The 115,343-nt window shown below is 33.1% G+C and carries 90 protein-coding genes, 1 tRNA gene and 1 riboswitch; of the genes, 72 read left to right on the plus strand and 19 right to left on the minus strand.

The genetic code is table 11. The features are described 5' to 3' along the window. From NMK29_RS00005 to NMK29_RS00065, 13 genes are all read left to right on the plus strand, one after another. On the plus strand, positions 1-663 hold a 663-nt coding region (locus NMK29_RS00005), incomplete at its 5' end, for an efflux RND transporter permease subunit (RefSeq protein ID WP_254097123.1). Next, positions 635-2,005 (plus strand): TolC family protein, encoded by a 1,371-nt coding sequence (locus tag NMK29_RS00010; protein ID WP_234424325.1) that lies wholly within the window; start codon positions 635-637, stop codon positions 2,003-2,005. The genes NMK29_RS00005 and NMK29_RS00010, both read left to right, overlap by 29 nt. Before the next feature lie 71 nt (positions 2,006-2,076). Next, the gene (locus NMK29_RS00015; RefSeq protein WP_108805070.1) at positions 2,077-2,259 is read left to right on the plus strand and encodes a CPXCG motif-containing cysteine-rich protein; all 183 of its coding nucleotides are present in this window, start codon (positions 2,077-2,079) and stop codon (positions 2,257-2,259) included. Between the two features lie 145 nt (positions 2,260-2,404). Beyond that, positions 2,405-2,815, plus strand: a complete 411-nt coding sequence (locus NMK29_RS00020) for a response regulator (RefSeq protein ID WP_108805071.1) — start codon at positions 2,405-2,407, stop codon at positions 2,813-2,815. A gap of 46 nt (positions 2,816-2,861) precedes the next feature. After that, positions 2,862-3,407: a heme NO-binding domain-containing protein gene (locus NMK29_RS00025; protein WP_108805072.1), complete on the plus strand. Its 546-nt coding sequence runs from the start codon at positions 2,862-2,864 to the stop codon at positions 3,405-3,407. Next, positions 3,400-4,623 (plus strand): ATP-binding protein, encoded by a 1,224-nt coding sequence (locus tag NMK29_RS00030; RefSeq protein ID WP_108805073.1) that lies wholly within the window; start codon positions 3,400-3,402, stop codon positions 4,621-4,623. The genes NMK29_RS00025 and NMK29_RS00030 overlap by 8 nt, the downstream gene beginning before the upstream one ends. Next, positions 4,620-5,753, plus strand: coding sequence for an FIST signal transduction protein (locus NMK29_RS00035; protein ID WP_108805074.1), 1,134 nt, complete (start codon positions 4,620-4,622; stop codon positions 5,751-5,753). The genes NMK29_RS00030 and NMK29_RS00035 overlap by 4 nt, the downstream gene beginning before the upstream one ends. Before the next feature lie 3 nt (positions 5,754-5,756). Continuing rightward, the gene (locus NMK29_RS00040) at positions 5,757-6,809 is read left to right on the plus strand and encodes an ATP-binding protein (RefSeq protein ID WP_108805075.1); all 1,053 of its coding nucleotides are present in this window, start codon (positions 5,757-5,759) and stop codon (positions 6,807-6,809) included. 7 nt (positions 6,810-6,816) lie between these two features. Next, positions 6,817-7,917, plus strand: coding sequence for an FIST signal transduction protein (locus NMK29_RS00045; RefSeq protein WP_108805076.1), 1,101 nt, complete (start codon positions 6,817-6,819; stop codon positions 7,915-7,917). Further along, on the plus strand, positions 7,914-9,071 hold the full coding sequence (locus tag NMK29_RS00050; protein WP_108805077.1) for an ATP-binding protein: 1,158 nt from the start codon (positions 7,914-7,916) through the stop codon (positions 9,069-9,071). The genes NMK29_RS00045 and NMK29_RS00050 overlap by 4 nt, the downstream gene beginning before the upstream one ends. A gap of 3 nt (positions 9,072-9,074) precedes the next feature. After that, positions 9,075-9,395 (plus strand): Hpt domain-containing protein, encoded by a 321-nt coding sequence (locus tag NMK29_RS00055; RefSeq protein ID WP_108805078.1) that lies wholly within the window; start codon positions 9,075-9,077, stop codon positions 9,393-9,395. Between the two features lie 13 nt (positions 9,396-9,408). Then, a complete protein-coding gene (locus NMK29_RS00060) occupies positions 9,409-10,134 on the plus strand; it encodes a LytTR family DNA-binding domain-containing protein (RefSeq protein WP_108805079.1) in 726 nt (241 codons plus the stop codon). 123 nt (positions 10,135-10,257) lie between these two features. Continuing rightward, complete coding sequence (locus NMK29_RS00065; RefSeq protein ID WP_108805080.1) at positions 10,258-14,217, plus strand: DUF4114 domain-containing protein; 3,960 nt, start codon at positions 10,258-10,260, stop codon at positions 14,215-14,217. Between the two features lie 58 nt (positions 14,218-14,275). On the opposite strand, the gene NMK29_RS00070 is transcribed toward NMK29_RS00065, so the two are convergent. Then, the gene (locus NMK29_RS00070) at positions 14,276-16,369 is read right to left on the minus strand and encodes a lipopolysaccharide assembly protein LapB (RefSeq protein ID WP_234424326.1); all 2,094 of its coding nucleotides are present in this window, start codon (positions 16,367-16,369) and stop codon (positions 14,276-14,278) included. Positions 16,370-16,880: 511 nt separating this feature from the next. On the opposite strand from NMK29_RS00070, the gene NMK29_RS00075 reads away from it, so the two are divergent. The 4 genes from NMK29_RS00075 (at position 16,881) to NMK29_RS00090 (ending at position 20,078) form a co-directional block, all read left to right on the plus strand. Then, complete coding sequence (locus NMK29_RS00075) at positions 16,881-17,177, plus strand: STAS domain-containing protein (RefSeq protein WP_108805082.1); 297 nt, start codon at positions 16,881-16,883, stop codon at positions 17,175-17,177. Between the two features lie 24 nt (positions 17,178-17,201). Then, entirely contained in the window at positions 17,202-17,501 is a 300-nt protein-coding gene (locus tag NMK29_RS00080; protein ID WP_108805083.1) for an STAS domain-containing protein, read from the plus strand. Then, positions 17,491-18,735, plus strand: coding sequence for a sugar isomerase (locus tag NMK29_RS00085; RefSeq protein WP_234424327.1), 1,245 nt, complete (start codon positions 17,491-17,493; stop codon positions 18,733-18,735). The genes NMK29_RS00080 and NMK29_RS00085 overlap by 11 nt, the downstream gene beginning before the upstream one ends. 125 nt (positions 18,736-18,860) lie before the next feature. Beyond that, positions 18,861-20,078: a glycosyltransferase gene (locus tag NMK29_RS00090; protein WP_108805084.1), complete on the plus strand. Its 1,218-nt coding sequence runs from the start codon at positions 18,861-18,863 to the stop codon at positions 20,076-20,078. A gap of 68 nt (positions 20,079-20,146) precedes the next feature. Here NMK29_RS00090 and NMK29_RS00095 read toward each other — a convergent pair whose 3' ends face one another. The 3 genes from NMK29_RS00095 to NMK29_RS00105 are packed head-to-tail and all read right to left on the minus strand — an operon-like array spanning position 20,147 to position 26,009. Beyond that, positions 20,147-21,688, minus strand: a complete 1,542-nt coding sequence (locus tag NMK29_RS00095) for a glycoside hydrolase family 2 TIM barrel-domain containing protein (RefSeq protein WP_108805085.1) — start codon at positions 21,686-21,688, stop codon at positions 20,147-20,149. After that, positions 21,685-22,917, minus strand: coding sequence for a hypothetical protein (locus NMK29_RS00100; protein WP_108805086.1), 1,233 nt, complete (start codon positions 22,915-22,917; stop codon positions 21,685-21,687). Before NMK29_RS00100 ends, NMK29_RS00095 begins: the two co-directional genes overlap by 4 nt. Then, positions 22,917-26,009, minus strand: coding sequence for a hypothetical protein (locus NMK29_RS00105; protein WP_108805087.1), 3,093 nt, complete (start codon positions 26,007-26,009; stop codon positions 22,917-22,919). The genes NMK29_RS00100 and NMK29_RS00105 overlap by 1 nt, the downstream gene beginning before the upstream one ends. Positions 26,010-26,211: 202 nt before the next feature. Here NMK29_RS00105 and NMK29_RS00110 point away from each other — a divergent pair, with 202 nt between their 5' ends. Both NMK29_RS00110 and NMK29_RS00115 read left to right on the plus strand, forming a co-directional pair. After that, complete coding sequence (locus tag NMK29_RS00110) at positions 26,212-26,778, plus strand: glycosyltransferase (protein ID WP_234424328.1); 567 nt, start codon at positions 26,212-26,214, stop codon at positions 26,776-26,778. A 203-nt stretch (positions 26,779-26,981) separates the two neighbouring features. After that, positions 26,982-27,950 (plus strand): type I phosphomannose isomerase catalytic subunit, encoded by a 969-nt coding sequence (locus NMK29_RS00115; RefSeq protein WP_108805088.1) that lies wholly within the window; start codon positions 26,982-26,984, stop codon positions 27,948-27,950. Between the two features lie 114 nt (positions 27,951-28,064). On the opposite strand, the gene leuB is transcribed toward NMK29_RS00115, so the two are convergent. The 4 genes from leuB to leuC all read right to left on the minus strand — a co-directional run bounded on the left by leuB (position 28,065) and on the right by leuC (position 32,930). After that, entirely contained in the window at positions 28,065-29,123 is a 1,059-nt protein-coding gene (gene leuB / locus NMK29_RS00120; protein ID WP_108805089.1) for a 3-isopropylmalate dehydrogenase, read from the minus strand. Positions 29,124-29,219: 96 nt separating this feature from the next. Then, complete coding sequence (locus NMK29_RS00125; protein ID WP_108805090.1) at positions 29,220-30,743, minus strand: alpha-isopropylmalate synthase regulatory domain-containing protein; 1,524 nt, start codon at positions 30,741-30,743, stop codon at positions 29,220-29,222. Between the two features lie 174 nt (positions 30,744-30,917). Then, positions 30,918-31,514: a 3-isopropylmalate dehydratase small subunit gene (gene leuD / locus NMK29_RS00130; protein WP_108805091.1), complete on the minus strand. Its 597-nt coding sequence runs from the start codon at positions 31,512-31,514 to the stop codon at positions 30,918-30,920. Between the two features lie 18 nt (positions 31,515-31,532). Then, positions 31,533-32,930, minus strand: a complete 1,398-nt coding sequence (leuC, locus tag NMK29_RS00135; protein WP_108805092.1) for a 3-isopropylmalate dehydratase large subunit — start codon at positions 32,928-32,930, stop codon at positions 31,533-31,535. Between the two features lie 390 nt (positions 32,931-33,320). Here leuC and NMK29_RS00140 point away from each other — a divergent pair. Beyond that, a tRNA-Met gene (locus tag NMK29_RS00140) sits at positions 33,321-33,393 on the plus strand. 301 nt (positions 33,394-33,694) lie between these two features. Here the strand turns inward: NMK29_RS00140 and NMK29_RS00145 are convergent. The 4 genes from NMK29_RS00145 to NMK29_RS00160 are packed head-to-tail and all read right to left on the minus strand — an operon-like array spanning position 33,695 to position 35,736. Continuing rightward, positions 33,695-34,768, minus strand: a complete 1,074-nt coding sequence (locus NMK29_RS00145; protein ID WP_108805093.1) for a hypothetical protein — start codon at positions 34,766-34,768, stop codon at positions 33,695-33,697. Continuing rightward, complete coding sequence (locus NMK29_RS00150; protein ID WP_108805094.1) at positions 34,768-35,139, minus strand: hypothetical protein; 372 nt, start codon at positions 35,137-35,139, stop codon at positions 34,768-34,770. Before NMK29_RS00150 ends, NMK29_RS00145 begins: the two co-directional genes overlap by 1 nt. A gap of 5 nt (positions 35,140-35,144) precedes the next feature. Next, entirely contained in the window at positions 35,145-35,342 is a 198-nt protein-coding gene (locus tag NMK29_RS00155; protein ID WP_108805095.1) for a hypothetical protein, read from the minus strand. A gap of 10 nt (positions 35,343-35,352) precedes the next feature. Then, the gene (locus NMK29_RS00160; protein WP_108805096.1) at positions 35,353-35,736 is read right to left on the minus strand and encodes a hypothetical protein; all 384 of its coding nucleotides are present in this window, start codon (positions 35,734-35,736) and stop codon (positions 35,353-35,355) included. 578 nt (positions 35,737-36,314) lie between these two features. On the opposite strand from NMK29_RS00160, the gene NMK29_RS00165 reads away from it, so the two are divergent. The 43 genes from NMK29_RS00165 (at position 36,315) to NMK29_RS00375 (ending at position 90,401) form a co-directional block, all read left to right on the plus strand. Next, entirely contained in the window at positions 36,315-36,896 is a 582-nt protein-coding gene (locus NMK29_RS00165; RefSeq protein WP_108805097.1) for a DUF4255 domain-containing protein, read from the plus strand. A 61-nt stretch (positions 36,897-36,957) separates the two neighbouring features. Beyond that, the gene (locus NMK29_RS00170) at positions 36,958-37,731 is read left to right on the plus strand and encodes a hypothetical protein (RefSeq protein ID WP_108805098.1); all 774 of its coding nucleotides are present in this window, start codon (positions 36,958-36,960) and stop codon (positions 37,729-37,731) included. Between the two features lie 71 nt (positions 37,732-37,802). Continuing rightward, the gene (locus tag NMK29_RS00175; protein WP_108805099.1) at positions 37,803-39,434 is read left to right on the plus strand and encodes a phage tail sheath C-terminal domain-containing protein; all 1,632 of its coding nucleotides are present in this window, start codon (positions 37,803-37,805) and stop codon (positions 39,432-39,434) included. Between the two features lie 40 nt (positions 39,435-39,474). Then, a complete protein-coding gene (locus tag NMK29_RS00180; RefSeq protein ID WP_108805100.1) occupies positions 39,475-39,948 on the plus strand; it encodes a phage tail protein in 474 nt (157 codons plus the stop codon). Positions 39,949-40,030: 82 nt separating this feature from the next. Further along, positions 40,031-40,474: a phage tail protein gene (locus NMK29_RS00185; protein ID WP_027395214.1), complete on the plus strand. Its 444-nt coding sequence runs from the start codon at positions 40,031-40,033 to the stop codon at positions 40,472-40,474. An 11-nt stretch (positions 40,475-40,485) separates the two neighbouring features. After that, on the plus strand, positions 40,486-41,019 hold the full coding sequence (locus NMK29_RS00190) for a phage tail protein (protein ID WP_199915067.1): 534 nt from the start codon (positions 40,486-40,488) through the stop codon (positions 41,017-41,019). A 2-nt stretch (positions 41,020-41,021) separates the two neighbouring features. Next, on the plus strand, positions 41,022-41,186 hold the full coding sequence (locus NMK29_RS00195) for a DUF5908 family protein (protein WP_159092326.1): 165 nt from the start codon (positions 41,022-41,024) through the stop codon (positions 41,184-41,186). A 3-nt stretch (positions 41,187-41,189) separates the two neighbouring features. After that, a complete protein-coding gene (locus NMK29_RS00200) occupies positions 41,190-41,906 on the plus strand; it encodes a hypothetical protein (protein ID WP_108805102.1) in 717 nt (238 codons plus the stop codon). A gap of 3 nt (positions 41,907-41,909) precedes the next feature. After that, on the plus strand, positions 41,910-43,592 hold the full coding sequence (locus NMK29_RS00205; RefSeq protein ID WP_108805103.1) for a phage baseplate assembly protein V: 1,683 nt from the start codon (positions 41,910-41,912) through the stop codon (positions 43,590-43,592). 5 nt (positions 43,593-43,597) lie between these two features. After that, a complete protein-coding gene (locus NMK29_RS00210) occupies positions 43,598-44,014 on the plus strand; it encodes a GPW/gp25 family protein (protein ID WP_108805104.1) in 417 nt (138 codons plus the stop codon). A 32-nt stretch (positions 44,015-44,046) separates the two neighbouring features. Then, positions 44,047-44,469, plus strand: a complete 423-nt coding sequence (locus NMK29_RS00215) for a hypothetical protein (protein ID WP_108805105.1) — start codon at positions 44,047-44,049, stop codon at positions 44,467-44,469. A 30-nt stretch (positions 44,470-44,499) separates the two neighbouring features. Next, on the plus strand, positions 44,500-48,696 hold the full coding sequence (locus NMK29_RS00220) for a baseplate J/gp47 family protein (protein WP_108805106.1): 4,197 nt from the start codon (positions 44,500-44,502) through the stop codon (positions 48,694-48,696). A 32-nt stretch (positions 48,697-48,728) separates the two neighbouring features. Further along, positions 48,729-49,913: a hypothetical protein gene (locus NMK29_RS00225; protein ID WP_108805107.1), complete on the plus strand. Its 1,185-nt coding sequence runs from the start codon at positions 48,729-48,731 to the stop codon at positions 49,911-49,913. Between the two features lie 61 nt (positions 49,914-49,974). After that, positions 49,975-51,081: a hypothetical protein gene (locus NMK29_RS00230; protein WP_108805108.1), complete on the plus strand. Its 1,107-nt coding sequence runs from the start codon at positions 49,975-49,977 to the stop codon at positions 51,079-51,081. A gap of 69 nt (positions 51,082-51,150) precedes the next feature. Next, positions 51,151-53,592, plus strand: coding sequence for a hypothetical protein (locus NMK29_RS00235; RefSeq protein ID WP_108805109.1), 2,442 nt, complete (start codon positions 51,151-51,153; stop codon positions 53,590-53,592). Between the two features lie 11 nt (positions 53,593-53,603). Further along, positions 53,604-55,205, plus strand: coding sequence for a contractile injection system tape measure protein (locus NMK29_RS00240; RefSeq protein WP_159092327.1), 1,602 nt, complete (start codon positions 53,604-53,606; stop codon positions 55,203-55,205). A 134-nt stretch (positions 55,206-55,339) separates the two neighbouring features. After that, a complete protein-coding gene (locus tag NMK29_RS00245) occupies positions 55,340-56,737 on the plus strand; it encodes an ATP-binding protein (RefSeq protein WP_108805111.1) in 1,398 nt (465 codons plus the stop codon). 331 nt (positions 56,738-57,068) lie between these two features. Further along, complete coding sequence (locus NMK29_RS00250) at positions 57,069-58,904, plus strand: DUF4157 domain-containing protein (RefSeq protein ID WP_199915068.1); 1,836 nt, start codon at positions 57,069-57,071, stop codon at positions 58,902-58,904. A gap of 65 nt (positions 58,905-58,969) precedes the next feature. Further along, a complete protein-coding gene (locus NMK29_RS00255; RefSeq protein ID WP_108805112.1) occupies positions 58,970-61,135 on the plus strand; it encodes a hypothetical protein in 2,166 nt (721 codons plus the stop codon). Between the two features lie 275 nt (positions 61,136-61,410). Continuing rightward, positions 61,411-62,115: a hypothetical protein gene (locus tag NMK29_RS00260; RefSeq protein WP_108805113.1), complete on the plus strand. Its 705-nt coding sequence runs from the start codon at positions 61,411-61,413 to the stop codon at positions 62,113-62,115. A 171-nt stretch (positions 62,116-62,286) separates the two neighbouring features. After that, entirely contained in the window at positions 62,287-63,744 is a 1,458-nt protein-coding gene (locus tag NMK29_RS00265; RefSeq protein ID WP_108805114.1) for a cobyric acid synthase, read from the plus strand. Continuing rightward, the gene (locus NMK29_RS00270) at positions 63,744-64,751 is read left to right on the plus strand and encodes a histidinol-phosphate transaminase (RefSeq protein WP_108805115.1); all 1,008 of its coding nucleotides are present in this window, start codon (positions 63,744-63,746) and stop codon (positions 64,749-64,751) included. Before NMK29_RS00265 ends, NMK29_RS00270 begins: the two co-directional genes overlap by 1 nt. After that, positions 64,742-65,683: an adenosylcobinamide-phosphate synthase CbiB gene (gene cbiB, locus NMK29_RS00275; RefSeq protein WP_108805116.1), complete on the plus strand. Its 942-nt coding sequence runs from the start codon at positions 64,742-64,744 to the stop codon at positions 65,681-65,683. The genes NMK29_RS00270 and cbiB overlap by 10 nt, the downstream gene beginning before the upstream one ends. After that, positions 65,676-66,206, plus strand: a complete 531-nt coding sequence (locus NMK29_RS00280) for an AAA family ATPase (protein WP_108805117.1) — start codon at positions 65,676-65,678, stop codon at positions 66,204-66,206. The genes cbiB and NMK29_RS00280 overlap by 8 nt, the downstream gene beginning before the upstream one ends. A gap of 15 nt (positions 66,207-66,221) precedes the next feature. Then, positions 66,222-66,426, plus strand: a riboswitch (cobalamin riboswitch). Between the two features lie 82 nt (positions 66,427-66,508). Next, positions 66,509-67,309, plus strand: coding sequence for a ferredoxin (locus NMK29_RS00285; protein WP_108805118.1), 801 nt, complete (start codon positions 66,509-66,511; stop codon positions 67,307-67,309). A gap of 2 nt (positions 67,310-67,311) precedes the next feature. Then, positions 67,312-68,853 carry a uroporphyrinogen-III C-methyltransferase gene (gene cobA, locus NMK29_RS00290; protein WP_108805119.1) on the plus strand — a complete coding sequence of 514 codons (1,542 nt, stop codon included), beginning with the start codon at positions 67,312-67,314 and terminating at the stop codon, positions 68,851-68,853. A gap of 110 nt (positions 68,854-68,963) precedes the next feature. Further along, positions 68,964-69,902 (plus strand): sirohydrochlorin chelatase, encoded by a 939-nt coding sequence (locus NMK29_RS00295; protein ID WP_108805120.1) that lies wholly within the window; start codon positions 68,964-68,966, stop codon positions 69,900-69,902. Positions 69,903-69,904: 2 nt separating this feature from the next. After that, positions 69,905-70,609: a precorrin-2 C(20)-methyltransferase gene (cobI, locus tag NMK29_RS00300; RefSeq protein ID WP_234424330.1), complete on the plus strand. Its 705-nt coding sequence runs from the start codon at positions 69,905-69,907 to the stop codon at positions 70,607-70,609. After that, positions 70,606-71,982, plus strand: coding sequence for a precorrin-3B C(17)-methyltransferase (gene cobJ, locus NMK29_RS00305; RefSeq protein ID WP_108805122.1), 1,377 nt, complete (start codon positions 70,606-70,608; stop codon positions 71,980-71,982). The genes cobI and cobJ overlap by 4 nt, the downstream gene beginning before the upstream one ends. Before the next feature lies 1 nt (position 71,983). Next, the gene (bluB, locus tag NMK29_RS00310) at positions 71,984-72,622 is read left to right on the plus strand and encodes a 5,6-dimethylbenzimidazole synthase (RefSeq protein ID WP_108805123.1); all 639 of its coding nucleotides are present in this window, start codon (positions 71,984-71,986) and stop codon (positions 72,620-72,622) included. Between the two features lie 3 nt (positions 72,623-72,625). After that, positions 72,626-73,822 (plus strand): precorrin-6y C5,15-methyltransferase (decarboxylating) subunit CbiE, encoded by a 1,197-nt coding sequence (gene cbiE, locus NMK29_RS00315; protein ID WP_108805124.1) that lies wholly within the window; start codon positions 72,626-72,628, stop codon positions 73,820-73,822. A gap of 3 nt (positions 73,823-73,825) precedes the next feature. Continuing rightward, a complete protein-coding gene (gene cobM, locus NMK29_RS00320) occupies positions 73,826-75,667 on the plus strand; it encodes a precorrin-4 C(11)-methyltransferase (RefSeq protein ID WP_108805125.1) in 1,842 nt (613 codons plus the stop codon). A 15-nt stretch (positions 75,668-75,682) separates the two neighbouring features. Then, positions 75,683-76,438: a precorrin-6A/cobalt-precorrin-6A reductase gene (locus NMK29_RS00325; protein WP_108805126.1), complete on the plus strand. Its 756-nt coding sequence runs from the start codon at positions 75,683-75,685 to the stop codon at positions 76,436-76,438. Further along, positions 76,435-77,520, plus strand: coding sequence for a cobalt-precorrin-5B (C(1))-methyltransferase CbiD (cbiD, locus tag NMK29_RS00330; protein WP_108805127.1), 1,086 nt, complete (start codon positions 76,435-76,437; stop codon positions 77,518-77,520). Before NMK29_RS00325 ends, cbiD begins: the two co-directional genes overlap by 4 nt. After that, on the plus strand, positions 77,517-78,233 hold the full coding sequence (locus NMK29_RS00335; RefSeq protein WP_108805128.1) for a hypothetical protein: 717 nt from the start codon (positions 77,517-77,519) through the stop codon (positions 78,231-78,233). The genes cbiD and NMK29_RS00335 overlap by 4 nt, the downstream gene beginning before the upstream one ends. Then, on the plus strand, positions 78,230-79,900 hold the full coding sequence (locus NMK29_RS00340) for an AAA family ATPase (protein WP_108805129.1): 1,671 nt from the start codon (positions 78,230-78,232) through the stop codon (positions 79,898-79,900). Before NMK29_RS00335 ends, NMK29_RS00340 begins: the two co-directional genes overlap by 4 nt. After that, positions 79,897-81,207, plus strand: a complete 1,311-nt coding sequence (locus NMK29_RS00345) for a cobyrinate a,c-diamide synthase (RefSeq protein WP_108805130.1) — start codon at positions 79,897-79,899, stop codon at positions 81,205-81,207. The genes NMK29_RS00340 and NMK29_RS00345 overlap by 4 nt, the downstream gene beginning before the upstream one ends. A 141-nt stretch (positions 81,208-81,348) precedes the next feature. After that, positions 81,349-81,939: a cob(I)yrinic acid a,c-diamide adenosyltransferase gene (locus NMK29_RS00350; RefSeq protein WP_108805131.1), complete on the plus strand. Its 591-nt coding sequence runs from the start codon at positions 81,349-81,351 to the stop codon at positions 81,937-81,939. A gap of 66 nt (positions 81,940-82,005) precedes the next feature. Continuing rightward, positions 82,006-83,085 carry a cobalamin biosynthesis protein CobW gene (cobW, locus tag NMK29_RS00355; RefSeq protein WP_108805132.1) on the plus strand — a complete coding sequence of 360 codons (1,080 nt, stop codon included), beginning with the start codon at positions 82,006-82,008 and terminating at the stop codon, positions 83,083-83,085. A gap of 18 nt (positions 83,086-83,103) precedes the next feature. Further along, positions 83,104-86,850, plus strand: coding sequence for a cobaltochelatase subunit CobN (gene cobN, locus NMK29_RS00360; protein ID WP_108805133.1), 3,747 nt, complete (start codon positions 83,104-83,106; stop codon positions 86,848-86,850). 254 nt (positions 86,851-87,104) lie between these two features. Further along, positions 87,105-88,199 (plus strand): AraC family transcriptional regulator, encoded by a 1,095-nt coding sequence (locus tag NMK29_RS00365; protein WP_108805134.1) that lies wholly within the window; start codon positions 87,105-87,107, stop codon positions 88,197-88,199. A 101-nt stretch (positions 88,200-88,300) separates the two neighbouring features. After that, positions 88,301-88,876, plus strand: a complete 576-nt coding sequence (locus tag NMK29_RS00370; protein WP_108805135.1) for a hypothetical protein — start codon at positions 88,301-88,303, stop codon at positions 88,874-88,876. 112 nt (positions 88,877-88,988) lie between these two features. After that, positions 88,989-90,401 (plus strand): S41 family peptidase, encoded by a 1,413-nt coding sequence (locus NMK29_RS00375; protein WP_108805136.1) that lies wholly within the window; start codon positions 88,989-88,991, stop codon positions 90,399-90,401. A 179-nt stretch (positions 90,402-90,580) separates the two neighbouring features. Here the strand turns inward: NMK29_RS00375 and NMK29_RS00380 are convergent, their stop codons facing one another. The 5 genes from NMK29_RS00380 to NMK29_RS00400 all read right to left on the minus strand — a co-directional run bounded on the left by NMK29_RS00380 (position 90,581) and on the right by NMK29_RS00400 (position 96,753). Next, positions 90,581-91,447: a hypothetical protein gene (locus NMK29_RS00380; protein ID WP_159092328.1), complete on the minus strand. Its 867-nt coding sequence runs from the start codon at positions 91,445-91,447 to the stop codon at positions 90,581-90,583. Between the two features lie 157 nt (positions 91,448-91,604). Further along, on the minus strand, positions 91,605-92,408 hold the full coding sequence (locus NMK29_RS00385; protein WP_108805138.1) for a DUF4249 family protein: 804 nt from the start codon (positions 92,406-92,408) through the stop codon (positions 91,605-91,607). Positions 92,409-92,412: 4 nt separating this feature from the next. Further along, a complete protein-coding gene (locus NMK29_RS00390; RefSeq protein WP_108805139.1) occupies positions 92,413-95,118 on the minus strand; it encodes a TonB-dependent receptor in 2,706 nt (901 codons plus the stop codon). Between the two features lie 87 nt (positions 95,119-95,205). Next, positions 95,206-96,162 carry a FecR family protein gene (locus NMK29_RS00395; protein ID WP_108805140.1) on the minus strand — a complete coding sequence of 319 codons (957 nt, stop codon included), beginning with the start codon at positions 96,160-96,162 and terminating at the stop codon, positions 95,206-95,208. A gap of 72 nt (positions 96,163-96,234) precedes the next feature. Beyond that, entirely contained in the window at positions 96,235-96,753 is a 519-nt protein-coding gene (locus NMK29_RS00400; protein WP_159092329.1) for an RNA polymerase sigma factor, read from the minus strand. 364 nt (positions 96,754-97,117) lie between these two features. Between NMK29_RS00400 and NMK29_RS00405 the strand changes: the two genes are divergently transcribed. Genes NMK29_RS00405 through NMK29_RS00430 form a run of 6 tightly spaced genes read left to right on the plus strand, consistent with a single transcriptional unit; the run spans position 97,118 to position 107,207 of the window. Beyond that, positions 97,118-98,626: an aspartate aminotransferase family protein gene (locus NMK29_RS00405; protein ID WP_108805142.1), complete on the plus strand. Its 1,509-nt coding sequence runs from the start codon at positions 97,118-97,120 to the stop codon at positions 98,624-98,626. 14 nt (positions 98,627-98,640) lie between these two features. After that, complete coding sequence (locus NMK29_RS00410) at positions 98,641-99,972, plus strand: lysine N(6)-hydroxylase/L-ornithine N(5)-oxygenase family protein (protein WP_199915069.1); 1,332 nt, start codon at positions 98,641-98,643, stop codon at positions 99,970-99,972. 11 nt (positions 99,973-99,983) lie between these two features. Beyond that, entirely contained in the window at positions 99,984-101,165 is a 1,182-nt protein-coding gene (locus tag NMK29_RS00415; protein WP_234424331.1) for an MFS transporter, read from the plus strand. A gap of 10 nt (positions 101,166-101,175) precedes the next feature. Then, positions 101,176-103,623 carry a GNAT family N-acetyltransferase gene (locus tag NMK29_RS00420; RefSeq protein WP_234424332.1) on the plus strand — a complete coding sequence of 816 codons (2,448 nt, stop codon included), beginning with the start codon at positions 101,176-101,178 and terminating at the stop codon, positions 103,621-103,623. 13 nt (positions 103,624-103,636) lie between these two features. Continuing rightward, complete coding sequence (locus NMK29_RS00425) at positions 103,637-106,087, plus strand: GNAT family N-acetyltransferase (RefSeq protein WP_108805145.1); 2,451 nt, start codon at positions 103,637-103,639, stop codon at positions 106,085-106,087. A 19-nt stretch (positions 106,088-106,106) separates the two neighbouring features. Continuing rightward, a complete protein-coding gene (locus NMK29_RS00430) occupies positions 106,107-107,207 on the plus strand; it encodes a heparan-alpha-glucosaminide N-acetyltransferase domain-containing protein (protein WP_159092330.1) in 1,101 nt (366 codons plus the stop codon). Between the two features lie 30 nt (positions 107,208-107,237). Here the strand turns inward: NMK29_RS00430 and NMK29_RS00435 are convergent, their stop codons facing one another. Then, complete coding sequence (locus NMK29_RS00435) at positions 107,238-108,248, minus strand: helix-turn-helix transcriptional regulator (RefSeq protein WP_108805147.1); 1,011 nt, start codon at positions 108,246-108,248, stop codon at positions 107,238-107,240. Between the two features lie 103 nt (positions 108,249-108,351). Here NMK29_RS00435 and NMK29_RS00440 point away from each other — a divergent pair, with 103 nt between their 5' ends. From NMK29_RS00440 to NMK29_RS00450, 3 genes are all read left to right on the plus strand, one after another. Continuing rightward, the gene (locus tag NMK29_RS00440; RefSeq protein WP_254097125.1) at positions 108,352-110,736 is read left to right on the plus strand and encodes a TonB-dependent receptor; all 2,385 of its coding nucleotides are present in this window, start codon (positions 108,352-108,354) and stop codon (positions 110,734-110,736) included. Between the two features lie 26 nt (positions 110,737-110,762). After that, positions 110,763-112,046: a DUF4374 domain-containing protein gene (locus tag NMK29_RS00445; protein WP_108805149.1), complete on the plus strand. Its 1,284-nt coding sequence runs from the start codon at positions 110,763-110,765 to the stop codon at positions 112,044-112,046. A 193-nt stretch (positions 112,047-112,239) separates the two neighbouring features. Continuing rightward, positions 112,240-113,418, plus strand: coding sequence for a PepSY domain-containing protein (locus NMK29_RS00450; protein WP_108805150.1), 1,179 nt, complete (start codon positions 112,240-112,242; stop codon positions 113,416-113,418). A 107-nt stretch (positions 113,419-113,525) separates the two neighbouring features. On the opposite strand, the gene NMK29_RS00455 is transcribed toward NMK29_RS00450, so the two are convergent. Then, entirely contained in the window at positions 113,526-115,136 is a 1,611-nt protein-coding gene (locus NMK29_RS00455; RefSeq protein WP_108805151.1) for an isocitrate lyase, read from the minus strand. Positions 115,137-115,343 lie beyond the last annotated feature (207 nt).

The following is a 115,343-nucleotide window of genomic DNA, read 5'->3' on the forward strand; positions in this document are numbered from 1 at the left end:
ATAGCAAAATATCCTACGGTTACTCCTTCATACGAAGGGCAAAATAGAGAAGCAGGAAAATTTCTTGGTTCTTTAGGACCTGTTGGTCTTACTGCATTGGCATTAATATACATTACCATTGCGTTCACTTTTAGAAGTTATAGTCAGCCATTGTTACTACTGTTACTTATTCCATTGAGTCTTCCGGCTGTAGCTTTCGGTCATTGGATACATGGATTTCCTATAAATATATTATCCCTTTTAGGAATTATTGCCTTGATAGGTATTATGGTTAATGATGGATTAGTACTTATAGGGAAATTTAATAGCAATCTTAGAGCAGGAATGACTTTTGATAGTGCAATTTATGAAGCTGGAAAATCTCGTTTCCGAGCGATTTTCTTGACTTCTTTAACTACAATTGCAGGATTAGCACCATTAATTTTTGAAGAAAGTCGTCAGGCAAAATTCCTTATTCCTATGGCAATTTCGATAGCTTATGGAATCGGTTTTGCTACAGTACTTACATTATTAGTGTTACCATTGTTTCTATCATTTAGTAATACGTTGAAAGTAGGAACTAAGTGGTTAGTTACAGGAAATAAAATAACAAAAGAAGAAGTAGAACGTGCTATAAAAGAGCAAAAAGAGGAACATGAGGAGCAACATGAATTACAAGCATAAGTATATAGTAAAATTAATCTTGTTTTTGTTTTTGGTTAGTGGTAGTGTTTTTGCCCAAAAATTAACAAAACAAGAAGCTATTCGATTAACATTAGAGAATAATTATGGCATTCTGATAGCAACTAACAATATAGATGTAGCAAAAAATAATAAAGGGCTACTAAATTCTGGTTATTTACCGACGTTAGCAGCCAATGCAGGAGCAAATTACCAAGAAACAACTTCTAAAACATCATTTCCTGGAGCTATTAATCCAGATACAGGATTACCTAGAGAAGATATTGAAATTGATGGGGCCGAAACGCAACGATATAATGCTTCACTTAATTTTAATTATACATTGTTTGATGGTTTAGGCAGGTATTATAATTATAAAAGATTAAAAGAGCAGTATAATCTAACAGAATTACAGGCTAGAGAAACCATAGAGAATACTATGCTGCAATTGTTTTCTGTATATTATGAAATAGCAAGACTTACAGAAAATGAACAAGTTCTGGAAGAAACCCTTCGAATTTCTAAAGAACGAGTGACTAGGTCTACTTATCAGTTTGAGTATGGTCAAAATACTAAGCTAAATGTACTAAATGCAGAAGTTGATGTGGCAAATGATAGTATCAATTTATTGAATACAAGACAACAACTTGCTAATACCAAGCGAGACCTGAATGTGATTGTAGATAATGAATTAGAGAAACAATTTACGGTAGACACTATAGTAAAATTTATTTCAAGGTTAGAAATTGATAGTTATTTAGAAAAATCAGTTGATAATAATGTAACCTTGTTACAGAATGAAAGTAATATTAGAATTAGTGATTATGATATAAAGGTTAGTAAATCTGGATATTTACCAACGATTGGTCTTACTGGTTCTTATGGATGGAATGAAAATAGGAATCCTCCATCTGCTTTTTTTCCAGGTAATGTCGCCGATACGTATACTTTAGCAGGAGGACTTAGTTTAAGCTGGAATCTTTTTGACGGTGGTGGTACTATAACCAGAGTTAAAAATGCTAAAATTGCATTAGACTCACAGGAATTGGCAAAAATTCAAGTGGAGCAACAAGTCAAAAGAGATATTGCAAATGCCTTAGGAAATTATGATAATCGTCTTAAAGTATATGAAATACAACAGCAAAATGTAGCTACCAATGAAAACAATTTTGAGCGTTCTAAAGAAAGGTTCAATTTGGGACAGATTACTTCTATCGAATTTAGACAAGCTCAAATTAACCTAATACAAGCTCAAACTAATAAGACATTAGCTAAGTATGATGCTAAATTAGCAGAGTTGCAGTTATTACAACTTACAGGACAGTTATTAAATATTGATTTTTAGAATAACTTTAACCCAGTTTGTTTTTAAATGGACAAATACTATAAGGTCTCGAAACTGAAATAAATAATCATATGTTCGAACACTTTTTTCAATGCCCATATTGTTGGGAACAGGTATCTATGCTATTAGATCCCTCTGTTTCTTATCAGGTATATGTGGAAGATTGCGAGGTGTGCTGCAACCCAATAGAACTACACCCAAGATTTGAGGATCAAACTTTGATTTCCTTCGAAGCGGTTAATATAGAACAATAGTAGGTCTATTTTCCATTCGTCTACAGTAAACTACCACTCGTCGATAGTTTAAATGATTCCAACGATGACTACAAGATTACGTCCCTAAAATTATTGAATTTTACAGTATAAGAGCTATTCTGTAAGTGTAAAACCTATACCTAAAATGAAAAATTTAAAAATCCTATTAATCGAAGATGACGAGATAGAAAGAATGAAGTTTACAAGAGTTCTACAGAAGAACAATTATACGTGTAAACTACAAGAAGCTACAAACGGCGAAGAAGCCATAGAAATTCTTGAAGACGATACCAAAACTCCAGATATTATATTATTGGATCTAAATATGCCTAAAATGAATGGTATCGAGTTCCTAAAAAGTTTAAAAAGTAACGACAAGTTAAAATATGTTCCGGTCATAATTTTGAGTACTTCTAACAATCACCAAGATCTGAAAAGATGCTATGAAGAAGGGATTGCGGGGTATCTAGTAAAACCATTGAAGTATGAAGATTATGTGGAAAAAATAAAATATTTGATAGAATATTGGGGAAAAAATGAGTTAATTTCTGTCTGAACTACCAGAAAACTCGTAACTTAACATACCAATTTAATACTATATTATGAAAGGAATTGTTTTTACTGAGTTTTTACAACTTGTCGAGGATAAGTTTGGTCTAGAAATGGTGGATCGAATTATCGAGGAATCTAATTTACCATCTAATGGAATTTATACGGCAATAGGAACGTATGAATTTTCAGAAATGTTAAGTCTTATTACGAATCTAAGTAAAAATACAGACATTAAAACAGATGATTTACTACTCACCTATGCAGAACACTTTTTTAGTGTATTAGCTTCAAATTATCCACAATTGATAGAGCGCTATGAGAACCCGTTAGACATGTTAGAGTCTATAGAAAATCATATTCACGTAGAAGTAAGAAAAATTTATCCTAGCGCAGAGCTTCCTACCTTTCAAGTATTAGAAAGAACACCTGATACTTTATCCATGATCTATAAATCAAGTAGAGCTATGTATAGCTTTGGATTGGGTTTAATGAACAAAACGTTTGAGCATTTTAACAAAAGGGCTGTTATATCTTATGATAAATTAAAAGATGATGGAACTGAAGTTAAATTTATGATTCAAATGAAAAATGGGTGAAATTAATCCTGAGATACTACAAAGAGCACTTGCTAGGGAAAAAGCAGCTCGTAAACAAGCAGAGGGAATTCTAGAAGACAAATCAAGAGAATTATATGAGGTTGCTCAAGAATTAAAACAGGTAAATGAACAATTAAAAGGTGTTCTGGCTAAAAAAAATTCTGAGCTCAAAGGGATGTCCGATAATCTCGTAGACGCTTATGTTCTAATGAAAGTGAATGGTGATGTTATAGAGATGAATGATGCAGCAAAGGAGCTATTTGGTTATGATGTCAGTAAAGAAAATCTTAATGTAATGTCCCTTATTTATAAAGATGACTTTAACTATGCTATGGAATCCTTCCAAAAATTAGTCACAGAAGGATCTTTTACAGATTACGTTGCTAGAACAGTTACTAAGAGTAATGGTGTTAGAACAGTCCATATTAATGGAAGTGTTATTAAAGATAAAGATAATGTTGCAATTGCTGCGCAAGGCATTGTACGGGATATTACCGATCAGATAGAAGCCGAAAAATTAAAAGAAGAATTACTAAAGAATTTAGAGCAGAGTAATAAAGAATTAAATGATTTTGCTCACGTAGTATCACATGATCTAAAATCGCCTTTGCGAAGTATGAACGCCCTTATTAATTGGTTAAAAGAAGATTATGAGGATAAGTTAGATGAGAATGCTGTAACCTCTTTTAATTCTTTACTCAATAAAATAGAAAAGATGGATCATATGATCGACGGAATTCTAAGTTATTCGAGTATTGATAGAAATGAAAAAACGGGAAAAGAAGTCAGTTTGGATAAAGTAGTATCGGATATATTAGAAATGATTTACGTCCCAGAAACATTTAGTATTAATATTCATGATACGCTTCCGATGATGATAGGTGATCGATTTAGATTTCAACAATTATTTCAAAACATCATCAGTAATGCAATAAAATATAATGATAAAGAAAAAGGATTTTTGGACATTAAATGTAATGATATCGGTGATTTTTGGGAGATTACTCTCGCCGATAATGGTCCAGGAATTCCTGAAGCATACCACCGCAAAATCTTTGAGATTTTTCAGACGGCACAAGATAAATCTAAGTCTACCGGAATTGGACTATCTATTGTAAAAAAGATAGTTAATATGTATGGCGGAGAAGTCGATGTATCGTCAGAAGAAAACAAAGGCACCACTTTTTTATTCACTCTTAAAAAACCTTCTTTATGAAAATTCAACAGTACCAAAGAAATAAAAATGGTAATTGGATACCAACTAAAACATTTGATGAAAAGCTTAAAAATCCATTGGTATTAGTATTTGGAAATCGATTTATTATAGAAAGAGAGCCCATCTTAGATGAGATAAAAGCTTTGTTTAATGAAAGTGAAGTGATAATAGGTTCTTCTGCAGGAGAAATTCTGGGAGCAAATGTTACGGAAGATACGATTTCTTTAACAGCTATCGAGTTCGAAAATAGTACATTTAAATTAGGTCATCAAAACATTTTGGATACTCAGAAGGATGCTTTTGAAGCTGGAAAAAAATTGGCAGATCAATTATCTTCAGAGAATCTGAAACACATTTTTATTGTTAGTGAAGGAAGTTATGTTAACGGCTCTGCTTTAATAGATGGAATAGAAGCGATACACAAAGATATACCTTGTACGGGAGGATTATGTGGAGATGATGCTAGGTTCGAAAAAACATTAGTAGGATATAATGAAAACCCAAAAGAAGGAGAAATTGTAGCAGTAGGGTTTTATGGAGATAGTTTACAGATTACAAGTGCTCAATATGGAGGATGGACTCCTTTTGGACCAGAACGTGTAATCACAAAATCAGATAACAATGTGTTATTTGAACTAGATAATCAACCAGCGCTAGATTTGTATAAGAAATATTTAGGAGATAAAGCATCAGAATTACCGCAATCGGCACTTTTATATCCTTTAAGTGTAAAAACAGAAGGAAGAAAAGAAGCGATAGTAAGAACAATTCTTTCTATTGATGAAGAAAAGAATGCGATGATTCTAGCAGGGGATGTGCCAGAAGGCTCAGTTGTGCAATTAATGATGGCCAATATTGATAAGATTGCTGATGGAGCTTCTAAAGCTGCAGAAATAGCTATGGAATCCAGAGACAAGGATCCGCAATTAGCATTGTTAGTAAGCTGTATTGGAAGAAAATTAGTAATGGATCAAAGAGTAGAAGAAGAAATTGAAGAGGTAATAGAAGAAGTAGGAGAAGATGCTGTAATAACTGGTTTTTATTCTTATGGAGAGTTAGCACCATTTAGTAATAGTACTAGATGTGAGCTTCATAATCAAACGATGACTTTAACCTTATTGAGTGAATAGAGAATGAATTCATTATTGAAAAGGCAGATAAGAAAAAAATTATCTGATGATTTAAAAAATCATCCTGAAATCCAGGAGCTTTTGGCTGCAATCGATGGTTCGTATAACACCTATGAAGAGCAGTTTACGATGTTACAAAGAGCTATGTCAATAAGTTCGCAAGAATTATTTGATGCTAATAAGCAACTAACAGAAGAAGCGAAACAACAACGATTAGTTATAGAACGACTAAATGATGCTATAAAAACACTTCGATCGATCGATAATAAAAAAGACACAGAAGTAGCAACTAATATTGAAGACCTTACAGGTATTGAATTAGCTACGTTGATTGAAGAGCAGGCGGCTAAAATCTCTGATTTTGAAAAACAGAGAGCTAAAATATTGAAGGACTTAGAAAAGAGTAATGAAGAATTAACGAGTTACGCACAAGTCGTTTCTCATGATTTAAAATCTCCATTACGAAATGTAAGTGCATTAATAACTTGGATAAAGGAAGATGCGGATGAGTTGAGCGGAACTGTTTTAAGTCATTTTGGGCATATAGAACAAAATATTGAAAAAATGGATAGCATGATTGGAGGAATTTTGGAATATTCTTTGATCGATAAAAAAGATAAAATTGTAAATGAGGTAGATTTAAATGTATTGATATATCATACAATAGAATCATTACATGCGCCAGATTTTATAGAATTTAGTATAGATAATAAGCTTCCGACAATAAAGAAAGATCCGCATAGGATCAAACAATTGTTTCAAAATTTGATTAGTAATGCAGTCAAAGGAATGGATAAAGAAGAAGGATACATTTATATTGGATCAAAAGAAGAAGAAGAGTATTGGGAATTTTACATAAAAGATAACGGGAAAGGAATACCGGAGAAGTATCACGAAAAGATTTTCAAAATATTTCAAAGTATTGATTCTACAAAAGAGTCAACTGGTATTGGATTATCTATAGTAAAAAAAATCATAGACTACTATGAAGGAAAAATTTGGTTGGAATCTGTCGTCGGAAAAGGAACTACCTTTTTCTTTACGATAAAAAAATAAAAAAAATATGTTTATAAGTTCTACAGATCCCCATGATGTAGCAGCTTTAATAAGGGAAAAAGCAGCAGGAAGAAGAGTAATTTTAACGGTACCAGAAAAAGCAACACTGGATATACCTCAGTTAATTGATGAATTAAATAAATTGGAAGTTCAGTTTATAGGAGGAATATTTCCGAAAATTATTTATCAAAATGGGATCTATGATGAAGGTATCGTTGTCAATTTTGTTGACCGAGTAGTGACCCTTTTTGTTACTCAAAATTTAAAAGAAAAAGATTTTACAATTCCTTCTGTCCATTTAGACAAAGAAAAAGACTATTGTGCTCTTACTATGGTAGATGGATTAACAGGTAATATTTCTAATTACCTATCAGAATTATATAGGGTATTTGGGACTAATTGTTTGTATTTAGGAGGAGGTGCAGGAAGTCTTACACTAGAGCAAAAACCATGTGTGTTTAGTAATGAAGGCTTTTTTATGAATGCCGCTATTACGATTATTTACGAAACATCGGGAAGTATAGGTGTACAACACGGATGGAAAAAAATTGAAGGACCAATTATAGCCACTAAAACAGATGAAAATATTATTCAAGAACTTAACTGGAGAAATGCTTTTGAGGTTTACAAGGAAATCATAGAATCTGACTGCGGGAAAGAAATTAACGAGGATAATTTTTTTGATATCGCAAAATCATATCCATTTGGAATTGTAAAAGATAATTCGGAATGTGTGGTAAGAGATCCAATTGCTACTAATGATAAAGGCGAGTTAATATGTGTTGGTGAAGTATTTAACAATACAGTATTAGATGTGTTAAAAGGTAATGAAGAAAATTTAATCGAATCCGCAGATAGAGCAGCTCGATTGGCTATAGAAAATTCTGAAAACCCTACGTCAGGTGTCATAATTGATTGTATATCCAGAACATTATTTTTAGAAGATTCTTTTCAGAAAGAGTTAGATAAAGTAGTAAATCTATTGAAAAAGGAAAATGACCAAATGTTTATTGGAGGAGCTTTAACATTAGGAGAGATATCTTCTTTTAATGGGTATCTAGAGCTTTTTAATAAGACAATAGTGATCGGATTATTTAGTAGAAAATGAGTGTAAATATTAACAAACATATTGCAGATATTTTACAGCTTTATGAGTTTTCTATGTCCATAGGTAAGACCTTAGATTTTGATAAAAACTGTGACAATTTTTTAAAATTATTACTTGCTCGTAAAAACCTGAGCGGATGCTGTATAATTTCAAAAGAAGAAGATGAGTATATAAGATCTTATTCATATCCAGTTGGATTGGTTGATGACAGCATGATGGAACATAGTGAATTTTTAGATGATTGTTTTAAAGGTGAAACTATAAAGGCAGGTAAGTTTGTAGAGAATAAAATAGTTTCATCTATTACAACTGGAGGATCATGGCTGTTTTTTAACCTTAAGAATGATAAAGGTCTAATACTTATTAATCACAAAGGAACTCCGTTTAGTGAAGTAGAAATTAATCAGTTATCTCCTATAATAGATAAGTTTTCTATCTCTCTAAAAGCCTGTGAATCATTTGCTAAACAGGATAGTTTGTTGAGAATATTAACCGCACAAAACAAGGAGCTTAGAGAGTTTACACAGGCAATTTCACACGATTTAAAATCACCGTTAAGGAATATTGTAACTTTAATTGCATGGACAAAAGAACTTGGCGAGAGTTTACAAGATGATGTGGTGCAAAATTTAGAGAATATCGAGTATAACATAGAAAAAATGGATAACCTTATTAAAGGTTTACATACATACTCGACAATTGATAAGTTCGAAGAAAATGATAAAGAAATTAATGTAGAATCATTTTTACAAGAAGTGATAGAATCATTGGTGGTGCCCGATACGGTACAATTTCATATTGAGAGTAATGTGTCTCAATTATTTATGTATCCTACATTATTTCAAAACCTTTTTTATCATTTGATTGATAATGCTGTAAATAGTATAGATAAAGAAAAAGGAGAAGTTTATATTAAAATTAAGGAAGAAGAATCATATTTAAATTGTAGTATAAAGGATAATGGAAAGGGAATCCCTGAGAAATATCGTGAAAGAATTTTTCAACTATTTGAAAGTATAGATTCTAAAAAAGAATGTATTGGTATTGGATTACCGATTGTGAAGAAAATTGTAGATTACTATAAAGGTGATATGCAGTTAGAATCAGAGGTTGGTGTTGGTACTACATTTTTCATCACCTTACAAAAAGAGTAAAACATGGTAGAAACCCCAAACTTAAAATATATTAAAGACCTTGCCGCAGGTTCTGAAGAATTTGAACAAAAGGTAATTGGAATAATAAAAAAAGAATTTCCAGAAGAAAAAAAAGAATTTTTAAAAAATTATAATGCAAAAGCTTATATTGAAACTGCAAAAGATGTTCACAAGCTTAAGCACAAAATTGGCATGTTTGGATTCGAGGCAGAGTATAAAGTTACTGTTGACTTCGAAGAAGGTTTAAAAAAAGATGATATCTCATTATATCCAAAATTTATGCTAATTTTAGAGAGTATTGAAGATTTTTTGAAGATTATATAAAAACATTACGCTTATGAATTGTATTATTATTGATGATGAAGAAACTGCAAGATTAATTATTCAACAACTTTGTTCTCAGGTAGATCAATTAAATGTGATTGAAGAATTTCCAAATGCAATTCAGGCCATCAAGTTTTTAAATAGTAATTCGATTGATTTAATATTTTTAGATATCCATATGCCTGATTTCACAGGCTTTGATTTCATACAGACATTAAAGAATCCGCCAAAAATAGTGTTAACGACTTCGGACGAGAAATTTGCTTTAGAAGCATTTGAATATGAGTGTATTGTGGATTATCTGGTGAAGCCAATAACATTACCACGTTTTATTAAAGCTATTCAGAAAGTAGAAAGTGCTCCAGATGTAAAATCTGATTCTGTAGCTGCAAAAGATAATAAAGAACCGTCAGGAATATCTTCTGGAGAAAATGACCTCTATGTAAATATTGATAGAAGATTGATAAAGATTGATATCCCAACAATTTTAATAGTTGAAGCAAAAGGAGATTATATTCTGATCAAAACAGAAAAGCAGAATTACACGGTACACTCTACCTTAAAAAAGATCGAAGAAAAATTACCGGATGATCTTTTCTTAAAAGTTCATAGGTCCTATATAATTAATACAAAAAAAATCATTGATATAGAGGATAATAGTGTTTTAATAGCTAAAGATGTTATTCCCGTTAGTCGATCAAATCGTCCAGAATTAATGAGAAGACTAAACCTTTTGTAGATACTTACCACACGTTTAAAACCATTGATCTACAGTTACAGACCGTTAAACGAATAACAAAGGTCGCGATGGTGTATATAGATTAATTTTGGAGTAATCCAAGAACTGAAAATCTATATTATTATGAAACGAATTTTTACTTTTTTAACCGCAATAATAACTTTGTCAATTTCTGCTCAGCAGGAATTTGATTGTAATGATGGAACTTTTTACCAAGTAATTTCGGGATCAATGAAAGCATATGATCCAATTACTGGATCATATTCTGAAGCTTTACATTCTTACAGCTCATATAATGCTGGAGGATATAATGCCGTTGATAATTTCTTATACGCAATAAAAAGGGGTGATAATCACTTGTTACGTATTGCAAAAGACATGATTGTAGATTTAGGTGCGGTAGCACCAAACGGTACCACAGTATTTGGTGGAGGGTATGCAGCAGATGTAGATCCTGACGGGAATTTATGGGTGTTTCAAAATAATAATAAAAGAACTTTTCATAAGATAACCAATTTAAAAGATTATAACGGAAGCTCTTCTCCACAATTCGAAATTGTGGAAGCAGACGCAACGGCACCAAGTACTTGTGCTGATATTGTATATGTAAATGGTGCATTTTATGGAGGAAGTAGAGGGAAGTTGTTTAAATGGGACTTATCTTCTGGAACTCCAGTGTTTTCAAGTAAATCTGTAGCAAACCTTCCATCTAGTACATTTGGAGCGGCGTATGCAGATACAGATAATAGGTTATATGTTTCTGATAATAATGGAGGTTTATATTTAATTAATGATTATGAAGGAGCAAATCCTACAGCTACACTGTTAAACTTAACAGAAACTACCAATTCTAATGACGGATTTAAGTGTGCCAGTGGTATTTCTCCTTTAGATAAAGATGCTGATGGAATCCTAGACTCTATGGATGCGGATGTAGATGGAGATGGTTTGTCTAATATAATAGAGTGTAATGGTATGGATCCATATGGAGATATCGATGATGACGGGATGTTTAATTATTTAGATAACGATATAAGTGGTAACGGAGATAATGTAGTACAAGATGCTTTTGATAGAGATGGTGATGGAAATCCAGATTTCTTAGATATTGATTCTGATAATGATGGGATTTATGATATTGTAGAAGCTGGAGGCGGAAGTAACGATACTAACAATGACGGGGTTTGTAACAATCAAGATGTTGGATATCAAGATACAGATAATGATGGGATTGCTGACGCATTCGATACAGATCAGTTGGGTACAGATTTCATTCCATTAGATACGGATAATGATCAAGTGTTTGACTGTTATGATATTGATTCTGACAATGACGGGATTATTGATTTAATCGAAGGGCAAGATTCAACTACATTCTTAGGACTTTCTAATACAGATGAAGATAGAGATGGATTAGATGATAATTTTGATCCTGATTTTGGAGGATCGACGAATGGAGATGTTGATACAGATGGAGATAACGATTACAATCATTTAGATGTAGATTCTGATAATGATGGTATTTCTGATAATACAGAAGCATATGATAGTGATGGAGATGGAACTGTAGAGACGTACCCATCAGGAATTGATGCTGATAATGATGGTTTAGATGATCACTACGATCAAAGAAAAACTGGTTTTGATTCAGAAAATGGAGGTCAGACTCCTGCAAGTTTTCCAATACCGGCAATCTGTGATAGATATAATTATTTAGGAGATTTTGATTCGAACGGAAAGCCATTATATCTTGACGGTCAGGATGTAGTAAGTCAAGAAACCGTTGATATGATTAATAATGCATTGCCAGAAGGATATCCAGTGCCTGATTTTAATCCGCACTATATTTCATCTGGATACGATACAGATGTAGTTTTACAAGAAAATGCAGAAATTTGGATCACGTTTGTTGGAGAAGGTGCAGGTTATAAAAATACGTTAGGTTTTTACACATATGATGCAGACAATCCTTACGAAACAATTCCACAGCCAGAAGATATCACTATTATTTTTCCTAACGTTTCTGCAGTAGGAAGCGGTGGAGATTTAGAAGTAGGTGATAAAGTAAATATAGGTAGCTTTCCTCCTAATACAGGTATAGGATGGGTATTGTTAGCAGATGCATGGAAAGATGGATGTGTTGATACAGGTAACTGGCAATTATATTCTAATCCAGATTATAATCCAGAAAGTGATGAAACTTTAAGATACCATAATGTATTACTTAATGATCCAGATTCTGAAAGAATAATTTTAGGATTTGAAGATATCAGAAGAGATTACGCTTCTTGTGATCAGGATTTTAATGATGCGTTATTCTATATTACTGCAAGTCCAATAACAGCTATTAAAACAGATAATTATGCAGACATAAATAGTGCTACAGATGTAACTTCGGCTAATGACGGAGGACTAGAAAGTAATGGAGATCTAGCAAGTCTTATAGCGAAGCGTAATTTTAATAGAACTAAGTCAAATTTAATTTTTAATACTAAAAAATTACAGAAAAAATTTCAACCAGGTGTTATATCATATAAGTCAAGAAACAATGAAGATTTAAGTCTTTATTTCCCAACTACAGGCGTAGCAGGATCAGAATCTACTTATGTATCTAGTCCAGAAGATTTGCTTGGAATAACGAATGCCAATTCAGTATTCTCTGTAGACTATTATCAAAACGAAGAAAGAGTAGCTGCAGGATTAGCAACTACAACTACAGGAAATATTTATGACCATTCTAAGACTATATGTGATCGTCTTAACGGATCTAAACTGTTAGATTTAAGAACGGTAGAAATTAGAAATCATACGATTATTAGTACTCGTATAGAAAGAGCTACTGGTGAGATCGAATATGCATTAACGTTCTCCATTAAAGAAGGAGTATCAGAAAATGAAATCTATAGTCTATGGAATATTGATAGCTATCCAGAAGGCGATTATACAAACTTCCAAGTTTGGGGTGGTTCTGTATCACAAGTTGCAAATATTGCAAATCATATTTTAGACACTTTTATTGCAGATAAACCAATGAGGAGTCATGAAGTATCTAATAGAATACCAACCATTTTTGTAGAAAAAGGAAGATATGATAATGGAGAATTAGTATTAGATATTGTAAACAAATCTGGAGCATCTTCAATGAATTTTGATGGAAACATTAGACGAACTGAGTTGTCTTCTGAAGTAGCATTAAGACAAACAGTTTCTTTATCAGGAGCATATAGAGAGCAGATTAAAGTAGCTACTGGATTCTTATTCGATATTGGATTTTCTATCAATGGACAGGAGTCTACTCAAATAGATGCATTATACCTAGCAGATGGTCCTTGGGGAGTTGATTATAGTGAAGAAGCGGTAGTTCTAGAAAGTTTTGAAGTCTTAGAACAAACCGAAACGACTTCTGATGAGAGCTACACAATAGAAAGAGGTGTTGCCGTAAGAGGAGAGGTGAAAGAAACTATGAATATTTTCAGAAATGTTTTGGCAGGTGATCTTACACTAAATGTAGAAAACTATGACGCATTACAGTTCGAGATGAATACGACCAACAATATTGAAGTTATTTTGGTAACAAAAGACCTTACTGATTGGAATGATAGATTAAGATTTACAATAGAAGCTAATTTTGATAACACATTGTATAACATAGCTTTTACAGATTTTAAAAATGCAGCTGGGATATCAGTTGATGTAACAGATGTAAGAAGTGTTGTGTTCTCTATCCAAGGAGATTATCAAAATTTTTCATCCTTTGATATGGAGATTTCTGAATTAGTTTTCGCCAACAATACAGTATTGAGCACAGAAGAGTATGAGATTCAGGAAAAAGTGGAAAATGTAATGAATTATCCAAATCCATTTCAGGCAACCACTTTTATAAGAGTGCCTGAGACGTTACAAGGAACTATAACGATTACTGTTGTTGATATGTTAGGAAGAATTGTAAGAAATGAAGAATTACAAATGATATCGAACAATGAAGCTAAGTTTGATGCTCAAGATTTACATACTGGAATATATAAATATGTAGTTTCAGATGCTAACAAGAGAAAATATCAAGGTAGTTTTATGAAAGAATAACGATAGATTTAGGTTGAGTTTTGGGGTCTAATAGCGAGAATAAATTAATTTATTCTCGCTATTTTTCATTTGATGTATCCGTCTGTAGATTTAGTTTTTCGATCTTTTTATTAAAAAGAGGTTTCTCTAAGAAGTACCATTTTAGTTTAAAACCAATTTCTGTGAACTCGAAACCAGCTGCAGTAGCAGATGCTATATTACTGTACTTACCATAAATGTTAGCAATAAATCTCTTTGAAAAATTATGTCCAATTTTCCCTTCTGCTCTAAAAGTAGTAGACGCTGGATCATCTTCTACATATTGGCGACCTACTGCGCTGCTAAAACGATAAAACCAATCATTATTCTGATCGTTTTGTATTTCAGCAAAAAATTCTACTAAATTAAATGACGAAGGACTGAAATAAATAGTAGGAACCTGATCCTTAAAAGAAATATATTGATAGTTTAGACCAACTTTAAGCGTAGGTCGATTCAATACATTGTAATATAATGAAGTAAATAATAAGTTTCTACTATTGTCATCAGATTGCGAGGTATATATAGCTTGCGTATACCATCCTAAATTAATATTAGTTCCTAAGTTATAGTTAAGAGAATAATTATTCATAATTATTTCTCTATCGATAAGATCTGCGTTAAAATTTTGAAGTTCTCTTTTATAACCAATATCTAAACTCTGAAGTTTAAAGGGTTTTGTACTTAAAATAACTTCACCAATGATTCCGGTATAACTATTAGTTATAGCATTAGCACTATTAAATCCTAGATTAGTTTTAATACCAATCTTACCAGTAAATTCATAATCTAGCCCTATAGCAGCTTCGTGAGATTCAGCTTTTACATTTGTTTCTGTATTTTCGGTAGATCTAAATGAATAACTACTTTTTACTTTTAACTTAGTAGATAAAGGAATTTCGGCGTTAAAATTGGTGTTGATTGCCTCATTATTACCATTGTCAAAAGTGTATGCCGTTTTGTTTTCAATAAATGGAGTATGAGAAATTTTTAAGTCAGAAATTAATTTTTCAGCATCTGGTTGTTTTGGGTAAAAAGAAAGTGTTTTAAAAGCGAATTCATAAGCTTTCATATCTAATCCAGAAGCTCTGTATGCGTTAGCAATACCGAGATTACCATCAAACGAACTTTTGTCAGCATCTAAAATGGTATTATACTGATCGAGACTCATCTTAAAATCACTGGTATACATACCGTAAGTTGCTTGTAAACTTGACAATTTGGAGTTACTAGGATATTCATTTTTAAGTACATCTATAGAAGCTTTAGCATCTTTAAATTTTCTATTCCAAAAAAGAGCCTGTATATACCGTTCATAAGAGCTTAGTAGCAGTTCTTTATCTGAGGCTAGTTTTTTAGCTTTTGTTAAAGATTCTGTAGCTAAATCAAGCGCCTTTTTTTCTTTATGCATTTTATGCGCTACTAATGATAAACCTTGTAAAGAGATGATACTGTCTTTTGGGCTTTTTGCTGTTTTATAGTACATTTCTTCTGCATCAGTATATTGATTGATTACCAGGTATATGTTAGCTTTATTTAATAAAGTGTCTTTGTCATCAGGGAAATCTTGTAAGTTCTGATCTAAAAGAGTTAAAGCTTTTTCATATTGTTTGTCTTGGGATAAAGTAAAAGCATATCCCAAACGCACATATTTTCTAGAAATAAGGGCATTCCCATTACCAGGTTGTAGATCTAAAGCTTTATTTACTGTTTCTAAGGCAAGAGGATATTTTTTTAAATTAGAAAGTGTATTTGCATATCCAAGTACAGCAGCAAAACTATCTGGTTTTTCTTGTACAATCCCTTGATAATAAGTTTCAGCCTTTATAAAATCTTTATTCCATAACAGGGATTCGGCGTAATTCAGTTTTATTTCAAAATCATCAGGATATTTTGCTTTCAACTCCTTAAAAATAGCTACTGCTTTTTCGGATTCACCAAGAAGACCTATTGCTCTACCATAACATAATTTGGCTGTTCGGTTATCTGGATACTCTTGAAGAACATTTTTAAAAAAAACTTTAGCTTCTTTGTAGTTACCATTCTCGAGATGGTTAAATCCTTCTTTCATATCCTGTCCTATAGAGATATGGCTAATACAAAGAAAGAACATTAAAAATAATACTTTGTTCATAGACAAGTTTTCATTGTTAACAAGGTAAGAATATCTTTTCAGAATGCTTTTTTTATTGGTAAAATCTTTACATAAAGTTTTAGGTAGATAAGGTATGTCTTTGTCTTAATATTGAAAAACTTATGAGTACTTTTTTGAGGGAATTTTCTACTTTTATTGCGGAATTTTCCCTTTTTAGATTAAGATTAACCCTTTTTAAATGTTAAAAAAGTGAGGAAATTGAAGTTTTTTCTTGCTAAAAAAGTTAATTAAAAGTTAAAATAATCGACAAAATACAAGAAGATGCGTTGTAATACACGGATTTTAACATCAACCTTAATTAGAGTACGGTTTTACAGTAATGTTCAAATAGTTAATATGTCTAAATTTACATAAGCTTGATTAATAGTTGTTTATACTTGATCTCCGGTTTTTTTACCATTCATCTATAGGAACTCGCATTCCATCTAAAGTTCGAGTTTACAACTAATAAGTATGCCCATCTTTGTAGTATAACCCAAAATAAAATAATATGGCCCTTAAAATTACTAATAACTACGGAATTTTTGAATTAGAAGGAAATGTTGAAGGAACAAATGCAATGTCACTAAAACATCATTTTGAACAATTAATGATTTCTTCCGAAAAGATGATTTTATCTCTAGAAAAAGTTAAGAGAATTGATGCCCACGGAATTCAGGTATTGACTAACTTATATAGAAGAGCAATCAAGAAAAATAAGATTTTCTATATGATCGGATCCGAAAACCATATGATTACTAAAGCCTTTGGTAAAGTTAATTATATGATTAGAAAAGATTTTGTTTAAAAAATAACCCCAAAATTAAAGATCATGGAATTAGAAATAAATAATGTCAATGGAAGAATAGAGGTAGTAGGAGATTTTACATCTCAAAATGTACATAAAGTGAAAGAACATTTTAATTACTTATTAGATCATTATGAAGAGGTAGTAATGTGTCTTAATAAAGTAAAGAAGATCGATGAAAAAGCTTTACCTGTTTTGAAAAAAATATATACTAAAGCTCAAAGAAGAAGTAAAGTATTATTTATCCTAGGGATAAGTAACAAAAAAGTTTTTAAATTTTTAAAAAGAAATAAACTTACACATATATATAGAAATGATTACTAGCACATTCATTCCAAAACTCACATCGGAACAAAAATTTATGCTTAGCGTTATTGTAGTTAATGCAGGAAATTATCTGTATAACTTATTGTTAGGGAGGATTTTAGGTCCAGAAATGTTTGCAGATGCCGCATTATTGATAACATTTTTGTTGGTGTTGTCTTTCGTAGCAATGACATTTCAATTAGCCACAGCAAAGTTTTCTGTTTTATTTGAGAATACTACTTTTAAGAGTTTTATTTCTTTAGCATATAAATATGCAGGTATTACTGGTATCGTAATAGGTGCAGCGATGATTGTTTTTGCTAAACAGTTGCAAGAACTTTTTAATACCAATTCTTCATTAATGTTTACCCTTTTTGGATTAGGAGTACCGATCTATTTTATAATGAGCGTAAACAGAGGTTTTTTTCAAGGTACAAAAAGGTTCGAGAAATTAGCTTGGACATATCAAGGGGAGATGTTTAGTCGTTTGATTATTACATTGTTGTTGATTTTTACGATTTCTCAAGTAAGCTCTTCGATTTTAGTAGTAACAGGTATTGTGATTTCATTCTTTTTTGGTCTATTACCTTTTAAGAAAGAGAACTTTTCGCTGCGTGCGACAAATGTGTTAAGTAAAGAACAAACGAGTCAGATTAGTAAGTTTTTCGTACTTACAGCTTTTTATGAGTTAACCCAAATAATAATTAATAATAGTGACATCTTATTAGTTAAGCACTATTTTACAGAATATGATGCTGGATTATATGCTTCTCTTGCACTTATAGGAAGAGTGGTGTATTTTGTAACTTGGATGTTCGTAATGCTTCTATTACCAGCCGTAATAGAAAAGAAAAAATTAGGAGAAGCTACAGCTCCAATTCTAGTTAAATATGTAGGATATGTAGTAGGATTGGCTTCTGTTGTTGTTTTAGGTTGTTATCTTTTTCCAGAATTTGCAATTCACGTTTTATTTGGTGACGCTTATTTATCCATGGCTCCATTACTTTGGAAATATGCAATTGCCACAGCATTGTTCGCAGTGTCTAACATATTTGCATATTATTTCTTGTCACTAGATCAATATATACCAGTAGTAGTTTCTGGGTTATTAGGAATTTCACAAATTTTATTGATCATATTTTTTCATAGCTCTTTGTTAGAAGTAGTATTGGTACAAATAATTGCAATGGCTGTTTTATTAGTTATTCAGCTAGCGTATTTCTTTTATAAATATGGGGAAAATTCAAACTAAATTAGTATATTTTACATTCGTCGACACAAAATTGCATCCCAACGAAAACAAATGCAGTTCTAAAGAGATAAAATACATCTTTGTGGTATCAATTTAGAACCCAAGTTTAATATAAATCTACAATCATGAAATTAGCAATTGTAACTGCTTATCCACCGAGTAAAGTAACATTAAATGAATATGCTTTTCATTTGGTAAAACATTTTAGACAACAAGAAGAGATAACAGAATTAGTGTTGTTAACTGATATTACAGAATCAGAAGCTAACATAGAGTTCGAAGAAGCAGGTTGTAAAGTGATTGTAAAGTCTTGCTGGAAATTTAATAGTTATAAAAATATAATATCGGTTATGAAAGCCGTTAAGCAAACAAAACCAGATGCGATTCTTTTTAATCTTCAATTTATGAAGTTTGGAGATAAGAAAATTGCAGCTGCTTTGGGTTTATTGTTGCCATTTTTGTGCAAAATAAAAAAGATTCCAACCGTTGTTTTACTTCATAATATTATGGAACAAGTGGATTTAGGTAAAGCTGGTTTTACAAATAATATTGTATTAAAAACCGTATTTAATTGGATCGGGACGATACTAACAAGGTTTGTATTAGCTTCTGATCGAGTAGCGGTGACTATTAGCAAATACGTCGATATTCTTGAAAAGAAATACAATGCCAAAAATGTAGTGCTTATTCCTCACGGTACTTTTGAGATTCCGGAAGAACCTTCTTATGATTTACCAGAAGGCCCACTTAAGGTGATGACATTTGGAAAATTTGGAACTTATAAAAAAGTAGAAATATTAATTGATGCGGTAAAAAAAGTAAGAGCTACTACTGGTGCTGATCTCGAAGTTGTTATTGCTGGTACCGATAACCCAAATACTCCTGGATATTTAGAACAGGTAAAAAACCAATATGATGATGTGCCGCAAGTAACCTTTACTGGATATGTAGAAGAGGAAGATGTTCCAGTAATTTTTGGAGAGAGTGCAATGGTCGTATTTCCTTATACATCTACTACAGGAAGTTCTGGTGTATTACATCAAGCAGGAAGTTATGGAAAAGCTGTAGTAATGCCTGATTTAGGAGACCTTAGTATATTAGTAAAAGAAGAAGGGTATAGAGGAGAGTTTTTTGACCCTAAAAGTACCGATAGTCTAGCTACCGCAATAGAAAAAATAGTAGTGGATACAACGTATAGAAATCAATTAGCAAAAGCAAATTATAAAGCAGCAACAGCATTCCCTATGAGTAGGATAACTAAAATGTACATAGATACATTTAAGAATATAAAGAGCGGGAAAAGCAAAAAGAATGAAAAAGAGTTACAAGGAGTATCTGTTTAAAATAGTACAGATATTATAACCTTATATTTAGTAATTAAGTGTTTATATGTTTTAATTAAAGATGTTTTTCAATAACTTATAAATTGAAAAGCATCTTTTTTATTTCCTTCAGAATCAATAAACCCAAAATGTTTCTGAGCATTTTTACGCCAAGGTAATCTACCAACTACTTCGGTAGGAATGTTATCAAAATCATATAATGTCCAAGACATATAGTGGAGTTTATTCTTTTGTATGATTTTTTGAAACTTCTCGTGATAAGAAGCTTGATCTTTTTCAGAATTCCCAAACGGTGCCCATAACCCTTTATTAGAAGATAAGCCAAATTCTTGCAATACTAAAGGTTTATTAATGGAAGATATCGTATTAAAAGATTCAGAAAAATTTTCTAAATCTCTGTAATAATGAAAAGATATAATATCTAATTCATCACTTAGTAAATTGGCGGATTCTATGGATGACCAACCAACCGTTATTGGATGGACACTATCTAAAGATCGTACTTGATGAGTCATTTCTTTTAACCAAGCGAGTACTGTTTCTTTTCTTCGACTCTCAAAATCTAAATTAGGCTCATTTTTAATATCCCAAACTAACAGTGCATTGTGATCTTTTATTGCATTAACAATTTGTTCTGCATGTTTATGTGTAAAAGTCCAATCGTCAATAGCATAATTTCCATAAAAATCAAAAAGAGTAACGACTGCTTTTAGTTTAGCATCTTCCGCAAGATCTAATACTTGTTTTAGCTTTTTAAGTTTTTCAGCTTTTACGTACTCTTTACCAAACTCTTCATACGGCACAAAAATTCTAATAGTATTAAGCCCTGCATTTTTAATAATTTCTAGATCCTTTCTAATAGTAGCGATTTCAAAATCATCACCAAACATATTCCAAGGGTTTTTTTGAGGATAATAATTGATTCCTTTTATCTGATAGGTACTACTATCAACTATAATTTTTTTGCCTTTGATGTATGGAGATTTCTTTTGTAGTACAGTATCTGGTTTTGATAAAGGTTGTTTAACTATATGACGAACTCTCCAGAACCCATCTTCTAGCAACATGGCTATTTTGTAATCAGAAGTATCTTTGGTTGCAAACTGTAATTCGTTTTCCTTAAAAAATTGAGTGTACGATGTTACGTTTTGATCCTCGAAAACTACTAATTGTCCATCAGCACTATAAAAATCTAAAGCCAAGTTATGATTTAGGGTAGTACTAACTACTTTTACCTTATTTTCGATATTAAATTCAATACCTTTTATCAAATTTTCACGAGCACTTTCTGTATAAAAATCAAAAATACCCAAAGAGTCATACGTTGTATATCCGACATTTCTAACATACCAAGAATTAATATAATCTTTTTGGATATCTACCATGGTTTGTTTCTCAATTGGTCTTGCGGGATTTATAGTGTCTTTCCAATTGACTTTAGGTATATACGCTTGCTTATTTTTTACACCAATATGAAGCATCATAGAACGATCCGCACCAGTATTGAGAAAAGATAATGTTTGACTTATACCAAAAAGGATAAGTCCATTTATGAATATAAATGAAATAATAATGAAAGACCTGTATATCATTTTATTTTGTTTCTTCATTCTAATACTATGTGATCGTATTTTTTATGTATTCCCATACCTGTAATTTCTATAGTGTACTCTCCTTTTGGGAAGAAATCCTCCGATAAATGGAACTCCACGAATCCTTTAGAAGAAAACTTAGTAAATGTTTCTATCAATGTTTCATTCCTATATACATCTAAAGAAATCATGGCGCCATCCGGTATAATTTGATTCATAAAGCTTAAGATAGCTCCTACTTTAATATTTCTTTTGTCTTCGGTAAAAGTGATTGTATAGTCTTTTACTGCAGGTTTAAATTCTAAAGTAAGTTTGTCACTTTCTGCCATTTCAGGGATAAAAGCTTGCGCAGTCCATAATGATGCTTTTGCAGGATGTATCATATATCCTCTTGCAACACCTTTAATAGTAGTTCCAGAAACTCGTAATAACGTATTATGATTGGTTAGAATACTGAATTCTACAATACGTCCATCACTTATAGTATTTCCATATTCATCTTTGATCTCAGAAGTAAAAAATTCCACAATTTGATTTCCATCAGCGTACTCGTGTTTTTTTGAAAGTTTTAATTTAAAATCTTGAGCTTGAGAAGGAAAAACATCAAGTGTAAATTCTTTTGAAGCTAAATTACCGGTGTTTGCACTGACAAGAATTCTTCCTGACTTTTGATAAGAATATATGTTTTTCCATGCAATGAAATCATTTATAAATAACTCAGAATCTTTTTCTAGATCTAAAAATTGATGCTTTATTGAGACTAACGTACTATCCTGAATTGGATTGTCGTATTGATCAGAAGGTATTAAGGTAAACATACTATAATCTATTCCTCCTGCTGTAATACTTGTCGGTCCTAAATATGATTCTAATGGTTCTTTAATAACTTTAGATGCTTTGATCTGTAAATTACCAGAGTAAATTACTTGTTGATCGTGGATTATTTTGTAGTTGATTAGTCCTCGTTTTTTAGATAAAAGATGAGGGATTTTAAAAACTAATGTATTTTCTTTTTCTTTAGGAGTAAGAATGGATACTCCATAAGAGCTTTCTATAATAAGAGAATAACCAGTAGGTTCAGTTGCTTTAAATTTCAAAACAATTTCTTCTCCCGCGGTATATGTATTTGTGTTATTTAATGCTACAACTGTAACTTTTTCGATATTCTTAATAATTGGGTTGCTTGTGGTAAACCCAACAATGAGTATCACTAAAAATAATAAATATGTATACGTTCTTAATTTCATTAATTAGGAGCTCCAATATAATTGTTAACCTCTATTTTTATAAAATGATAACCAGCTCCGTCTACTGGTATAAAGGAATAATCCTTTTGATTTCTTTTTCTATTTGGAGTTACCTTATGACTAATATCTTTATTAGGCAATCCGTTAATGTAGATATTCTCCATATCCTGACTTATAGATTTTAAATTGCTGATTTCTTTTAATGTATAGGTAAAGGGTCTTTTACGTTGGGGCCTGATTCCTTCTCTAACATAAGAATGATCTACCCAAATCAGTTCTTTTTTTTCATTATAATACGATATGATCAACTGGGGTATAGTAATTTCTTGTAAACCAGAATTAAATAAAATACCATGTACTTTATTTTTATCAACCATAACTTCAGAAAGAGCAAGTCCTTTATATAAATCTGTGGTAGCAACATTACCTGCACATTGTAAATTAAAAGTTATTGGAGAATCTGTAAGGTTTATAGCTGTAAATTCATCTGGATTAAAGGTTTCAGGTTTTTGTTCACCTTTGTTCATCCAAGCAATCCCCTCAAAATTAATCCTAAAACTTGTAATTTCTTTGGGTACCAGTTTATGTTTCATCTGATCTTTTGCATTATATGTAGCTAATTCTTGATTTTTGGAATTATAAAGTGTTGCTTTTATAATAACATCAGCGGGCACGTTATCAATGTTTTGTATTTCTCCAACTACTGTATAAACAGTATCATTTTTGATAAGATTTGCATTCAAAACCTCTAAAACAGGTTGTTTTAAAACATCTTCATGAAAGGTTTGCTCCGAGGATATTCTTCTTCTTCCGTGATTATAAAACTGAGTTTTGTTTTGCGAGAATAATTGATCTGGAGGAATATCAAGGTCATAATTTGGTGGTTTTATGAACCATTCTCTTCTATGTTTTATTAGCTCTAAGTAAAATACTTTGTCTATTCTTTCTAATGGAGTAATCCAATAAGTAATTGCTTTTGCCTTTGCAGTACTATCAGTTTGATCCAGAATACTGACATTAATCTCGTCCATTTTGGCGTATGAACTTAATAAGCCATCGGTTACAGCGATTTCTAACATATATTGATCTTCTTCTTTATCACTTTCGGGATCGATATAACTATATGCTCTTTTAAATTCTTTGAAATCAAGCGCATCATAATAGGCTTTTACTACATTTTCTGGACTTATTTGTGTAGCATTTTTGATGTAAAAAATATAACCGCCATAACTTATTATACATAAAAGTAGTACAGTCCAGATATGTTCTAACCGAATCATATAATTTTTGAAGCCTTTGTATTTTATTCCGTAGTTAAAAAAATCAGGCTGGTTTTGATCTCGGGTTTTAAGAGCTTGGATCCAAATTGTCTGAATATTAATAATAAATGCTAGTAAAACAGTTATGATTGGGATCAGACCCCACATTAGTTTTAATGGCAAGGCAACATCATCTTTGGGAATAATATTAGGTATTGGGGGAACATTTAATTTTTCCCAGACCATAATACCATTTTCCAATTGTCTTAACCGCTGCCATCCACAGAAATATAGAATAGGATCGTAAAATTTATCATTAGAAAACACATATTTCAAATTGTATTTTTCTGGCACGGTAAGAAACTGTTGTAACGAACCAATTCCTTCTACACCTCTAAACTTTGAGTTTTCTAATCTTTCGACAGCTCTAGAGGTTAATTCTGGAAGCCTTCTTGCAGAATGATAATTACCATCTACTGTCATTGCATTAGTTTGAGCAGATAACCAAGCCATTTGATCTCCAAAACCAAGTGGTAGATAACGCCAGTGATCATGCTGATCTTGTTTAAGAAAATTTAAAATGGGAAGCATTTTTATTTTCTGAGGTTGAGAAGGTCTAAAATATCCTAAACTCATAGTAAATATGCACACAAAAATATAAGCTCCGGCTAGAGATCCTCCTAAGATTCTATGATAAACGCTACCAAATTTTTTCTGTAAGGTTTCTTTAATATCTCCTTCTATAAAACGATAACAAAACTCTCCAAACATGGGTAAAGACATAATGGAAGCCCACAGTGTAAATCTATCTAGCGTTAGAATATTAAAAGCATTATCTCCTAGCAATGCTTTAGGAACAGGAGTTGTTCCTCCTGTTCCCAATATACTTAGTAACGTAAAAGATAAACCAAAAAATAAATATCTCTTACTGTAATATCGATAAAACAGATAAGGAAAAATAAATAAAAGTATGCCCCACGGAATCAAGAAAAAAACAAGTCCAGAAGAAGTTATTTCTATAAAATTATCTCTAGAACCATGTGGAATAGGAACCTGAGTAATTGGATTATTTTTAGTGTTTATCCAATATGGTAAAATACAGGAAATGATCAGTACCAGAGATCCCATACCAAAACCTACAATTCTCCAAAAAAGTTTAAAAAATGTATTTAAAAAAATTTTAAATCGAATCGCTTTATAAGAACCCACTTGGTCCCTAGCACTATCCATGATTACCATTCCGATGAGTGGAAATATAAAAAATACCATTCCGAAAATAGGAGTAACATGATGAGAAGTTACCGTAACTGCTAATAAGCTAAAAGCTCTTAGGAGGTATTTATAGTTACCTGTTTTGATCCATAAATAAATTTCTGGCAATGAATGCATTAGAACCGAAATTCCAATAATACTAGGTAATTGACCAAATATATGTAGGGTTTCTACAAAAGAAGAAGAGAACACAGCAACCAATGCAGCATAACCGGCAATATTTCTCTTACCGGTCATAAGTAGTGAAAACCGATATACACCTGTTATAAATAGAATGATAGCAATAATACCAACTGTAAACAGTCCAAACTTAAGACCTCCGATGAGTGATAATAGACCAATACTTTGGTGAACTAATGGAGGATATCCCATAACAGTAAAACCGGTATACCAACTATAGTTCCAAGGTTCGAACCAGCTAGTTGCATAATGATCTGCAAAAAACAAATGAATTAAAGCATCATAAGTAGTCTCTAAGGTAAAGAAGATAGTAGAACCGTGGAATAGAACTGCAATTAGCAGTGCACTGATTAAATATTTGTTTGTAATTCTTTTCTCCATTCAATAACCGTATGCGGAAACTTCCCTTTAAATATACGAGAAACTTTCTCTGGATTAAATATACAATAAAGCTTTGGGTTTCGACGAGTGGTACACCTTTCGATCAATACCATTCATCGAAAGCTTTTTTATAATGATCGAATTACACTAATTTGAGATAGCTACCTATGCTACTTTTGGTTTATAACCCAAAATAATGTCTATGACGACTGGAATAATTATACCATGCTATAATGAAGAAAAAAGATTAAACGTAAAGGCTTTTAAAAATTTTGTTAGTAAAGAAAATGATTACCATCTATGTTTTGTAAATGATGGTAGTAAAGACAACACGCTAAAGGTAATACAAGAAATCCAAGAAATAAATCCTTCTAAAGTAAGCATTGTTGATATGAAAAAGAACGGAGGGAAAGCAGCTGCTGTGCGAGCAGGCTCCCGATATTTATACAGTTTTGTAGAAATTGATTACATAGGATTTATTGATGCAGATCTTTCTAAGGATTTTGAAGATTTTGGAGACTTACTAAAGACTTTAAAAACAAACAATGAATTGAATTTTGTTTTTGGTTCGAGAGCTAAAAATGCATCAGAAGCAATAGAGAAAGATAATATAAGATCCTTGTTGTCTAAAGTGGTTAGTATACTGATTATTTTGATACTAGGATTGTCAATACAGGACACGCGATTCGGAGATAAAGTTTATAAAGCTGATTTAGTGCCTATTGACTTTGTAGAAAGCTTTTTGGGGTATAGATGTTTACTAGAATGAAGAAATATTTTGATAAAGAAAAAACTATAAAAAATTGTGCGCAACCGCCAAAAAATGACTTGAATACAGTGTTTTGCTGATAATACCAATTACAGAGTATATTATTACACGTAGACCCTTAGTGGAGATATTTAACGATTCTTTAGTGGCTATGGTAGCATATTAATAATGAACTAAATCTTATAACCTAAACCCTAGAAACCATGATTAACTATCCTATAAAATTCGAACCTATATTAAAAGAAAAAATATGGGGAGGTAATAAATTAAAAAACGTTCTACGCAAAAAGACAACTAAAAATAATGTTGGGGAGAGCTGGGAAATTTCGGATGTAAATAAAGATGTTTCTATTGTTTCTAATGGTATTGCTAGAGGTTCTAATTTAAGAGAGTTGATTAACTATTATCAATGTTCCTTGTTAGGCAAAAAGAATTATAAAGCTTTTGGAAATAAATTTCCATTATTAATAAAGTTTATAGATGCAGATAAAGATCTTTCGATTCAGGTACATCCAGATGATGAAATGGCTAAAAGAAAACATAATTCATTTGGTAAAACAGAAATGTGGTATGTAATGCAAGCCGATAAGAGTGCAAATCTTATAGTAGGTTTTGAAGAAAAAATATCTAAAAAAGAATATGTAGAACATTTAAATAATAACAGTTTAGAAAGTATTTTACATTATGAAAAAGTAAAATCTGGTGATTCATTTTTTATAAATGCAGGAAAAGTTCATGCAATTGGAGCAGGAGTTATGCTTGCAGAAATACAGCAAACCTCTGATATAACATACAGATTATACGATTGGAATAGGAAGGATACAAACGGAAATACGAGAGAATTGCATACTGCAGATGCATTAGAGGCTATAGAATTTAATAACAATAGAGATTTTAAAAAAACGTATCAAAAACTAACGAATATGACATCTAATATTGCTGAGTGTCCATATTTTACAACCAATTTTACAGCTGTTTCTGGAGAGTTTAAGAAAAATTATACTGCATTAGATTCATTTGTTGTGTATATGTGTACTAAAGGAGAAGGAAGAGTAACCGTAAATGGTCATTCTGAAACTGTAAAACAAGGAGAAACAGTTTTACTGCCTGCAATGGTGGATCAAGTGAAGGTAACATCAGATTATTGTGAACTATTAGAAGTTTTTATTTAATATCAGATTTAGGTAAGGAAAAGATAATAAATAAGTTGTTTCACGATTAATCGTAAAGAAGGAAAATCAGACAGTTTGAGAAAACTGTTAAATTTTCCTTTCTTTATTTTAAATTTAAATGTTTTGAGTAAGCCAATCTCCAACTTCACTAGTTTTATAAGCTTTCTTATCTCCAGCTAAATCTTCGGTTACAACACCTTCGTTTAATGATTTATCAACGACATTACGAATTGCCTGAGCTTCTTCTTGAAGTCCAAAAGCAGTTTCGAACATCATTGCTGCAGATAATACAGTAGCTAACGGATTGGCTATATCTTTTCCCGCAGCTTGTGGGTATGATCCATGAATAGGCTCAAACAATGCAGTTTTTTCTCCAAGAGATGCAGAAGGCATTAATCCCATAGATCCAGATATAACAGAAGCTTCATCCGTAAGAATATCTCCGAATAAATTTTCGGTAATTAATACATCATAAGAATTTGGCCATTGTACTAATCGCATGGCAACAGCATCCACAAATTCATAACTAACCTCAACTTCTGGATATTCTTTTTCCATAGCTTGTACAGTTTCTCTCCATAATCGAGATGATTCTAATACATTCGCTTTATCCACGCAACATAATTTCTTTTCACGTGTCATAGCCATCTCAAACCCTTTTTTGGCTAAACGTTTAACTTCTTCTCTTGTGTATGTACAGGTGTCATAGGCAGTATCCCCATTATCTTCTCGTCCTCTTTTTCCGAAGTAAATACCACTTGTTAATTCACGAAGAAATACTAAATCCGTTCCTTCTATACGCTCTTGTTTTAAAGGAGATTTGTCAATCAGTGAAGGAAAGGTAAAAGTTGGTCTTACATTAGCAAATAAACCTAGTTTTTGACGCATTTTAAGTAATCCCTGCTCCGGACGAACTTTTGCGGAAGGATCATTGTCAAATCGGGGATGGCCAATAGCTCCAAATAGAACAGCATCTGCATTCACACAAATTTCATGAGTTTCATCTGGATACGGTTCTCCTACAGCATCAATAGCAGCAGCACCAGTTAATGCCGATGTCCAATTTATTTGATGATCATATTTAGTGGCGATAGCATCGCAAACTTTTACCGCTTGATCTATTACTTCTGGTCCGATACCGTCTCCGGCAAGTAGTGCTATGTTTAATTCCATTTTTAATATTCTAAATTCTAGTATTTATTTTTTTATTACACGGAGTCTGTCTCTGCGTTGTTTATGTTTTTATTTAGGAGCTTTAAAATTGTTTTCTTATAGTTCTATAATATTCAACATTTTCTCTGTGGCTTTAATGGCAGAAACTGTTTGATCAGAATCCAAACCTCTGGTTACAAATTCTTTTGAGTCGGTTTTCCACGTAATTACAGTTTCACAAAGTGCATCAGAGTTACTTCCTGGCGGAATTCTAACGGCGTAATCTACAAGTTTAGGGAGTAATTTATCTTTTTGTTGATATACTTTTACTAAAGCATTCATAAAAGCATCATATTGCCCATCACCTTGGGAATGTTGCTCAATTACCTCATCATCCATTTTGATAGCAAGTGTCGCAGAAGGTTTTAAACCTTTAGCATGATTTAAGACATAAGATTTGATCTTTACTTTGTCTTGATACAATTTACTATCTAATACATCCGAAATGATATATGGCAAATCTTCTTGAGTTACAACTTCTTTTTTATCACCTAGTTTAATAATTTTCTGTGTGACTTTTTTGATATCTTCTGGACTCAATTTTAACCCTAATTCTTGAAGGTTTTTTTCAATATTGGCCTTGCCAGAAGTTTTTCCTAATGCATATTTACGTTTTCGACCAAAACGCTCTGGCATCAGGTCATTAAAGTACAGATTGTGTTTATTATCTCCATCAGCATGGATTCCTGCTGTTTGTGTAAATACGTTATCTCCTACCACAGGCTTATTTGCAGGAATTTTAAATCCAGAGAAGGTTTCTACCAGCTTACTTACTTTGTATAGTGCAGATTCTTTTACATTAATATTAATTTCAGGGAGATAATCATTGATAACAGCTACTACGCTTGCTAACGGTGCATTCCCTGCTCGTTCTCCCATGCCATTCATAGTAAGGTGCAGACCATTGACTCCAGCTTTTACTCCTTCTATTGCATTGGCAACTCCTAGATCATAGTCATTATGCGCATGAAAGTCAAAATGAATGTTTGGATATCTATTTCTTAAAGATGATAAATATGTATAAGCTTCAGAAGGCACAAGAACTCCCAAGGTATCTGGTAATAGTATTCTTTTTATTGGTTGTGTCGCTAAAAAATCAAGAAATTGATACACGTAATCAGGAGAATTACGCATACCATTGCTCCAATCTTCTAAATATACATTGGTGATAATTTCTTCTTGGGTTGCTTGTTTACAAGTAGTAGCGATATCTTCAAAATGTTGTTCTGGAGTTTTTTTTAATTGATATGTTAGATGATTTAGAGATCCTTTGGTTAGAAGGTTTTGAACTTTAGCTCCTGTATCCTTCATCCATTGGATAGATTTACCACCATCTACAAAAGTTAATATTTCTACTTGATCAATATATCCATTTTCTTTAGCCCAGTTAATAATGTTATTAACTGCTTCGAACTCACCTTCGGATACTCTAGCAGATGCTACCTCTATGCGATCTACACCTAATTCTTCGATGAGCAGTTGTGCAATCGTTAGTTTTTCTGAGGCAGAAAATGATATCCCAGAGGTTTGTTCACCATCTCGGAGCGTAGTGTCCATGATTTCTATTGATCGTTTACTCATGAGATATGTTTTTGCCTTAATTCTTATTTTTCTATGGATAAACTTTAATGATTTGTTGTGTTAGAGATACCAATAAAAATCCCATAACCTAAGGTATGAGGCGCAAGAAATTATATTGAATAGCTAAGTCCGTATGTCCGCTTTAGCGGAAGCGGGAACACCTAAATTATGTAATTAAAAAGGTCGTGCTTTTGCAAATTCTTGAATTTCCGACTTCATTTTAGTTAGATAATCGATATCATCATATCCATTAAGCATATTTTCCTTCTTGTAACTATTAATATCGAATGACTCTGATGCACCAGAATCTTTGATCGTAATTGTTTGCTGAGGTAGATTTACTTCAATTTCTGTATTAGGATTTACATCAATTGCTTTAAATATTTTTTCTAAAAATTCTGGACTGACTTGAACAGGTAAAACCCCTATATTAAGACAGTTACCTCTAAAAATATCTGCAAAAAAACTAGATACGACACATCTAAATCCATAATCATATACTGCCCAAGCAGCATGTTCACGAGAAGATCCTGATCCAAAATTTTTGCCTCCTACTAAGATTTTACCACTATAAGTTGGGTTGTTTAATACAAAATCTTCTTTTGGGGTATTATCGTTGTTATATCTCCAATCTCTAAATAGGTTGTCTCCAAAACCTTTACGTTCTGTAGCTTTTAGAAAACGTGCCGGAATAATTTGATCCGTATCTACATTTTCTATTGGTAGTGGTACAGCGGTAGAGGTTACTACATTAAATTTATCGTAAGCCATTTCGTTTATTCTTTATAATTATGCTAAAAGTGTTCTTGGATCTGTTACTACTCCGGTAACAGCGGTTGCAGCTGCGACTAAAGGACTAGCTAGTAAAGTTCTTGATCCAGGTCCTTGTCTTCCTTCAAAATTCCTGTTAGAAGTACTAACTGCTAGTTTTCCTGCCGGAATTTTATCTGCATTCATTGCCAGACATGCAGAACATCCTGGTTCCCTAAGTGTAAATCCAGCCTCGGTAATAATGTCTAAGATTCCTTCTTCTTTAATCAACCCTTCTACTTCATGTGATCCCGGTACTAACCAAGCAGTAATATTTTCTGCTTTCTTTTTTCCTTTAATAATAGAGGCAAAAGCTCTAAAATCTTCAATTCTGCCGTTGGTACAACTTCCTAAGAATACATAATCTACGGGTTTACCAATCATAGAATCTCCTTCATTAAAATCCATATAGCCTAAAGATTTTTTATAGGTAGCGACACCTCCTTCTACGGTTGATGCATCAGGGATATGATTGGTGATACCAATTCCCATTCCCGGATTGGTACCATAGGTGATCATAGGCTCGATAGCTGCACCATCAAAAGTAAGTTCTTTATCAAAAACTGCATCTTCATCTGTTTTAAGAGTTTGCCAATATTCCATAGCCATATCCCAGGCATCTCCTTTCGGTGTTAATGGTCTTCCTTTAATGTAATCAAATGTTTTTTGATCTGGAGCAATCATTCCACCACGCGCACCCATTTCGATACTTAGATTACAAACAGTCATACGACCTTCCATTGTCATATTTCTAAAAACATCACCAGCATACTCTACAAAGTAACCGGTAGCACCAGAAGTTGTTAGTTTAGAGATGATATACAAAGCAACATCTTTTGGTGTAACCCCAAAACCAAGTTCACCATTTACATTGATTCGCATTTTTTTTGGCTTTGGTTGCATTATACATTGTGTGGATAACACCATTTCTACTTCTGACGTTCCTATACCAAAAGCAATAGCACCAAAAGCACCATGAGTAGAAGTGTGCGAATCACCACAAACAATAGTTGCTCCTGGTAATGTGATACCGTTTTCTGGTCCAACAACATGAACAATTCCATTTTTTTGATGCCCTAATCCCCAATGCGAAATCCCCCAGGCAGTAGCGTTTTCTTCTAGCGCTTTTAATTGATTGGCAGATAATGGATCTTCTACAGGTAAGTGTTGGTTTATAGTTGGTGTATTATGATCTGCAGTTGCAAAAGTACGTTCTGGATATAAAACAGTATTCCCTCTACTTTTTAAACCCAAAAAAGCCACAGGACTAGTTACTTCGTGAATGAAATGGCGATCAATAAAAAACACATCAGGTCCATTCTCAATGTTTCTTACTACGTGTGAATCCCACACTTTGTCAAATAACGTCTTACTCATTTTTATGATCTTTACTACTATATAGATGATGTATTTAGCATCTTCTTATTAAAATGTTAAAAAGGAGGTAAATTTACGAGTTACGATAGATTTCAGCTAATAAAATGATAAAGTCTGATGTAGTTTTGAGCATATCTCAATTTTTGCTATAATTTTAGATAATTTGACAAAAAAGATGTGGGTTTTAGCGAATACTTTTATTTTTTATTGGAGTATATGATTTAAAATCAAGGTGTAAGAAAAGTTAGTGTAAAAAAAATGTTAGTTTTTGTTAATTATCCTTTGTAAAGCTAAAAAAGGTTGTATATTTGCCGTCCGCAAGGGATAATAAGTAGTTTGTCGAGCTCATAACTCGAAGTTTAAGAGACAAGTAAATTACAAATTATATATCGCGGGATAGAGCAGTAGGCAGCTCGTCGGGCTCATAACCCGAAGGTCACAGGTTCGAGTCCTGTTCCCGCTACTACAATAACCACTTCATTTTGAAGTGGTTATTTTTGTTTATGAATATTATTTCTTTTCGAAAATCATGAAATTTTAACGTTTACGTACCGCAAATTTCAGTTTTTGGCTCTGAGAGCATTTTTCGTTAGTTATTTAACTAATTATTAAAAAAACATTAAAATCATTATTTATGGTTATTACTAAGGTCAAATATTTAATAAATTTATTCTGCAACAGTAAAGAAAGATATTATATAATCTGGATGTAATAAGTATTGTATTGACTTTATTATTTGTATTTGAAAAAGAAAGCCCTAAATGTTATTTCTTTAGTCTTGATTTGTCAGAAATCCCCATTCTAAGCCCCGAAAGAAGTTGAATTCCATCACTACCAACAATTCGGTTAACATCTTCCCCTACACCAGCAACTGCCCAAATTCCATTTGACACTTTAAATTCTATACCCGCAGTCCAAGAAAAGAAATCATCTGTTTCAACCATGACATTACTTTCAAAATCATCTTTATTTAAGAGAGGTTTTAAACTAGCTTCAGCAAATAAATTATAGGACTTGCTGCCTATTAAAAATTTTCCGCCAAATTCCAATTCTTTCATCATCATAGCTGTTTCGTCATTATACTCTTCAGACCATTTTGCCAAATAACTAAATTGCCCCCAGCTTTTTAGAGGAAAACCTCCACTTAACCATACTTGATGCCCAATGGATTCTCCTTCAGACACCTCTGAACCTCTAAGTCTTGTGCCTCCAGCATATGCAATTGACATCCAACTGGCATTCCATTTTTCTTTTGTAAAAGAATCTGCAATAGGTTTCTCTTTTTCTTTTAAACATTTTTTAAATTCATCATCAGTTACTGTTTCGGTAGGAGATTGTGGTCCGCAATCTGACATCAAATCTTCAAATTCATTAATGAAATCTTGGTTAGTCATTGGGTCAGAGTTATCAAAAATAACGAATCGAATCCCCCAACCTAAATCTGTATTAGTGGAATCACCGGAGGTTGCAATCGTACCTAAGGATAGCTGAGTATTATAGAGTATATATTTTAATCTATTATTACGATACTCATCTGGGGCAATGTTTATTTGAAGATATTCAGTCGGCATAACTTCGATAGCTAGCCCCTGTTTTATATTTCCATTTTCATCGATTCCATTATAAAGACTTGCGGCGAGTTTTTTAATATTTGAAGGTCTTGATATATCTGTAGCATCAGAAGAAATAAGTTCTAGAGCTGGAATTGCTGGAATAGAAAATTCTGTCGAAATCTCCTCAGCTTTTTCGGTTTTTTCTTCTTCTTTTATGCCTTCAAGATTTTGTGAAAATGCTAGATTTCCAAAAAGTAATATAACTAAGGTTAAATAATTTTTCATTAGTTTTTTAATTTAAATGTTACTGACTCTAACCTTTGTGCTATTCCATCATCATCAACCCTCCCTTTCTCTATCATAATACCATCAATCAATGTAATGTTATTCTGACTTAAGATGATTGAGACATCAAACCTACTCTGTGGTTTGTCGCTACCAATTCCAAGCCAATAAGCAAATTCGGCACCTTTTTTAGCTTCAAATTCTCCAGCATCAACAATATCATCTGATAAACCTCCTTCGGCAACAATCTGCCAGTCTTCACCACTTTGTTTAGTCCAAAGCCTATATGCTACAGCATGTGGTGTTTTAAGTACAATATTCCAAATCACCTTGGAATCTTCATTTCTCAAAATTGGGTCTTTTTGTGCCATATCTTTTATGTTTTTGGATTTAATGGAGGAGCCATCTTTTCTAGTAGTTTAGTGCCCGAAACAACCTTATGAGGTCTATCAGGACATAGTATTAAGAGTTTTTCTATTAGCTCATTCCGTTTCTTTTTTGTTGTAATAGCTGGTGAACTAGGGCATAAACTTTCTAGCTTTCGTATCAACTTATTTTTAACTGCTTTATCCATAATAATCGATTTAGTTCTCTCTATATTTTTCTGCCATATTCCTTAGCTTATTTAAATTTTGGGTCTCAAAATTTACACTGTCTGGTGTAGATGGAGCCACAGGTAACTTATCTAGTATTTCTTTCGCTAATTCATTCTTTTCTCTTTTAGCCTTGTCCTCGTTTTTTTCTGCTGTTATTACTCTAGACCTATTAACCTCATTTCCGAAAATAAATCCAACAGCAGCAAATACTATAGCTTCGACACTGCCAAAAATATATACTAGTTTTAACCATTCTTCATCAGAAGTTTTTGTTTTTTCTGTCATAAAGGATATAAAAAAAGCATATCCTAAGAGAATTATTCCTGCGATAATCCAAGGTACATAAGCTCTTAGTTTTTCGATAAGTGTCATAACTTTTTATTTAGAGTAAATAATTTAGATTTTAAATGCTCTTTTAATGTTTATTTCAAAAGCGATATAGCATTTAATCAGTTATAAACCAATATTATGTAATTTATCTTTTTATGTAAATACCCATTAAAGGGTATTTTCCCTAAAACTATTAAACATAAAAACGTGAATCAGCACGTATAAATACCTGTTTATCAATGTTTAATAAGTTGTTTCGGAAGTTGTAAGCCAGTATGGAGTTTTTAATTAACTGGTTAGATATTTCAATCTCTCCCGCTACTAAGAAAAGCTTCACAGAAATGTGAAGCTTTTTTTTATTGTCTTCCTAGAACATACCTAAAAATAAGTGCTCGTTTTTTAATGCTATTAATAAGATTACTTGATCTTGTGTACCTACGGGTAGTGTATGTAAATTAACAGGGTAACTCCTTTCATGGTGTCGGAAAAGTTATATAGCTTACTCATTTTTCCCCAATATAATGTCGGAAATATCCGCAGATTTGGCGTGTTTTTTCTACAAGTTGATATTCTTCTTGAACTACTTTTGAAACATCAAAAATCAATAAACCTATCACACCATGGTCGATGTTGTATTAACCGTTTTAAAGGATAAACTCAATGAATATTTTAAAAATGTAGTAGGTGCTACAGAATCTAATCTTATAGACTTTATAAGTACGAATAATAACGATCCTGTTTCTTTTACTAATGATAAAATAACTCCTTTTCTCATTAATATTTCTGAAGATAGAAAATTTAGAAATGCCGATCAATATACTGGTGTGGTAAGAAATGGTATCAAAACCCAGGCGAATCCTGAAATCAGAATTGAGTTATTGATTTTGTTCGTATCTAAATTCAATAAATATGATCAAGCACTCAAGTTTTTATCACATGTCATTAAGTTTTTTCAGGTCAACAGAATCTTCGATCCTCTAAATTCACCTCAATTATCGGATGAAAATATAGAGAAGTTGATCGTAGAATTAATATCACTCCCATTAGAAGAACAAAATCAAGTATGGCATTCTTTAAACACATCCTATCTACCATCGGTTTTATATAAAGTGCGTTTACTGTCTTTTATCGATGATCAAAGTATGGAGTTCGTGGGAGAACCAATATCCACAACGAATCTTAATCTTCATCAAAAAGTATAAGCTTTTAGTAAAGAATATATCTATAAACAAGCCCAATATCACGAATTAAATAAAGTATAAAATGGAATATCGCGAATTTTTTGACATAGAGGTTGTTCACCCTGTTTTATCAGAATCTAATGATGTAGTGCTTGTCCCGAAAAATGAAACGAGAAAACACCTAAGCAACCTTGGATTTGTGGTAAAGAATACAGAAAAAGGAATAAAGATTTTAGCTCCTATGTTTCGAAGAAATGGCGATTTTCAGCCTTTGAGCGAAGATGACAACTTTACTTTTTATATATATCCCACTTCTGATGTTACTCAGGAGGTTACAGATTTTTCTGAAATAGATGAAGGTAATATGATCTTATTTTCTAATCAAGATCTTCCAGAAAACAGTCAGGAATTAATAAGTAGCCAAGTAGTAAAGGAAGGGATTTTTGGAGGATATCCTGCATTAGGTAGTATTCAAATTATAGGTCATAAAATTAATCTTACTTCTTTAGAACAACCGATAAAATTTAAAGCTGTATTTGGAGCAAAGTCGATAAAGTGGAAGTACTATTTTGTATCCAATACTGAAGATATTGATATCAGTTTGGAGTCTAGAGATAATCAAATCAGTTTCAATGAAGTGGTGGTCGATGAAAACATAACGGACCAGATTATAAATTCTATTCAATTAAATTTCCCCAATACCCAAGTTAAAATTTTCGAATCTAAAGATTTGGTTCCCTATAGTAACAAACCCATTAAGAATATAAAACTACTTCAAAACGGTGATGTTCTTATCAATCATTTACCCAATCCGCGAGCAGAACAACAAGGAATCCAAATAATTAAAATTAAGTAAGAAAAGGCATTTCGAGAGAATCAATTGATTTTTTAGAAAAGCCCATTATAAACATGTAAAACTATTAGAATATGTCTAGATTTTTAACACCAGATGTGTACACTGAGGAGGTACCTCTATTACCACAATCTGTAGCAGAAGTTTCCACTGCGGTGCCAGCTTTTATTGGATATACGGAAAAAGCAGTAAAAAACGGAAAAGATATTAGAAACAAAGCGATTAGAGTATCTACTCTATTAGAGTTTAAAGAAGCTTTTGGAGGTGCACAATCAGCATCTTTTAAGGTAAGCATTTCGGATGATGATGCTGTAGAAAATATAGAAGTAGAAGCTCCGAAGCATACTTTATATCATGCAATCGATTTATATTTTAAAAATGGTGGTGGTGATTGTTATATCATTTCAGTAGGAAATTATAATGATGATTATGATAAGGAATCATTCTTAAATGGGTTAGAAGTTTTGAGTAAGGAAGACGAACCTACTCTGATTATGCTTGGAGAAGCAACAAAATTAGATGCGCCCGATTATCATGAAGTATGTCAAAATGCCTTGGCACAGTGCCAGGATTTAAAGGACAGGTTTTGCATTTTCGATATTAAAAAAGATGATGAAAACGGAACATCTTTTAGAGATGGAATAGGTACAAATAATCTAAAATATGGTGCTGCTTATACCCCATATTTACAAACATCACTTACCTATCGTTATGAAGAAGATCTTGTAGAAGTATCAGGTTCTTCGGCAACTGAAACCCTACAATTAGAAATAGCTGGCGCGATTAGAGTTGAATACAATGGATCTTCTCAAGATGCACCAAAAGTTAAGATTAATAAAGGAACAGGGAGCATACCTTCTTTTAGTATTGCTGACGCTATATTAACTATGAATGTTGGAGAAGGAACTCCTGCTAGTGAGATTATAAATGAATGGAATACATTTTCAAACAAAGGTGATTTTGATATTATTTTGTTAGATGGAGCAACAGTTGTAGAATCTTCTACAGGAACCACTGATCTTATTACTACTGGTGGTGATAATGCTTCTGTTAGTTTATCAACTTTCAAGGAATCTCGTTCTGAGTTATACAGCAGAATTATCAGTGAAGTATCAAAACAACGTATCACTTTACCACCAAGTGCGGCAGTAGCTGGTGCATATGCTACCACAGACAGAGAAAGAGGTGTATGGAAAGCACCAGCAAACGTAAGTTTAAATGCTGTTATCGGTCCTATCTCGAAAATTACTTCTAAAGATCAGGAAAAGCTAAATGTAGATGCTACAAGTGGTAAATCCATCAATGCTATACGAAGTTTTGTTGGAAAAGGAACCATGATTTGGGGAGCTCGTACACTAGCTGGAAATGACAATGAATGGCGATATGTACCAGTACGAAGATTATTCAATATGATAGAAGAATCTACCAAGAAAGCATCTCAGTTTGCAGTTTTTGAATCTAACGATGCCGTGACTTGGTTGAAGATGAAGGCTATGATCGAAAGTTTTTTATACGGAGTTTGGCAACAAGGTGGATTAGCTGGAGCGACAGAAGAGCAAGCATATTTTGTGAATATCGGATTGGGTAAAACCATGACGCAACAAGATATTTTAGAAGGAAAGATGATTGTAGAAATTGGATTAGCAGCTGTGCGTCCTGCAGAGTTTATCATACTGAAATTCTCTCATAAACTACAAGAAGTATAATTAGCGTACAAAATTTAATGAATAAGTAAAAAGTAAAACAATGGCTTTAACTAAAGAACAAATAAAGACAGATTACCCTTTAGTAACCTATAATTATAGGGTAGATATCAATGGAGTATCTATAAGTTTTTCGGAGGTATCTGGTTTAGAATTATCCTTCGAAACAACAACATATAAGGAAAGCTTCGCTACAGGAGGAAAAGTAGGACCAAATATTATGTATATGCCTGGGCAGATTCAACCGGTAAATATATCTATGAAGAAAGGATTGGTAAAAGGAAAGAGCATTCCTGTCTTTTATGATTGGATCAATGATATACAATTGAATCAGGTAGATAAAAGAGATATCGTAGTGCATCTTTTAGATGAGACCGGTAGTACTGTAGTGAGCTGGAAAGTTATTGATGCTTTTCCAACCAAATTAACCGCTCCTTCTTTTGATGCAAGCTCTAATGATGTAGCTATAGAATCTATGGATTTAATGGCATTTAGAGTTACGATGGAAGAAGCATAGCAGGCAAGTAAACTAAGCAAATCCTATTCTAAGAAATAAAACCAGAATGATAAGTCAATATAAATTTTAAAACCAAAGTATTGTGGCAATTGATAAACAGAAAATTAGCGAAACCTATCCGTTACCGGTATACAATTATCAGGTAACGATTAACGGAGTTGAAATCATGTCGTTCTCAGAGATTTCAGGTTTAGAAATTGACCATGATCATGTGTTGTATCGACATGGTTTTAGTTGGGCAGTTGGAGATCATTTGATCCGTGGCCAAAGAAAACCAATTAATATTTCTTTAAAAAGAGGGTTGATCAAACGCAGGAGTGATTTATATGACTGGATTAAATCTGGAGAAAAGAAAGACATTAGAATAGAACTCTGTGATGAAGCTGGGATGGGCATCGTAGTTTGGGAGGTTTCCCGAGCATTACCTTTCAAATTAGATGCTCCATCGTTTAGCGCTAGCGCCAGTGAAGTAGCGATAGAGAGTCTCGATTTAATAGCTCATGACTTACGAGTAAAATACAATTAAAGAGTTACCATATGTTAGATGTTTTAAGAGCAATGAATTTTGCAGATAAAGAGCCTACATTATCACACAGATTTGGAGTGTTCTTTCTATCAGGAGGCGTTATTCCTAATCCAATAGATCTCAGATTTCAAAAAGTTAGCGGTATCAATACCGAAGTACAATTGGATACTATAAATGAAGGTGGACAAAACCTACATGCACATCGTGTACCCAAAAAGATAAATTATAACAATTTGGTACTGGAACGAGGTTTCGTAGCTAGTAGTTTAGCCGATGGTTTAGATAGTTTTAATCTACCAGGTTTTGGTCAGATGCGCTCTCCTCTCATTTCTGAATTCAATGCGACATTTTCATTTTTTAAGTTTAATCCTTCTAATGTACTAGTCACATTATTTAACGAAAATGGGATTCCTATTGGAGGATGGTTATTTCTAAAAGCATATCCAGTAAAATGGTCCGTATCTGATTTGGATGCACAATCCAATTCCGTGGCCATTGATACAATGGAGTTGGCATATACACGATTTCAAATTTTAAGATTATAAAAATGGCAGTAGAGATCAAAGAAATTGTCATTCGAGCAATTATATCAGATGCTTCACAGACAGATGAAGGTAGCCCATCTTTGGATACCAGAAAAGAACAATGTGATGTGGTACAAGAATGCGTGCATCAAGTACTAAAAATATTGAAAAAGAAAAACCATAGATAGATCATGGCATTACTAAGTGAATTAAGTTTTAAACTACAAAAGCTTACCATTTTTTCTTTTGATAATGAAGAAAGAACCGTTGGTAAGAAGAAATTAGAGGTGATGTTTAATCCTGAATCCGTTAGACGAAGTTTTATAAATAAGTTTACCGATAAGGCGAGTAATCCTCAGAATAAGAGTGATGCTAAGTTTATGCACAGCGATTCATCTACGGTGAGTATGAGTCTAATTTTTGATGGAACCGATGTAGATCAATATGGGGCAGAGATTGCACTTAGATTGTTAAGAGGTACCCAAAAAAGTGTTGCAGAAAGAATAGATAATTTTCGAAAAGACATTACAGAAATAAAAGGTAAAATTCATGAACCACGCTATCTAGTTCTTAGTTGGGGAAAAACATTAAAGTTTAATTGTAGACTTTCTAGCTTAGATATTAATTACACATTGTTCGAAAGAAATGGAGATCCTTTACGAGCCGAGCTCAATGTATCCTTCATTGGGGATGATACGCCCAAAGCGCAATTAGCTAAGTTGAATTTACAATCTCCTGATCTTACGCATTATCGTATGGTAAAATCAGGTGATCAATTACCATTGATGTGTCAAGAAATATATGGTTCTCCGATGTATTATCCATTAGTAGCAAGTGCAAATAAACTAACGGATTTTAGAAATCTAATACCAGGTCAAGAAATTTACTTTCCACCAATAGAAAAATAAAAGATGTCATCAACTGTAGTAACAAGTACGATTAAAAGCAACGGCAAGATCCTGCCATTAGGATCGTATGAATTATTGTCGATAGATACGAGCAAAGAGTTTAACAAAATACCTTTGGCCGAACTTAAGTTATCTGATGGTTGTGTAGCAAATCAAAAGTTTACCACCTTAGAAAGCGATGCTTTTATACCAGGAGCTTTGATTGAAATCTTTTTGCGGTACGAAGGAAATAATACAAACGAGACGAAGGTTTTTGAAGGTATCGTGATCAATCAGGAAATCGAACGCTCACAATACCAATCAGTACTTACGATAGAGCTTTGCGATCCGTCTATAAAAATGACCACTTTACGAAAAAACAAAGTGTTTCAGAATAAAACGGATAGCAAACTTATAAAAGATATTATCAGCACCTACAGGGATTTAAAAGCTAAGAATATTGAAAATACTTCTTTGGCACATCCACAGATGGTACAGTACTATGTTTCGGATTGGGATTTTATAGTATCAAGAGCAGAAGCAAATGGGCAACTAGTAAAAGTTGATAATGGAGAGGTTTCTGTTTTTACGCCACAAATTGGAAGTACCGATCATACCCTAACCTTTGGGATAGACCTGGCCCATTTTGATCTAAAAATTAGTAGTCGTCATCAATATCAGAAAGTACATTCATTTGGTTTGGATACAAAAAAGGATGAATTAGCACTTAGTATTCCCAAAAAAGGTAAAGAGCAAATATTAACTAGTATTGATTACAAAACTTCACAATTGTCAGATGCAGCTGGAGCTAAAGAAACAAACTTGGTTCATGCTGTACCTACAGATCCATTAGAATTGCAATCTTGGTCAGATGCGCAACTTGTAAAATCTCGACTGTCTTTGGTACAAGGAACCATTAGGGTTAATGGAAATGGAAAAGTAAAAGTAGGTCAGACCCTGAAAATAGAAAATGTAAGTCGATTTAATGGAGAACATATCATTACTGGAGTTCGACATGGATTTGTAATGGGTTCAGGATGGTATACTTACTTGCAGATTGGAATGGATGCCAATTGGTTTAGTTCGCAATCTGATATTATAGATACAAAAGCTGCTGGTTTATTACCTGGTATAAATGGATTACAAGTAGGAACAGTGTTGGGACATATAGAGGATTCGAAGCAGGGATTCCGAATTAAAGTACATATACCAGCTTTTGATCAAGAAGCTAAAACTACCGAAGTATTAGCTATGTATACCACATTAGATGCTGGAGTAGATCATGGAATTTTCTTTCCTCCAGAAAAAGGAGACCGTGTAGTGATTGGTTTTTTAAACGATGATCCCAGACAAGCAGTTGTTTTAGGGGCAATGCATAGCCACAAAGCACCGCATACCGAAAAGAAAAAAAACTCATACAAAGGGATTTTTACCAAGTCTAATTATCAATTGCTTTTTGATGAGGAAAAAGAAACGGTAACGCTATCTACAGCGGATAAGGACCAATCCAACGAGCAGCTATTAGCCATCAATCAAAAGGAAAAAACAATCAAACTAGAAGATGCTCATGGTAATAGTATTCTGATGGGTAAAGATGGTATTAAAATTATAAGCGCTAAGGATTTTTCAATAGAAGCTGCAGGAGACTTTGATATCAATGCTAAAGGAAAAGTAAAAGTAAAAGGAAAAAAAGTGGATTTAATATAAGTGCTATGAATAATAAGTTTTTAGGAAACGGATGGTCATTTCCTCCTGCTTTTGCAGTTGGAGGTGCTGAGGTGATACTTACTTCAGGAGAAGAAGATATCAAACAAAGTCTTCAGATTTTGTTATCAACATCACTGAAGGAACGGATAATGCATCCTGATTTTGGGTGTGATCTCTCGCAATTTTTGTTTGAAGAATTGGATCACAAATTTGCCAATGAGTTAAGTGGTATCGTATCTCGTGCCGTATTGTTATACGAACCAAGAATTGAAGTGAATAATGTTTTGATAACAGATATAGATCCCGAAAATGGCGTAGTACATATCAATGTAGATTATTTGGTAAGAGCAACAAATAACCGATTTAATCTTATCTATCCATTCTATATCAATGAAGCTTCTAGTGTGGCATTTGACTTATAATAAAATCGATGATTATTTAAACTAAATGAGAAATGGATCTAATAGTGATAGATGGAGATACGGTTAATTTTTTACCAACTTTTGGAAGCGCGGTCGTTAGTGTACAACCAGGTAAGATAACGGCATCAGGGAAAACGACTGTCAAAGGAAAAAAAGTATGTGTAGCAGGAGACGAATCCAAAGTGGAAGTTAAAAATTGTTCGTATGTAGCACCTCCATTTGTAATTCCTGGTCAGGGAACATTAACCATTAAAAAATTAGGTCCAGATCAATTAACAACAAAAAGTAAAAGTGGAAACAAAAGCATGATCATAAAGGGGAGCATTTTTATAGCAGAGTTTAAGGTTACTTCTCCAGCAAAACAACCACCTCCAGCAAATACACCAGATCCTTTACCAATGTATCCTGGACAAGGTAAACTAGTTCCCTCAAATGCAAAAATTAAAGCTACTTAAAATCTAAATAACCTAAAGTTGTAAAAAGAGATGAATACTATTCAAAATATAGATAATATACTTCTTAGAGATGGAACCAGCCAGAACGATCGCAATTCGGATGCTCTGAGCACTGATTACGTGGCTATCGAAGGACGTAGTTTAGAAGAATCGATTGAAGAAGCACAACGGTTAGCCAAAGAACTTCAGTTTTTTGATGAACAAAATAGACCTACGGGTACTTGGGAATCATTTCTTATAGATGATCCGAATATATTTAATCAAAATTCGCTAGAAGGCAGAAAAATACAACAAAAATACTGGGCAAAAGAACTAGCTGCCTATGTAGAAAACCCAGAATTATTTTATAATAACACCGAAAAAAAGGCGAAATTATCAAAGCCTCATGTAGTGTTGTTCATTACCTTTCTTAAACTAATGAATCACGTAAAGTCTAAAATGAATGGACTTACCGAAAAGCATCTCGATTTTTATTATAGAAAATATCTACAATTAAACCCAAAACAGGCAGTACCAGATGTAGTGAATGTACTTTTAGAATTAGAAGAGAATACTGAATATCTCGAAGTACAAAAAGGAACCATATTACAGGCAGGAGAAGATGCTGAAGGAAACGAATTACAGTATGTCACCAATGAAGATACGGTGATTAGCAAGGCTCAAATAACACAATTAAAAAGTGTTTTTGTATCCAAGCAAGTACGAACTATCCAAAATGTACATCAGGAGAGAGGAAAGACTAAAGATGCTGCATTTGTAGACATGATGGAAATGGCGCTAGGACATCCAAGTCCAGGAGATGCACTCCCAGATTTTCCAGAAGAATCACAAATAGAAGATGTTTTTCAATTACATGAAGCTGTAAAAAATGAGAATTCCAACGCAATTACCTATGTAAAGGAAGTGTTGTTTTTAGAAAGAGATGAGTTTGACCGGATTTTTTTAAAGCATCAACAAGACAAAGAAGGTATTCCTATAGATTGGGAAGCTGAGTACGAGTTATTAGAAAAGGCATATGAAAGAAAAATTATTCACCAGAGACAACAAAGTTTAAAAGAATTAGATCTCACTAATGGATTTGATACCATGCTAAAGAAGGTGTATGGGAATCCAAATCCAGGAGATTCTTTGCCTTTTTACAATGGAGAAACAGTATCTTTAGAAAAAGTACTTGAAGATTTACAAGCCTCAAATGAAAACTCCGAGCAAGCATTAGAATATGTGGAAGTAGAATTATTGTTAAGAAAACAAGATTTTATCCATCTCATGCAAACCAATAGTGATAATACTATTTCCGAAGAAGATAAAAATAAAGTATATCGTATTTTAGAATTTTCAGAACGTCAGCTGCGTTCTGTGGTAATTCCTTCTCCAGAAACAGAACAATTATCAGATATTTATGATACTTCTAATGCTAAAGATTTTCTTTTTAGTCAGTATGATGAGGAAGAAGAAAGTAAAAGGTTCAAAACCTTTGGAGATAGACTAGCCGCAATAGAAGATCATTCTTTAAAACCATCAGAGATTGGATTTGCGATTAGTTCTCCAACCCTATTGCTCAAAGATGGAAAACGTACTATTGACGTATTATTAGATCTAAATCTGAGCAACCAAAAAATAGAAGATTTACGAGCTGTTTTTGATAAAAACGTTCCTTTTCAAACCTATCTAAGTAGCGCAGAACAATGGTTTACGCCAGATGAGGTGCACTATTCTTTAGGGAATTATGTAGGTAGTCCATCTGAGAACAATCTAAATGTTGAAATAAAAGATCAAACCATTACACGATTAGATACGACTAATTTTAATGTTACTGATATAGGAAATTACATCGTAGATACCACTCAAAAAATTTATGAAATTGTAGCTTTTAAAGATGTAAAAATCGTAGAAGTTAAAGAGGTTGGCATAATAGAAACACCTGTAGAGAATGTTCAGAAATACAATAAGGATCAGGTATATCTAAATGCGCTGAGAATCCGAATTAAGCTTCAGGATAATGATTTGCCAATTATTTCATTTCCATTTTCGTCATCTTTTATAGAATCCGATCATCCTGTTATGGTCTGTACATTACAGTCTTCAATAGAAGGGCAAGATGATCAAAATCAGATGCGAAGTAGCTTTCAGCACCTAGTAGACGTAGTATTACAAAAAGCCCATATTCGAGCAGATGTTCAGGATATGCAGCATAGTATCATTGAGAATGATGAAGGAACAATCGATACCAACAAACCATTTGAACCTTTTGGCTTTCAACCCGAAATAGGAACTAGTCTTTATATCGCTAATGACGAAATATCTCAGAAACGCTTGCAAGATGTAAAGTTGCATTTAGAATGGGTCAAACAGCCCACATCTTTTGTGAATTATTACAAAAACTATTGGCTTATTCAGGCAGATCATACCGAGGAAGAACTCGCTGCACTAAATGATGAACAATTGGCTGAACTTATAGATCAAAAGTTAGGTTTTGATGCTGCTATCATTGAGAGTGACCATGATTTTAAGGCGGATGTCTTTTTACATGATCGCAATGCGGAATTATTACTTTCTACAAAGATTGAAGATGAGCAAGGCAATGAAGTAACAGAAGGATTTCCTCTTTTTAATAAAGAAAATAGTATATCCATAGATGATATTCCTACAAGGATAAAAAATACTAGTCCAGATTATCAATATAAAGAACGTTTTGGAATACAGACAGACGAAGAAGAAGCATTACTTTGGGATCGCTATTTTAGAATAGAATTAACTCCAACAAACTTTCAGCATGTAGTATTCAACACCTTATCTGTTAAGCAAGCAATATCGGAAAAGGTAGATATAAAAAACTTAAAGATTAATCCACCATATCAGCCTAAGCTTAAAAAACTTGGAATCTCATATACATCTTGTGATACTATTCTAGCAAAAACTGCGGTGGATAGTACGAATAAGATATTTCATATACATCCTTTTGGATATGATGATATAACTCCTGGAGAAGAAAGTACGCTAATTCCTGCGTATAAGGATGAAGGCTCATTATATCTGGGAATCGCAGAGGTAAATACACCACAGGTACTTTCATTTTTATTTCAAATGGCAGAAGGAAGTGCAGATCCAGAAGTAGAAAAACCAGTAGTGAAATGGAGTTATCTACGAAATAATGAATGGATAACATTAGCACCTTCTAACCTACTAAAGGATGGTACGAATGGATTACTGAATACAGGGATCGTAAAAGTTAGAATACCTGAAGATGCTACCCAAGGTGGTACCTTAATGCCATCGCATTTACATTGGATTAAGATAAGTGCGTTTAAAAATATTGAAGGAGTATCTGACACTATTGATATTCGGAGTCAGGTGATTAGTGCCACACTCGCTAGTGAAACAGTAGCGCCAGTACATTTTGAAAATCCATTGACAGTAGATACGATTACCGAAGAACTCAACCAAATACCTGAAGTAGCAAAAATTACGCAACCTTTTACATCTAGTAAAGGGAAACCGGTAGAAAAGGGAGATGCCTTATATAAGCGAATCAGTGAACGTTTACGGCACAAGAACAGAGCGTTGACGATGTGGGATTATGAACATATGATATTACATCAGTTCCCAGAGATCTATAAAACGAAATGTCTTCCGGCTTCGGATCGTATCGGGGGAGTAGATGTGATTGTAGTTCCAGATATTAAAGGAAAATTACCATTTAATCCTTTTGCTCCAAAAGTAGCAACAGATACACTTCTTAAGATCAATTCGTATCTAGAAAATCTGGCTCCGACCTATGCCGAGATATCAGTTTCGAACCCTTCTTATTTACAAGTTTCTACAGAATGTGTTGTAAAATTTTATCCTGGATATGATGAAGTTTTTTATAAAGGAAAGCTAATAGAAGAAATCAAAAGATTCATGTCTCCGTGGGCATATGGAGAGGATAACGAAATTCAAATCGGAGGATCACTCCATGCTAGTCTGATTATCAACTTCATTGCAGAACGTCCTTATATCGATTATGTAGCAAACCTAAAATTATTTCAAAGCGAAGACGGAAAGACGTTTACCGATGTACGAAGTCTGAATGAAGGCAAATCTATCGTAACGCCCTCGCAACCCGACATGATTATGGTAGCTGCCCAAATACACGAAGTCTATGTAGTTAACGAAAATGGATTCGAAGAAGACAGCTTTGAAGGAATTAATTATATGGAAATAAGCAAAGACTTTATCGTAACATAAAATCTTGAAACTAAAGTAATAAATACAGTCTTATGGAAATCAATAAAAGAAATAGAACAGAACTCAAGGAATATTTTAAGATTAATGATAAACCTACTCAAGAAGAGTTTTCAGATTTTATAGAAGCCAGTATTAATCAAGCAGAAGACGGGATCGCGAAAGTACAAGGTAATCCGTTGTCTATACAAGCAGAAGGAGAGCGAATAGGTACACAAGAGATTGTAGATCTCTATGAAAATTTGGCGGATGATAATCCACAATGGTCTATTAATTTAAATCCAAGAGTAAATGCTGAAGAACCATTGAGTAATCAATCTGGATTAAATATCAAAGACGTAACAGGACAGAGTCGTTTGTTTATCAAATCTGGAGAAGGTAATGTTGGGATTGGGACAATAGAACCGTTAGCACCCCTTACGGTAAAAGGAAATACAACTTTTGATAAACCTGTCGGGGCAATGCAAATTTCTGAAGATACCATCCTATTTGGAGGCAAAAATACGAATGAACATAAAGATTCTGCAAAGATTGAAGTAGGCGCTACCACCTTAAGATTATTTGGAAAATCAACAAATAGCGATCCTGCTACCAGAAAAGTAGAGATTATTGCCGATGGCGGAACTCATATTCAAGGAGCGGTATCGGTGCAAGGCGATATAACGGTAAAAAAATTGAAGGCAGAGAATATTTCTACGAATACAGATTTGGATAAAGAAGGTGCTAGCCATGATAGGATTCCTACCCAAATGGCAGTAAAAAGCTATGTGGATACACGAATGCCAAAAGGAGTAATTGTTATGTGGTCCGGAAATATTAGTAGTATTCCTGTAGGATGGGTATTGTGTGATGGGCAGCAAGGTACTCCCAACTTATCAGGGAGGTTTATTGTAGGATTTGACAAAGGAAATTCACAATATCAGATTGGAAAAACAGGAGGAAAAGAAGAAGTAAGTCTAACCACTGGCCAATTACCATCACATAGTCATTCAGGAACTACTGGGGAAGCCGGCGAACACGCACATAATTTTACGGGAGCAGCTAAACGAGGAGATGGATCTGGTACAGGAAGTTCTAATGATTATTATAAAGCATTCACCAGAACTACCCAACCTGCAGGTAAGCATAGACATTCCTTTAATACCAATAAGACTGGAAGCAATCAACCTCATGAAAACCGTCCACCGTATTTCGCATTGGCATATATCATGAAATTATAAACCAAAAAGAAAAGATTGTAGCAATTACAGAAGATTTAACATCCTAAAAAAATTAGAAGAAGTGGAAATCAATAAAAAAAATAGAACGGAACTTAAAGGTTTTTTTAAGATTAATGACAAGCCTACACAAGAGGAGTTTGCAGATTTTATAGAAGCTGTGTTGAACCAAGCAGAAGATGGTATCGCAAAAGTACAAGGAAACCCATTGTCTGTGCAAACAGAAGGAGAGCGAGTTGGCACACAAGAAGTGTTGGATCTATATGAGAGTTTTTCTGATGATAATCCACAATGGTCTATTAACCTAAATCCAAGAGTTAATTCTGATACACCCAATAGTAATCAGCCTGGTTTTAATATCAAAGATACTACTGGGCAAAGTAGACTATTTATTAAGTCAGGAGAGGGAAATGTTGGTATAGGAACCATAGAACCGACAGCCAAACTTACAGTTGAAGGGAAAGATACAGCTCCATTAATTTCTATAACTGATACCACCAATAACTCCACTACTATTTTCAAGGTTTCTAAAAAAGAAGGAGTTGCTATAAAAGGAACATTGCAGGTAGAAGGAGATCTAAAAGCATCTAATATTTCGGATAATGAAGAATTGGATAATACTACAACTAGTCATGATAAACTCGCCACCCAAAAAGCGGTAAAGACCTATGTAGATACACGCTTGCCAAAAGGTCTCATTTCTATGTGGTCTGGACAAGATATCCCCAAAGGTTGGGTATTATGTGATGGAACCAATAACACTCCTGACTTATCAGGAAGATTTATCGTAGGAATGGAAAAGAATAATCCAGAATACCAAATTGGTGAAAAAGGAGGGGCAAAAGAAGTAACCCTTACTGAAGCACAAATGCCAACTCATACCCATTTAGATAATGGTCATACACATGGAGTAAATGATCCAGGTCATAACCATAATCATGGAAGTTTTAATGGATTAGTAAGATTTACCAATAAGGATACCACGGATACAATGGATAATAATACTGGCAGTGGTAGAGAGTTTGCCTTAAATAATTTTGGAACAATTCAGAGCAATAAAACAGGTGTTTCTATTAAAACTGCCAAAGCAAATTTACAATCAACAGGAGGCAATAAAGCTCATGAAAACCGACCTCCATATTTCGTTCTGGCATACATCATGAAATTATAATCATTTCAAAAGCTACAGCAATAGATACATATCATTTTGTAGAAATACGAACAATAATTACCTTTTACAATGACAGATACAATCACCATACCTAAAGAAGTATCTCAAAATAGTGCATTAAGCTATGAATTCCTTAGAACAGAAGGAATGCAACTGATCCAAAAAATGGCGGCAGATACATGGACCGATCATAATATTCATGATCCTGGTATTACGATTTTAGAGCAAGTATGTTATGCAGTCACTGATCTGGCATATCGAATGGAATTTGATATACAGGATTTGATAGGGAATAACCATAAGAGTTTGTACAGTCCAGCGACCATATTGACTACCAACCCGGTGACCCTTATGGATATTCGTAAGATGGTAATTGATATAGAAGGAGTTAAAAATGCGTGGGTAGAAAAAGTAATTCCAAAAAATGCAAATGAACTTGAACCTAGTATTCCCAAAGGATTGTTTCGTGTATTTATAGAAAAAGATGGATTATTTGATATTCCAGGAAGTAAGATCATTCCCGCTGTCCGAGAAAAACTAAATAGCTGTCGTTCTATTTGTGAAGATTTTGAAGAGATCAAACTATTAGATACGCAAGGGGTAAGATTACAAGGTGTTATCGAAATTGCTGATAACGTAGACGATATCCATGAGCTAGTGGCCAATATGTTACATCGTGTAGGGACTCATTTTTCGCCACGCATTCCTTTTTACACCTTGCAGCAACAACTAGAAAAAGGGAAAACAACGGATGAGATTTTTGATGGCCCACGATTACATCATGGTTTTATGGAAGATCAGGATATCGCCAAAGCCTATCGTAAAGAAGAAATCCAAACCTCGGATGTGATTAAAGAAATAATGGATCAACCGGGTGTATTAGTAATCGATAAACTGGCACTTGCTACGGGGACTAACACAATAAAAAATTGGCTCTTACCATTGGATACTTCTAAAACACCTATTCTGGATGTTGATGGTACCTTATCGCAATTATCTTTTACTTCCAAAGGCCTTACGGTAAGTGTTGATATAGAACGAATCAAACAATTATATAATCAAAAAAGAACAGAGGAAGTATCCAGATTAGGATCATTAATAGAAAAAGATATCATTTTGCCTACATCTGATGCACTATCATTAGATCAATACTATCCGATTCAGAATCAATTTCCGATGAATTATGGTATTGGAGAAATAGGAGTGCCAGATTCTGCTTCAGCTACCAGAAAAGCGCAAGCAAAACAATTAAGTGGATATTTACTGTTTTTTGAGCAAACCCTTGCTAATTATTTTTCGCAGTTAGCGAGTTTCAAAAGACTAATGAGTTTTGATGGGGATGATACCAGTACGTATTTTAATCAAAATTTATTGGAGTGTGTTCCTGGAATTTCAGAGTTGCTAGGCAGTCCGGAGAGCTATACTTCGTATCTACAGGAAATGACTGCTGATACGAATATAGGATTGTTAAGAAAAAATAAATTCTTGAATCACTTGTTAGCTCGATTTGCGGAGAAGTTTACTTCTTACGGAATGGTAGTAAAAGATATTACTGATGATCAAGATACTTCAGATAAAAAATTAATTAAAGACAAAGCACGATTTTTAAAAGAATATCCTGTTGTTAGTGGTTGCAAAGCAAAAGGATATGATATCAAAAGTGATCTTTGGAATACTGAAAATGTCTCTGGATTAGAAAGAAGAATTGCTTTAAAAATCGGGATCGAAGATTACAGTCGTAGAAATTTGGGAGATGGGGAATCGGCTGGATTACATATGATAGAGCATGTGCTATTGCGATCCAGAAAATCTTATCCTTATCCTTTTGTAGTAGGTTATGGCATATCCTCAATCACAACATTTGAGGCTGCTATCACAGAAGAGTTTACACGATGTATCATCGGTGATCATGATTTGCTACCAGGTGAAGAAGTAGTAATTACCAACAATGATCACTACAACGGTATCTATACGGTACTGGCCGTTGGGGATGACTTTTTTGAGATCAAAGCACCTTTTCAGGAATCAGAAACAGGAGCGGTTTGGAAGCGTATGCATGATATACGATATTATTTACGCTCGGCTGCGATTCAAAGTTTTAGAGCGGCAACTAATTCCAATCATACCTTTTGTCAGATAGGAGCACATTCTTTACAAGTTGGAGACCTTATAGAAATTACCAAAACAACCCATTATAATGGAGAGCATACCATTATTTCGATATCCAACGATGGTTTCGAAATCGATGTGCCTTTTGCTGAGGAAGAGGAAACGGGACGATGGATGGCTTCGGAAACTTTGAAAGATCCCTATTCTTTACAGCTCACGTTTATGCTTCCTTCATGGATAGAAAGATATCAGGATGATGATTTCAAAAAATTCATAGCCTTAACCATTAGAGAAGAAACACCTGTGCATATCAGAACCAATATTCAATGGTTAGATCAAGAGGAGATGCAAGAATTTGATCGTGCGTATCATCGTTTCCTTACTGAAATTCAAAACGGATAAAAGACCGGATTATGGTACAGCAAAAACACATAGTTAATAAACAGGTTTTAGAAATACATGTACCGAAACATTCGGATACATCCAAGATACAGCATGAATTGAGTTCGTTGTGTAGAAATCAATTGACGACTGTGCTGGATCGTGTGCTTAGCCAAGCGAATGTATCAGAATCATCACTTCAGATTGATCGACTAACATTAGATTTAGGGAATGTGTCTTTGCAAAATTTTGAAACCGCTTTTATCGAAAAATTACAGGAAGAACTCACAGCATATCAACGAGCAGATGTAGTTTTAGAGAAACCAAAAAGTGATAACACTCATGAAGAAACACCACTAAGAGCTATCATTTATTATCTAAAGACAGGCGTATTACCTTGGTGGTCAAAACAAGGAAACAAAAATGATTTTCAGGAGCAATTAGCACTATTATTAGAACAACCAAGTAGCACATTTATTAGATTGTTAAAAGAGTTACCATGGAATCCTACCTACTTAAACCGCTTTGTATATGCAAGTGCAGAAGATCAATTATTAGCTTCTTTTAGGCTTGTTACTGACCTTTCATCTGCTCAGATCCTAAAGACTAAAAACAGTATTCTCAATAGCATTCAGAAGAGATATACTTTAGAAAGGGAGAAAGCAATCAATAGTTTTTGGAAAACAGTTTTTCTAAAATATACCATTGCTAATAGAGATTCAGTATTCACAAAAGAATGTACAAAAGAGGTACTTCTAGATCTGGGGATTGATGAGAAAGAAGAACTTATAGCAGATAATAGTCGGTATGCTTATCAGATCAAAAGATTAGTGGATTCCTGTATTGCCTTGTATGCACAAAATGCAATAGGAAAGGAATTTTTTAAGCAAGTATCATCTTTGGTAAATCATCCTTTTTTTGATCAGCTACCTCCAAAGATGTTGAAAGAGACGAAATCATTACTTACCGATGTAAGCAATACTTCTAAGGAAACTATAGAAGAACTAGATGTCAATAATTTGTTGACGCCTTTAGCATTGCATTTACAAGGATTACAAAAGGAATTGAAGCATTTAGGATCAAAGCCAAAATCTATCATAACAGAACAATTGTCTTCACCATTTGATGATACGGATTTTATATCCATACAAAATGCAGGATTGGTATTGTTCTGGCCATTTTTAGAACGCTTTTTTGAGAATATAGGAGTTATGAAGGATAAGAATTTTGTGGATGAAGTAGCTCGCAACAAAGCAATTTGTGTAGTACAGTATTTATGTGATACCAAAGAAGAGGAATTGTTTGAAGGTGCCTTACCACTGAATAAACTATTGTGTGGTTTGGATATGGATGCCGTTGTATCCCCAATCGAATTGTCAGCCGAAGAAAAAGAAATAGCCGAAGGTCTGGTAACTGCTGTGATAGCAAAAGGTCCTAAATGGAAAAACCTATCTCCTGATGGATTTAGAGCTTCTTATTTGTGCAGGCAAGGTTCCCTAAGAACTAGAGATGGACATTGGTTATTGCAAGTAAAAAGAGAAACGCATGATATTACTTTAGAAAAATTACCATGGGGATTTCATACCGTAAAATTACCATGGATGAAAGATATTCTTGTAGTAGAGTGGTTGTAAGTTGAGTATTGCAGGGTTTTTTAAATAATAGAAAAATATAGAAAGTAGAAATGTGAAATACAAAAACGAGGGCTGAGGTTCTCGAAGTCCGATTTACAAAGAAGAACCTTAGTACAGTATAAAGAAATAAGAATATGGAAAAATCAACAATCATAAAAACAAAAAATCATAATAAAACTATTACTAATGTAAATAGTAGTAATGCCGAAGTTTTGCAAGCCGAACTTGCATGGTTAAGTCTGGTATTACGAACCCGCTTAGAACTACATTTCGAGCAGGAAACACTGTACGAATCTATCGAAGAATTAACGCCTCCAGATATAAAGGGTAAGGAAGGAAGTTATACCAACTTTATTCAAGAACACAAACTCAACTTTGCAGAAAGACTACTATTAATTCTAGCATTAGTACCACATCTAAAACCTGAAGTATTAGATATTTTACTCACTAAAAACAAGGATTATGACAGGCGGTATAGTGAATTTGGCGGAGTATTGTTAGAAGGACATTTAGGATTAATACCAACGGCAGAAACAGCGATGTTTTTATTATCAGGAGATGATCTCCAAAAACGATTAGCATATCATGGACTAGTTACTCAGTATTTTATAGGTATACGACAAGGAATGATCAGTACGACACCGACTAAAGGGAACAGTCCTTTATTGAGCAGTATATGGATGGTATCTAATGAATATGTAGCCTCTATACTAACAGGAATACCCTATCAAGCAATATATAGCCCTGATTTCCCTGCACAACAATTGCATACTAAGCTATCTTGGCAAGATCTTATCGTCTCTAGATCTACAGCACGTAGCTTGCAGGAAATCAGGGATTGGGTTACTCACGGACAAACAGTTTTAGAAGCTTTAGAACTTGGCAAACGATTAAAACCTGGCTACAAAAGTTTGTTTTATGGGCCACCAGGAACTGGTAAAAGTATGGCTGCTGCTTTATTGGGAAAGAGTACTGGTAAACAGGTATATAAAATAGATCTGAGTATGACGGTTTCTAAATACATAGGAGAAACTGAAAAAAATCTGGCAAAAGTATTTGATCAGGCACAACAACACGATTGGATCTTGTTTTTTGATGAAGCTGATTCATTATTCGGGCAGCGTACACAGGTGAGCAGTGCTAATGATCGATACGGAAATCAGGAAATTGGGTATTTACTACAACGTATAGAGGATTTTCCTGGAGTAGTAATCCTAGCAAGTAATTTGAAAGATAATATAGATGAGGCATTTACTAGAAGATTCCAATCCATGATTGAATTTACAATGCCAGGAGCAGACGAACGCTATCAATTATGGCAACAATCTTTTGCAGACAAATTACCATTAGATGCCAGTGCAGATCTATGGAAAATTGCAGAACACTATGATATTTCTGGTGGATTGATGATGAACGTGATACGTAAATGTACACTGCAAGCAGTAACCCATGAAAAAGCAACTATCTCTCAACAGAACTTAGAAACGGCCATAAAGCAGGAGTTACAGAAAGAGGGAGTGATTATAAGTTAAAAAACGTCAGTTCGAGTGATCACCTGAAGTGCAATGGAAGGTGATTGTATCGAGAACCTTTTAAGGTACAAAGTAAAAGTATTTAGATAGTCACACTAAGCTTGTCGAAGTGTTGTCCAAGTAATAGAGAAGAGTTCAATATAAATACGATTATAAATTTTAATGAAAGGATCAAAACATCCATCCTTTTTCTTGCACTAAAGCTCGCCTATCACTAATGTGATATCGTCTTCAAAGGAAGGGAGTAAAGTCCCTCTTTTGAAGAGGGATTTAGGGAGATGTTAGTAGTAAAATGCAATGAGTATAAGAATAATAGTTAACACAAAAAACTATGAAAACACAAACAGATAAAACTCAAGAACCGCAGCACTCGATTACCCCGAGAGTTGTTAGTGAATCTAGCAACGGAGGTACGGCACAATTAAAAGATAACCGTACCTCTTCTTTGAGTCAAAGAAAATTACGATCTGGAATGGATAGTATGGATAATAGTAACAATCCGATCCAACGAAAAAATAAGACCGGTTTACCCGATAACCTAAAATCTGGTATAGAAAACTTATCAGGATATAGTATGGATGATGTAAAAGTACACTATAACTCCAGCAAACCAGCCCAATTACAGGCACACGCTTATGCCCAAGGAACAGATATCCATCTCGCACCGGGGCAAGAAAAACATCTACCTCATGAGGCTTGGCATGTAGTACAACAGAAACAAGGTCGGGTACAACCAACCCGGCAGTTAAAAAGCAAAGTAAATATTAATGATGATGCTGGGTTAGAAAAAGAGGCAGATATCATGGGGAATAAAGCCCTAAGAACAGTTTCCTTTGGTCTACAAGGGCAAACTGTCGATGAGTATAACACACATTCAAATGTTGCGCAATTGAAGAAAAAAAGTGAAAATGCAAAAGTTGGAATTGAGATAGAAACCACCTTGCCAGTTAGGAAAAATAATGAAGTAACTGAAGCTAATTATGTTTGGAGTAAAATTATTAAGATTATTTCAGAAAGAAATTATCCTGTTGAAGAGAGAGAAGTTATCCGAAGAGTCATAAAACCTAAATACGAAGATGAACTTTGGAACTTAATCTCTACTTACCGTATAAATAAATCTTTGGATACGAATCAAGAAAAAAGACTTTCAAAATTTGCAACTAAAGCTTCAAAAAAACTTAGCGAAAAATTCGATCCTGGTTATAAAAAAGTTGTTCATAAAGGTAATGGGTGGGAGGCAATGGTTGATCATGTTCACAAGGTAAGAAATGCTGCTGGTGGCGGAGAGCTAATGACTGATTCTGCCGTGGAGATTGTTACAAAACCAGTTTCTAAAAGGAAAGATGCAAAGAATATAATTACTAATATACAAAGTTGGTTGGGAACCGTTATTACAGCAATTGGAAGAGAAAACTCGTACGTAGAAGATGATTATCGATATGAAATTCCAGAAAGCCTTCGAAATACATTATTACCAAATGGTCAATTACTCGGAAATATCCAGGTTAATGTAGGTATGAATTTAGAAGACGTACAAAGTGTTTTTAAAGATTACGCAGATGAGTGGGATGATACTGTATTAAAAGGACGTAAGGACAAATATATACAAGAAGATAATTTGTGGAATACATTCGTCAGTAAGTATAATGTTTTTTCAGTGAACGGAATGGCAGAAGAAGATAAACCATATTTACGAAGTATTGTTTTTCAATATATGTATTTAGCACTTCGCCAGGAAAACTCTATGAAAGGATCTAAACACCCTAAGAATAACTATCCAATTCTTCCTAAAACTACAATTAATACACAAGTAGCTGTAAGTTCATGGGATAATAAGAATTTGTGGGCTGGAAATAATATTTTTAGGCGCCATATAGCTGATTCTTTGGAGCTAGCGCTACGAGAACATAAATTGTTTAAAAGAATGAATACTTTTAGAAAACAGGTGTATGACGGAATATTAAATAATGCAGAACCAGGAGAAATACCAGATACGTATTATTTAGAAGAACATTCAGGATTACAAACAAAGAAAGATCAATATGCAGGTGTCTTTGAAATTAGGCATGGCCAAGATATTGAACATGTTCAGTCAGAATGGTTAAATATTTGGAATGAATATATAGATGAGCCTGTCCCTTATAACTGTTGTTTTAAAATATTTTAAAGATGGTCTTGACTTGTATCCATACTTATCATAATGAACAATTTAATAAATAAGCTTTAAAAACCGTGAAAGCATCAATAGAGCATACCAAAGAATTAAAAGCCGCGACTATTCAAAATATACAACAAGAACCTAGTTCTAGTGGTGAGTCTACTATTGTTGACAACCGACCTGCTATTGCTGTACAACGCAAACTAAAATCCGTAATAAGTAGTTCTCAAAAAATAACAACACCTATTCAGCGAAAACCAACAGGTTCCTCACGCTTTCAAAAAATAACTTTGCAAATGGGTCGACAATATGGCGTGGATACTTCCTCTTTAAAAGCTACTCATAATTCTCCTTTTCCAGGAACACTAAATGCTGAGGCAACTATACAGGGCAAGAACATTCATTTTGCTCAAGGAAAGGATACTACAGAGAATATGAAACACGAAGTAGCACACGCAATTGATAATACATTGCACGGTACGCCAAAGGGAGATACAATAGTAAATGGTCATAAGATAGATACTACTAGAGAGAAAACTGTAGACCGTATGATCAGTACCAATGTTAGTATACAACGAAAAGATAGTAAGAATGTACTACCAAATAGTTTTGTTATTCAACGTAGAGTGGTGAATAATGATACCGAAAAAAATAAAGAAGCCGCAGAAAACCCAGATACTTATGTAAATGAAAATGCCGAAAATAATTGGTTTAAAGTTCTAGAGCAATTTCAGAACGGAACCCTAAAACATTATAAGGGATCCGCATTATATGAAATTAGCGGGTCACCGGAAGGATTAAAAAGCTATAGTAGAAATTCATTTTTATACTACTATGGGATGAACGTACTATTGATGTATCGAAAAATGATTACCGAACAATTGTTACAAGATGCCATAGAACCAGTTAAAGATTGGGAAAAAGGACAACGACAAAAGAACTTTTATAATATTCACGGACAGGACAACAGACTTAATAGAAAATGGGAGGTCGATGAGCCTATCAAACCTTTAAAAGGAAATGTGCCTGGAAGTATGAATCCTACCTCAGATATTGATGTGAACCTGAGTGGTGATGGTACTGAGTTTGCTGTGTACTGGCTTAATCGTGAGTTTAAAGAAAAATATGGAAACGGTAGAGAATCAGGCGTAGTTTATGATATTAATTTTTATGCTCAGGACTTTGTCCCTAAAAAGGTTTTTGGATTAAAAGGGAGAGGAGAACTAGATAAAACTGGTAACGAAAAATATTATCAGAATGATAACTGGAGAACATATCAAATCGAAGATGAAGCAGTAAAAAATGAAGATGAAGAAGAACAAGAAATAGCCTCTTTACTCATGATGCGGGTAAACATGAATCAAGCTGATTGGACAGATTATACAAATCAATTGAATCCACTTAACCAAAACAATCGATTAATATCACAACGTGTTTTACAGGAAGTTGAAAGAAAGTATACAGAGCGAAACCAGCTTTTGAATGCAAATGGTAATGCCCCTACAAATTTGTCCCCGGATTTAGCAAAAATAGCTCCAGAGAATCGAATATATGAGAAGATTTTGCTTAAAAAAGTCATTGAAGCTAGAATGGAATATCAAATAGTAAAATGGAAGCTTAAGAACAATCCAAATGATCAAGACCTAAAAAATAGAACCGATCGAGCGTATAAAAATCTTAAAAAAGCAAAATCAGAAGCCTTAGCTTATGCAAATGAAGCATATTATACCCAGGGAGCGGTGATTGGAGTCGTGGTAAATAAGCAAATGCTTGATAATATGTATAAAGATGATAGATCTACAAAGTATTTGAAATTAAAGCTTACTCCTGCCGAATATTATCATGGATTTACGGAGCAAATAGGTTTTGCATTTCATAGCTTAAATGCTGTAGAAAATATGGATGATTTAATACCAATGGGAAAATATGTGCATAGAGCGTATAACTTGTTCAAGCATTATTGTTTGGTTACAGATAAAAATTATACAAGATATTTCTCCGAAAAAGAACGAAGAGCTGCCAGTAATTGGGAAGGAGCCAAACAGGGTAAGCATTATAATTTTGTTACACGAAGTTACGAAGATTCAAACCTAAAAAAGGATACGGAATTATGGGCTGCACTAAAAAAATATTTTGGAACCAGTATATGGTATTTAGGTGTTGATAGAATAAAAGAAGAAATCAAAAAGAAGTTATTACATCTTAAAATAGAATTTGATAAAGCACGTAGAGAGCCTTAAGAATAGAAAGGTTACTCTGCTCTCCGAAGTTTGCAACTTCGGAATTGAGTAAGTAAAAAGTGTAAGAAAAGGATATGTACAATACTATAAATTAAAACCTGACAGGTCTGACTAACTAATAAAGTTGCTTTGGTAAAACGGAAATTTCTTAAATCCGTATTCATATAAATTTTCCAGTATATATCCATGTCGTAAAATTACCTTTATTTACCGTTTTTGTGATAGTTATCAGGGTTTTATGATACTACTTTTGGAGTAACAAAAATTAGTACATTATGGAAGATAAAAAATCAATGTATTCGCTTAGAAAAACAATAGGAATTCTCGGGTTAGCACTACCCATACTATTGTTAGTTTCACATCAGCAATTACTTTCTAGTATGAGTCACTATTATTATACCGCAGGAGGCGTGTTTTTTATTTTAATTCTATCTGCTTTTGGCTTGATCTTGATCAATTATGGTGGATACCCAAAACAAGAAGGAGAGCGGTTTAGCGATCGTTTTATCACCACAGTAGCAGGAATATGTATTTTGATTACAGTACTGGTTCCTACCAAATCCGAAAATCCTTTAGGTACTTTATTTTTCACGGATACTCCCTATTTGTTTGGTCATCAATCTAACAGTTTACTAGGTACAATTCATTTGCTCAGTGCAGCTTTCTTCTTCTTTTTGTTGGGATATATGAGTTTTTACAAATTTGTATTAAATCACGATGCATCAGCCTCTAGGAATAGATTGTTTAAGAGGAGTGGTATCATCGTTTGGGCTGCCGTAGGGACACTTATTATCATTTTTGCGATAGAGAAACTACTAAATATAAATATGGATGAAGTATTTCCTGCCTATACCTTTTGGTTAGAGTGGGTAGCGGTTTATGCATTTGCAGTCGCTTGGTTGGTAAAAGGAAAAATCCATCTGGATGTCGAAAAAATAATGAAGACTTTTAGTCAAGAAAAAAGTTTGGAGAAACATTAAGATTTTGTAAGAGCTTTTCAGAAATATGAGTTTTCATGACATCAAGTGTTTATTACTCTCCCGTCGAAGAGAGTAATAAAATGTATCAAAATGTAGTTCTAATAACTTTATCATTAACCCTATATAAACTCTATTTAATTCAATATTTTTGTGCTGAGAAAAATATTGAATATGCAAAAATTACAGCCTATAATGTTAGTTGGTACTGGCTCTGATGTCGGTAAAAGCTGGATAACAACAGGTATTTGCAGATGGCTGAAGCAGAAAGGGTACAATCCTGCTCCTTTTAAAGCTCAAAACATGTCATTAAATAGTTTTTCTACACCTAATAATCTAGAGATTGGAAGGGCACAGGCGGTACAAGCAGAGGCTTGTGGTATTCCGCCAACGGTAGAAATGAACCCCGTTTTGTTAAAACCTTCATCTGTAAATAAATCACAAATTGTTTTACACGGAAAACCAATTGGTGATCAAACAGCTAAAGAATATTTTTTAGGAGATAATAAAAAACAGTTGTTTGAAGAAGCTAAAAAATCATTTAGACAATTGGCTTCAAAACACAATCCTATCGTAATGGAAGGTGCTGGAAGTATTAGCGAACTTAATTTAAAACATAGAGATATTGTAAACATGCGAATGGCAGCTGCTGCAAATGCGTGTGTTTATTTAGTAGCAGATATTGATAAAGGTGGGGTATTTGGAAGTATATATGGAACTATTGAATTACTAGAGGATTGGGAGCGTAAATTGGTGAAGGGAATCATCATTAATAAGTTTAGAGGAGATCCAACTTTATTCATTGATGGGAAAAAGAAATTAGAAGAACTTACGGGTATTCCAGTTTTAGGTATTTTACCTTATGCCAAAGATATTATTATTGAAGAAGAAGACTCTGTAGCATTGAATCGCAGAAATACAACTGCCTCCGACGACAGACTAAATATTGCTGTTGTCAAACTTCATTATATGTCTAATTATACAGATTTTCAGGTGTTAGAGCAAGAACCATTAATCAATCTATATTTTACAAGAGACATAGAAGAACTAAATAAAGCAGCAGTAATTATTATTCCAGGTACTAAAAATACTATTGAAGATTTAATTGCCTTAAAAAAGGACGGTTTAGATATGGTTATTAAAAAGCAATACAAACGCATTCCAATTTTAGGGATTTGTGGTGGTTACCAAATGCTAGGCAAGGTGGTCAAAGATCCTTTTTCAGTAGAGAGCATGATTAATTCAGAAGAAGGTTTAGGGTTATTTGATATTGAAACAACACTTTCGAAAACGAAACAAACAGTACAACGTAACTTTTGGTTTAAAGATTTGTCTACACCTTGTGTAGGGTATGAAATTCATATGGGAGAAACTATAGTGCCTAAAACGAGAGGTTTAAATCTTGTTGATGGTACTGAAGAAGGTTATTTCGATGGGAATAAAAGCTGGGGGACGTATTTTCATGGAATATTTGATAATCAAGAAGTAGTTACAGAATTATTACGTTTAAAGTATCCGGATGCCACTGCAAAAGACTATAAAGCATTTAAAGCAGTACAATTTGATAAATTGGCTGATTGGATAGATGAAAATTTGGAAATGTCAACCATCTTAAAAAATAGCATGCAATAATGTTAGACGGACATGGGGATGACCTTCATTTAATTGAAGAAAAAATCAGGTATAATTTTAGTTCAAATGTGTATTATAAAGGATGTCCTAAAACATTACTTACTCATATTTCAAAGAATGTCTCTCTAATTCAAAATTATCCTTCACCTACTGCAAGTGAGTTAAATGAATTGGCAGCGCATAAATTTCAACTCGATAGAGAACAGTTCTTATTTACTAATGGTGCGACGGAAGCTTTTTATCTTATTGTCCAATTATTTGCTACTAAAAAAGCGGCTATAGTAGCTCCCACTTTTTCAGAATATGAAGATGCTTGTAAAATTTTTCAGTTAGATTACTTGTTGATTTCTATTACTGAAATAAAAGATACTAATGCCGATTTAGTGTTTATTTGTAATCCAAATAATCCAAATGGAGCTATTTTTTCTAAAAATGATTTAGAACTTATTTTTCAAGAAAAGCCAGCAACTACCTTTGTCATTGATGAAGCGTATATCGAGTTTACTAATAGTATTGAATCTATCATTTCATTGACAAAAAAATACGATAACTTAATAGTGGTTCGTTCATTAACCAAAACATTTACAATTCCGGGATTGCGTTTGGGATATATCGTTTCAAACAACTTAATCATTAAAGAACTCTTAACTTTAAAAATGCCTTGGAGCGTCAATTCATTAGCGATAAAAGCAGGTGAATATATTTTCAAAAATTATGAAGTATTTCAATTTGACGTGGCTGAATTAATAGAAGAAACAGCTATTTTTAAAGAACAACTTGAGCAATTGAAAGGTGTAAAAGTCTATAAAAGTAATACTTCTTACTTCTTAGTTGAATTATTACAGAAATCTGCTAAAGAGTTAAAAGAGTACTTAATTGTAAAACATCAAATCCTTATTAGAGATGCAACAAACTTTAATGGATTAAAAGGAGAGTATATTAGACTTTCTACTCAAAGTAAAGAAGCTAATAATGCATTAATTCAAGCTATAAAGGAATGGATGTGAACCAAATTTATATAGTTGTTTTTGCTTTTGGTTTGGACTTGCTTCTGGGAGATCCTAGAAAATTACCACATCTTATTGTTGGTTATGGAAAGAGTATTGCTTTTGGTGAAAATTGGTTGAATAGAGGTTCGTGTAAATTCGTAAAAGGTGTATTGTTAACAAGTGTATTAGTCGGGATTTCTTTTACTATTCCTTTTCTAATTATTAGATCATTAAATGTCTATGATTTTGAAATTTCAGCACTTGTATTTTCAATATTGATGTTGTTTTATTGTTTGGCGAATAAAACATTGATAAAAGAAGGGTATGCGGTATTTAATACCTTGAAAAATGAAGGATTAGAAGCAGGTCGTAAACGTCTGTCTTGGATTGTAGGACGAGAAACTAATAATTTAAATGAACAGCAAATTAGAGTTGCTACTTTCGAAACCATGTCAGAAAATTTAAGTGATGGTGTTATTGCGCCTTTATTCTATTTTTTGATTTTAGGAGTTCCAGGAGCAATGGGATATAAGATGATCAACACTTTAGATTCTATGATTGGATATAAAAGCGATCGTTATATACAGTTTGGTAAATTTGCCGCAAAATTAGATGATGTTGCTAATTATATTCCTGCTCGAATTACTGCACTACTAATATTGGTTGTGAGATTTAAGTTAAGCGGATTTTCTTTCCTGTTTAGAGAAGGAAAAAAGCATAGTAGTCCTAATGCTGGCTATCCAGAAGCTGCTCTAGCATATGTATTAAACTGTCAATTCGGAGGGCCAAATTATTATCACGGAAAATTGGTTAAGAAACCTTTTATAGGCACTAATAGTCGTGAAATTAAGAACGAAGAAATTAAAACAGTAAGCCAAATTAATTATAAGGTAAGTATTGTTTTTTGTCTTTTAGTTATTGGAGTCTTATTATTAGTTCAATATGTGTAAACTACAAAAAAAATACATCGTTACTGGGGCTCCAGGTACTGGGAAAACGACATTGATAAATATTCTAAAGAAAACCATACCTTGTATGGATGAGGTCGCTAGAAAAGTAATTATTGATGAGCAAAAAAACAATAACAATGGTATGCCTTGGGGAGATATTGATCGATTTACGGATCTTGTATTTAAACATACAAATCAAGAACTATTGAATACTGATACGCTAATTTGCGATAGATCTTTGTTAGATTTAGAAGCTTATTTAATGTTAGAAAACAAAGCTATCCCAAAGTACTTAAGCGACTTTCCTTATAAAGAAACATATCATAAAATTGTTTTTTTTACACCAACCTGGTTTGAGATCTATTGCAAAGATGGACAACGATTACAGGAATTTGAATATTGTTTGAGATTAGAAAAATCCCTTTTAGAACAGTATAAAAACAAAGGATTCGAAATTATAACATTGCCTAAATATTCCCCTCTGGAAAGAACAAAATTGATTTTAGAAACTATTTGCATATAAATCAAAAATTAACGATACATTTGTGAGGCTTTTGGTTTCTTATTCTTGTACTTTAAAAAGAATATAGAATTAAAAGGGAATTTGGTGAGAATCCAAAACTGTTCCCGCAGCTGTAAACTCTGCAAAAAGCTTTTAACATATTGGCCACTGTTTTTTTAAAAATGGGAAGGCGTTAAAAGTAGAGTGAGTCAGAATACCTGCCTAAAGCAAAACATAATATTAACTTTCGGGAATAAAAGTTTAAGTGTTAGGTAGCCAGTCTTTTTTGGCTTCTTACCCTACTTTCCCCCATAATAAAAAAAATGGGTAAAAATATAGCAAATACAAAAGATACTTTTTTCTTTTGTGATGGAGGTTCTTGTCAAAAAGCAGGATCTGAGCAAGTTGTAAGAGCAGCAAGAGCTTATTTACGTAATAATGAAGTTTGGGATACTACCCATACTATTAAAACAAGGTGTAATGGAAGATGTGAAGATGCACCCACTTGTATTGTACATCCTGGAGAATTTTGGTATAAAGAATTAACAGTAGAAAAAATAATTCCAATTGTAAGAAGACATCTCAATAACGAAAACCCTATCAAAGAAGAGTTATTGTACCAAAAAGGATGGGAACAACAATTTTCTAATAATGAAAGAACTCCTGTAAAACCAAAACCTTTTGAATTAAAAGATGACATAGAGTTAGGAGAATGTTATATCACCAAAGGATTTAGTTCTGACCAATATTTATACCCGTTATTTTTATATCTGTTAGAAAACCCAAAAGGAGCGATGCTTTATGTGGCTGATAGAAGTCCCATTTCGTTTGAAGAAATAGATACGATAGCATATACAAAAGCGTACACGCTAGAATTACATACCAAAACCGAAAGTATTGGATTAACGATTGCAGCTGTTCCTAAAGAAAATATGGAATTGCAAAAATCAAAAATTTCTAGTACAGAATATTTTCATCAGAAAGGAACACAACAAACAGGTATTCGTTTCAAAAATAAATTTGGAGAAGTTTTAGGGAAAATTGAATTTGATTCTGTCGAGAGCAAAGCTTGGGAGTATTGTAAAAAAATTCAATTACAGAATACAAGCTTAGTTTTAGGGTAGTTATGAGTACTCATATCTCTATACTAGGCTTAGGTTGGTTGGGGTTGCCGCTTGCGTTGCAACTTCAAAAAAGAGGGTATTCAGTTAATGGAAGCACCGCTGAACTGGATGCGTTAAAATCACTATGTAAGTATTCGTTCCCCACAAGCAGAATAAAAATTGAATCTGATACGATTATAGGAGATTGGGAATCTTTTATAAATGAAACATCGACGCTTATTATCAATTTTCCTCCAAAACGTATTGATAACATAGAAGTCGTTCATCCGCTTCAGATCGAACAGATTATAAAACATACACCTAGATCAACTAAGGTTATTTTTGTAAGCTCTACTTCAGTATATCAAAATAGTAATAACCTGATAAATGAAACAGAAGATTGTGCGCCAGAAAAAGCATCTGGGAGAGCCTTACTCAAGGCAGAACAATTATTGCAACAATATTTTCGTGCTAACATAACTATAGTAAGATTAGCAGGACTAATTGGACCACAACGTAATCCAGGAAGATTGCTAGCAGATAAGAAACAATTAAAAAACCCTAATGTACCTGTAAATCTTATTCATCAAAAAGATGCTATAGATCTAATTGAAGCAATTTTAGAACAAAATTGTTTTGGCGAAATTATTAATGGTTGTTCGGATATGCACCCAAAACGGAAAGAATTTTATGAAAATGCAGCTATCCAGTTAAGCCTGCCAACACCGGTTTTTCATACAATAACAAAAGAAAACTTTAAAATAGTCGATAATTCAAAATCAAAGGCACTGCTTAATTTTAAGTATCAATTTTCAAACCCAGAATGGATTTTTACAAAAAAACACTTACCAGAAATTAATATTATTGGTGCAGGGCCAGGGAATAAAAATTTATTAACGTTAAAAGCTTTAGAAGCTATTGAAAAAGCTGATGTTATTTTACATGATAATTTAATTTCTGATGAGATATTAGATATCAATACACTGGCTAAACATATGTATGTTGGTCGAAAATTTGGTGATTCGGAAAACCAAGAAACCCGACAAAACAAGATCAATACGTTGATGAAAAATCATTGCGAACTGGGAGATAAAGTGGTTAGGTTGAAATCAGGAGACCCATATGTTTATGGTAGAGCAGCAGAAGAAGCTCGTTTTTTGAAAAAACACAAACTACCTTTTACAGTTGTACCGGGAATTTCTGCAGCCTTAGCAGCGGCTAATATTTGTAATATACCAATAACAGAGCGCAATCAATCTAATTCCATGTTAATATGTACTGCGCATACAGCTGATTATTCGTTTGAGCAATTAAATGGAATTGCACATATGCTAAAAGCAGGGAATACGATTTCTATTTACATGGGATTAAAAAACTTGCATAGAATTGTTCCTAAATTATTAGAAGTATGTAAAGATGATAGGATTCCTGTAAACGCTATTTCAAGTGTTTCGAGAAAACAGCAAGCCATCGTTACTGGAAACTTAGGAAATATAGAAGAAAAAATAATGAATGCTACGATACAAATGCCGGTAGTTTTTATTATTGGCGCAACACCAATTTAATCTAAAAACTAATAGTAAATGAAACATCCAAGTTTAATTTCTAAAACACATAGCAGCACGTGTTGTTGGATGTTACATATGACAGATAAAAAAATAATAAAAACGAATAGATGAAAGAAGGAATTTTATTGTGTGGACATGGTACACGAAGAGAAGCTGGTGTAAAATCATTCAAACGATTGGTGGGTATCTTAAAAGAACGTTATCAAGATGCTTATGAAGTAGATTATGGTTTTTTAGAATTTAATCACCCCACTTATGAAGCAGCTGTGGAGCGTATGTATGCAAATGGTATCCGTAAAATTTATGCTTTACCTGTTATTTTATTTGCAGGTTCTCACGCCAAAAATGACATTCCTTATGAATTAAATACACTACAGACGTATCACGATGATTTAACCATTTCTATGGGGAAACATATTGGAGTAAGTTCTTTTTTACTGGATTTGTCATTAAAACGTATTGAAGAAACAGAAAACAACTTACCTAAAGTAGATAGAAAAGATACCTGTTTGGTAGTAGTTGGTAGAGGAACTACAGACCCTGATGCCAATAGCGATGTTGCTAAATTAACTAGTATGCTTTGGGACGGAATGGGATTTGGTTTTGCTACCACAGCGTATAGCGGAACAGCCTATCCTAAGATTGATGAAGGTTTGCAGTTAGTGGAGAGGTTAGGTTTTAAACGTACCATCGTCATTCCTTTCTTCTTTTTTACAGGTGTTTTATTAGAACGAATTTATAAAAGTGTTTCTGAAATGAATGCTAATTCTGATTTAGAATATGTGTATACAGATCCATTTGGTACGGATGAATTGATTTTACAAGCCTTTGATGAGCGTTTACATGAAGCTAAAAATGGAATTGCCAATATGAATTGTCAACTGTGTAAGTACAGAAAACAAGTGATTGGTTTTGAAGAATTTCAAGGGAAAGAACAAATGGGACACCACTTAAATGTGAAAGGAATTTTATTTGAAGAAGATGAAAAACCTAATGAAAAACAAAACAGTTTGGGGAATAAGGTTAAAAAGATGTTAGGTATATGACGATGGGTCGAATATACGGAGTGTCTTTAGGACCTGGTGATGCCGATTTAATTACCCTAAAAGGTTTAAAAGCATTACAACAAGCTGATAAAATCTATTATCCAGGATCCTTATTTAAAGATGGTAGAAAATCGAGTTATTCGTTATCTATTTTAAATCAATATGATTTAGATGTAGAGAAACTACAAGGTTTCTATCTAAAAATGGATTTAGAAAGAACCCAGGCAAAAACAATTTATGAGACTACATTTCAACAAATAGTAAAGGATTATAATAAAGGCTTATCTATTGCTATTGTTAGCGAAGGAGATATTAGCACATTTAGCTCTTTTTCTTATGTATTAGAAAAAATAAAATCGCGTAAATTACCTATAGATTTAATTCCTGGTATTACCTCCTATTTACATTTAGCTTCAGAAAGCAAAATACCTTTATGCTTACAGAATGAAAAAGTAACGATTATACCTCGTATACAGAGTAAAGATCAATTAAAAGAAGTAATTCATCATTTTGACACGGTAGTACTAATGAAAATAAAATCTGTTATGGAGAGTATTACTTCTGTTATTGATACCAAAAAACATAGCATTATCTATGCCGAACGCCTAGGAACCGACAAACAGTTTATTACCAATAATTGGGCAATAGCAAATAAAAGAGAGATCCCTTATTTTTCTCTGCTCATTATTAAAAAACAAGCCTTATGAAAATAACAGTTGCAGGCTTAGGACCTGGAGATATTAATTATATGCTACCCGTAGTTAAAAATGCTTTGCAAAAAGCAGATGTAGTTATTGGTTACGATTATTATTTTCAGTTTGGAGCATCTCTTTTTAGAGAAGATGCAGAACTCATTTCAATGCCATTGGGTAAGGAAGAAGCAAGAGCGCATAAAGCCATTGAAAAAGCGAATGAAGACAAATATGTAGTCGTTATTGGTTCTGGTGATGCTAGTATTTATGCAATGGCTGCCATTGTTTATGAAGTGGTGTCAAAAGAAAAGCATACGGATATTGAACTAGAAACCTTACCGGGCGTTTCTGCTTTCTTAGCTGCAGGGAGTAAATTAGGCGCACCTTTGGGTCATGATTTTTGTTGTATTTCTTTATCAGATTTAATGACGCCTTGGAACAAAATAGAGCAAAGAATTAAAGCTGCGGCTACTGGGGATTTTGTGACAAGTTTATATAATCCAAGGAGTAAAAAAAGACATTGGCAACTAGGTAGATTACAAAAAATATTTTTAGAAGAGCGCTCTCCTAATACACCTGTTGCGATTATAAGACATGTTACACGACCAGAAGAAGAACTTAAAATTACCACTTTAGGAGCGTTTAATCCAGAAGATGTAGATATGTTTTGCCTGGTAATGATTGGAAACTCGCAAACGTATCGTTTTAAAGACTATTTGATTACACCGCGAGGATATCTCAACAGAAAACCGCATACTGGGAAAGAAATCCAACAAGAGAGTTTTAGAATTGTTACGGAGTATATTACCAATTTACCCTTTTCTATTTCGGATAAATGGGCAATAACCAGAGTGATTCATACCACAGGAATTTTGGAAGATTTTAATCAATATTCGGCAACATCAGAAGCTATTGAAAATTGGCACAACCATCTTAAGAGCGGAGGAGAGATTGTTACCGATGTTACCATGGTAAAAGCTGGAATCACGAAAGCTTTTACTGCGGCATACGGGAATCAAATACATTGTTTGTTAAATGATGAGGATTCGCAGTTATTAGCAAATTCAGCAAATATTACACGTTCCCAAGCGGGAATTAGAAAAGCTATTGAAAAGCACCCAACTGCTTTATATGTTGTTGGAAATGCACCTACCGCATTATTCGAAATTGTAGAACAACTAAGAGAAAACACAACTTTTAAACCTGTAGGAGTTATTGGTGTACCTGTTGGTTTTGTAAATGTGTTAGAAGCAAAAGAACAGTTATCTCAAATTACAACTACTGATTGGGTAATTGTAAAAGGAAACAGAGGTGGTAGCAATGTTGCGGCTGCTATTGTAAATGCCGCTTTTACACTACCCGAAGCTTCAAACTATTTTAAACCGTAAGATGAGCAAATTTACTTCAGAACATATAGAGACTCTAGAAAAGATAATTCTTGCACGTAGAGATGTGAGAGGAAACCGTTTTATAGATACGCCTGTTTCTCAAAAAGATTTAGATAAGATTTTATTTGCAGGAGTAAATGCACCTTCGGTTGGGTTTTCGCAACCTTGGGAGTTTGTTATTATTAAAGATGTAGTCACTAGAACTAAAATAAAAGAAAGTTTTTTTGAAGAAAATGAAAAGGCAAAAGTATTGTTTAAAGAAAAAAAAGCGGAGGCCTATACTCAATTAAAGTTGGAAGGTATTATAGAATCGGATTTGAATATTGCTGTTTTCTATAAACCAAGCACTGATCCTACTTTAGGACAAACGACTATGAAGGAAGCAGGAGTGTATTCTGTGGTTTGTGCCATTCAAAATATGTGGTTAATGGCTAGAGCTTTAGACATTGGTTTAGGTTGGGTAAGTATTTTGGACCCAAATAAAATTAAAGCCATTTTAAACGCTCCTGAAGATAGACAGTTAATAGGTTATTTATGTTTAGGACACGTAGATAAGTTCTATGAGAGTCCAGAATTGGAACGTTTACAATGGGAAAAACGCAAGAACATAAGCGATGTTGTAATTAAAGAATCTTATTAATAAATGATAAAAACCGCAAAACATATTGATTATTATTTGATTGGTATTAGTAATCATCCTACTCCTGTTTGGAATAGCGAAGTGCTACAATTAATTAAAGAATCGTCTGTTTTTTCTGGTGGAAAACGTCATTATGAATTGGTACAATCATATTTACCTAAAAATCATAGGTGGATTGAGATTTCGGGAAAAATGGATGCTTTAATAGAACAATACAAAACGGTTGACGTTTCTATTGTTGTTTTTGCTTCGGGAGATCCTTTTTTCTATGGTTTCGGAAATACATTACAACGTTTATTACCTAACGGACAGCTCAAAGCTTTTCCCTATTTCAATAGTATTCAGTTACTCTGTCATAAAACGCAAACAAATTACAATGTATTAAAATCAATATCGGTTCACGGTAGAGACTGGTCAGCTTTAGATGAAGCATTAATCAATAGAAATGAATTGATTGGTGTTTTAACAGATGACAAAAAAACACCAGCAGTAATAGCGAAACGTATGTTACAATATGGTTTTGACAATTATTCAATTACTATTGGTGAATCTTTAGATGGTGATGATGAACGTATTGAACAACTTGATATATCCACTTGTTCAATCAAAACACATCATAGATTAAATTGTGTGTTATTAAAACGGATAAGATCTAAGGAAAAACTGTTTGGTATTCCTGATGCTGCTTTTATTCCTTTAGAGAATCGAGCGAATATGATTACCAAAATGCCCATCCGTTTAAGTACCATTAATGCATTAGCATTACAAGATCAACGTGTTTTTTGGGATATAGGTTCTTGCACAGGCTCTGTAGCTATTGAAGCAAAGCAACATTTTCCGCATATAAATGTAATAGCTTTCGAAAAACGAACTGAATGCAGGACTATTATCCAACAGAACACCGAACGTTTAGGAACGCCAGGTATTGAAATTGTAATTGATGATTTCTTTAATATTAATTTAAAAAACTATCCTACGCCTGATGTTGTTTTTATTGGTGGACACGGAGGTCGTTTAAAAGAATTAATCCAAACAGTTTATCAATTAAATCCGGGAGTTCGATTTGTAACTAATGCGGTAAGAGAAAGTAGTAGCATCGTATTCATTTCAGTACTTACGAAGTTAAAATATACGATTAGCACGAATACCATACAGTTAAACGAACACAATACAATTAGCATTCACACAGCAGAAAAATAATACATGAAAAAAATAGCCATCATAGCAGTAACTGAAAAAGGCCTTGAAAAAGCCCTTGTTATTCAGAAAGAATTTCCAAAATCGGTGGTCATAACTACGTTATCATCAACTAATGGAAACGTGTCTACTATTAACTCTATTTCGAACTATTTAAATGAAAATTTTACAAAATTAGATGGTATTTGTTTTGTTACTGCATTAGGTATTTGTGTACGACTAATTGCACCATATATTCAAGATAAAAATAGTGATCCAGCTGTGGTCTCGGTAGATGATTTAGGATTAAATGTACAATCAGTATTGAGTGGTCATAAAGGTGGTGCAAATGATTTTACTTCGAAAATTGCAGCAGTTTTAGGAGCAAAACCTATTATATCTACTTCGAGTGATGTACAAAACATTTGGGCATTAGATACGCTAGGTACTCAATTTGATTGGCAAGTGAAAAGTTCATTGTCTATGAACAAAACGATGGCGCTTTTTGTAAATAATAAGCCCACGGCTTTATTGTTAGATATTAAAGATAAAGGTACTCAGCATTTAGAAAAAACACTGCCCAATTTTGTCACTGTTTTTTATAGGGAAGCAGATATTGATTACGCACAGTTTGAATTATGTATCGCTATAAGTTATAAGATGTATGAAGTTAGTATTCCAAGTTTGTTTTTTATTCCAAAAGTACTTTCGATAGGTTCAGGGTGTTCTAAACAGTTAGATTCAGTGCTGTTTGAAACCACTTTAAAAGAAGAATTACGACGTAGAAATATTCACTTTTCGGCCATTAAAAACTTTGGTTCCATTGATATCAAAGCAGGACAACAAGCGTATTTGGACTTCAGTAACAATAACAAGATTCCTTTTAGCACATTTACGGCAGATGAAATAAATACGATTACAGTACCTAATCCAAGTGAAGTAGTGCGATCTAAAATTGGTGTACAGGGTGTTTCAGAATCTACAGCAATGTTACTTTCTGGAAATAAAAATGTAGTAATTGAAAAGCAGAAAATCCATTTAGATAACGGTGAGAAGTTTACATTTTCTGTAGCATTAGATACTAAAGTCGAACGTAGTACTGCTATTGCTATTATTGGTGCTGGACCTGGAGATGAGGAATTAATAACGGTAAAAGGAAAACAATATTTAGAAGAAGCCGATTGTGTATTATATGCAGGTAGTTTAGTGCCCGAAGAAATGACCAGTTGGTGTAAATCAGGTGCTGTAGTTAGAAATTCTGCAATGATGACCTTAGAAGAGCAAGTGTCTATCATGCAAGAACATTATAAAAAAGGAAATTCAATTGTACGTTTACAATCTGGTGACCCTTCTTTATATGGCGCTATCCAAGAACAGATGACCATTTTTGACGAGTTGGGGATGGATTATTTTATTGTACCAGGAATTTCTGCATTTAGCGCAGCAGCAGCAGTTTTAAAATCAGAATTTACGATTCCTGAAGTCGTACAATCTATTGTATTAACGCGTGGTGAAGGCAAAACACCAATGCCTTCTAAAGAAAGTATTTCGGCATTTGCAGCAACGAATGCTACTATGTGTATCTTTTTAAGTGCTGGAATTGCTAAAAAAGTAGAAGCGCAATTATTAGAACATTTTAATGCAGATACTCCAGTAGCTGTAATGTATAGAATATCATGGAAGGATGAAGAAATTTTTCAGGGAAAATTAGAGGATCTGGCAGAAATTGTGAAGAAAAGCAAGAAAACGAGAACCGTATTAATTGTCGTAGGTCATGCTATTGGCGCACGTAAGAACAGGTCACAATTATACAGTCCGGAATGGAAACATATTTTTAGAACCAATAAGAAATTTGTAGTTACAGAATAATATATAAGAAGCATAATGATATTAGTTTTTGGAGGAACAACAGAAGGTAAAAAAACAGCCACTTTATTAGAAAGTATGGCCTTGCCTTTCGTGTATTCTACAAAAACAAATATCTCTTTTAAAACAACTAAGATTGCTAGTTACAGACACGGTGTGTTAGATGAGCAACAATTAGAAAAATACATCATTAAGAATGATATAGAAATGATTGTAAATGCTTCTCATCCATTTGCAGAACTATTGCACGATACTATAGCTAAAGTGGCAGAATTTTTACAAATTCCTGTTATACGATTTGGACGACAATTACTTCCTAAAACAGCACATTTGTTAGTGTCTTATGTCAATACGTATGATGAGGCTTTAGAATTATTAAAAGAAGATCAAAGAGTACTGGTGCTAACTGGAGTGCAATCGATTAAAAGATTAACACCTTGGTGGCAAAAAAACACTACATATTTTAGAATATTAAACAGACCTGAATCACTAGCAATTGCGGAAGAAAGTGATTTCCCTAAAGAACAATTGATTTTAGGACTGCCTTCTGCCAACTTGAAAAAAGAAATCGAGGTGATTAAAATGCATCAGATCGATGTTGTTTTAACTAAAGAAACAGGAAATAGTGGGTTTTTAAGCACAAAAATTGAAGCAGCTTTAAAAACAGATGTACAAATCATTATTATCAATCAACCAAAAATACCAATGTATTTTAAGGTAATATATACTACTTCAGCCTTGGAATTATTAATCTCTAAAACGATTGTAGTATGAGTTTGAGAAAAATTCCAAAAGGGCCTTTAAGAGATGGATTTACTACTGGCACTTGCGCTACTGCTGCTGCTAAATCAGGTTTGAAGGCTATTATTCATCAGAAAAAAAATAAGACTGTTAACGTATACTTACCGATAGATAAAATCCTCGAAATACCTATTCACCATTGCGAGTTTACAGAAAGCACATCCAACTGTTCGGTAATTAAAGATGCGGGAGATGACCCAGATGTTACCAATGGGGCAGAGATTGGTTGTATGCTAAAATTAACACAAGAAAAAGGAATTCAGTTCATTGCCGGAGAAGGTGTTGGCACGGTTACGCTTAAAGGCTTAGAATTGGCTATTGGAGAGCCTGCCATTAATCCTGTTCCAAGAAAAATGATAGCTAGCGCTCTTCAAAAATTATTACACGATTACGATTTAGAGTGCGGTGTATCGGTTACTGTGTATGTTACTGATGGGAAAAAATTAGCCAAACGAACACTGAATGAGAGGGTTGGTATTATGAATGGGATTTCTATTTTAGGAACCACCGGAATTGTAAAACCCTATTCCGCTTCATCTTATATAGCAAGTATAGAACAAGGAATTGATGTTGCAGTGGCAAATAAGGTAACAGAGTTGGTTATTAATTCTGGTGCCAGAAGCGAAAAGTTCCTGTCAAAAAAATTTAATCATTTACCTGAGCAAGCTTTTATTCATTATGGTAATTGGATAGGAGAAACTCTCAATAAAATTAATCAATCACCGATAGAAAAGGTAAGTATTGGGATTATGCTAGGCAAGGCTGTAAAACTAGCTGGTGGAGTTATCGATACGCATAGCTGTGTCTCTAGTTGGAATAAAGATTTTGTAGTAGAATTAGCGCAAAAAATTGGTTATAAGGATGTAGATAAAATCAAATCCTTAAATATGGCTGGACGGTTGATAGAGTTATTTGATTTTGAGCAAGACGCTCCTTTTTTTCAGTTGCTGTTAAAACATTGTTATCAACATACACATGTGAAAATTAAACAGGTGACACTCGATATTTACCTTATTCATAAAAACGGAACATTTATTAAATATAATAAAAAATGACTTTTACTTCTTTGATTAGACCTTTGATGGCTGGGATTTTACACTCTTTTGAACCAGATCATGTAACAGCGGTTTCTGTACTAGCTACGGAGAATGCCATTAATAAAAAAAAGGTAAGCTTTAAATCGGTATTCAAAGCTTCTCAATGGGCATTTGGTCATTCCGTAACCTTGTTATTGTTTGGAGGAGTTGCATTATTTTTTAAGAGTATAACTTCTTTAGTAATAAATGATATTTCTTTTTATGCAGAATTAGCTGTCGGTCCAATTATGATTTGGTTAGGGATCGTAGCAATCAGAAGGAATCATGCTATTAATGAAATGGTAAAAGTCCATAAAAAAATTGAACCTCACGAACATGAACTTTCGAATCCAATTCATTTACATGGAACCCAAGGAGAAGAAATTGCTGTAAATCCAATGAATAAATCTTTTTGGATTGGTATGTTGCATGGGTTGGCAGGTACAGGAGGGGCATTAACATCTGCACTAGTTTTAAGTAGTGCAACTATAACTGATGCTCTTTTTATACTAGCTGTAGAATCTCTTGGAATTATTGTAGCAATGGCGGTATATAGTTATGTTTTGATTGTTGTGATGAGTCGTTTTTTAGAACGTAATCTAGCAATTTTCAAGTGGATGAATGGTCTTGCAGGAGTAGCTTCGATAATTATAGGATTGATATGGATCTATAATAATAGTATGGTATTATGATACAAGACGAAAAACAAATCAATTTTCCTTTTTCAGCTATTGTTAGTCAAGATGATTTTAAGCTAGCACTTATATTAAATTTGGTTGATCCTCTTATTGGAGGAGTATTAGCTATTGGTGATAAAGGAACCGGAAAAACTACGCTCATTAGATCGCTAACAAATCTAATGAGTACTCAACAATCTTTTCCCTTTATTAATTTACCTATTGGTGTTTCTGAAGACAGACTTATTGGAAGCATTGATTTAGAACAATTGATCAATGCTAAGAAAGAAGTTGTCAACTTAGGTTTAATGGCACAAGCACACCAAGGTGTTTTGTATGTAGATGAGGTGAACTTACTACAAGATTACCTTACAGACATTTTATTAGATGCAGCTGCTTCTGGTAGTTACTATTTAGAACGAGAAGGCATCTCTCGTTATTTTAAAAGTCAATTTTGTTTAGTTGGCTCTATGAATCCTGAAGAAGGAAATGTAAGGCCTCAATTAAAAGATCGTTTTGGATTAAGTGTTCGTATAACAACACCTACAGATCCGAAAGTACGTCAGCAAATTATCAAACAACGTTTCGAGTTTGATGATAACCCGGTAGAGTTTGTCGCTAATTATAAAAATAAAGATGAAGATATAGCGATACAAATAGAAAGGGCTAAAAAGAATTTAAAATCTATAAAAATAAATGATTCAATTATAGAATATTGTAGTGCATTAGCTGTTCAGCATCAAGTAGAAGGTTTGCGTGCAGATATTTTATTACTGAAAACTGCTAGAGCTTATACCTCTTATTTGAATCAATCAGAAGTTACTACAGAAGCCGTAGATAAAATTGCCGATTTTGTATTGAATCATAGAAGTACAAATCAGCATCAGAACCAGAAACAACCGAATCAAAACGAAAACGAGCAACCAAAAGAATCTCCTTCAAATGGAACTCCTTCTAAAGAAGAAAACATACATATTCTAAGTCCCTTAAACGAATTTAGAAAACCAAAAGATATAGCTGCGAATACAATTGATAACGGCGCAAATTCAAATCAAATTAACCAAGCAACTATTACTTCCATAAATACAAAAAAGACGGTAAGTCAATATGTAGCGACAGATAAATTTGAATTAAAAACAAAAAGGAAGAACAACCTTTTGAAGCAGCATCATATCTTTTTAATAGATTCTAGTGGTTCTATGATGAAAGATGAAATTATAGCATATGCTAAAGGAGCTGTGCATAAAATTGCAGAACAATCGAAAAAACAACATACACAATTCTCTATGGTTTCTTTATTTGATGGAGAAGCGCAACATATTTTAAATCAAACAGGAATTCTAAAAGAAATTGAAACGGTATTAACAGATCTTAAAACTGGGGGTAAGACCAATTTAATAGCTGGTTTTAAAAAAATAAAAGGAATTTGTTCGGATATAGCATTTCATCATCACCTTCATATTATTACAGATGGAAAATTAAATACGGAACATACTTTAGAAGATATAGTACTCGCTTTTCAGACGTATTGCAAAGGAATACATACCACTCAAATAGTTGATGCAGAAAAAGGGGTGGTAAAAATTGGAGTTGCTAAAGAATTTGCGAAGCGTATTCAAGCTAATTATGAAATTTTAATGAGGACAACAGTTTCTGAAAGCCCAAAATATACTGAAGGATGAGCAAACAATTTATTATAGCTGCTCCAAGTAGTAATGCAGGTAAAACAACTGTTACTTTAGGATTATTACGGCTGCTTAAACGAAAAGGTGTTGATGTACGGTCTTTTAAAGTTGGTCCGGATTATATTGATCCAAAATTTCATGAATTAGCTAGCGGAAAAGTAGGAGTCAATTTAGATCTATTTATGATGGATCAAAATGAAATCAACACTAGTTTACATTACTATGGCCAGCATGCTGAAATTAATTGCATAGAAGGCGTTATGGGATTGTTTGATGGTGCTAAAAAAGATACAGGAAGCACGGCCGAAATGGCAAAGAAATTACAAACTCCTGTTTTATTAGTAGTCGATGCAAAAGCAGTTGCTTATTCTGTGGCACCGTTGATTCAAGGTTTTGTGAATTTTGATAAGGAGGTGAAAATCATGGGAGTTGTTTTTAATCGAGTAGGCTCCGAAAGACATTATATGATGCTTAAAGAAGCTTGCGAAGACATCAACGTAAAATGCTTTGGGTATGTATCAAATTTGAAAAATATTGAAATTCCATCAAGACACTTAGGGTTAAACATACGCGACATTGAAAAATTTGATAGTGTTATTGATCAAATTGCTACTGAATTAGATAAAACAGTCGATTGGAAAGCTATTTTAGAAGCCTCCAAACAAGTAGCACCAAAAGTTAGTTCAGAAAAGAAACCAATAGACAACAAGAACATAAAATTTGCAGTTGCCAAAGACGAGGCTTTTAATTTTATATATCCTCAGCATATTTCAGTAATGCAAGAGGTAGGCGAAGTCATCTATTTTAGCCCTATGCACGATGAGATGCTTCCTGATTGTGATTTTATCTATTTGCCTGGGGGTTATCCAGAATCTTATTTAAGAGAATTGTCTAGCAATACAAAAATGCTTTCTAGTATTAAAGAATTTGCTCAAAATAATGGTCAGATCTATGCAGAATGTGGTGGAATGATGTATTTGGGGAAATCTATGATATCTGAAGATAATGAAGCTTTTGAAATGGTGAATTATTTTGATTTTGAATCTTCTATGGCGAATAAAAAACTGCATTTAGGGTATCGTGTTTCCAAAATTAATGGTCATACTTTTAAAGGACATGAGTTTCATTATTCTAGTTTAATAAACGATACAGAAACAACCATAAAGGCAGGAATTACAGATGCAAGAGGTGGTGACGCAACCGCTAAAATTTATAAAAAAAATAAGGTAATGGGCTCTTATGTACATCATTATTTTGGTACATCAGGAATACTTTTACAATTGATTAATGAAATAAATAAGTAACGTATGAAATGAGCATAAACAAAATTAATTTTTTGCTTATACACCGAAATAATTAAATTTTTTATGCGAAAGCGAAGCGGTTGATCTAAGCAGAAAATTTTTATTTGGTTCATTTTTAATGAAATAAAAATTTTTAAATAGATGAAAATTTACACAAGAAAAGGAGACAAAGGAACTACTGGGGTTTTTGGAGGAAAAAGAACCTATAAAAATTCCGCACGAATTGAATGTATCGGAACCTTGGATGAGGTAAATTCTACCATTGGTTTACTGCGTGCTAAACTAGGAAATGATCACGAATGGCAACCTAATTTACATCGTATTCAAAAAGATATGATGAATATGATGTCGCATTTGGCACGTCCATCAGATTCTAAAAAAGAAAATCCGAATCCAGAACCTAAAGATGGCGCTGAATTTTGTGAACAATGGTTAGACCAAATGGAAGATAGTATCAGTTCGCCATCGGATTATTTTTTATTACCAGGAGGGAACGAAATCTCTGCACTTTGTCACGTTTGTAGAACACAAATACGACGAGGAGAAAGAACCTTGGTTACTTTAATGCAAGAAGACCCTGAATCTGTGCACGATTACATTATGAGTTATGTAAACAGAATGTCTGATTTGTTTTTCACAATGGCAAGAGCAGAAATGGACAAACACGGTGTCGCGGAAGAAAAGTGGAACTTGTTTTTATATAAAAGAAAGAAGAAGAAAACAACAACATAGTATTATAAATACAATATTAATAATGTAAACATACAATTCATCAGTAAGAACTTATAATTTAAAGAAATGAATAAAATACCAATTACAATAGTTACCGGATTTTTAGGCGTAGGAAAAACGACCTTAGTGCATAACATGTTAAAGAACGCCAACGGAAAACGCATTGCTGTGTTGGTAAATGAATTTGGAGAAGTAGATGTAGATGGACAATTGATAGCTTCATCAGAATGCGGCGATGAGGATTGCAACTTAGTACAATTACCTAACGGATGTATTTGTTGTACTGTACAAGAAGAGTTTTTACCGTCTATGCTACAACTGTTAGAACGCAAAGAAGAAATTGACCATATTGTTATAGAAACCTCAGGTTTGTCTATGCCTAAACCTTTAGTGAAAGCAGTGAATTGGCCAGATTTAAAACCTCATATTACGATAGATTCCGTAATTACTGTGGTAGATGCTGTAGGAATAGCTACAGGAGAAATATGCGATAGAGAACGAGTGTTAGCGCAACGTTTAGCGGATGATACTTTAGATCACGAAACACCTATTGAAGAATTGTTTTTGGACCAATTATCGTGTGCTGATTTAGTTTTGGTAAGTAAAAGAGATTTGGTTGATGATGAAAATTTTTCAACCATTACTGAAATAGTAACTGAGAAGGCAAGACCAAATACTAAAATTGTTCCTGTTGTAAAAGGAGAATTAGACAATGCTATTTTATTGGGTATTGGAGCTTCTGCAGAAGATGATGTAGATAACCGTCATTCTATTCACGAAGAGCATCATAAACACGGAAACCATCACCATCATAATGATGACGTTAAAACGGTTTTATTAGAATATGCTGAAATTACAGATATTAAAAACCTCGTAAAAGATTTAAAAGCATTAGTAGCGCAACACGAAATTTATAGAATTAAAGGTTTTGTAAATATTCCTAACAAATCAATGCGTATGGTGTTACAAGGTGTAGGCGCACGTTTTGATTATTATTTCGAAAGACCGTGGGGAGCTAATGAAGCTCGTAAAACAAGTTTAGTGGTTATTGGTAAAAATATAGAACTTACCGAAAATAACGAAATCAACACCCATGCGCATAGTCATCACCACCATGATCATGAGCACGGACATTTTCATTTATAATTTAACATTCTTAAAAAAGTGCATTTAATTTCTACTATACCGGGCGGTTGGAATCCTAATGATGAAGGTGTATTTTATATAGACCAATCTCCTGGAGATATTGTTTTTTTGTCTTCAGCAGATTCTGATTTGTTTATGATGCATAATGCTTATAAATTAATTCATAACGCAGTAGAAAATGCACCTTCATTTCGGTTTGCAAACCTTAGTTATTTTAAACAAGAATTAACTATTGACACCTATATTGATGAGGTTATTTCATCAGCAAAAATTGTGGTGTTAAAATTGTTAGGAGGAAAAGCCTATTATAATTATTTGTGTGAAGCGGTTACCGAATGTTGTGAAGAAAACGATATTCAATTATTGTTTTTACCTGGTGATAATAAACCGGATTTAGAATTGATGCAATCTTCTAATATTCCGTTAAAAGATGTCGATTTAATCTGGAAGTACATACAAACTGGTGGTATTGAAAATTGCCAAGCTGCTTTACAATTAATTAGCAATAGAATTACAGATACAGCAGTAATACCTAATGCTATTAAAACCATTCCTGATTTATTTTTATATCATCCCACGGTAGGGATTTATAGCAAACAAACTCTCGTAGAAAATAAAAATCAAGCTATTGTTTTTGGGTATCGAAGTTATTATTTATCGAATAATTTAGCACCTATTCATGGGATCCTTGATGCCTTAGCAGCACAAGGAATCGATGCTGTTGTTATAATGGCAGCAGGATATCGTGAACACGATATTGAACAACAAATTTTTAGTTTGTTGCAATTTCATCAAATAACAAAACCTAAAATCATTATTAATACCACAGGTTTTAGTGTGCAAGGTTTTAATGATACCACACAAAGTTTGTTTGATGCGTTTAACGTACCCGTTATTCAAGCTATTATGGGAAGCTGTAATCGAGAAAGTTGGCTCGAAGGAAATTTTGGGCTGCCACCTACGGATATCGCAATGAATATAGCTTTGCCAGAAGTGGATGGTAAAATTATATCGAAAGTGATTTCGTTTAAACAATCCAAAGAAAAGGATACACTTACAGATTCTGAAATAGTTTCTTATGTTCCTAATGTAGAAGGTTGCCAGTTTGTTGCAGAAATGGCCAAGGCTTGGGTAAACCTTCAGCAAAAAACGAATGCAGAGAAAAGAATCGCATTAGTTTTACCTAATTATCCTAATAATAATAGCCGTTTGGCTAATGGTGTGGGGTTAGATACTCCACAAAGCACCTTACAAATTTTAGCACAATTGGCTCATGAAAACTATGCGTTAGCATCTGATTTTCCTAAAACAACCAAAGAGTTAATAGATAAATTAACCAACTCGGTTACCAATAGTTTAGAAACGATTAATACGTTAAATGAGCGGCATGCTATAAAATTAGAAGAAGCTGTTTTTTATCAATATTATAATCAACTATCAAAAACGCTTCGCGATAGCATAGAAGCACAATGGGGAAATCCAAATGAGTCTCCTAATTATCAAAAAGGATATTTTTTAATTCCAGGATTTATTTCTGAAAACGTATTGGTAAGTATTCAACCAAGTAGAGGTTATAATCTAGATTTACAAGCCAGTTATCATTCACCAGATTTACCGCCACCGCCGGCATATTTAGCCTATTATATTTGGCTGCAACATGATTTTAAAGCGGATGCTTTAGTGCATATTGGTAAACATGGAAACTTAGAATGGTTACCAGGAAAAAGTGTAGCATTAAGTAAAGAAACTTGTTTTCCTGCTGCTATTCTAGGAGCGATTCCTCACTTTTATCCTTTTATTATTAATGATCCTGGAGAAGGAACGCAGGCAAAAAGAAGAAATCAAGCGATTATATTGGATCATTTGATACCGCCAATGACACGCGCAGAGAATTATGGTGACTTGCTAAAATTAGAACTTTTAATTGATGAGTTTTATGAATCTGCTTTAGTAGATAAAAAAAGAGCTTCACTGATTAAAACCAAAATAGAAACACTAGTTAATGAAACCCATCTTAAAAGTGATTTAAATCAAGACGGAAAAGACATCGATGCTTTATTAGAAGTTATTGATGGATATTTATGTGAACTCAAGGAATCTCAAATTAGAGGTGGATTACATATTTTAGGAAAATTACCTAAGCAAGAAAAATTAGTGGATTTAATTGTTGCTTTACATCGATTGCCGCAAGGTAATTTAAAAGGAATTACACAATGTTTAGCTGAGGATTTGCAACTGAATTTTGATCCGATAGATGTTTCTTATTCAGATCTTTTTGAAAAAGAAATTTTGGGTATATCATGTCGTACATATGGGCAAGCAGTAGAGCTTTTGGAGAACAAAGCTAAAAACATTGTTAGTCAATTATTAAGTAATGATCAAAATGAAAACATAGGTGAATATACACAAGAAATATTAGCCTATATACAACAACATACATTGTCTGTTTTACACAAAACAAGCAACGAAATAAATCATTTGATCAAAGGGTTAAATGGGGAGTATATTCCTGCTGGTGGATCCGGTGCTCCAACGCGAGGACGTTTAGATATTTTGCCTACAGGAAGAAATTTTTATTCTGTAGATGTTCGTACTGTTCCTTCGGAAGCTGCTTATGAATTAGGGACAAAGAGTGCTCAGAATATAATTGACCGCTATTTGCAAGAAAATGGAGAATACCCTACTTCTATTGGTTTATCTGTTTGGGGGACTTCTACAATGCGTACTAGTGGTGATGATATTGCTCAAGCTTTGGCATTAATTGGTGTAAAACCCATTTGGCAAGGAAGCAATCGAAGAGTTAAAGATTTTATAGTACTTTCTACCCTAGAATTGAAACGACCCAGAGTAGATGTCATGTTACGTGTTTCTGGTTTTTTTAGGGATGCTTTTCCAGATTTAATCTCCTTATTTAATTCCGCTGTTGAAAAAGTAGCTTCTTTAGATGAAACTGATGAACAAAACCCTATAAAAAAACGTTTTGAGGAGGAAAAACAACAATGGCAAAAAGAAGGTTTAGATGAAAAGCAGGCTAATGAAAGAGCTTTGTATCGTGTCTTCGGATCGAAACCAGGAGCATATGGAGCTGGATTACAAGGGTTAATTGAAGGGAAAAATTGGACAACCTCAGATGATTTAGCACAAGCATACATCAATTGGAGTGGTTATGCATATTACGGAAAAAATAATAGTGGAAAATCTGCACACGAAACTTTTAAAAAACGATTATCAAATATTGAAGTTGTGATGCAAAATCAAGATAATAGAGAACACGATATACTGGACTCTGATGACTATTACCAATTTCAAGGTGGAATGACAGCTGCTGTGAATACCGTAAAAGGAAGTCAGCCAGAAACTTATTTTGGAGACCATTCAAGACCTGAAAACCCGAAGGTAAAATCATTAAAAGAAGAGTTGCTAAAAGTATTTCGGTCAAGAGTCGTAAATCCAAAATGGATGCAAGGTATGCAAGAACACGGTTACAAAGGTGCTTTCGAAATGACAGCTACTATGGACTACCTTTTTGCTTATGATGCTACTACTAATTTAATAACCGATTTTATGTATGAGCAAATTACGGATGCTTATTTGTTTAATGAGCAAAACAAGTCGTTTATATCAGCACATAATCCTTGGGCATTAAAAGATATGTCAGAGCGCATGCTAGAAGCCATTCAAAGAGGTATGTGGGAGAATCCTTCTGAAGAAACTATAAGTGAATTAAAAGAAATCTATAAAAATTCGGATGCTATTACAGAATAGAAAGTTTAATATTTAATAATAAGATGAAGTACATGTAGATATTTTAATCTCTCCCGTTACTAAGTAAAGCTTCAGAGAAAAGAGAAACTTTTTATGTCCTCATTGCTATTAATAGAACTTAGTCATTTATTTTTTTTAAACAAAAACCTTATATTCATAGATATAGCCGTTGTAATTCTTATCATTACATAATGTAACACTAAACTATTAAATTCGTTATGAATATAATTGGTTATTATTAATTTATATAAGGATTGGATACAACACTTTTAGACCTTGCAATTATTGTTAGTGGAAGTATAGGATATTTTATAAGTATCGCACTAGTAACTACTTCTTTTTATAAAAGTCGGGCTAATAAATATCTCGCGATATCACTGTTCTTACTTACAAGCTTAACCTTTTTAGGTTCATATGAGATAGGAAATTTTGTCTTACAATTTCTAGACAATATTATGTTAGAGTTTTTGGTTGCAGGTACTTTATTTACATATTTCCTGATTCAAATTCAACATAAGTACCTTATAAAAAAACGATATAGATTGTTTTACTTTCCTTTTATAGGTTCTGTGATTCTTGAATTTTGTGTTTCTTTTTTTGATATCGTTTTAAATATTTACAATCCTGATTTTGATGCAATAACATATGATATCAAGGATCATGTATCTTTTTTGTATAATGTGTTATTAATCTTTTGGGGAAGATATTTGATAAAAAAATCAAATACGATTTCTATAGAAAAAAAGCGTTGGTTATTAAGACTTAACCTTTTTATGATATGCATTATTATTTGTTGGTTTTTATCCAATATAGAACTTTATGTATACGATTCAGAATATGTTACTAATTTCCTGTGGATACTACTTTCTTTTTTAACATGGTGGGTATTGTATTATGGAATTTTTAAACTACAGATAATTGCTCAAAAAGACGAGTTACACAAGTATTTAGTTTCAAAAAAAACAGTTAATACTTCTGTGAAAAAGAAAATAAGTAAGGCTACTGTTTCTAAAATCATTACAGAACTATATGTGGTAATGGAAGAGGAAGAGTTGTATAAAAATCCTCTTTTAAGTAGATTAGATTTGGCAAATCGATTAGGAACAAGCGAGGGATACTTATCACAAATCATTAATCAGGAAATCAATAAAAGTGTTATCCAGTTTGTAAATGAATATAGAATTGAAGCGGCTAAAAACCTTTTGCAGGATCCTGTATTCAATAAATATTCTATCGAAGCTATTGGTATGGAAGCTGGTTTTAAATCTAAGAGTGTTTTTTATAAAACTTTTAATAGTAATTCCGGGATGTCTCCTGGAGCTTTTAGAAAGCTTCATAAAATGTCCTGATTTGTGCCATTCCTTTGTTTTAGGACTTCTCCTTACCTAAAATTTACTTTTTATTTTTTTGATCGGTATACTTTTACTTCAGTAAATCAAAAAACATAAAAATGAAAAAACATTGCTTAGTCTTAATTAATAATACATTTCAAATCCTTGTTAGTGATAGAAGAGTAGTTCTTTTTTTGTTGTTATTTTTTAGTATTTATTTAGGGTTTTCACAAAATTTAAAAGAGATTTCAGTAGAAAAATCGGTTTTTGGAATTCAACTCGGAATTTTGAATATGTGGGCTCATCATGAGCTAAAATTATCCAGTCAAGTGGCCTTACGCAGTGAAATCGGTGTCGGAGGACCTAATACAGCTAATATTGCACCCGCTTTAGCATTAGAACCACGTTGGTATTATAATCTGAAAGCACGAGCGAAAAAGGGTAAAAGAATAGATGGTAATAGTGGAAATTATGTGTCGTTTAGATCGAGTTATCATTTTTATACTGTTTCAGAAGATGATAAAAATTCACTGAACAATCTACTACTTGCTCCAACTTGGGGTATTAGAAGAAATATTGGTAATCATTTTAATTACGAAGCAGGGCTCGGTTTAGGACTTGGTTTTGGGAACGATAAGGAGAGAGGTATTAACACGATACCCTATGTGAGTCTCAAAATTGGATATCGCTTTTAAAAACAGCGAGTGCCTTAAATATTGGATTCGATTTCCTTCAGTTGTAATAAACAGAATCTGATTAATCTTTTTACAACATTTTACTTTTTATAAAAATCAAAATGACAGAATTATGATATTACTAACAATCAAAAAAGAACTCTCTTTTTCAATTATTAAAAAACGTTATCTATATATAATGGTGTTTTTTCTTTTCTCTTGTCAATCTGATGATGACGCCACCATTCTTCCTGTGGAAGATCCAATGAATGGTTTTTGGATGTCAGCAGAAAAAGGATACATTTTTGAGTTTACAGATGATAAAAGCATTTTTTATAATATAAATACGGCAGGATGTTCCATTCAGGAAGATGATTTTATTCCAGAAGATTATTTTGGATTACGGCTAGAACTGGCTAACGAAAATGAACTTGTAGCTTCTACAGATTTATCAGACTCAGAAATAGTATTTACTCGGTTATCAAGTCAAACTCCAAACTGTTTACCTGATCAGGTTTCCAGTACAGAAGATCCAAAAGTTAATTTTGATCATTTTTGGAATATTTTTAATGACCATTACGCTTTTTTTGATACTAGAAATGTAGATTGGTCTCAATATGAAGGGATAAGAGATCAGGTTACAGTGGATAATTTTTATGATGTTTTAGAAGAGCTTGTTGTTTTATTAGAAGATGCCCATGTAAGTATCTATGATGAAGATAATGATATCGAAATTAACTCGGGAGCCTCCAAATTATTAGAAAGACTAAATGCTAATCTAAGTGGAGAACTGATCATAGAAGACGAAGACGATTATTTTAATCTTGTTGATCAAAAAATAACCACAATTGTCACGGAGTATTTGGGAGGAAATTTCGAAATAGATGATAGTGAGAACATATTATGGGGATTGATCGATGATACTGTTGGGTATATTGTTATTGGAACTATGGAAGGATATGGAACAAGTTTCGGTAACGAGTTATCAACATTAAATACTGTGCTAGATACTATAATGAACGACCTAAGAGAATCGGGAGTTTCTAACTTAATTATAGATATACGTTTTAATGATGGAGGGTACGATACAGTTACTTTAGATATGGTATCCCGGTTTATGGATCAGGAACGAATCTCCTATTTTAAAAAAGCAAGATTAGGAGATAGCTTTACAGAAAATAGAATTTTTTCGGTAGGACCTAAAGGTGATTTTCAGTTTACAGATGATATTATACTACTTACAAGTCCATATAGTGTTAGTGCAGCAGAACTTTTTGCTTTATGCGTAAAAGATTTGTCGTATGTAACCATTGTTGGAGAAAATACAGCAGGGGTTTTTTCTACTATTCTTACTCATATATTACCAAATGGAGCAGAACTAGGATTGTCTAATGAGGTATATAGTGATGCGCAAGGAGCGGTTTTTGAAACAGTTGGAATTGGTCCCGAAAATCAAGAAAACAGGGTGCCATTTTTATCAACTTCAGACTTTCAAGAACAAAAAGATGGCGGAATAGAACGTGCTTTAGAATTGCTAAATAATTAATAAGGTGCTAGATGAGAAAATCATTCTGGAAGATGTAATAATCAAAGGTGAATTCTCGATACAAGTAAAGCCAGTTATTTTAATAACTGGCTTTTTTGTAAATGAAAGTAAAATGTTGGATTTTGCTTAAAATCGTTTTCGAAAACCTGAGTTTTTGAATGTACAGACATTACTATCAATTATTGTAATGATATACCAAATGCCTCTTCAAAACCTTGTGTAATAAAGTCATTAATTGTTTGATCATGGTCTCCGGAACCTGTGATTATGTTTGTGTTTTTAGACTGTAAAAGTTCAATTTCTGAAGTTGTAAGTCTACCAACTGCTTGATCTACTTCTCCATAAACGTAGGTAATGCTAGATAAGTCATTAAAAGAATCAAGAAGTTCGGTGTATCTATTCATCGCAAATCCGGCAGCCAATCGGTTTAAGTTTCTATCGATAGCATCCATTTCTGGTTCTTGGTCCAGAATTGGATTAGTTCCGTTTTCGAAATACCCAGCCCTTCCTTCAGAAAAAGCTTCCCATACAATTTCATCCATATCTAACCTGCCAGCCATAATCAAGTAATTGTCTGCTACGTCTATCCCTTTCTTTGCGATAAGATCTTGTGTTACGAAAGCTCCAAATGAAATTCCTAATACATAGACTGTTCTACCTTGATTTTTAAAATAATTGACAACTTTATAAAGCATTTCCACACTTTCTGAATTAAAGTTAATTGCCTGATTAAATGTGATGTCATCATTTTCGAACGGGCTTGGATTTAATGTTTGTGCTTGGTGTACATTTACAGCTAAAAGATCTGTAGTATCAAAAGTTTGAAAAATTTCGTCTACTTCACCTGTACTGAGTGCGGTATCAGGACCACTTTGAACATTGACAAGAACAGTAGGAGCATCTTCATCACCTTTAAAATAAATTAAATCCTTAATTTCTTGTGATATTTCAAGAGGTTCATCAATAACGATATCATCATCCGAGTCGCAGCTGATGAAAAATAATGATAAAATAAGGACTGTTGTGTACATGCGATAATGTTTCATAATAATTTAATTTTTGAATTGTTTGTAATAATCTGATAGGGTACACCTCCATTAAGGTAACCTCCTAAAATGTTGTAATTAATTAAAATCAAAGTATAGGATCAGGATAGGTTATTATCCTGATTTACTTATTAAAAAAAGTATACTTGGTAGTTGCTTAGAAATCTATGGTAATAGGAGTTAATCCTGCTACACCAAAATTACCTAGTACCAATTCATTTGTTGTCATATTGGAGATATTACCAACTAAGTTGACAGGTAAAAACAAAGAGGATACTTCTGGTTCATTTCCTTGGTTACTAATGACATTGCTATAAAACTGAAACGTGGTGAAGTTAATATTGCTGATGTTTATGTTTAACGTTTCGCCTTCGTTCATGCCAGTTATAACAAGAATTTTTTCTTCCTCTTCATTGATAATTCTGTCATTGGATACGATCAATTCATCAGAAACTAATGCACCATCTTTAAGAATTTCTAACTGAATTAAATAGAAATTTTGTACATCAATTGGACCTGTGAAAGTAATTCGAACACTATCATCAGTTTTTACCATATCTACGATAGGAATGGGTGGATTTAAAATTTCCTCCTCGGATATAAGCACAGTTTGATCCTGTAATATTACTTCTATCCAATATATGTTGCCAATAATTGGAGTGATCATCTCTGCACTGGTATACTGGCCATTATCAGCAATAAACGAATCCGAAACTAATGAGACGGTATCAGATGCATCCCGTGTAAACAAAGATATTTGTGCGTCATTTACAGCACTAAAGGTTGTATCGGTTACTGGAACGGTTTTTTGAACCTGAACAGAAACAAAACCCTCCGCGTTGGTCAATAATCCAGAGATGAATACCTGCTCCTTAAATTCAAAATCCTGACTAATATCCTCGACACAACTTATTAATGTGAATAATGAAATGAATGCTATGTATATATGTAGTTTTTTCATGGTTCTAAAATTTAAAATTGTAGGATATGAACGGAATTGGCGCGGCGATAAATGAAATTTGAGATGTTTCTAATTGGTTATCGTCAAAAACAGAATTAATCGAAAACGCATTTTTACGACCATACACATTATAAAGACCAAAATTCCAGCTTCCTTTCCAGTTCGTTTTAGGATTATCGGTAGGTGTATATGTAAACGATATGTCTGCTCTATGAGTGTCTGGAATTCTAAAGGCGTTCCTATCAGAATAGATAATAAATGCATCTCCGTCAAAAGTTACCCTGCCATTAGGCTGGGTTATGGGTCTTCCTGTTTGATAGGTGAAAAATGCTCCTACTTCCCATTTTTTAGATAGTTTGTAATTTGCTGTGATGTTAAATATATGAGGCCTATCAAAATTAGAGGGAAAATAGGTGTTGTTATTAATTTGTTCTGAGGAGAAATTACTTTTTGTTTTTCGCTTAGAGACAGAATAGGTGTAGTTTATGTTTCCGGTTAATTTTCCATTATTTTTATGTGCGGCGACTTCTAATCCATAAGAAAAACCTTTGGCAGCTACTAATTCGGTTTCTAAGTTATCAAAAACTCCTAATCTAGCTCCATTTTTATAGACTATTAAATTATCAAATGTTTTGTAATAGCCCTCTATCGAAAAATTATAGCTTTGATCTTTGGTGTCATAAGCATATCCGGCAGAAAATTGATTTACTTCTAATGGAGCAATATGCTCACCAGAAGGTTTCCAAGTATCATTTGGTAATGTTATCGTTTGACTATTAATGGTATGAATGTATTGAAACATTCTGTTATATCCTGCTTTAAATGCTTTTTGATCATTAACGTCATATTTTAAAGATATGCGAGGTTCTAATCCAAAATAAGTTTTGGATATTTCGTTGTTTTTAACCCTTCTATTCCCTACAATTGAGTTTTGTGTTTGTGGAAGGTTAGGATCATAGATAGCAATATTTTCTTCTCCAAAATTCGCAAACCAAGAGTATCGTAAACCGGTTGATAATGATAGTTTATTCCATTGCTTTTCAATACTATAATAAGCTGCTAGTTCTAATGCTTTTTCTTTGTCTAGAACCTGATTACCTGCTGTACTAGTAATTTTGGGAATGAATTGATACAAATTACCATAGAGACCGAATCGCATTTGGGTACTAGGGTTTGAATAATAAGTGAAATCGGGTTTGAAAATCCAGTTTTCAATAGATCTTTCTACAGTTTCTTCTATATTTTCCTCAATGTTTTCTTCTCTAAGATCTTCTCTTTGCCCTAATGAGAAATCGTATTTGCTATAGATACCTGTTATGTTAGAAAATAATCTATTAGAAAAAGTATGATTCCATCGAATGGTAGCAGTAGTATTTATCCATCCAAGATCTAAATCAGTATCAAATCCACCTTCTCCATTTTCTTCTTCTTGATTAAACTTTAATACATCTGCAGCAAAAATACCTGATGCATATAGTCTGTTATTTTTATTGATGTTCCAGGTTAGTTTTGTGTTTAAATCATAAAAATGAAATTTGTCAACAGCTTCGTTGCCTTTAAACAAGGGAAAAAATACATCAAAATAAGAACGCCTGCCAGAAGCTAAAAAGCTTATTTTATTCTTTTTAATAGGACCTTCTATCGTAAATTTAGAAAACAGTAATCCCAATCCACCTTCTCCTTTAATTCTTTTAGAATTTCCATTTTTTTGTCGAATCTCTAGTACGGATGATGCTCTACCTCCAAAACGAGCCGGTATTTCGCCTTTATATAATTTTAATATTTTAACCGCATCTGCGTTAAAAATAGAAAACAATCCGAATAAATGAGAAGTATTATACAAGGGAGCTTCGTCTAGTAGAATTAAATTTTGATCTACATTTCCACCTCTTACATTAAAACCACTGGTTCCTTCGCCAATACTACTAATTCCTGGTTGGGTTAAAACTGCCCTGGTAATATCTGGTTCTCCCAAGAGAGATGGTAGTTTTTTAATTTCTGAAGTAGTCAGACTGGTAGTGCCTCCAAAAATGGGTTCTACCTGACTTTTATTGTTTTGATTAGTCTGTATTACAACTTCGTCTAACTGATTTGAGGATGGCTGAAGCTCTATCGCTATGTTTTTATCAGTTTCTAATCGAACATCTAACACTTTGGTTAGGTAACCCAGATACGAAATCTCCAAAGTATAAACTCCTTTGGCCAATGTTATGGAATAAAAACCATAAGCATTAGTAAATACGCCATTATTGCTGTTTTTTATGATAACACTGGCACCTAAAAGTATTTCGCCAGTAGCTTCATCTGTAATAATCCCGCTAATAGTAAAGTCTTCTCGCTGCCTTTTGACTTTAGAAAGAATGATATGGTTTTTCTTAATTTTATAAGAAATCCTAGTATCCTTAAAAAGCAACTCGAGCGTTTCGGTTATATCTTTTTTTATAACAGTTATACTAAAATTTTGATTGACATCGATTACGTCATTGCTAAATATAAAAGCGTAAGATGTTTGTGTTTCAATTTTATTTATAATTGATTGTAAAGAACTATTTTCCTCTTCTAGTGTAACATTTTTTTGAGAAAACCCATTGAATCCCAAGAGTTGAAAACAAAAAACCAAATAAAAAAAGAAAGATAATTTCATTAAAAAAGAGGGTTTTCCATAACTATTTTTTGGCCATGAAATGACCCCAAAATGGTATATTTTCATACATTTGAATATTGTTAATTAATACTGATTTCGCGATTAGAATTTTTTAACTTTTATAGTGGGAAAATGCCAGTTTTCCCACTTTTTTTATTTTATTATCCACTCATTCGTTTTCGTATTTAGTTGATATTTAAAGTTTTTTGAAATTGTAAGTATTTCAAAAATTTCATTTATAGGAGTTGTATTGTCGAAAGCCCCAGTAAATTTAGCAGTGGCAATGTTTTCATTTTTAAAGAGTATTGATGTGCCAAAATGCGCTTTTAAGTCGACTGCTATTTCTCTAAAGGTTTTATTTTCGAATTGTATTTTCCCTTCTTTCCAGGCAATATGGGACTCATTAGTGCCCATATTAGATTTTAGCACTTCTTTAGTTTTCTTATAGAAGGTTACTTTTTGATTTGGAATTAAGAATACGCTTTCTTTAAACTGAGTATTAGAAGTAACGGCTACTTTACCAGTTAATAGTTTTGTTTCTGTAATTGCACTATCTGTATATGATTTTACATTAAAACTGGTACCCAAAGCTTTTACTGTGATATGATTCGCTGTAGTTACAGTAAATGGGTGTAAGGTATCTTTAGCTACCTCAAAAAATGCTTCTCCTTCTAGATATAAAGTTCTTGGGTTTTCTGAGTTATAGGATAGATTACTAGAAGCATTTAGCCATACAATAGAACCATCTGATAGTTTGATGTTTTTTTGTTCACCAAAAGTTGTTTGCACAACTATTTGATTCTTATTGGAGGATAAGGTATTGTAGAAATATACTCCAGAAATGAGTATAACAAATATAGCCGCATACTTTAGCATTTCTTTCCAAACTACTGTTTTGGGTTTCACTGTTGTGAAAAAACGTTTTTTGGCTTCTTCAACAGAAGGGTCTTTCGTAGCAGTATGTTTATGGATGGTTGTTATTTTTGTAAATAGTGCTTTATCAAAATCTGGAGAGTTTTTCCATTTTTCTACTTTTAGAATAGTAGTATCATCCGCGGTCTGCGAAATATATTCCCAAAGTTCAGTTTCTGTAATTTTAAAATGCTCCATACCCAAAAGGTGTTAATTAGATATAAGACGTTTGCGGAGCAGGGGTACCCTATTAAAATTTTGATTTTTTTTTTATAAATAATCTTTTAAGCCTTTCTTAAATGCTGCTAAGGCCTTTGAAATATGGAGTTCTACAGTTTTTATAGAAATGCCTTTTTTTTGTGAAATTTCTTTGTAGGTAAAACCTTTATCTCTTGATAATTTAAAAATATCTGTTGTTTTTTGTTCCAATGTAGTATAGATATTTTCGATGCGCTCTACCAATTCCCATTGTTTATCAATCTCAGTTTCTATCGTAGTATGGAGCGCATATACACTTGTATATTTCTCTCTAGTTCTTTTCTTTCTATAGGAATCGATGATTTTATTTTTTAGTGTGGTAATTAAAAACGATTCTATAGAACGTTCGGATTGGTTAATATGCTCAAAGTTTTCCCAAAGCTTTATAAATGTTTCTTGTACTAACTCTTCAGAAAGGTCGGTTTTTTCTAAAACTTTTAAAGCGTAATTGTACAATCTGTTATAGTGCTTGTCAAACAAATTGGAGAATTTAACTTCTTTGATAGAGTCGGATGTAGTTTGTTTATTCAAATATTTTGATAAAGAGATATTGCTAAATTATATAAAAAAACGTTCAAAACTAATTACTGTTGCACTTTACTCTTCGTTCATATTTTTTTAAGAATAAAAAGAATAATGCATAATATTTAAAAGGGTTTTTGAGAAGTTTTAGAGCGTTTGATTTTGCTAGTAAGTGTTTTAGAATTGGTGTGTTGCGATCTTTTTGTAAAAAAAATCGTGATATACTTTTAAATAACTCTTAAACGCTCGTTAATTTAGTATTAATTAGCGCCTATACATTCTTACAACGTCTTTTTTTATCCGAAATACGTCATAAATATACTTTTGTTTGCCTCTAAATTTGCAAAGCTTATTTAGACCAAATAAAAATAATATGCTCCTCGACACACAAACTAATCTTGTTTTTGATCAAAAAGTTGATCATTTTTTCGATCCTCAATCCAAATATAGCTATGAAGAATATATGCATAAAGCGTTGCAATATGTAAAGTCTTTTTTGGATAGAGATCATTTTTATCCAGGAGAAGTATTCGACTTTCAGGAAAAGAAAGATTTACTCTCTCCAAATGCGAATGAAACCTTATCAGTGGATCAGGCTCTTAATGAAATTAAAGAATTGTATCTCGATCATACCATTGCTTTTCATCATCCTAACTATGTAGCCCATCTTAATTGTCCCGTATTGCTTCCTGCTTTGGTTGGTGATTTAATCGCTTCATCTGTAAATACAGCCGTAGAAACTTGGGATCAAAGTATTTCTGCAACGTATATAGAGCAGGAAATAATTCGATGGATTTGTGATAAAATGAACTTACCATCCACTGCTGATGGTGTTTTTACCAGCGGTGGAACTCAATCTAATTTTATGGCCTTATTACTAGCACGGGATAATTATGCTTTTAAACATTTTGGATTGAATCTAAAAGAGAATGGTTGGTCAGATGTAGTTTCTAAATTTCGTTTTTTCTGTTCAGATAAAGCACATTTTAGTATTAAGAAAAATGCTGCACTTATGGGGATGGGATATAATGCCGTAATTCCTGTAGCTACTGATGAAAAGATGAAAATGGAGGCAGATGCTTTAGTACAAGCCATAGAAAAAGAAAAACAAATAGGAAACATACCGATTGCTATCGTGGCTACCGCAGGAACCACAGATTTTGGTAGTTTTGACCCTTTGGATACCATTGCAAAAATTGCTCATGAATATGATATTTGGTTCCATGTGGATGGAGCTTATGGAGGTAGTTATGTGCTTACTGAAACGCATCGCCATCTTTTAGAAGGAATTAAACATGCGGATTCTGTTACTATCGATTTTCATAAAACAATGTTTCAACCTGTTTGTTCTAGTGCTTTCTTAGTTAGAGATACAGAACACTTTAAGTATGTTTCATATTACGCGGATTATCTAAATCCATTAGAACATAGAGATGAAAAACATCCTAATCTGATAGAAAAATCAATCCAAACTACTAGACGATTTGATGCGTTGAAACTCTGGTTTACCTTAAAAATGACTGGAGAAAAAAATATAGGAGCATTTTTAGAAAAAGTACATTATCTAGCATTAGATCTTTATCATAGCGTTAGAGATGATATCTATTTTGAAATGGCTCATAAACCAGAGCTAAGTACATTAGTTTTTCGATATAAAGTTCCAGGTGTATCGTCAGATGCACTTCTTGATAAAACGAATCTTTATATTAAAAATACCTTGTTTAAATCGGGTCAAGCTTCTATAGCGAGCACAAAATTTAATGGAAAAACATATCTAAAATTTACATTATTAAATCCTAAAAGTACCATTGACGATCTGTTAAATATCATTCAGATGATTAAGGAAACAGGTAAGACTTACAATAGCGAAAAGCACAATTAAAAATAGAAAGCATAATGACGAAAGAAGAAAAGATACTTGATTTTATTGGGATTGGAGTAGGTCCTATGAATTTAGGACTAGCATGTTTGTCCGAGCCAATTACAGAGTTAGATGGACTGTTTTTAGATAGGAAAGAAAAATTTGACTGGCATCCAGGTATGATGCTTCAGGATACTACATTACAGATCCCTTTTATGGCAGATTTAGTAACCTTAGCAGATCCTACAAATCCATACAGTTTTCTAAATTATATCAAGGAACAAGGAAGAATCTATTCCTTTTATATTAGAGAAAATTTTCTTTTACTAAGAAATGAATACAATCAGTATTGTCGTTGGGCAATTGATAAATTATCTAATGTTCAATTTGGGACCGAAGTGGTTGAGATTGCGTATAATGAAAAGGAGCAATATTATACTGTTCTTTCGGAATGTACAAAAACGAATAAACGTAAAGTTCATAGAGCTAGAAGACTTGTTTTGGGAACCGGAACAAGTCCGTATATACCCAGTTGTTGTAATTCTTTAAAAGAAGATGCGATTCATTCTAGTTCTTATTTGCCAAATAAGAAGAAGTTACAATCCAAAAAATCTATTACAGTTTTTGGCAGTGGTCAGAGTGCTGCAGAGATTTTTTATGATCTCTTACAAGAAATAGATGAAAAAGGATATGAATTGAATTGGATTACGAGATCGCCAAGATTCTTTCCGTTAGAATATTCAAAACTTACTTTAGAGATGACGTCTCCCGAGTACGTAGATTATTTTTATAACCTTCCTAATCATAAACGTAATGAGTTGATTAAGAATCAAAAGCATTTATACAAAGGGATCAATCAAGATTTGATTGCTGATATATTTGATTTGATATATACGAAACGATTGCTTGCGGATGTCAAAGTAAATCTAAGAACAAATTCAGAGTTACAGAATGCGGTTTATGATGATACTTTGGACACCTTTTATCTAGAAATTCATCAGCATGAACAAGATAAATACTATCGTCATAGAACAGAAGGACTAGTATTGGCTACAGGATATCAATATCAAAAACCAACATTTGTCAATGGGATTAGTGATCGAATTCGATGGGATGAAAAAGGTAGATATGATGTACATCGTAATTATGCTATTGATCAATTGGGGTGTGAGATATTTGTACAAAATGCCGAACTACATACACACGGATTTGTAACTCCCGATTTAGGTATGGCAGCTTATCGCAATTCATATATCATCAAAGAATTAACAGGCACAGATTATTACGCTATAGAAAAGAGAGTTGCATTCCAGCAGTTTGATGTGTTAGAAGAAGAGGAAATTATGATAGAAACTCCAACTACCTAACAAAAATTCTAATGAAGAACTTTTTGATCATAATGACCTTAGTAGCTGTAGTAAGTGATTATTTATTACATCCTTTTTATCCTCAATTTTTCGAAGCTCGATTCGGAGTGACAAATCCAGAATTGGTAGGTTATTATTTTGCTGCGATATGCTTTATGGTGATGATTTCGTTTCCTTTTTGGGCATATGTTTCCAAAAAAATAACAGAGCTAAATATTCTTATATACACACAATTTGTGGCAGGAATATTGGCTTTATGTTGTTATACAACTACATCATATGTTAACTTCTGGATCATTTCTTTAATGATGATCTTATTTAAAGGAAGCTATTTACTAGTATATCCGTATATCCTAAAAATTATTACTAAAAAAGAACATCCTAAAACCATTGGTTTATTATCCGTAGTGGTACATCTTGGTGGAATATTAGGAGCAGTGATAGGAGGTGCTACTGTAGATTTAATTGATGCTAGCTACATTTTTCTGATTATGGCGATTGGAGATTTTATACAAATGGGTATGAGTGCTTATTTATTAAGAAGTAACAAATACAATACAGCCAAAATCTTGGAACCGGAAGGGTCTATTAAACAGAACTCAAAAATGATTCCCAGAGGTTTTATTCTCAAAATTGGATTGATTACTATGATTTTGTATTTCAGTGATTTTTTGATAAGACCATTTTTTGCAACCTACTGGGAAAGCATTTCAGTATATAATACTACACTAGTATCAGGAACAGTATATGCAATACCTGGTTTTGTAGCGCTGATTGCTTTATGGATAAATACGAAGAGAAAAGAAACAAATAATGTATGGCAACAGATGGTGCCAATATTATTAATAGGTATTACTGGATTATTTCTTCAAGGGCTTTCTACAGAAATAACAGTAATAATAGGTAGAATAATTTATGGTTGGGCAATTTTTCAAGGAGTTGTAAAATTTGATGTATTGCTCTTTAAATTTAGTACACCAGATTCTTATGCTATGGATTATAGTAAGGTACATTTTTTTCAAAACCTAGGAGTGTTGCTATCGTCTTTTTCTGTGGGGCTACTAGTAGATAATCATGGATTGAGAATTCCATTTTTGGTTGCTTTAGGTGGTTTTAGTATCACTTTATTGCTGTATTATTTAATTTTTAAAGTTGCTCCAAAACTCACTTCTAAACAATTAGTTAAGTCATAAGAAATTCTGAATGGAAAAAACAACCAATAACATACAGCATCAGTATCATAAAATCTATTCAAAAAGCTTTTCTGATTTTGGGGCCATAGAGATACGACCTTTTAGAATATCTGAAGACAGCGAGATATTGCACAAATGGGTAAATATGGACTATGCTATTTTTTGGGGAATGCAAGGATACGATTTACAACAGGTACGACAAGAATATATAAAATTGATGGAGCCGGAACATTATGATGTTTTTGTAGGTGTTTTTAAAGGTAAACCGGTTTTTGTATTAGAAAGATATAATCCCAAAGAAGATATTATAAGTACACTCTATAGCGTGGAAAAAGGAGACTGTGGGATTCATATCATCGTTGCTCCGCCACATGTTAAGATCCCAAATTTTACTTGGTATTTATTTACAGCTATAATGGATTTTGTGTTTAAAGATTCCTCTGTAAATAGAATCTTAGTAGAACCTGATATCCGAAATAAAAAGATGTTTGCATTATGTCAGCGGATAGGTTTTCAACTCGATAAAATTATAGAACTCCCAAATAAGACTGCTCAAATAGCATTTTTAGACAAAAAACAATATCAAGATTTTACATCAATTTCAAAAATTAATAAAAGAAGTGCTATGAATACTTTAGACAATGCTGTTTCGCCCCAACAATCTATAGCTCATTTACAACCCGAAGTTTGGGTTAAAGTAAATACTCTTTTTGTAACCAAAGCAATTTGCGAATTTAGTCATGAACTTCTGATCACACCAGTTGTTCTAGAAAAATTAAAGGACGGTTGGAATAGTTATATTTTAAAATCAGATAATCCTACCATTCAATATCAATTTAACGCAAAACCATTAGCGTTAAACCATTTATATATTGAATCAGGATCGATCAAAAAATATGAAGAAAGTGAATCCGTTGTCATAGACGGTGTTTTATTTATAAAGGAGTTTAGAAAACAGCTCGGTATTAAGGATACGCAAATGCCATTATATCTAGAAGAGATCATTAGTACCTTATATGGGAGCGCATTTAAATTTTTAAAAGGTAATCCAACTTCAGAGGAGCTAGCGATCGCCGATTTTCAAACTATTGAACAGTCCATGACAGAGGGACATCCTGGTTTTGTTGCTAATAATGGCCGTATAGGTTTTGATAGTAGTGATTATAGGTCGTATGCTCCCGAAGCTGGTAATTCTTTTTCATTAATATGGTTGGCAGGTCATAAAAGCAGAGCTGTATATGCAGCAACCGAGGTATTATCTTATGATACTTTAATACAGCAAGAATTAGATAATGAGACGATAACATCTTTTGAGACGATTATAAAAAATAAAGGTTTTGATCCGGAAGATTACTTCTTTATTCCTATGCATCCATGGCAATGGTTTAATAAATTAGCTAATATATTTTCGCCAGAACTTGCTACCGGAAACCTAATATGTTTAGGATATGGTCCGGATCAATACCTTGCTCAACAATCTATTAGAACATTATTCAATAAAACGAATCCTAAAAAATTCTATACCAAAACAGCGCTTTCAATTCTAAATATGGGGTTTATGCGCGGGCTTCCATTGTATTATCTTGGGACTGCTCCTAAAATGGCAGTTTGGTTAGAAGAATTACTTTATAATGATTCTTATATTCAGGAAACGGGTTTTAGGATGCTAAGTGAGATTGCTTCGGTAAGTTATGTGAACCCTTATTTTGAAGAGTTTGGTCCTCACAATGATTATAACAAGATGTTAGCATCCCTTTGGAGAGAAAGTCCCATTGCCAATGTGAACGGAAACCAACAAGCCATGACTATGGCAGCATTGCTACATATAGATCAAAATGGAGAAGCTTTATTACCAAAAATTATTGAAAAGTCTAGTCTAACTATAACGGATTGGTTGCGTTTATATTTAAAAGCATATTTAAGCCCACTATTGCATTGTTTTTATCATTTTGACCTGGTTTTTATGCCTCATGGGGAGAACATTATCATAGTATTAGAAGATCAAATCCCTGTAAAATCTTTCTTAAAAGATATTACGGAAGAAGCTTGTATTCTAAATCCAGAAGTTGAGTTGCCAGATCATTTAAAACGCATGTATGCTCCAGTTCCAGAAGATGTAAAATTACTTTCGATTTTCACAGATATATTCGACGGTTTTTTCCGATTTATGTCTCATATTTTAGTTGCACATGCTAATTTCAAAGAAGAAGAATTTTGGAAAGTGGTTGCAGATGTAATTCAAGAATATCAGGATCGTTATCCAGAAAAAGAAGCAAAATTTAAGCAATATGATTTATTTGCTCCAGAATTTCAATTGTCTTGTTTAAATAGATTACAACTAAATAATCACAAACAAATGATTGATTTAGATGACCCTGTAGCATTGCTTCAGTTTGCTGGTAAACTAGAGAATCCCATTGCTGCTTTTAGAAAAGATTTAGTAGGTGCAACTTCATAATTAAACGAGCATTATGGAAAATACTGAAATCTCACAAAACATAGTTTTTTCAAGAACAATTGAAAATTTTGGAACTATACATTTACGCCATTTAGATTTTGATTATGATATTTCTACTATTCATAAATGGGTAACAAAAGAGTATGCTACATATTGGGGTATGCTAGAAAGTTCTATAGAAGAAGTACGCTCAGAATATTCGGCGCTAGTTTCCAGAAAAGACTATGATGTTTTTATAGGTGTATATAATGGAGTTCCCATCTTTTTAATGGAAAAGTACAAAGCAGCAACAGATAGGATTTCTGACTATTATTCTGCTAAAGATACTGATTACGGCATGCATATTTTGGTAGCGCCATCAGATCATAAAATCACTGGATTTACCTGGAATGTATTTACTACAGTTCTTGAATATTTCTTTGAACTACCAGATGTAGAAAGAATAGTGGTAGAGCCAGACGTTAGAAATCAAAAGATTCATACTCTTAATAAAAAAGCTGGGTTTGTATACCAAAAAGAAATCGAATTACCGGAAAAAACTGCAGCATTAGCTTTTTGTGAACTACAAGATTATAAAAAAGCCAAAAATGCTTTTAGAGAAAAAATAAAACCAATGACCAATTTAAATATATCTGATTCATTAAGAGTATCTCACGCTCACCTTAATCCATATATTTGGAAAAGTGTAAATAGAGCTCTTGTAAGCAAAGCAATTAGCGAATTTTTACACGAATTACTTTTTAAACCTCAACAAGAGACAAATAACCAAAAGTGGAATAAATATTTGCTAATTGCCGATACTCCTGGAATAACATATGAATTTACTGCGCAAAAATATAAGCTTGATCATTGGGATATTGATAAAAGCTCTATTATTAAAAAAGTAAATGATATTCAGGTTCCTATTGATGCATTAACGTTTATCGTAGAGTTTGTATATACCTTAGAAATACCAAAACATTTACTTCCTGTATACTTAGAAGAAATATCTAGTACATTATCCAGTGCTGCGTATAAGAAAGTTCATCATTCATTTTCATCAAGCGAACTAGTAGATAGCTCTTTTCAGGTCATAGAGCATGCGATGACAGAAGGACATCCTTGTTTTGTGGCAAATAACGGAAGAATAGGTTTTGATGGTCAGGATTATTTGCAATATGCTCCAGAAACCAATTTACCTTTTAAAATATATTGGTTAGCGGGTCATAAAAGTAAAACCACTTTTACTTCTGTACACAAATTTGAATACAAATCTTTAATGCGAAAAGAGCTAGGTGTTCAGTTAATTGCAAAATTTAATACAAAATTAGAATCTTTAGGATTAGATACTAGTTCGTATGTTTTTATTCCTGTACATCCTTGGCAATGGAATAATAAAATACTTCAGGTGTTTGCTGCAGATATTGCGAATCAAAATTTAGTATTCTTAGGAGAAGGAGATGATTATTTCTCTGCACAACAGTCGATTAGAACACTTTATAATAAAAGTAATCCTGAGAAAATGTATACCAAAACCGCCTTGTCGATTCTAAATATGGGTTTTATGAGAGGGCTTTCTCCATCTTATATGAAGAGCACACCACATATTACGGAATGGATAACGGATTTATTAGGTAAGGATGTATATCTAAAACAAAAGGGTTTTACTATGCTAGGAGAAGTTGCTACGGTTGGTTTCCAAAATACTTTCTACGAAGTGTTAGGAAAAACAAATGCTCATAACAAAATGCTTTCCGCTTTATGGAGAGAAAGTCCACATACTAAAATAAAAAAGAATCAACAATTAATGACGATGGCTGCATTTCTTCATTTGGATTCAGATGGGGGTTCATTGATAGGATCATTAATCAAAGCTTCTGTTTGTGATGTTGGTGACTGGATTAGAAGATATTTAGAAGCATATTTAACACCATTACTACACTGTTTTTATACCTATGGGTTTGTTTTTATGCCACACGGAGAAAATATTATCATGGTATTGGAGAATCATATTCCGGTAAAAATCTTAATGAAAGATATCACAGAAGAAGTGATTGTTTTTAATGAGGAATTAGAATTACCCGAAAAAGTAAAACGATTATATACAAAGACTTCTGATACAATGAAAGTGTTATCGATTTTCACAGATGTTTTTGATTGCTTCTTTAGGTTTATGACTCCGATTTTAGAAAAAGATCTTGATTATAGGGAGAATGATTTTTGGCAAGAAGTAGCCTTGTGCATTCATTCGTATCAAACAGAACATCCAGAATTGCAATCAGAGTTTGATCGATATGATCTTTTCGTTTCAGAATTTGACAGGTGCTGTTTGAATAGATTACAACTGAAAAATACTCAGCAAATGTTAAATCTAGCGGATCCCATGGCAAGCTTAATTCTAGAGGGAACGCTAGAAAATCCTATTGCTAAGTTTAACAATACAAAATTGAATACTCGAAAGTCTGAACTCGTTGAAGACAATTAATATTACTAAAAAAAATCTTATGTCAACTATAAAACCAAATAGAATTTTAGCTATAGATTTTGGAAGAGGATTTAGTGTTATTGCTATGATTATGGTTCATACATTATGGATTCATGCTAGACAAGATGTGCAATCCGATACTTTTCTAGGACATTTTATTCATTTTGTTGGAAGAGGTACACCAGTTTTTTTAATAACAATGGGAGTATCTTTTATGATATCAAGGAATCAAGATGTAAAAAGCGCAGTAAAAAGAGGGATAACGATTCTCGGAGTAGCTTATTTAATGAATTTTCTCAAGTTTTTAGCACCTATACTCGTAGGGTTAATGCCTGATAGTTTTATAGCCGCTTATGGATGGGAAATGCCTTTGAAGTTAGAAGAATACACATATTTATTATTAACGGGTGATATATTACAATTAGCTGGAATATCATTGATTATATTAGCACTGATCAGAGCATATTTAAAAAATAAATTTATTCTATTAGGGCTAGCTATTTTAATAGCATTCATATCTCCAGAATTAAGAGGTGTTCAATCAGAAACATTCGGATTAAACTATATAACTCAATTGTTATGGAGCGATGGTTATTGGGTCTATTTTCCTGTTTTTCCTTGGATATCATTTATATTATTAGGAATGTTTTTTGGGAAATGGTATGTGGAAAAAGGATATAATCAAAATGAGTTATTTAAACGAATGGGTATCGTAGGATTACTATTTATTGCAGCTGGAGCCCCATTGGTATTTATGAATGAAGCATATCATTTTAATGATTTTTTTCATTTAGGACCTGGAGGAGTAATTTATCTCGCTGGATGGAACTTTTCTGTGTTGTCAATATTCCATTGGATATTATCGAAAACTAAGGACAATTTCTTATGTAAAACCTTTTATTATTGTAGTAAACATGTAACATCACTATATGTTATCCAATGGGTTTTGATTTGTTGGGGAATGGTGATTTTTGGTTTTCAAAGTAAAAGTGAACTTGGTACATTACTATTAATGCCAATATTTATGGGATTAACATTTGTTATTCACTTCTCCGTGGTTAAAATAAGGAATATTTCTAGATCTGATAAACGAATTCCTAAAGGAAGATTGACATCATAGAAATAGAATGACTACTAGAGAACTGAATTTTCAGTTCTCTAGATTACTACGATACTTTTTTGGAGTAGTTCCTTCTATTTTTTTAAATGCTGCAGTAAAATGTGTAGAGTTTTTATAACCAACTAATTCTGATATCTCATAAATGGGTTTTTTGCTATGTAACAGGAGTTGCCTTGCTTTTTCCATTCGTAATTTGGTAGCATATTCAAAAATTGTTTTGCCAAATAAAGCTTTAAATTCTTTTTTTAATATAAAATCATTTAATCCAATTTCTCTGGATAACTGATGAATTGAATATTGAACAGAAAGATCTGAAGAAATCATATGCTGCACTTGGTATAGCTTTTTTACTAAATTATCAATGGGAGGAATGTTATTAGTTATAATATTAGTAGTTGCAGTGTCTATTTTTAAAGTTACTAATTCAAGGACTTTAGATTCTAAAAATAATCGTTTTAACAACCCTTTCCTTTGATCCGACAAAATTTCGGAAAGAATATTTTGAGTTTTTGAGCATAATGGGTTTAAAAATTTGCTTTGTAGTTTTAACAAAGAATGTTTTTCTAAGATATTATATTCTTCATCTAGTTTATGCCTTTTTATAAAATCTGTACTCATTCTAATTTTAACTTCCTTAAGCCGTTTTCTTTTGTGATATGAGATTGAACCTTTTATATTTTCTAGATACAATAGATAACACTCTTGACTTTCGTAGATTAAATCTTTAGTTATTCCTTCAATTTTAATGATCTGTTCGCCTTCGATCAGGAAGGACATTTCTAAGAAATTGTCATAAAGCTTACCTTCTACTATTAAATTTTTTTCTAATAATACATCATAGATAGTAATAGATAGACCTTCAAACTTATGTGTCTGAAAATAACCTATACCATATTGAGGTAAGAATTGGAATTTTTTAGTAATAATTCCGCAACGTTCGCCAGAACCTATTAGCTCTGTAACAGTAGATAAGCTAACTGTTTTTTTAGGGTCTTGTATTTCGGTTTTAGTTGACGTCTTTTTGCGTCTTTTTTTATCCATAATGCGTCATTTTTCTCTTCCCTTAGATACTAATTTTGCATTTTAAATTTATTTAGACTAATTATAAATAATAAATATTTAGGTCGCAAAAATAAATAAAAAAATGTTACAGTCAGTGGTTATTTTAAAAAGAAAAAATAGTGTCTTTTTGATGCTTTTGATTACCCTATTTTGTCAGAGTCAAGAGGCAATAAAAGGTGTCGTTGTGGATCAGAATTCTAATCCGATACCGGAAGCTGCTATCCAAGTAGTAGAATTAGAAAACGTAGGCGTAATTACTAATTTTGATGGAGAATTTACCCTTTCACTTCCAGAAGGAACATATACACTAAAAACTAGTTTTATTGGTTTTCAAACTCGTTTCTATAAGATTACTAGGAATGCTTCTAAGGAACAATATATCCGCATTGTTTTAAAACAAAATGTAGAAGAACTAAATGATGTAATAGTTAAAGGGAAAACTGCTGCTCAAAAGGAAAAAGAAAAGGCTTTTGAAGTGGAAGTTATTGAAACCAAAGGATTAAAAAATAGTAGTGTAGATATCAATGCTATTTTAACAACGATACCAGGAGTAAATGTTCGGCAAAGGGGAGGATTAGGGGCTGCTTTTGATTTCTCTTTAAATGGATTATCAGGGAAGCAAGTGAAGTTTTTTATTGATGGTATTCCAATAGAGAATTTTGGAAGTTCTTTATCTCTAAATAACTTTCCTGCTACACTCGTAGAAAGAGCAGAAGTTTTTAAAGGTGTAGTCCCGATACATTTAGGAGCAGATGCATTAGGCGGTGCAGTTAATATTATTACTAATCAACGTAAAAAAGATTTTCTAGATGTGTCTTATGATATAGGGTCTTTTAATACACATCGTGCTACTATAAATGGACAACATTATAATAAAAATGGATGGATGTTTCAGTTGTCCTCATTTTATAATTATTCTGATAATAACTATACTATTGATGATATTGAGGTTAGGGATGAATTAGGAAATGATACCGGTATCCGCAGAGATAATGTAGAAAGATTTCATGATGCATATAATTCTCAGATGATACGGATACAAACTGGATTAGTTGATAAATCATACGCAGATAGATTGATTTTAGGTTTTACTGCATCTGCAAACGAAAACGAAATACAACACCCTATCGATCCGCAGAATCCATTTGGGGAAGTATTTACTGAAAATGATATTATTTCCGGATCTATCGAGTTTGAAAAAAATAATCTTTTTAATGAAAAGCTGAAATTAAAAATTTATGGTGCTCTAACAGAAAATAATGAAAGGGTCGTAGATACTTCTTCTAGAAAATATGATTGGTTTGGAAACTTTATAGAGCGAGGAGATCAAACACTGGGAGAATTTGAAGCCAGTAAAACATTATTTAAGTTTAAAGATAACCTACATTTGATAAATGCGTTAGCCACATATACTTTTAATGAAGTACATTCTCTAAGCGCTAATTATACTAAAAATTATATTCGCCGTAGAGGAGAAGATGACGCCAGAACCGGAAGAATTGCATTTCAGGATCCTCATATAGTTAATAAAAATATACTTGGTCTTTCTTACGATATTGAACTTTTAGATACGCGATGGCGTACTTCTATTTTTTCAAAAGGATATCTTTTAAACTCAGAAGGAATTTTAGAAGACCTATTTACCAATGTAGAAGAAGATCGATTTACTAGGTTCGAAAATACTTTTGAAGAATTAGGATATGGCTTTGCTACTACTTATAAAATCCTTGATAATTTTCAGATTAAAGGATCTTTTGAAAAAACATTTAGGATTCCTGAAGGTTATGAAGTATTTGGGGATGGATTTTTATTAAAATCTAATCCAGCGTTATTACCAGAAGAAAGTTACAACGCCAATCTAGGAGCTCTTTTTAATACAGATATAAATAGGTTAAAACTTCAGATTGATACCAATGTATTTTTTAGAGAATCTGAGAATTTTATAGCCATTAGATCCGAAGGAATCTTTTCTAGATACTTCAATACTGCTGATGCTAGAAGTACAGGTGTAGAAGGGGAAATAAGAATGTTGTATGATGCATTCTTTTTGGATCTGAATGCCACCTATCAAAATATCATTGATAGAAATGCTGGAGAAAATGCAGGTGTTGATTTTTTGAAAAATCAACGAATAGCAAATATTCCATATGTATTTGGAAATGCTCGTATTGGAGGTAAATTCAATAATGTACTTGCTGTAAATGATCAGTTAAACCTTTCCTGGAACACCTATTATGTGCATGATTACCCTCTTACCTCTTTTGTAGAAGGAAATCCAGAAGATAGAGATATTATTCCTGAACAAATTTCGCATAATGTAGAGCTTGGATATTCATTTAATGAAGGGCGTTACAACATTGCTGTTTCGGCCAGGAATATCTTGGATGCAAAAATTTATGACAATTTCGAAATACAACAACCTGGAAGAGCTTTTTATGTAAAACTACGATACTATATATCAAATTAAATATTAAACATCAAAAATCATATAAAATGAAAACAATAAAATGGATAAAAAATGTAATGCTACTTTTAGCAATAACCGCTATGGTTATATCATGTAGCAGTGATGATAATGGAGATACACCTATTGATCCGGATCCGGATCCAATTGCAGTATCTAAATATGTTGTAGGATTTGAGGCATTTCCTGTTGGAGATGCAAGTCCTGTGGATTATATTTTAGAATTACCATCATTAGAATCTTTAACAACCGGTGAAATTTCGGTAGAAGGTCAAGGAATTCCATTAAAAGGTTGGAGATTTTTCCACGGAGCAGGTAATACGATATTTACCGCGGGATATTCTGATGATGATACTTGTATTGCTTATCATTTAAATGAAGAGGGAACATTAGAAGAAAAAGCAAATTTTGCTTTTCAATCTACACTAGATAATTATGCAGCATTAGACGAGAATACATTATTGGCTGTGGAATTAACATATGGAGGACTTTCTGATAAACGTTTTCATATTGTAAATGCAGAGACAGGTTTATTAGAAAAGATTGAAGAACATCCTGTAGATATCGATATGGGTGATGGAACCGCAGAAAACCCTGGATCAACTCCTTGGGTGACCGGTATGGTACTTAGAGATGGAAAGTTATTTGTTTCATATCATAAGTGGTTGGCTGATGGTTCTTTTATTACTCCAGATGTAGATCGTGCTTATGTGGCAGTATTTAATTATCCAGAGTTCGAATTAGAAAAAATAATTGAAGATGATAGAACCAGTCCAATTGGAGTAAACGGTCATAGTACAGGTATTGAACAAACAGAAAATGGAGATATTTATTCTTTCTCTACATCTGCATTGAGTGCTGGTTTTACGGCTGCTTCTAAGCCTTCTGGAATTTTAAGAATTAATAATGGAACCACTGAGTTTGATTCAAGTTATTTCTTTAATGTAGAAGAAGCTACTAATGGCGGAAAGTTGTTCTGGATGGATTATGTCGGTAACGGAAAGGCAATTGCAAGAATAATTGTAGACGATACTAATGGAGCTGGAGAATGGGGTGCATTCTTTAAAAAAGATGTATTTAAAATGGTAGTAATAGATTTAGTAAATCAAACTGTTACTGATATAGCTGGAGTGCCAACTCACGGTCATCGATATACGTCTCCAATGTTTGTAGAAGATGGTAAAGCGTACATTAGTAGTTCTACTGATACAGATACGTATGTGTATATAGTAGATCCTGAAACCGCAACTGCAACACAAGGTGCTAAAGTTCTTGGACTAGGACTTAAAGGAATCTTTAAAATTAGTAATTAACTCAATTAGACTCTTTGTAAATATGGGTTCTGAGAAATTTCAAAAACTTTTGTTCTGATGCTTATACCCCCATTTGAAGCTCAGAAAGATCAAAGTCAAATTAATAAGTAGTTGTGTTTTATTTAGTGACTTTGTTCAGAGTAAAAGGACTAAGTAGAGGTTTTTCAGACCCATGCATTTAATAAATCCATAAATGACAGGAAAAAAAAGAAATAATAGACGTAAAAGAATTTTACAACTTCATAAAATACTTGGATTAGTTACAGGTGTAGTGCTTTTTATTGTTTCTGTTACTGGTTGTTTATGGGTTTTTAAAGAAGAAATAGAAAGTTTTTATGATGATCATAAATATGTTACTCCTCAAGATCAAGAGTTCTTAGAAGCCTCTGTGATTAAAGAATTAGCAGAAAACGTGATTCCTAAAAAGACGATTCATGGGGTTATCTATGGGAAACCAGATGAAGCGATTGAGGTTGTTTTTTATGAAGCAGAACCAGAGATATTTTATCAAAGTGTTTTTTTAAATCCATATTCTGGCGAGTTCATTAAAAGAATAGATAATAATGCAGGTTTTTTTGGATTTATATTAAAAGGACATTTACGACTATGGTTACCTGATGCTATCGGCTCTAGAGTGGTTTCTTATTCCGTATTGCTTTTTTTGATTATCATCATAAGTGGTCTTTTTCTTTGGTGGCCACGAAATAAGAAGAATTGGAAACAAAGATTAAAATTTGATTGGAATAAAAAAACCAGATGGAAAAGGAAAAATTTTGACCTCCATACAGTAACAGGGTTTTATATCTCATCGTTTGGTTTGATATTAGCTTTTACTGGATGTGTGATGGCTTTTAACTGGTTTTATTTTATAGCTTATAAAGCTACAGGTGGCGATAAAGACCCTCGGTTTGTGATTCCAGAGAGCGAACAAGCAATAGTATCCAAGGAAACTACTAGTTTTGAATATGATAAGTTGATTCCTATTTTACAACGTAGCTATAAAGATGCGCATAGTTTTGAATTACATTATCCAGAAAATGATTCTACTTCAATTCTTGTTGAGGTTAGTAATTCAGAAGGATTGTATTATAATATGGATTATCTGTTTTTTGATCAAAATACTCTAGAAGAAATAGAAACAAATAGTATTTATGGTAAATATAAAAACGCTGATTTTGCAGATAAAGTAATTCGAATGAATTATGATATCCATATTGGGGCGATAGGAGGAATAGTGGGCAAGATCATTGCCTTTTTAGTGAGCTTAATTTGTGCATCATTACCTGTTAGTGGGATTTTGCTCTGGTATGGTAGAAAGTATAAAGCCAAAACCAGAAACGAGCTTCCTAGAAAACTAGTTAGTGTGAAATAGTCGTTATGATTGTTTAGAGATCATATACCAAAGTTAAATTTTTTATGTATCCAAAAAAGGTGACCTAAACACATAGATCACCTTTTTTTATAATTTAGAGTGGATTTTTATTTATCTAAAGCAAGTGCTGGCTCTTCAGTAGTTGTTTTAACTTCAAATTGATTACTAGTGTTTTTCTCACCACCAGCTTTTAAAGCTTTTTCACCTGCAAAGAAGGTTTTATGATCATCTCCAAGGTCTGAACCTGCCATACGTTGATGTTTTACACAAGATACTCCTTTTCTAATTTCTTGACGTTGAACAGAATCTACATATTCTAACATTCCTCTGTCTCCAAAATATCCTGCTACAAGATCATTCATATGTAATGCAGTGGTGTGATATGTTGGTAATGTGATTAAGTGATGGAATACTCCTGCATCACGAGATGCTTCTGCTTGGAACATACGAATCATTTCATCTGCTCTTTTAGATAACTCAGTATTGTCATATTTTACATCCATCAATTCTTCGCGATTGTAAGCCGATGTGTCTTCTCCCGAAGCAGTCATAAGATCAAATGCTTGCTGGCGGAAATTGATTGTCCAATTAAAAGATGGAGAATTATTGTAAACTAATTTAGCATTTGGTACTCTTTCTTTTACGCGATTTACCATATGAGCAATTTGCTTAACATTTGGAGTTGGCGTCTCTATCCATAATAAATCAGCACCATTTTCTAAACTTGTAATACAATCTAATACTACACGATCAATATTAGAGCCTTCTTTAAATTTATATAAACCATTAGGTAATCTCACTGGGCGAACTAATTTCCCATCACGTTTAAATAGTACATCATTTTCATTTACTTCGGTAATTAAAACTTCTTCTGCCTCAACAAAATCCATATATTGAGATGCTAGATCACCTTCTTCCATGGATACAGGTAATTTTTGTGTTAAACCAGCACCTTCAGAATCTGTTCTTGCTACAATTATACCTTCTTCTACACCTAATTCTAAGAAAGCATATCGAAGGGCATTTAGTTTAGCGATAAAATCTTCGTGCGGAACTGTAACTTTACCATCTTGGTGACCACATTGTTTAGCATCCGATACTTGGTTTTCTATTTGTAGTGCACAAGCACCTGCTTCAATCATTTTTTTGGCTAAAAGATATGTCGCTTCTTCATTACCAAAACCTGCGTCAATATCTGCGATGATAGGCACAACGTGGGTTTCAAAATTATCAATTTCATCTTGCACATTCTCTCCAGCATCCAAACGACGAAAAAGATCGTTTAATTCTACGGCATCTGCTTGACGTAAAAAGGTGTAGATTTCTTCGATTAATTTAGGAACCGAAGTTTTTTCGTGCATAGATTGATCTGGTAAAGGCCCTAGTTCAGAACGTAAAGCAGCTACCATCCAACCAGAAAGATATAAATATGTTTTATCAGTAGTACCTTTATGTTTTTTTACAGCGATCATTTTTTGTTGGGCAACAAAACCGTGCCAGCAACCTAATGATTGTGTGTAGTTTACGCTGTTAGCGTCATATTCAGCCATATCTTTTCGCATGATAGAGGCTGTATATTTGGCAACGTCTAATCCTGTTTTAAATCTATTTTGTATAGCAATACGTGCTGCATTTTCTGGGCTTATGGTTTCCCAAGTATTTCCGTGTTTAGCTTTTAGAGTACGTATGGTATCAAGTGCCGAATTATAAGTAGTCATAATGTAATGTTTTATATTTTAAGGATAAAGTCTTTATTTTGAGTTGTTTGGTTTTAGTGGGCTATAGACGTACGCATTGTAATCAATCGTGTTATTAATAGCCCAATTGGTAACCAGTGTTTTAGTTTTTACTTGAGATTTCATCTTCTTAGATTTTTAATTAATAATTCGAATTCTAATGGCTACTTCATAGCGTCTACCAGATTC

This window comes from Aquimarina sp. Aq107, from assembly GCF_943733665.1.
Lineage (GTDB): Bacteria > Bacteroidota > Bacteroidia > Flavobacteriales > Flavobacteriaceae > Aquimarina.

Excerpts from the sequence above, each read along its gene's own strand:
- NMK29_RS00070 (WP_234424326.1), bottom strand. The coding sequence starts at position 16,369 with ATGAACAAAGTATTATTTTTAATGTTCTTTCTTTGTATTAGCCATATC.
- NMK29_RS00125 (WP_108805090.1), bottom strand. The coding sequence starts at position 30,743 with ATGAGTAAACGATCAATAGAAATCATGGACACTACGCTCCGAGATGGT.
- NMK29_RS00085 (WP_234424327.1), top strand. The coding sequence starts at position 17,491 with ATGATTACTAGCACATTCATTCCAAAACTCACATCGGAACAAAAATTT.
- NMK29_RS00115 (WP_108805088.1), top strand. The coding sequence starts at position 26,982 with ATGATTAACTATCCTATAAAATTCGAACCTATATTAAAAGAAAAAATA.
- NMK29_RS00265 (WP_108805114.1), top strand. The coding sequence starts at position 62,287 with ATGCAAAAATTACAGCCTATAATGTTAGTTGGTACTGGCTCTGATGTC.
- NMK29_RS00445 (WP_108805149.1), top strand. The coding sequence starts at position 110,763 with ATGAAAACAATAAAATGGATAAAAAATGTAATGCTACTTTTAGCAATA.
- NMK29_RS00190 (WP_199915067.1), top strand. The coding sequence starts at position 40,486 with ATGTTAGATGTTTTAAGAGCAATGAATTTTGCAGATAAAGAGCCTACA.
- NMK29_RS00250 (WP_199915068.1), top strand. The coding sequence starts at position 57,069 with ATGAAAACACAAACAGATAAAACTCAAGAACCGCAGCACTCGATTACC.
- NMK29_RS00075 (WP_108805082.1), top strand. The coding sequence starts at position 16,881 with ATGGCCCTTAAAATTACTAATAACTACGGAATTTTTGAATTAGAAGGA.
- NMK29_RS00020 (WP_108805071.1), top strand. The coding sequence starts at position 2,405 with ATGAAAAATTTAAAAATCCTATTAATCGAAGATGACGAGATAGAAAGA.
- NMK29_RS00430 (WP_159092330.1), top strand. The coding sequence starts at position 106,107 with ATGTCAACTATAAAACCAAATAGAATTTTAGCTATAGATTTTGGAAGA.
- NMK29_RS00455 (WP_108805151.1), bottom strand. The coding sequence starts at position 115,136 with ATGACTACTTATAATTCGGCACTTGATACCATACGTACTCTAAAAGCT.
- NMK29_RS00405 (WP_108805142.1), top strand. The coding sequence starts at position 97,118 with ATGCTCCTCGACACACAAACTAATCTTGTTTTTGATCAAAAAGTTGAT.
- NMK29_RS00240 (WP_159092327.1), top strand. The coding sequence starts at position 53,604 with ATGGTACAGCAAAAACACATAGTTAATAAACAGGTTTTAGAAATACAT.
- leuD (WP_108805091.1), bottom strand. The coding sequence starts at position 31,514 with ATGGCTTACGATAAATTTAATGTAGTAACCTCTACCGCTGTACCACTA.
- NMK29_RS00205 (WP_108805103.1), top strand. The coding sequence starts at position 41,910 with ATGTCATCAACTGTAGTAACAAGTACGATTAAAAGCAACGGCAAGATC.
- cbiD (WP_108805127.1), top strand. The coding sequence starts at position 76,435 with ATGAGTTTGAGAAAAATTCCAAAAGGGCCTTTAAGAGATGGATTTACT.
- NMK29_RS00450 (WP_108805150.1), top strand. The coding sequence starts at position 112,240 with ATGACAGGAAAAAAAAGAAATAATAGACGTAAAAGAATTTTACAACTT.
- NMK29_RS00095 (WP_108805085.1), bottom strand. The coding sequence starts at position 21,688 with ATGAAGAAACAAAATAAAATGATATACAGGTCTTTCATTATTATTTCA.
- NMK29_RS00440 (WP_254097125.1), top strand. The coding sequence starts at position 108,352 with ATGTTACAGTCAGTGGTTATTTTAAAAAGAAAAAATAGTGTCTTTTTG.
- NMK29_RS00235 (WP_108805109.1), top strand. The coding sequence starts at position 51,151 with ATGACAGATACAATCACCATACCTAAAGAAGTATCTCAAAATAGTGCA.
- NMK29_RS00260 (WP_108805113.1), top strand. The coding sequence starts at position 61,411 with ATGGAAGATAAAAAATCAATGTATTCGCTTAGAAAAACAATAGGAATT.
- NMK29_RS00040 (WP_108805075.1), top strand. The coding sequence starts at position 5,757 with ATGAATTCATTATTGAAAAGGCAGATAAGAAAAAAATTATCTGATGAT.
- NMK29_RS00100 (WP_108805086.1), bottom strand. The coding sequence starts at position 22,917 with ATGAAATTAAGAACGTATACATATTTATTATTTTTAGTGATACTCATT.
- NMK29_RS00395 (WP_108805140.1), bottom strand. The coding sequence starts at position 96,162 with ATGGAGCATTTTAAAATTACAGAAACTGAACTTTGGGAATATATTTCG.
- NMK29_RS00035 (WP_108805074.1), top strand. The coding sequence starts at position 4,620 with ATGAAAATTCAACAGTACCAAAGAAATAAAAATGGTAATTGGATACCA.
- NMK29_RS00110 (WP_234424328.1), top strand. The coding sequence starts at position 26,212 with ATGACGACTGGAATAATTATACCATGCTATAATGAAGAAAAAAGATTA.
- NMK29_RS00030 (WP_108805073.1), top strand. The coding sequence starts at position 3,400 with ATGGGTGAAATTAATCCTGAGATACTACAAAGAGCACTTGCTAGGGAA.
- NMK29_RS00220 (WP_108805106.1), top strand. The coding sequence starts at position 44,500 with ATGAATACTATTCAAAATATAGATAATATACTTCTTAGAGATGGAACC.
- NMK29_RS00380 (WP_159092328.1), bottom strand. The coding sequence starts at position 91,447 with ATGAAACATTATCGCATGTACACAACAGTCCTTATTTTATCATTATTT.
- NMK29_RS00385 (WP_108805138.1), bottom strand. The coding sequence starts at position 92,408 with ATGAAAAAACTACATATATACATAGCATTCATTTCATTATTCACATTA.
- NMK29_RS00010 (WP_234424325.1), top strand. The coding sequence starts at position 635 with ATGAGGAGCAACATGAATTACAAGCATAAGTATATAGTAAAATTAATC.
- NMK29_RS00370 (WP_108805135.1), top strand. The coding sequence starts at position 88,301 with ATGAAAAAACATTGCTTAGTCTTAATTAATAATACATTTCAAATCCTT.
- cobM (WP_108805125.1), top strand. The coding sequence starts at position 73,826 with ATGAAAAAAATAGCCATCATAGCAGTAACTGAAAAAGGCCTTGAAAAA.
- NMK29_RS00345 (WP_108805130.1), top strand. The coding sequence starts at position 79,897 with ATGAGCAAACAATTTATTATAGCTGCTCCAAGTAGTAATGCAGGTAAA.
- NMK29_RS00065 (WP_108805080.1), top strand. The coding sequence starts at position 10,258 with ATGAAACGAATTTTTACTTTTTTAACCGCAATAATAACTTTGTCAATT.
- leuC (WP_108805092.1), bottom strand. The coding sequence starts at position 32,930 with ATGAGTAAGACGTTATTTGACAAAGTGTGGGATTCACACGTAGTAAGA.
- NMK29_RS00080 (WP_108805083.1), top strand. The coding sequence starts at position 17,202 with ATGGAATTAGAAATAAATAATGTCAATGGAAGAATAGAGGTAGTAGGA.
- NMK29_RS00340 (WP_108805129.1), top strand. The coding sequence starts at position 78,230 with ATGATACAAGACGAAAAACAAATCAATTTTCCTTTTTCAGCTATTGTT.
- NMK29_RS00270 (WP_108805115.1), top strand. The coding sequence starts at position 63,744 with ATGTTAGACGGACATGGGGATGACCTTCATTTAATTGAAGAAAAAATC.
- NMK29_RS00280 (WP_108805117.1), top strand. The coding sequence starts at position 65,676 with ATGTGTAAACTACAAAAAAAATACATCGTTACTGGGGCTCCAGGTACT.
- NMK29_RS00335 (WP_108805128.1), top strand. The coding sequence starts at position 77,517 with ATGACTTTTACTTCTTTGATTAGACCTTTGATGGCTGGGATTTTACAC.
- NMK29_RS00165 (WP_108805097.1), top strand. The coding sequence starts at position 36,315 with ATGGTCGATGTTGTATTAACCGTTTTAAAGGATAAACTCAATGAATAT.
- leuB (WP_108805089.1), bottom strand. The coding sequence starts at position 29,123 with ATGGAATTAAACATAGCACTACTTGCCGGAGACGGTATCGGACCAGAA.
- NMK29_RS00050 (WP_108805077.1), top strand. The coding sequence starts at position 7,914 with ATGAGTGTAAATATTAACAAACATATTGCAGATATTTTACAGCTTTAT.
- bluB (WP_108805123.1), top strand. The coding sequence starts at position 71,984 with ATGAGCAAATTTACTTCAGAACATATAGAGACTCTAGAAAAGATAATT.
- NMK29_RS00410 (WP_199915069.1), top strand. The coding sequence starts at position 98,641 with ATGACGAAAGAAGAAAAGATACTTGATTTTATTGGGATTGGAGTAGGT.
- NMK29_RS00285 (WP_108805118.1), top strand. The coding sequence starts at position 66,509 with ATGGGTAAAAATATAGCAAATACAAAAGATACTTTTTTCTTTTGTGAT.
- NMK29_RS00435 (WP_108805147.1), bottom strand. The coding sequence starts at position 108,248 with ATGGATAAAAAAAGACGCAAAAAGACGTCAACTAAAACCGAAATACAA.
- NMK29_RS00225 (WP_108805107.1), top strand. The coding sequence starts at position 48,729 with ATGGAAATCAATAAAAGAAATAGAACAGAACTCAAGGAATATTTTAAG.
- NMK29_RS00145 (WP_108805093.1), bottom strand. The coding sequence starts at position 34,768 with ATGAAAAATTATTTAACCTTAGTTATATTACTTTTTGGAAATCTAGCA.
- NMK29_RS00180 (WP_108805100.1), top strand. The coding sequence starts at position 39,475 with ATGGCTTTAACTAAAGAACAAATAAAGACAGATTACCCTTTAGTAACC.
- NMK29_RS00150 (WP_108805094.1), bottom strand. The coding sequence starts at position 35,139 with ATGGCACAAAAAGACCCAATTTTGAGAAATGAAGATTCCAAGGTGATT.
- NMK29_RS00105 (WP_108805087.1), bottom strand. The coding sequence starts at position 26,009 with ATGGAGAAAAGAATTACAAACAAATATTTAATCAGTGCACTGCTAATT.
- NMK29_RS00160 (WP_108805096.1), bottom strand. The coding sequence starts at position 35,736 with ATGACACTTATCGAAAAACTAAGAGCTTATGTACCTTGGATTATCGCA.
- NMK29_RS00025 (WP_108805072.1), top strand. The coding sequence starts at position 2,862 with ATGAAAGGAATTGTTTTTACTGAGTTTTTACAACTTGTCGAGGATAAG.
- NMK29_RS00175 (WP_108805099.1), top strand. The coding sequence starts at position 37,803 with ATGTCTAGATTTTTAACACCAGATGTGTACACTGAGGAGGTACCTCTA.
- cobA (WP_108805119.1), top strand. The coding sequence starts at position 67,312 with ATGAGTACTCATATCTCTATACTAGGCTTAGGTTGGTTGGGGTTGCCG.
- NMK29_RS00045 (WP_108805076.1), top strand. The coding sequence starts at position 6,817 with ATGTTTATAAGTTCTACAGATCCCCATGATGTAGCAGCTTTAATAAGG.
- NMK29_RS00195 (WP_159092326.1), top strand. The coding sequence starts at position 41,022 with ATGGCAGTAGAGATCAAAGAAATTGTCATTCGAGCAATTATATCAGAT.
- cbiB (WP_108805116.1), top strand. The coding sequence starts at position 64,742 with ATGGATGTGAACCAAATTTATATAGTTGTTTTTGCTTTTGGTTTGGAC.
- NMK29_RS00245 (WP_108805111.1), top strand. The coding sequence starts at position 55,340 with ATGGAAAAATCAACAATCATAAAAACAAAAAATCATAATAAAACTATT.
- NMK29_RS00155 (WP_108805095.1), bottom strand. The coding sequence starts at position 35,342 with ATGGATAAAGCAGTTAAAAATAAGTTGATACGAAAGCTAGAAAGTTTA.
- NMK29_RS00060 (WP_108805079.1), top strand. The coding sequence starts at position 9,409 with ATGAATTGTATTATTATTGATGATGAAGAAACTGCAAGATTAATTATT.
- NMK29_RS00055 (WP_108805078.1), top strand. The coding sequence starts at position 9,075 with ATGGTAGAAACCCCAAACTTAAAATATATTAAAGACCTTGCCGCAGGT.
- NMK29_RS00295 (WP_108805120.1), top strand. The coding sequence starts at position 68,964 with ATGAAAGAAGGAATTTTATTGTGTGGACATGGTACACGAAGAGAAGCT.
- cobI (WP_234424330.1), top strand. The coding sequence starts at position 69,905 with ATGGGTCGAATATACGGAGTGTCTTTAGGACCTGGTGATGCCGATTTA.
- NMK29_RS00375 (WP_108805136.1), top strand. The coding sequence starts at position 88,989 with ATGATATTACTAACAATCAAAAAAGAACTCTCTTTTTCAATTATTAAA.
- NMK29_RS00425 (WP_108805145.1), top strand. The coding sequence starts at position 103,637 with ATGGAAAATACTGAAATCTCACAAAACATAGTTTTTTCAAGAACAATT.
- NMK29_RS00420 (WP_234424332.1), top strand. The coding sequence starts at position 101,176 with ATGGAAAAAACAACCAATAACATACAGCATCAGTATCATAAAATCTAT.
- NMK29_RS00325 (WP_108805126.1), top strand. The coding sequence starts at position 75,683 with ATGATATTAGTTTTTGGAGGAACAACAGAAGGTAAAAAAACAGCCACT.
- cobW (WP_108805132.1), top strand. The coding sequence starts at position 82,006 with ATGAATAAAATACCAATTACAATAGTTACCGGATTTTTAGGCGTAGGA.
- cobJ (WP_108805122.1), top strand. The coding sequence starts at position 70,606 with ATGAAAATAACAGTTGCAGGCTTAGGACCTGGAGATATTAATTATATG.
- NMK29_RS00200 (WP_108805102.1), top strand. The coding sequence starts at position 41,190 with ATGGCATTACTAAGTGAATTAAGTTTTAAACTACAAAAGCTTACCATT.
- NMK29_RS00215 (WP_108805105.1), top strand. The coding sequence starts at position 44,047 with ATGGATCTAATAGTGATAGATGGAGATACGGTTAATTTTTTACCAACT.
- cbiE (WP_108805124.1), top strand. The coding sequence starts at position 72,626 with ATGATAAAAACCGCAAAACATATTGATTATTATTTGATTGGTATTAGT.
- NMK29_RS00090 (WP_108805084.1), top strand. The coding sequence starts at position 18,861 with ATGAAATTAGCAATTGTAACTGCTTATCCACCGAGTAAAGTAACATTA.
- NMK29_RS00350 (WP_108805131.1), top strand. The coding sequence starts at position 81,349 with ATGAAAATTTACACAAGAAAAGGAGACAAAGGAACTACTGGGGTTTTT.
- NMK29_RS00415 (WP_234424331.1), top strand. The coding sequence starts at position 99,984 with ATGAAGAACTTTTTGATCATAATGACCTTAGTAGCTGTAGTAAGTGAT.
- NMK29_RS00390 (WP_108805139.1), bottom strand. The coding sequence starts at position 95,118 with ATGAAAATATACCATTTTGGGGTCATTTCATGGCCAAAAAATAGTTAT.
- NMK29_RS00210 (WP_108805104.1), top strand. The coding sequence starts at position 43,598 with ATGAATAATAAGTTTTTAGGAAACGGATGGTCATTTCCTCCTGCTTTT.
- NMK29_RS00015 (WP_108805070.1), top strand. The coding sequence starts at position 2,077 with ATGTTCGAACACTTTTTTCAATGCCCATATTGTTGGGAACAGGTATCT.
- NMK29_RS00170 (WP_108805098.1), top strand. The coding sequence starts at position 36,958 with ATGGAATATCGCGAATTTTTTGACATAGAGGTTGTTCACCCTGTTTTA.